This window comes from Dactylosporangium sp. NPDC050588 (assembly GCF_040654975.1).
In the GTDB taxonomy this organism is placed as follows: Bacteria; Actinomycetota; Actinomycetes; order Mycobacteriales; family Micromonosporaceae; genus Dactylosporangium; species Dactylosporangium maewongense.
The window spans coordinates 1-87,741 of the sequence record NZ_JBFAJA010000061.1; the positions used below are offsets into that span (position 1 = coordinate 1).

Here is an 87,741-nt window from a genome sequence, read left to right on the forward strand (position 1 = left end):
CCCGGCCGGTTCGGCCGGGCCCACGCCGGTGTTCAGGCCGGGATCAGTTCGTCTGGCAGGTCTTGCCGCAGGAGTTGCCGCCGCACGTGAACGAGCAGCAGCCGCCCTCCGGCGCCTTCGGCGCGTCCTGGTCGGCCGGAACGGCCTGCAGCGCCATGACATCGATGGTCATTGGATTTCACCTCCTCCGCTCCGACGGGTCCGTGAACGGTGCGGACCCGAGGGCCCGCGCCGGGATCAGTTCGTCTGGCAGGTCTTGCCGCAGGACAGCCCGCCGCAGGTGTACGAGCAGCAGCCCGCCTCCGGGGCGTTCGGCGCGTCCTGGTCGGCCGGAACGGCCTGCAGCGCCATCACATCGATGCTCATTGCATCTTCACCTCCTCCGCGTTCCGATCGGTCGGGGACGGCGCGGCGAACACCGCGCCGGGATCAGGGGCCGTCACCGGCGGGTGGAACAGGCGGTCGCCGCCGTGCCGGAGCCGGGTGAGGAACGCCAGCGGACCGGCGGCGCCGACGCCGTAGGCGGCCGAGAACTCGTGCCCGGACTCGTTCATGAGCACGGGCCGGCCGTCGCGGTAGACCCGCTCGGCCCACAGCTGGGCCGCCAGGCGCCGCGCCCAGTCCGCGAACTCGTCCAGCCCGGTGGCGGCGGCGAGGTCGAGCAGGAACTCGCCGCTGCCGGCCAGGCCATGGCAGTGCGAGGTGCCGACGTCGCAGCGGGTCGCGACGACCGCGCGGCCGGCGGCCACGGCTGCCTCGCCGTAGCGGGCGTCGCCGGTGTACGCGTAGGCCCGGGCCAGGAACGTGCCCACGCCGGCCGATCCATTGCACCACCAGGTGTGCATCGAGGCCGAGCCGGGCCGGTCGGTCCAGTAGGCCGCGTCGCCGCGCCGGACGGCGACCGCGAGCAGCTCGTCCGCGCAGTCGCGGGCGGCGGCGGCGAAGTCGTCCCGGCTGGTGTGGGCGGCCGCGGCGAGCAGGAACGCGCCGATGCCGGCGGTGCCGTGGGCGTAGCCGTAGGAGCGGTGACCGGCGAGCGTGGAGTCGAAGCCGGCCGGCACCGTCCAGGCGGTCGCGCCCGGGTCGCGGGCGGCCAGGATCGCCTCGGCGCAGCGGACCGCGCGCCGGGCCGTCCCCGGTCTGCCGGTGGCCGCCGCGAGGTGCAGCAGCGCCGTGCCGAGGCCGGCCAGGCCGTGCGTCTGGTCGGGGTTCGGCCACACCGTCGGCAGCCCTTCGGCGAGGGCGACCGCCCGGTCGGTGAGGTCGGGCCGGTCGAACGCGGCGCCGGCCTCGAACAGCGCCCAGGCGGTGCCCCCGAAGCCGAAGTGCAGGCCGGGCAGCCGGTGCGGGACCGTGTCGAGGTGGCGGGTGAGCCGCCGCAGCACGACCGGAGTGAGCTCGTCGACGAGGCCGCCGATCGTCCCCCCGACGCCGTGCCGGCGCAGGCCGCTGAGCATCGCGAGCACGCCGCCGCTGCCGTACTGCACGGCGCACGGCTCGGCCGTCTCGCCCAGCGCGTACTCCCGCCACAGCCGGGGCCCGGTGTCGGGCGTCACCGTCGCGGCGAGGTGCCCGAGCACGCCGCCGACGAGCTCCTCCCACCAGCCGTCCGGATCGTCCGGCCGGTCCGTGGTGACGTCTGCGGGCGGGGTCTGGCGGGCCAGGGCGATCACCTCGGCGAGCGGCATGCGCTCGCCCGGCTCGGCGCGCATCAGCCCGGTGACGATCCGGCGCACCGGATCGGCGAGCGTCTCCTGCACCGCCGGCGCGACGGTCCGGCCGGCGATGCGCTCCTCGAGGGTCCGGTGCGGCGGCTCGTCCAGCGCCAGTCGCGGGTTGCGGCGGGTCGCGTGGAACAGCACCAGGGCGCCCAGCGAGTACAGGTCGACGGCGGCGTCCACGGGTGCGTTCCGGAACTGCTCCGGCGCGCTGAAGCCGGGGGTGCCGTGGCCGTCGCCGTGGACCGGATCCGCGGACCCGGGCCCGGTGCGCCGCGCGGACAGCTCCAGGTCGATCAGGCGCAGCGTGCCGTCCGGCAGCGCCAGCACGTTGTTGGGGCTCAGGTCGCGCAGCACGACGCCGCGCCCGTGCACCGCCTTGAGGATCCGGGCCAGCCGCAGCGCGACGCCCAGCGTGTCCGCGGGCTCCGGTGGCGCGTCCGCGCCGCGCACCGACGCCCCGCCCGTCTCGGCGAGGGTCCGCCCGTCGAGGAACTGCTCGACCAGGAACGCGTGGCCGCCCTGCTCGAACTCGTCGACGAACTCGGGCACCACGCCCAGCCCAGCCAGGTGCCGCAGCATGGCGGCCTCGTGCCGCAGGTAGTCGCGGGCGTCGCGGCCCTCCGCGTCGGTGCCGACGTGCGGCCGGGCCTCCTTGACCAGCACGGTGGCGCCGGTGGTGCGGTCCAGGGCGCGGTACACCCCGCCCTTGTTCGCGTGCCGGATCGCGCCGCGGACCTCGTAGCGGTCGTTGAGCAGCACCCCGCCGCTTCCGCCGGCAGCCGGCGGATCCGCGGCGAACGGCAGCTCGGCCCACGCCGGCGGGTCGAACACGGCCGGCCGCTTGTCCTCGACCGGGTTCGTCTCCGGGTCCAGGACGCAGTCGCGGTACGTGCCGTCGTTGCCGAGGACCCGGAAGCCGTCGAACGCGCCGTACCGGTAGTGCACGAGGCTGCCCGGGCGGTAGGCGCGGTCGGACAGGATGACCGGCCCCGGCAGGCCCGCCGTCGCCTCGTGCAGGCGCTCGGCCAGCTCGGTGAGCGTGGCCCGCTCCAGCGGGTACACCGTGATGAACTTGCCGGACTGCCCGCGGGGGCACTGGAAGTCGTTGAGCCGCTGCACGTCCGACGCGGTGCTCGCGAACTTGAACGACGTCGCGGTCGCCGCGATGAGGTCGAGACACCGGCGCAGCACCTCCGGCGCTGACCACACGGTCGCCGACACGTGCAGCTTCCAGCCCTGCACCCGCTCCGGCCGCCCGGGCGGGTCGAGCACGGTCCACATGTCCCGGGTGGTGACCGTCCAGCCCTCGAGGCGGCAGGCGTCGATCCGGTCGGCGACGAGACTCGGCGGCTCGGGCAGCTCTGGCATGGCGGCTTCCTCAGGATCGGCGTCAGCGGCGAGAGCCACTTTGCCGATGCGCGAAGGGCCGCGACGTCGATTCCGGACCCCGGCGGACACCGGCGGACACGGCCGGACGTCCGGCGCCGTCCCGGACAGCACGATCCCCGGCGCCCCGCACCGTCACGACGGTGCGGGGCACCGCATTCAGGCCGCCGGCGTCAGGCGAGCGGGACCGGCGCCGGAACCTCGCAGGTGCTGCGGACCGTCACCGCGGCACCGGCCTCGGCCGCCGTGTGCAGGCACTCCATGACGTCCAGGACGTGGTAGGCGAGCTCGCCGTTCGCGCGGGGTGGCGCGCCGGTGCGCAGCGCCTCGGCGAGATCGGCCACGCCGGTGCCGCGTCCCGCGTCGCGGTAGCCGGCCCGCTCCGGCAGGCGCGTCCAGCCTTCGCCCGACGCCGAGGCCGAGGCCGAGGCGGAGGCGGACGTGAACACCTCCACCGGGCCGTCGAAGTGGTTGGGGTCGGGGACGCTCAGGGTGCCGTCGGTGCCGTACACCTCGATGCGCGGCAGGCGGCCGGCCCACACGTCGAAGCTCATCATGATGGTGGTCAGCGCGCCGCCGGCGTGTTCCAGCACGCCGGTCTGGTGGGTCGGGACGCGGACCGGGAAGACGGTCCCGGCGCGGGGGCCGTCGCCGATCGTGCGGGTCGCGCGCGGGGTCGAGGCCAGGCCGGTGACGCGGCGGACCGGGCCGAGCAGGGTGACCAGCGCGGTGAGGTAGTACGGACCCATGTCCAGCAGCGGGCCGCCGCCGGGCTCGTAGTAGAACTCCGGGTCGGGGTGCCAGCGTTCGTGGCCGGGCGTGACCATGAAGGCGGTCGCGGCGACCGGGACCCCGATCTCGCCCGCGTCCAGGGCGGCACGGGCGGTCTGGACGCCGGTGCCGAGCACGGTGTCGGGTGCGCAGCCGACGGTGCGACCGGCGGCGCGCGCCGCGTCGAGGATCGCCCGCCCTTCGAGCGTGGTGGCGGCGAGGGGCTTCTCGCCGTAGACGTGCTTGCCGGCGGCGAGCGCGGCCAGCGCCACCTCGGCGTGCGCCCGGGGAACGGTGAGGTTGAGCACGAGGTCGACGGCGTCGTCGGCAATCAGGTCGGATACCGGCACCGCCTGTACCCCGGCGAAATCCGCGGCCAGGGCGCTCGCCCGGTCGGCGTCGAGGTCCGCGACCCGTGTCAGGGCGACGCCGGGCAGGCGGGCCAGGGTGGTGGTGTACTGCCGGCTGATCTTCCCCGCGCCGACGATGCCGACCTTCAGCGGCTCGCCCATGCCAGCCCCCGCATGATGATCTCGTCGTGCTCGGGGACCTCGAGGTCCTTGAGCTCGTGGCCGACGGTGGTGACGAAGACGCGGCCGGCGCCGAAGCGGGTCGTCCACACGACCGGCACCGCGACGGTGCCGACGACGGTGACGGCGTGGACCTCGATCGCCGGGTCGACGTGCACCTGGTACCGCTCGGTGTGCACCGTGAACGGCGGGACGCCGGCCACGACCGGGTGGGTGCCGATCGGGGTGACGTCGTACGTGACGAACTCGGCCGGGTGGTGCACGAACTGGCCGCCGGTGATGCGCTGGTAGTCCGGCGAGCCGCGGAACGAGTCGATGATGCCGCCGTGCCAGCCGGCGAGTCCGGTGCCGGCCCGCACGGCGTCTGCCAGGCCGGCGACCTGCTCGCCGGTGGCCGTGCCCATCGTCCAGCAGTGCACGACGAGGTCGGCGCGGCGCAGCAGGTCGGCATCGAGGTACGTGTCGAGGGTCCCGGACGTGACGACCTCGTGCCCGAGCTGGCGCAGCCTGGTCACGTAACGGTCGGTGGCCTCGACGGGGCGGTGCCCCTCCCAGCCGCCGCGGACCACGACGACGGTGCTCACGAGCTCCGCCAGGTGTGCACGGGCGTGAAGCCGAGCAGTTCCCGGCACAGGTGGGTGGAGACGGGCACGGCGTATCCCTCCAGCGTCTCGGCGAGCATGGCTGAAGGGTGATACTCCGCCAGCAGCCGCGCCGTCGGCAAGGTCGCCGTGGTGTCGGGCGCGGCCACGTTCACCACGGCGTGCCCCTCCAGCGGCGCGGTGAGGGCGGCGGCGACCGCGGCGACCGCGTCGCGGGTGTCGAGCCAGCTCCACAGGTCGCCGCGGTGGCCGCCGAGGTCGGCGGCCACGTGGTCGAGGTGGTGACGCAGCCGGGCACCGGTGCCGATGAACGGCAGGCGCAGGCTGACCGCGGGGGTGCCGCACCGGTTGCTGACCGTCGCGGTGACGAGCTCGCCGACCCGCTTCGACAGGCCGTAGGGGTCGTCGCCGACGTACGGGTGGTCCTCGGTCAGCGGTAGCCGCACCGGCGAGGCGCCGCGCCCCGACCAGGCCAGGCCGACGGCGGAGAGGCTGGACACGTAGACGATGCGCCGCACGCCGGCCGCCGCGGCCGCCTCGAGGAGGTGGAACGCGGAGCCGACGTTGTTGTCGAACACGTCGGGCTCGACCGGGGCCGGGATCGCGGCCGCGTGAACGACCGCGTCGATCCCGGCCACGAGCCCGTCCAGGCGGGTGCCGCGCAGGTCCCCGACGACCGTCTCGTCGGCGGAGGAGGCGTAGGTGGAGGCGGAGGAGGCCGGCGGGGTGCGGTCGTGTGCGCGCACCGAGTGCCCGCCGGCCCGCAGACCGGCCACGACCGCCCCGCCGAGCATCCCGGCGGCGCCGGTCACCAGGATCTTCACGTGGCGTCCGCGACGAACGTGGCGGTCAGCGCGACCGGGGCGGTGACGGTGAACGGATACGTCGCCGCCGTCGACACCACGACTCCCCCGGCGCTCCAGCCGGTGAACCGGAAGCCCCGGGCCGGCCGCGCCACCGCGGTGACCACGGTTCCCGGCTCGTAGTGACCGGGGCGGGTCGCGTTCCCGGTGAGCCGGACGGTGCCGGCGCCGTCCGGGACGGCCGTCACCGCGTGCTCGACGATGTTGATGACCATGACGTTGTACAGCGTCACGGCGCCCTGGCTCGTCGCGCCGTTGTACCGCATGAGGTTCACGACGCTCGCCCGCCCGCCGTCGACCCGCACGGTGTGGCCGTCGCCGCCGAGGTTGTCGGTGCCGAGGTTGACCGCCCGCACGTCACCGGACTTCACCACGAGGCCGTTGTGCAGGCCGTAGCCGAACGCACCCGCGACCGTCAGCCGACGGGCACCGTCGACCGTCACCAGGTCGGCGTTGGTGCGCGTCCAGGCGTCGATGACCTGTGGGAACAGGTCGGCGCCCAGCACCCAGCGGGGCACGGCGAAGCCGGTGCGCACGAACGTGTTGCCGTTGGACAGCACGCCCTCGACGTGCCCGTCGGCGCCGCGGGCGGTGACGCCGTGCCGCACGAACGTGCCCTTGATCTTCCGCACGAGGAACCGGTCGCCGGTCATGTCGAGCGCGTTCCAGGCGTTGGGCAGGCCGAGGTTGACCGCGTACGTGCTGTCGCCGAGGCCACGCACGACGTACGGGTAGGGCACCAGACCGCCGGGTGCCGCGGGGCTGTTCTCCGGGTGGAACACCCGCAGCCCGGCGACACCGGCCCGGTCACCCCGTAGCGTGATCGCGGCCGGGTCGGTGTCGGCTGTGGCGCTGCCCCGGCCGGCGAAGGCCCAGAGCACGGTGCCGCCGCTGCGGCCGTCCTCGTCGCGGTTGGGCACCGGCGAGGCGCCGAGCAGCTGCACCCCGGCGGGCACGCTGAGTCGCCCGGCGAGGCGGTACCAGCCGGCGGGCAGGTAGACCACGCCGCCACCGCGACCGGCCTTGTCCAGGGCCCGCTGGATCGCCGGGGTGGCGTCCGCGGCGGGCAGATAGCCGTTGCCGTGCGGCGCGTCCGCCTGGAACAGCACCCGCCGCGCCGGGTGGGTGGCGGTGCGGCTGCCGTCGTCGTCCGGCAGCGCACCGTCCATCTGGTGCACGGTCCCGCGGACGGCGCCGCTCACCTGCGTGCCGGTGAGCTTCACGTAGCCGGCGCCGTTGTTGACCACGGCCGCCTCGTCGCCGCGCAACTGGCCGCCGGCGATGGCCAGACCCCACCGCTCGTCGAACCTGTCGACCTGCAGCGCGACGCCGGTCCGCTCGATGCGCACCCGGTCGAACACGCCGGTGAACTCGGCCCGCAGCCCGGCCACGACGTGGATGCCGATGCGGTAGTCGGCCGCGGCGAGGCCGGTGAACTGGTCCCACTCGAGGTCGCCGAGGACGAACCCGGTGCCGTTGGCCCGGGTCCAGGCGTCCACCGTGGAGCGTGCCGGCGGCCGGTACGCGTCCGGCGCCTGCGCCCAGTAGGCGTTGCTGAACCGGACGTCCTCCCAGGTGCCGACGTCGGCGCCGTTGTACGCCTCGACCCCGCGGTAGAGCACGGTGCCGCGCACGTCGCGCACGGTCGCCGACTCGTGGGTCTGGCCGTTGCCGGGCGGGCGGCCGCGTTCGTCGCGCATGGTGCTGATGCCGATGCCGCGGAACGAGTTGAGCATCGTCACCTCGGCGACGGTGCTCATCATGTAGTTCTCGTCGGCGCCCGAGGCGCCCTTCCAGGCGCTGCCGGGGATCTCGAAGGTGAAGTTGTAGTGCACCGGGGCCGCCGCGTTCTGCCGCGGGTAGTAGGTGGTGAGCCCGACGACGCCGGCGCTGCCGCCGATGCGGAACAGCACCGGGCCGGCGTCCCCGGCCGGCAGGTCGGCGCTGACGACGGTGCCGTAGAAGCCGCCGCCGCTGTCGGGGTCGCGGCGGTCGCCGCGCAGGGTGCAGAACGCCGGCACCTCGACCGTGCCGGTGACCCGGTAGGTGCCCGCGGGCAGCCACACGGTCCCGCCGCCGGCGTCGTAGCAGTCCCACAGCGCCGCCTGCAGGGCGGCGGTGGCGTCGCGGCGGCCGGTGCCGTCCGCGCCGTACGCGGTCGCGTCGAAGTCGGCGACGACGACGTCCCCGGTCGGGAAGCGGGTGTCGACGAGCCGCGGCGACGGCGTCACCGTGCGCCGGTCGCGGATCTCGAACGCGGCGACGTCGACGTGGTCGAGCCCGGCGGCGTACCCGGCGACGCTCAGCCGCACATACCGCGCGGTCGTCTCGGCGAAGCGGGTGCGCACCGCCTGGCCGCCGTTGTGCCCGGCCTCGGTGTACCGCACGCCGTCGGTGGACAGCTCGACGCGGTAGTCGGGAGAGAAGGCGCCGCCCCACCGGACGAACACCTCGTCGACCGGGCGGGCGGCGCCGAGGTCGGCACGCAGCCACGCGCCGGTGCCGCCGCTGGTCCACACGGTGCCGGGATCGCCGTCGTTGGCGTTGCCGGGCGCCGACCCGGCGGCGGTGCCGCTCGCGGTGAGCAGCGCGGCGCGGGCGAGGTCGGTGTCGACCGCGGACGAGCGGAACGCCCCGAGGACGTCGTACAGGTCCCGCAGCGCGGCGCGGACCTGCTCCTCGGTCGCCGCGGCGTCGTCCAGGACGGCCCGGGCGCGGCCGATCGCGGCGGCCAGGGTGGCCTTGGCGCCGGCCGGGAACTGCCCGTCGCGGCTGCCTTCGCGGGCCGCGTAGTGGGCGAGGTCGGCGGCGGTGACGAGGTCGCGCAGCCCCGCTTTCGCGTCCAGCTGCCGCGGCACGACGGTGACCCGCACCGCGGCGATGGTCAGCTCGACCGGGGACCCGTCGTGGGTGATGCGGAGGTCGGCGCCGTTGGTGCGGTTGGTGAGCACGGCGTCGTCGAGGACGAAGTCGTGGGTGCGCCACTGCCCGGTGTCGCCGTACGTGACGGCCGCCGACGGCTTGAACCGGTCGGGCAGGCTCTCGCCGGGCGAGTCGTAGTGCAGGTACAGCGTGCCGCCGCCGGAGTCGAGGTAGTCGACGCTGACGAGGACGATGTCGCGGGTGTCGTAGGCGTAGCCGTCGGCGACGTTGAGGTACACGTAGTTGGTGCCCGGCGCGGGTGCGGCGGCGTTGGTGCGCCAGAAGCCGCGGCCGGCGGCCGTGCCGGTGACGAGCCCCGCCTCGTTGTCGCCGGCCCGGGCCGACAGCCCGGTGTCCGACGCGGTGGGGCCGAGGACCGCCTGCGGCCCGCTCGCGGTGATCCGCACCTGGGCGACGGTGATGTCGGCGGCGCCGCCGAGCCGCAGCTCACCGGCGGCGAGGTCGGCGCCGGCGAGCCCGATGGCGGCGAGCTTCCACGTGCCGGTGCCGGCGAGCTCGGCGACCGTCGTCGTCGTCTGCCCGGCCGCGGTGCGCAGGGTCAGGGCGCCGGTCCCGTCGTCGTGGTAGGTGACGACCACGACCAGGCCGTCGCCCGCGACGGATGCGGCGTAGCCGGTGTCGGCGGTCAGCCCGAGGTACGTGGTGCCCGCGGCCACCTGCGTCTGCCAGTAGCCCTTGCCGTCGAGGGTGCCGGTGCGCAGCCCGGTCGCGGTGTCGCCCGCGCGCACGGACAGCCCGAGCGTGCTCGGGACCGGGCCCAGGTCGGCGCCGACCCCGCGCGGATACATGACCGGCCCTGGTCCGGCGGCCGCGGCGGTGCCGGGGGCGACGAGCGCCACGACGAGCAGGACGAGGAACAGAAGTCTGCGGGATGTCATGCCTTCACCGCTCCCATGAGGCCGTTGACGACGTACCGCTGCGCGGCGGCGAACAGCAGGATCACCGGGATGACCACGATCAGCGCGCCGGCCATGAGCACGTTGTAGTGCTGCACCGCGCCCGACTGCAGGTTCTGCAGGGCGATCGGCAGCGTGTACGTGTCGGGGTCGTTGAGCGAGACGCGGGTGAGCAGGTACTCGTTCCACGTCGGGATCGCGGTCAGCACGGCGATGGTGACGAGCACCGGCCGGGCCAGCGGAAGGTAGATGGTGCCGAAGATGCGCAGCTCTCCGGCGCCGTCGACGCGGGCGGCCTCGCGCAGCTCGGCCGGGACCGCCTCGAAGGCGTTGGTGAGCATGAGGACGGCCAGCGGGGCCGAGCCGTTGACGAACGGCAGGATCAGGCCCCAGTGGCCGCCGAGCAGCCCGAGCCGGTTCTCCAGCAGCACGATCGGCAGCAGGACGGCGACGCCGGGGACGAACAGCAACGCCATGAACATCCGGTACAGCGCGGTGCGGCCGGGGAACCGCAGCACCGCGAACGCGTAGCCGGCGGCGGCGTAGATGGCCAGGACCAGCACCACGGTCAGCGCGGTGACCTTGAGGCTGTTGAGGAAGTAGTCGAAGAAGTGCAGCTCCTGCCAGGTGTCGACGATCGTGCGCAGGGTCGGGCGGTGCGGGATCAGGTGCCCGCCGGCGACGACCTCGTACTGGTCCTTGAACGCGGCCGAGACCATCCACAGGAACGGGTACAGGCTGATCGCGGCGTACAGCAGCAACAGCGCGCCGACGACGATCCGCGCCGCCCAGGCGCGTGCGGCGGTCATGTGGCCCGCCGCATCACGCGCAGGTTGACCGCGGCGAGGACGAGCGCGGCGACGAACAGCATCCAGCCCAGCGCGCTGGACAGGCCGAGCGTCGGGTCGAGCTGGGAAAGGAACGCGAGCCGGTAGGTCTCCAGGCCGAGCACGTTGGTGTGGTTGCCGGGCCCGCCGTTGGTCATGATGAGGAACGTCTGGAACCCCTGCAGCGAGTCGCGCAACGACAGCAGGACGACGATCGCGGTGATGGGGCGCACGAGCGGCCACACGATGTCGCGGGTGACCCGCCACGGCCCTGCCCCGTCGATCTGCGCCGCCTCGGTCAGGGCCGGGTCGACCGCCTGCAGGCCCGCGAGGTACAGCATCATCGACACCGGCACCGCTGACCACACGGTGATGACGATCAGCGTGGCCAGCGCGGTGTCCGGGTTGCCCAGGAACCCCTGCGGCTGGCGCAGGCTGCCGAGGCCGAGCGCGCCGAGCAGCGCGTTGACGGCGCCGTCGGGTTGCAGCACGTACTGCCATGCGAAGTACACGGCGATGCCGGCGGTCACCTGCGGCACGAAGTACACGGAGCGCAGCAGCGTGCGCAGCCGGCGCACCGAGTTGAGCAGCACGGCGAGGGGGAAGCTGACCACGACGGTGAGCACCGGCACGGCCAGCATCACCCAGAACGTGTTGAGGGCCGCCTGGTGCACCCGTGGCGCGTAGCGGGGGCTGGCCCACAGCAGGTCGGCGTAGTTCTGCAGGCCGACCCAGATCCAGTGCGGCTGGAAGCCGTTCCAGGTGGCGAAGCTCAGCGAGAAGCCGTAGACGATGGTGTAGACGCCCATCACCAGGAACAGGCCGATGGCGGGCAGGACGAAGGCGTAGCCCCAGACCGCCTCGCCCGGGGCCCGCCGCTTCGGTTGACTCGCCACCGTCATTACTGCTTGGCCCAGTAGGAGTCGATGACCTTCGTCATCTCGGCGCCGGCCTGCTCGGCCGACTTCTTCGCCAGCGGCGTGTAGTCCATCAGCGCCGAGGCGACCGTGGGGCCGTCGTAGCTGTTGGGCCGGTAGGTGGTGTCGCCCGGGTTGTACGCCGACGGGCCGGAGCCGAACGCCTTGATCATCGCGCCCAGGGCAGGGCCGACGGCGGCGGCCGGGTCGGCGCCGAGGTCGGTCGGCGGGACGTCGAGGGCCTCCTTGGCGAACATGGCGGAGACGTCGGCCTTGGCGAGGTACTTCAGCCACTGGATGGCGCCGGCCCGGTTCTTCGTGGTCGAGGAGACCGACACACCGGTGAGCGTGAACGGGGCGAGGGTCATGTTCTTGATGGCACCGGCGGCCGGCACCGGCACGGGGAACGTGATGACGTTGCCGGCGTCCATGCCGTTCTGGGCCAGGAACGCCAGGGTGAACGTGCCGCCGATGTCGAACGTGGACTTGCCCTGCGCGAAGGCGAGGTCGGCGGCGTCGATGTCGAGGCTCTGGGTGCCCGGGTGCCAGTACGGCTGGACCTGCCCGTAGGTCTGCAGTGCCTGCACGCCGGCCGGGGAGGAGAACGTGCCGGCCTTGTCCTTGCCGAACAGGGCGTGGAACTTGTCGGCGCCGAGCAGGCCGTACGCCATGGGCTGCAGGAACCACTCCAGCCCGGTCGTCGGCGCCTTCAACCCGATGCTCACGCCGCCGTTGTCGGGGTACTTCGCCTTGACCTTGCCCAGGGCGGCGATGAACTCCTCCCAGGTGGCCGGGGCGCCGGTGACGCCGGCGTCGGCGAGGCGCTGCTTGTTGGCGTAGACGATGCCGAACGTGCCGACGGTCAGCGGGACGCTGAAGCGCTGGCCGAGCTTGATCCCGTGGGTCTTGGCGTCCTGGGCGAGGGACTGCTTGTAGTACTGCTCGGTGACGACGCCGTCCTGGCGGATCGCCGGCAGGTAGCCGGCCAGCCACGCGTCGTCGACGTCCTTGGCGAGGTCGGTGAGCAGGCCGGGGGCGCCGAACGCGAGGTCGTCGCCGTTGGTGTGCACCTCGAGCAGGTCCGGCAGGTTCTTGGTCTGTGCGGCGGCCTGCACCTTGGTGACGAACGCGTCGTCGGGGCCGTAGGCCTCGACCTTCACGGTGATGCCGGACTCCTTGGCGAAGGAGTCGGCGACCTTCTGCAGCGCCTTGACGTGCGACTGCTTGAACGTCCACATCGTCAGCGTCTTGCCGCCGCCGGACGTGTCGTCGCCGCCGCACGCGGCGGTGCCCGTCGCGGCGAGGGCCAGGGTTATCAGGGCGGCCAGAGCCGGCCGCCACGCGCTTCGTGGGGGTGTCATCGCGCGGCCTTCGCGTCTGGGGCGCCATCGACGGACGCCACTTGCCGAGAACGTAAATCGAATTGATGTACTCTGTCAATCCATGGACGAACTTCGGTACGATCCTTCGAAACTCATCGCTGCGGCCCCCTGGCCCGCCCCGGTGGACGCCGCCCGGATCACCCGGGTGCGCACGTTCCTGTGCGGGCCGCAGGGGTGCCCGTACCTGATCGTCCGGGTCGAGACGGACCAGCCCGGCCTGTACGGCCTGGGCTGCGCCAGCGATCCGCAGCGCACCCTGGCGGTGCGGTCCGTCCTCGACGACTACCTCGGCCCGCTGCTGCTCGGCCGCGACGCCGGCGACATCGAGGACATCCACCGCCTGCTGCGCAACTCCGGCTACTGGCGGGGCGGCTCGATCGCCGGCAACGCCCTCGGCGCCGTCGACGTCGCACTGTGGGACCTCAAGGCCAAGGCGGCCGGCCTGCCGCTGTACTCGCTGCTCGGCGGCCGGGCACGGCACGGCGCCGCGGCCTACACCCACGTCGACGGCGACGACCCGGCCCGCATCACCGAGGACGTCCTCGCGGCCGCCGAGGCCGGCTACCGGCACGTCCGGGTCCAGGTCGCGGTGCCCGGCGTGCAGAACTACGGCACCGCGTCCACCGGCAGCGCGTGGGACCCCCTGGCGTACCTGCGGCACGTCCCGCCCGCCCTGGCCGAGGTCCGCCGGCGGGTCGGCGACGGCGTCGAGCTGCTGCACGACGCGCACGAGCGGCTCACCCCGGCCCAGGCGGTCCGGCTGGTCGCCGCGCTCGCCGGCGCGCGGCTGTTCTTCCTCGAGGACGCCCTCGCCCCCGAGGACAGCGACCACTTCCCGCGGCTCGCCGCCGGCTCAGCCGGCTCGGTGCCGCTCGCCGTCGGCGAGCTGTTCGACGACGTCGGGCAGTTCCTGCCGCTGCTGACCGCGCGGGCGATCGACTTCGTGCGGCTGCGCATCCCGACCCTCGGCGGCCTGACCCCGGCGCGCAAGCTCACCGCGGCGTGCGAGCTGTTCGGGGCCCGGATCGCGCCGCACGGTCCCGGCGACGTGAGCCCGGTCGCGCAGGCCGCCAACGTCGCCCTCGACGTGTCGACGCCCGCGTTCGGCGTGCAGGAGGCGGCCCGGTTCCACGACGCCACCCTCGAGGTGTTCCCGGGCGCTCCGGTGCCGGTCGGTGGGGTCCTGTACCCGTCGGAGTCCCCCGGCCTGGGCGTCGACTTCGACGAGTCGGCGGCGCGCCGCCACCCCGCTCCCCCGCCGCTGCGGCACGACCGCTGGGCCCTCGTCCGGGGCGTCGACGGCGCCGCGGAACGGCCCTGACCGCCGTTCTCAGCCGAGCAGCAGCGAATGGGGCTGGGCGGAGAGGAACTGCTCCAGCACCAGGCAGGCGGCGCCGATCGCGCCGACGTCGATGCCCAGCCCGGTCGTCGTCACCACCGTCGGATGGATGCGCTCCACGAACGGCGAGCTCTCCACGATGCCGGGGACGATCGCCATGAACCGGTCGGCCAGCAGCGGCCAGATCGGCCCGCCGAACACGATCATCTCCGCGTCCACCAGCGTCGCCGCGGCGCTCACCCCCCGGCCGACCCGCACCGCCCAGCGGTCGATGATCTCACCGGCCGTCCGGTTGCCGGCCTTGGCCTGCCGGCACAGCGCGCGCAGGCTCTGCTCGGCGTCCCGCGGACCGGCCGGCTTGGACTCCGGCCCGAGCACGCCCTCCTCGATCGCCTCTGCGACCAGGGCGTTCGTGGTGCAGGCGGCGTACAGCCCACCGACCTCGCCGGCGTTGCCGGACAGTCCGCGCAGCACCACATCGTCGACGACGAGCCCCATGCCGGACCCGGTGCCCAGGTAGAAGAACAGGAAGTTGCCGGTGCAGGTGGCCGCGCCCGCCCAGCGCTCGGCGACGGCGGCGGCGATCACGTCCTTGTCGAGCAGCACCGGCAGCCCGGTCGCCCCGGCGAGGTGGTCGCGCAGCGGCACCCGCCCCCAGCCGACCAGCTCGGGCGGCGCGATGACCAGCCCGGCCGCCACGTCGACCGGGCCCGGCGCGGCGATGCCCAGCCCGAGCATCGCCTCCCGGGCCACCCCGGACTCGGCCACCAGGGCGTTGATCGAGTCGCCCATCTCCGCAAGGGTGTGGTCCGGATCCGCGGCCGGCGGCGTCGGCCGCTGCGCGCGGGCCACGACCCGGCCCAGCAGGTCGAGCACGACCATCGTCACGACGGCCGGGTCGAGGTGCACCCCGACCGCGTACCGCGCCTCGGCGTTGACCTGCAGCAACCGGCGCGGCTTGCCGCTGCCCGTGACCCGCGTGCCGGCTTCGTGGGCCAGCCCCGAGTCCAGCAGCCGCCGGCAGATGTTCGACACCGTCTGCGCCGACAGGCCGGTCGACTCGATCAGCTCGACCCGGCTGAGCCCCTCGGGGACCCGGCGGATCGCGTCGAGCACCACCGACTCGTTGAAGTCGCCCATGCGCGGCAGGTTGGTGCCGCGCCGCATCGGCAACTGTCTGCCCATCGCCATCCTCTGCTCGCCCGCCCGGAGGAATTTATCCATCGAATTGATTTAGCCTAACATCGACCGTCACCGGTGCCCGGCGCCAGGCTATCGCCCCGCCCCGAGGGAGGTCCTCCCGACCGTGGCGTCGCTGCGGACCTGCGGCACACCGTCCGAGCAGCGGCTTCAGGACGGGGTGCGGCGGCGGTAGTACCTGGCCTGCCGGTCGCGGTGGGCGCAGGACTCGTGGCAGTACCGGCGGCGCGGGTGGTGCTGCACGAAGAACAGGCAGCAGTCCGGGGTCTCGCAACGGCGCAGCAGGCGGGCCCGGCCGTCGGTGAGCAGTCCGGCGCAGGCGGCGGCCAGGGCGCCGAGCAGCGCCGCGTCGCCGGTCGCGGCGCCCCGGTTGTCCGCCACCAGCTCGCCGGTGGGCTGCCGGACCAGGTGCGGGTACGTCGGCGCCTGCGCCGCGGCCGCGTTCACGTGCGCGATCGCGGCGGCGGGTGGTGCGGTGCCGGTGACCGCCGCCGTGAAGAGCGCGTGGATGCTGTCCCGCAGGGCCCTGACCGCGGCCGCGTCGCGTGCCGGTCGCGCGCCGGCGGTGGTGAACCACAGCCTGGACAGCTCGGCCGTGCCGAGGAAGTCCTCGCCGCCGTGCAGCGTGTTGGCGAACTCCACCACCAGCGGCTCGGTGCCCAGGATCGGCAGCTCCACGTCATGCATGCGGAATATTCTATGCTGACGGTAAGGCGATGCTGCTACCGTCAGCGCCATGATGACCTGGCGGCACGTCACCCCGCGGGACTTCCCGCTGCTCGCCCAGTGGCTGGCGGCACCGCACGTGGCCCGGTGGTGGAATCACGAGACGTCGGCGGAGGCCGTGGAGCGCGACTTCGGGCCCTCCGCCCGCCGCGAGGAGCCCAACGAGGACCTCCTGGCGCTCCTGGACGGCGCACCGCTCGGGCTGGTGCAGCGCTCGTTCTGGCACGACTACCCCGAATACGTGCGGGAGATGGCGCAGACCATGGCGGTGCCGCCGCGGGCGATGACGATCGACTACCTGATCGGCGACGTGGCGGACGTCGGGCGCGGGATCGGCACCCGCATGATCCGCTCGGCGCTCGAGCACCTGTGGGCCGAGCACGGCGACGCCGAGTGCGTGATCGTGCCGGTGCACGCCGACAACATCGCGTCGTGGCGGATGCTGGAGAAGGCCGGCCTGGTCCGCGTCGCCCACGCCGAGCTGGAGCCCGACAACCCGATCGACGACCGGCGGCACCACGTGTACCGGGTGGACCGCCCCACGGTCTGACCGCCGGCGGCGCGGCCCCGTTCGGGTGTCGTGCACCCGGATCCGTGGCCCGCATGACCGGATCCGGGGACGATTGTCCTGTCCGCACCGCAGAGCGTTCGATCGACCGGCGCGGCGGGTACCAGGTAGCCGACCCCGATCGAAGGAGGCGGCTCATGCGACCCATCGACGTGGCCACGCTACGGGCCGCACCGCGGCAGGCCCGCGTCTGGCTGCGCGCCGCGGGGCGCCAGGCCGGTCCACTGAACGGCGTGCTCGGCTGGTGGGCGGTGACGAGCTTCGGCCTGTTGAGCCTGCTGCTCGCGGTCTTCGCGATGGTGTGGCCGTCGTCGGTACGGACGTTCGGCGCCGCCGCGGTCGGCTCATGGCTGCTGTTCGTCGCGCTCGGCCGGTTCGGCGGCGGGCAGCTGCTCCGCGCCCGGTACGGCGGCGCCCGATGGTTCCAGGCCGGTGCCGCGCTGCTGGCGGTGGCCGGTGTGATCGTGATCCAGCTGCCGGCGTACGACCCGACGGTCGCGGTCGCGGCGATCAGCCTCGCCCTCGGTGTCGCAGCGGCCGGCGACGCCGGGGCCGCGGCGCAGTTCCCCAGCCTCGCCCGCAGCTGCCTGCGGATGCGGGCCCTGTGCGGACTGGTCGCCGCGATGACGGTCGCCGTCGCACCGGCGACCGGCCTCGTCGTCGCCGCCGCGTGCGTGGGCCTCGGCGAGCTCCTGTTCGCCGCGCGCCTCCTGCCGGAGGTGGAGCGGCTGTCCGGGATGCTCGACCGCGAAGCACCCTGGACGGACCCCGGCGACGACCTCGGTTTCGTGCTGCCGCTGCCGGACGCCGACCGGCCGTAGGCGCCCGCCCGGCCGCCCACAGCATCGGGTCATACCGCGCCTCAGGGCTGCAGGAGGACCTTGACCGCGCGGCGCTCGTCCATCGCCCGGTACGCCTCGGCGGCCTGCTCGAGCGGGAGGGTCAGGTCGAACACCTTGCCCGGGTCGATCGTCCGGCTGGTGATGAGGTCGATCAGTTCGGGCAGGAACCGCCGTACCGGAGCGGGCCCGCCGTGCAGGTGGACGCCGGAGTAGAACAGCTCCCGCCCTGGCAGGCTGACGTCGTGGGAGACGCCGACGAAGCCGACGTGCCCGCCGGCGCGGGTGGCGCGGATGGCCTGCAGCATCGACTCCTGCGTGCCGACGGCCTCGATGACGCCGACGTACTCGTGGCCCATCGGCGCCGGCTCGCTCACCGTGTCGGCGCCGCGGTACGGCCACAGGTCGGAGCCGCAGACACACGCCGCGGCCAGGCGGATGATCGCGTCGGTCGGCTGCTCGACGGCCGGGTCCGGGCGGTCCTCGACGCGGACGTCGCGGGGGCCGTGCAGGACGGTTGCTCGCATGGTGCTGCTCCTCCGTGGATGTGATGTCAGCCGGCGAAGACCTGCTTGGCGACGGTGATCGCGGTCATGGCTTTCGGCCAGCCGGCGTAGAACGCGAGATGGGTGATGGCTTCGACGAGCTCGGTCTCGGTCAGGCCGTTCTCCCTGGCGCGACCGAGGTGGAAGCGCAGCTGCTCGGCGTCACCGCCGGCGACCAGGGCCGCGACGGTGACCAGGCTGCGGTCGCGGGCGGCCAGCTCGCCGCGGTTCCACACATCGGCGAAGAGCACGTCGTCGGTGAGCTCAGCGAGCTTCGGGGCGATGTCGCCGACGGCGCGGCGCCCACCGCCGACCTGCTTCGGCTGCTCGGGCATCGGGAAGTCCCTCCGATCGGGATGGTCGGGATGGTCGGGCCGGTCGTGCTGGTCAGGCCTGCTTGCCGGCGACGTGCCGGACGGCTTCGGTGGCGGCCCACGAGGCGAGCAGGGCGAGGGCCTGCGCGGCCGTCGGGACGCCCGCCTGCTCCGGGGTTATCTTCGCGCGGCGCGTGGTGAGAAAATCTCGCACCTCGGCTCGGTTGTTCACACCTTCGACGGTACGGCGCGGCCGGCTGAGCTGCGATGCACTCCTGGTACACGTCTTCGCGCACCACGCCATGACATTTACACTCGCCGTTTTCTGCGAGGCACCAGACCCCGCCCGCCTGCGCGTCCGGGACGTCGCCACGGTCGCGACAGATGTCGAACGGCGATATGGCATAATGCATTGGCACGCAGACGGTTGCCCATTCTTCGGGCTTGTGCGGCGAATGTCGGTCATCGCTATCGATGAACATTCGCGCAAATAGGGCCGTATCCGGAAGTGCCCGTAAATCGCCGGGCACGCCCGTTGATCGATTTGCCCGTTGTCGCCCGAAGCGCCGCGCCGACCGCCCGGCCGGGCCGGGCGGACTCCGAGCCGATTCCGAGCTGTCCATTGTGGACCAGGAAATGCGCAACCTGGTGTCGCAGCACAGGGCCGTGATAGGCCCTATGAGATCAACTGGCGCCCCCGGAGCAACACACGCGCCCCCAACCAACCAGAGGAGAACCGATCGTGCGCACATCTGGGTTGAACCCCAGGCGCTGGCGGGGCAGGACGCTAGCCGCGTTCACTGCCGCCGCCGTCGTGGCGACGGGTGCGGTGACCGCCGTACCCGCCGCTGCCGATCCGAAGCCGAACCCCGGAAAAGCCCATGACGTCGACGGGCACGGCCCGCACGACGTCGACAACCGTCGCGGCGGCAAGGCGCCGACCGCGAAGCAGAAGGCGGCCGCCGACCGTGTCGGCGGCGCGAAGGTCCGCTGGAACTCGCTTGGTGAGCCCGAGGCCGTCGGCCCGGACAAGGCTCTGGCCACCGGCCTGACCGGCGACCCGGTCGCCGCGGCCCGCCAGTACCTGCTCGACAACCACGACCTGTACGCGCTGGACGCCCCGGCCGTCGCCGCGATGGAACCGCTGCTGGTCCAGAAGCTCGGCACCGGCAACGTCGTGCTGCTGCGGCAGACCTTCGGCGACCTGCCGGCCGGGCACGACGGGCTCGTGTCGATCCTGATCGACAAGGGCAACGTCGTGCGGGTCACGTCGTCGCTGACGCGGGACACCGCCGCGCCGGAGCCGGCGACGCTGTCGGCGGCCGACGCCGTCGCCGCGGCCCTCGCCGACGCCGGACTCACGGCCGGTCAGGTCAGCGAGCCCGACGTCATCGAGGTGGGCGTGCCCACTCCCGAGGACGGCGTGCGCGCCGCCTACCAGGTGAGCCTGGTCTCCACCGATGCCGACAACCCCACGGCGTACTCGACCTTCGTCGACGCGCGCACCGGCGGCATCCTGGTCCGCGAGGACATGGTCGACTTCGACTCCGACAACCCGACCTGGGCCGTCTTCCCGGCGACCGCGCCGCAGACGCTCCCGGCGGGCACCGATCCACGGGTGACGTGGTGCTTCACCCCGGCGGCCAACTGCATCAAGCCCGTGAAGGACGCCGCGTCGGGCAAGGCCTGGGACGTCAACCAGGTGACCGGTCAGCCGACGTTCACCTCGTCGGGCAACGCGGCCAACAACGTGGTGCAGTGGGGCGGCGGCGTCGCCGCGTTCCCGGCGGCGACCCGGACGGACCGCAACTACACCTACCCGTTCACCGACGCGTGGCACGAGGCCAAGTGCAACCCTGAGGTGTTCACCGCGGCCGGGCGCAACGACGGCGACGCGGCCGTGTCGAACCTGTTCGCCATGCACAACCGGATGCACGACTTCAGCTACCACCTGGGCTTCACCGAGGCCGCGTGGAACATGCAGGTCGTCAACATCCAGCCCGGCGGCCTGGGTAACGACCCGGAGCAGGGGCGCGCGCAGTCCGGCGCTCTCAGCGGCAGCCGCAACAACGCCAACCAGAGCACCGGCCGCGACGGCCAGGCGCCGACGACCAACATGTTCCTGTGGCAGCCCGTGGCCGGCTCGGCGTACCCGCCGTGCGTCGACGGCGACTACGACATGACCGTCATCGGCCACGAGTACACCCACGCCATCACCAACCGCATGATCGCCGGGCCGAACAACGGCATCACCGGCACGCAGGGCGGCTCGATGGGTGAGGGCTGGGGCGACCTGGTGGCGGCCGAGTACCTGTTCGAGAACGGCCTGCGCGCCGCCGGCGACACCCCGTTCGTCACCGGCGCGTACGTCACCGGCAACATGCACGAGGGCATCCGCGACTACGACGCCAGCAAGAGCCCGCTGAACTACTCGGACTTCGGGTTCGACCTGGTCGGTCCCGAGGTGCACGCCGACGGCGAGATCTGGGTGGCCACCAACCTGCGGGTACGGCAGGAGTTCGTCAACCGCTACGGCCTGGGCACGCCCGAGCTGCAGCAGCAGTGCGCCGACGGTGCCGTCGACGCCGCCTCCTGCCCCGGCAACCGGCGCTGGATCCAGCTGATGTTCGACTCGTACCTGCTGCAGGCGGCCAGCGGCGCCACCATGACCAGCATGCGCGACAACATGCTGGCCGCGGACCTCGTCCGCTTCGGCGGGGCCAACCAGGACATCATCTGGAAGGCGTTCGCCGAGTCGGGCCTGGGTGAGGGCGCGACGGGCGCGTCGTCGGACACCGACCCGACGCCGAGCTTCCACTCGCCGTACGCCGACAACGCCACGGTGACCCTCCGGCCGATGGCCGGCTCCTCGGGCGCGAACGTCACGCTGTACGTCGGCGACTACGAGGCACGGGTGACCCCGGTGGCCGACACCGACCCGTCGACCCCGCTGCCGGACACGTTCCAGATCCTGCCCAACACCGAGTTCCACTTCGTGGTCAACGGCAAGGGCTGGGGCAGCCAGAAGTTCACCGCTTCCTTCAAGCCCGGCAAGGCGCAGGACCTGAAGCTGAAGCTGCCGCAGAACGTGGCCTCCTCGACGCTGGGCGCGGTGGCGTCCGGCGACGGCGTCAACGTCGACAAGATCAACGACGAGACCGAGGGCACCAACTGGGCGTCGGTGAACGGCGTGGCCGGCAAGCAGGTCACGATCGACCTGGCCGGCGACAAGCCGGTCAACGTCCAGTCGCTCAACGTCAGCGCCATGCTGCGCCCGGCTCTCCGGGGCGACGTCGACGCCAGCACGGCGAACCAGAACCGGTTCAGCGCGCTGCGCTCGTTCGCGGTCCTCACCTGCAACGCCACCACGGCCGACTGCAGCAAGGACTCGAGCTACACGGAGGCGTTCCGCAGCACAGACGACGCCTTCCCGGGCGGCGCCTGGCGTCCGGTGGCGCCGCAGCTGAACCTGCGCGCCTTCGACATCCACCCGACGCTGGCCACGCACGTGCGTGTGGTCGTGCTGACCAGCCAGTGCACGGGCAACCCGCTGTACGCCGGTGAGCAGGACAACGACCCGCGGGCGAACACGGACTGCGCTGCCAACAGCCAGTTCCGCAACGAGGTCCGCATCGCCGAGGTGCAGGTCTTCGGCGCCAGCGGCAAGATCACGCCGGAGCAGTAGCCCGGCACCGTCAGGGCCCCGTCGGCATCGTCCGGCGGGGCCCGCGCGCGTTCGGGCGCCTACCCGATCAGGCCGAGCTGCTGCAGGTGGCTGACATCGTCGCGGACGCCCCAGTGGTCGGTGACCCGGCCGTCGGCGCCGAAACGCATCCAGTGCATCTGCCGGAACCGGAACGGGCGCTGTGTCGGGGCGTTGCCGAGGAACGGGCCGAGGTGGGTCCCGGCGTACCAGTTGCGCATCACCACCACGTCGCCGGCGCCGGTCATGTCCTCGATCTCGGTGCGGGCGTCGGGGAAGGCGGTGCGCAGCATGGAGACCAGCCCGGCGACCGCCTCCGTGCCGGTGCGCAGCGGCTCCGGCGCGGTGTGGTTGACCAGGCCCGGGGCGAAGTGCTCGGTCGCCGTGGTGATCGAGCCGGCCCGGCAGACGCACCTCGCCGACGTGCTGGTGCGGGCCTACGCGCTGACGGGCCGGGAGCGGCAGGTGACCGAGCTGGTGCTGCAGGGCCGCTCCAACGCCCAGATCGCGCGGGCGCTGGGCATCGGCGTGCACACCGTCGGCGACCACCTGAAGTCGGTCATGTCGAAGCTGGCGGTGTCGAGCCGGACCGACCTGGTCGCCGAGCTCTTCGGGCGCCACTACCTGCCGGCGCGGCTCAGCGGGTCGCTGCCCAGCCCGTACGGCTGGTATCTGCCACCGGCCTGACCGGACATCAAGGGCCGCCGCCCGGCGCCGGTGCCGCCGGCCGCGGCGGATCCCGCCGCATGATCCGGTAGGGCTCGGGTAGCTGTGGGCGAGCCGGATCAGGACGCCGGAAGAAACCAGGATACGACCCCAGCACCAGTCAGGAGGACGTCATGGTAAGCCTGCCCAAGCGTAACCCGGAAAAGGACCACCTGCTGACTCCGGAGAACGCGGCCCTCGTCATCATCGACTACCAGCCGCCGCAGATCTACACGGTGCGGTCCATGAACACGGGCCGGATGGTCAACAACATCATCGCCCTCGCGCGCCTCGCCCGGGTGTTCAATGTTCCGACCATTCTCTCGACCGTCAACGTGAAGTCCGGCGTGAACCCGGACACGATCCCGCAGTTGCGGAACGAGATCGCCGACCTTCCCTCGTACGACCGGACGCAGATCAACGCGTGGGAGGACAAGGAGTTCCTGGACGCGGTGAAGGCCACGGGCCGCCGCAAGCTCATCATGTGCGCGTTGTGGACGGAGGCGTGCCTGCTGTTCCCGAGCCTGGACGCGCTCAACGAGGGATACCAGGTGTTCCCGGTCGTCGACGCGCTCGGCGGCACCACGATCGAGGCGCACGAGAACGCGCTCGAGCGCATCAACCACGCCGGAGCCCAGCCCACGACGTGGAACTCGGTGGCGTGTGAGCTCCAGCGCGACTGGGCCCGCACGGAGACGGTCGAGGGCTTCCTGCAGACCGTCATCGACCAGAACGAGGACTGGGGCTGGTACGAGGAGATGCGGGGACGCGGCAAGCGGCTCCAGGTCCCGGTGGGCGCGCGATAGCCGGCCGGATCATCTCCCCGCACCGCGTCGGCCTTCGACCCGCCGGAGACGGGTCGAAGGCCGATCCTGCGGGTCATGAAGGCTTCCGGATGACCATGAACCTGTGCTCGGTGCGCCGGGCGAACTTCATGGATCCGCGCAGTCCAGGGATGCTCTCCATCATCCCGAAGACCGGGATCAGCAGGATGACGACCGGAGGCTCCCACCACTTGCGCCGGCCGTCGCCGGACACCACGGCGTTGAGCCGCAGGCCCTCCCAGTACATCCAGATCGTGTAGGCCATGTTCAGCGCCCAGAACGGAATGATGAAGAGCGCCACCGGAGAGGTGTTGCGTTCGGCGACAAGGATGCTGAGCGTCATGACGACCGCGACGTTCGTGATCGGGCCGACGACCCACGACGCCACCGAGTATCCGAGCAGCAGCCGGTTCCGCAGCTGCAGCGACCGGTTGAACACCAGGGCCGTCAGCCCCCACGACCAGCGTTCGCGCTGGCGGACGAAGTCGCGGAGGCCGGCGGGCGACGCGCCGTAGCACCGCCCGCTGAACCAGGCGCTCCGGCCCTTGTAGCGGGCACTGAAGATCAGCGCGAACTGCGCGTCCTCGACGATGCTCCGGGGGCCGAAGTCCCAGCCGATCGTCGCCTCGATCGACGCCCGCACCAGCAGGAGCTCGCCGTGCACACCTGCCCGCGGTGTACCGCTGCCGGTCCAGGCCGAGAAGCGCCCGACGTCCTCGGCCGGCCGGACCGAGTCCGCGAGCCAGGTGAGCGTGTTCACGGCGTATTCGCGCGGGTACGTCAGGACGCCCTGCGCCAGGTGCTTGCCGTCGGCGCCGGCCTCGACCTGCTCCTCGATGAACCGGGCCATGGTCAGGGCGGTGTCGGGGCCGACGCCGGTGTCGTCGTCCATGTGCAGCACCCACACGTCGTCGCGGTTCTCGCGCTCGTGGATCCGCAGCTCGTGCGAGTAGTTGGTGACCCGCGCCTTGAACTTCGTCCCGTTGGCGGTGCGGTACCGGCTCGGCACGACGACGAGCCGGATCAGCTCGCTCCGCGCGGCCAGCCCGGCGATCCTGTCGGCCGCCTCGCAGCCCTCGTCGATGACGATGTCGATCCGCAGCCGCGGGAAGCACGGGGGCAGGTAGGTGAGGTAGGACTCGACCGAGCGCTTGAGCGCGGGGTAGGTGTCGTTCCGCCCGATGGTCGGGACGACGACGATCAGGAAGCCCGCGCTCACCGTCACCCCGCGGCCGGACCAGCGGGCCTCCGCCTCGCGCAGTGTCCTGCGGCTCCGCCGGATGCCGACGATGCCGGTGATCGTGGTGACGATGGGCCAGGTCCACAGCACGGTCAGCGGCCAGCTGAGCGCGCCGGTGGCGAACGGGTTGACGAACCAGAAGTCACTCGCCACGACGACCAGATAGGACAGGATCAGCGGCCAGTATCCCGGTCGCCAGCGGGCGAGGCCGCGGTGCGGCCCTCGTGCCTGCCTCGGGCCGGACAGGGTCTGCGTCACCTGGGGCTGCCCTGTGGCCTGCGCTTCCCGGTCCGTGAGCCAGGCGTCGCGATGATGCCAGGCGTCCCGGTCGGGAGTCGCGGTCTTCGACGCTCTCACGTTCGCCTCCCCCTGCGTGCGCGTTGTCGCTGGGCGATGGGCTACTACCCGTGGACAGCTCAGGGGTGGCCTGGGTGACGGTGCGGAAGTCGGCCCTACTTTCGGAGTAGTACCGATGTAGCGGGCCGCTGCCCTTGCGGGCAGGCGGGGGGCGGCGGTCCCCCCGCCGGGACCGCTGCCCTACCGGTCCGTCGCCCGGTCGCCGTAGACGGTGGCTTCCTTCGCGGTCGCCTTGATGCCGTTGGCGCTGTTGAAGAGGCGCTGGCCCCATTCGGTCAACCGGCCGGGGTCGAAGCCGGTGGCCAGGTCGAGGTACTCGACGCCGCCGCTGTTGCCGCTCCACGACCAGCCCAGGTATCCGATCCCGCGGGACTGCGCCTCGTTCATGATGGTGTCCTCGTCCACGTCGCCGTCGGTGTGCTTCCACCCGAACTCACCGACCACCAGCGGCAGCCCGGCGTTCTGGAAGGCGTCGTAGTAGTCGGTGACCTTCGAGGCGGCGCCGTACACGCCGTACATGTGGACCGAGAACACGATGTTGCGCCGCGGGTCGCTGTTGAACACCGACGTGGCGTTGCCGCGCATGACGCCCGACCAGTCCTGTCCCCAGTTCGGCCCGTCGACCATGATCAGGTGTCGCAGGCCGGCGTCGCGCAGCTTCCTGACCGCGCCGCTCGTCGCGCCGGCCCAGCCCGCGGTGTCGTTGTTGCCGTACGGCTCGTTGCCGACGTTGATGACGACGAAGTTCTCCTGGCCGGCGAGGACGCTCTTCAGCCCGGTCCAGTACCCGGCGGCCGCGTCCAGGTCGGTGGCGTCGTCCTTCTCGCCGTGCCCGGTGGTGTCGTGGTACTCCAGGACGCAGATGAGCCGGTTCTGCTTGCACCTCGCGATGACGTCGGACACCTCGCCGGCGCCGACGTCGTTCGTCAGCACGACCCGCAGGGCGTTGGCACCCAGCCGTTTGATGTCGGCGAACGCCTGGTTCTGGTCCTTGTGCCAGGCGTACGGGTGACTGACGCCGCGCATGACGAAGCTGTTGCCGTTGGCCTCGACGATGTTCCTGCCGCTGACGTGGAGGCCGAGCCCGGTCCCCGTCTGCAGCGAATGCGACGACCGGGACGGGTGCTTGACGGCGAGCATGAACGCGATGAGCGCGGCGCACACCACTCCCACGGTAATGACTGCTTTTCTCATGATCTCCCTAGGCTTCGGTCGCCGACCGGAGAAGGCACGGGCGACTCCACGCCACGCGGCAGGCGCACACGTGGCGGGGTTGAGTCGGGCAAGGAAGCGGGCGGCGCCGGCGGCCACCTCGCCACCGGGTGGCCACACAGGACCCGAAGGACGCCCTGAACCCGGCGACGTGCCGCCGAGTGTACGGCCCCGCCGATCACCCGCAAAGTCATCCAGGCGCGTTGCCGCACGTCAGCGGCCCTGACGACCCGCCATCCGGAGCGCCGGCATCGCAGTACACCTATCTGTAAAGAAACTGTACGATGCTGCCGGGTGATCGATGAACGCCGCGGTGACACGGAAGGACCGGTGGCATGACAGAACAGATCATGGTCGCCTTCGAGGGTGAGGGTTCCGGTGTCGACGACCTGTCCTGGGGCCAGCTGGACCTGTGGATGGCGATGCGCCGCCAGAACTCCTGGCTGCCCATGGGCGGCGCGACGCCACTGCCCGACGGCACCAGCCTCGCCGACGTCGTGGAGAACCTCCGCTACCTGATGAGCCGCTACCAGCCGATGCGGACCCGGCTGCGCTTCGACGCCGACGACCGGCCGTCCCAGGTGGTGTCCAGCTCGGGTGAGATCGCGCTGGACGTCGTCGAAGCGGGCGATGACGACCCGGCGGAGCTCGCCGACGCGATGCGGCGGCGGTATGAGGAGACCGACTACGACTACGTGACGCAGTGGCCGATGCGAATGGGCGTGGTGGTCCGGTCCGGGCAGCCGACGCACCTCGTCGCCATCATGTGCCATCTGGTCACCGACGGCTCGGGCGCCGCGGTGATGATCGCCGAGTCCGGCGCGCGGGTGGCCACGCCGGTCAAGGGGATGCAGCCGCTGGAGCAGGCCCGCTGGCAGCGCTCGCCGGCCGGTGTCCGGCAGAACGAGGCGGCGCTGCGCTACTGGGAACGGCTGCTGCGGACCATCCCGTCCCGCCGGTTCGCCGGCTCGGACGACCCGCGGCAGCCACGCCACTGGCGGGGCGAGTTCAGGTCTCAGGCCCTGCACCTGGCGACGCAGGCGATCGCCGCCCGGGCCGGCCTGGACGCCTCGCCGGTGCTGATGGCCGTCTACGGGGTGGCGCTGCACCGGATGACCGGGATCAATCCGGTGGTGTTCCGGCCCACGGTGAACAACCGGTTCCGCCCCGCCCTCGCCGACGTGGTGTGCACCGTCGCCGAAAGCGGCCTCTGCGCGCTGGATGTCGCGGGGGTACCGTTCTCCGAGGCGCTGACGCGGACCCAGCGGGCGGCGATGACGGCGTACAAACACGCCTACTTCCATCCGGTACACCTGCAGGACCTGATCGCGAGCGTGGCCGCGGAGCGGGACCCCGACTTCGACCTCGGCTGCTTCTACAACGACCGGCGCATCACCACCCGGGCGGGCGCCACCGGCCCGGCCCCGACGCCGGACCAGATCCGCGAGGCGCTCTGCGGCGGCAACACCACGTTCCGCTGGACGATCCAGCAGGACGACCCCTTCGAGCGGCTGTTCGTCCACATCGACGACGTGCCGGACACGATCCAGATCACCGTGTTCATGGACACCCACTTCGTCTCGCCCGGCGACGCGGAGGCGTTCCTGCGCGGGATGGAGGAGGTCGCCGTCGAGGCCGCGCTCGACCTGGTGCCGCAAGGCCAGGCCCGGTAGGACGACGCCTTCCCGGTTCAGCGGGCCCGGCGCGGGTAGGTGTACATCTGCCCTGCGCCCGCCTCCGGGAAGGACGCGTCGATGGATGACACCGCACGGGCCGGCAGGATCGCCGCCGAGCTCGCTTCCCGCGACGTCCACGCGGTCGCAGTCACCTGGGTCGACAACGCCGGCATCACCAGGGTGAAGACGGTGCCGGTCCGCCGGCTCACCCACGCGGCCGCCTGGGGCGTCGGCATGTCGCCGGTCTTCGACGTGTTCCTCGTCGACGACTCGGCCACGACCAGCGAGCACGTCGGCGGGCCGGCCGGGGACCTGCGGCTGTTCCCCGACCTGGACCGCGCCACCGTCCTGGCCGCGCAGCCGCACTGGGCCTGGGCGCCGGCCGACCGGCGGACCCAGGAAGGCGAACCGTGGCCGTGCTGCCAGCGGACACTGGCCCGCACCGCCGCCGCCCGCGCCGCCGAGACCGGCCTCGAGCTGCGGATGGCGTTCGAGGTGGAGTGGTATCTCGCCACCGCCGACGGCGAGCCGGCCGCGACCGGGCCCGCCTACGGGATGACCCGCGTCGTCGAGGCGGCGGCCTACCTCGACGAGCTGTACCGGGCCTTCGACGCGCAGGACGTGCCCGTCGAGCAGATCCACCCGGAGTACTCGCCGGGCCAGTTCGAGGTGTCCGTCGCCGCCGCCGACCCGGTGCTCGCCGCCGACCGGACGGTGCTGGTCCGCCAGACCGTCCGGGCCGTGTCCCAGCGGCACGGCCTGCGGGTGTCGTTCGCCCCCGTCGTCAGCGCCGGCCAGGTCGGCAACGGCCAGCACCTGCATGTCTCGGCGCGCCGCGACGGGCAGGCGCTGTTCAGCGGGGGTGCCGGGCCGCACGGGCTGCGCCCGGCCGGCGAGGCCGCGATGGCCGGGCTCCTGCGGCGGCTGCCGGCGCTCACCGCGCTCGGCTCCCCCGGTGTCGCCAGCCGGCTCCGGCTGGAGCCGCAGCACTGGGCCGCACCGTTCCGCTGCTGGGGGCACGAGAACCGGGAGGCCGCCCTGCGGCTGGTCACCGGCAGCCCCGGCGAGCGCGACCGGGCCGCCAACGTCGAGGTCAAGTGCTGCGACGGCGCCGCCAACCCGTACCTCGTCGTCGCCGCCGTGACCGAGATCGTCGCCGCCTCGTGCGGGTACGACCTGCCGCTGCCCGCCGAGGTGCCGGGCGACCCGGCGCTCCTGCCCGAGGACCGCCGCCCCGAACGGCTGCCGCAGACGGCCGACGCCGCCGTCGCCGCGCTGCGCGCCGACGACCTGCTGGCCGGCCTGCTCGGACCGGCGCTGCTGGAGGCGTACTGCGCGGTCCAGCTCGCCGAGGCCGACCGGTTCGCCGGCGCGACCCAGCAGGAGATCGTCGAGGCGACCCGGTGGAGGTACTGATCGACGGGCTGATCGACGGGCACTGTCACCGGGTGCTGGCCCGCGACCTCGACCGGGCCGCGTTCGAGACCGCCTGCACCGAGGCCGACCTGCCGCCCCCGCCGGGTGTGTCCTATCTGGACAGCCGGGTCGGGCTCGCCGTGCGCCGCTGGTGCGCCCCCGCCCTCGGCCTGCCGGTCCATGCGCCCGCCGGCGACTACCTGGCCCGCCGCGCCGAGCTCGGCTGGCGGGCCGCCACCGAGGCCCTGCTGCGCGCCGCCGGCCTCGCCGAGCTGCTCGTCGACACCGGCCTCGACGACCCGGACCTGCTCGGCGACGCCGGCCTCGCCGCGGTCTCCGGCGCCCGCGTCCGCGAGGTCGTCCGCCTCGAACGCGTCGCCGAGACGCTCCCCGCCGACACCGGCGCCGCCGAGTTCGCCGCCGCCTTCGCGTCCGCCCTCGACGGCCGGGTCCGCACCGCCGCCGCCGTCAAGTCCGTCGCCGCCTACCGCCACGGCCTCGCCGTCCCCGCGCGGCCGCCCCCGCCGCGCGCCGTCCAGCGGGCCGCCGGCGCGTGGCTGCGCGGCGGCCGCGGCCGGATCACCGACCCGGACCTGCTCGGCCACCTGCTGTGGGCGGGCGTCGGCACCGGCCTGCCGCTGCAATTGCACACCGGCTTCGGCGACCGCGACCTCGCGTTGCACCGCGCCGACCCGGCCCTCGCCCAGCCGTTCCTCGCCGCGCTCGACCCGCGGGGCGCGCCGGTCGTCCTGCTGCACTGCTACCCGTTCCACCGCAACGCCGGCTGGCTCGCCCAGGTGTACCCGCACGTGCACGTCGACGTCGGCCTCACCCTCACCCACGCCGGCGACGCGGTCCTGCCCGAGTTCTTCGAGCTGGCGCCGTTCGGCAAGCTGCTGTTCTCCACCGACGCCTACCTGCTGCCCGAGTTGTACCTCGTGGGCGCCGCCCGCTTCCGGCACGCCCTGCGCCGCCTGCTCGACACCTGGCGCGCCGACGACAGCGTCAGCATCGCCGACGCCGAGCGGATCACCGCGCTGGTCGGCGCCGGCAACGCCCGCCGGCTGTACGGCCCGGGAACCACACTGTCCGCACCCGTGACGTAACCAACCGTGTTGCCACGTTCTATCTAGTTTCGTCGCAACACGCGCCCGAGGCATATCAATGTCGCGACGGTCGTATGACGTATTGATCCCCGCTAAGGTCAGTGGCATTCCTAAACCGAAGGAGGGGAAACCATGCCATTGACGCAAGCCGATCTAGCGACGCTCGGGAACGCGCCGATCACCATCAAATCCACGTTCTTTGACAACGTGTATCTCAGAATGGACGGCACCTCGGTGAACGGTGCCGGACCGGGCGGCACCGTCAACTGCCAGCTGAATGCCGGCGCCAAGGAGCGGTTCAAGCTGCGCCCCCAGGCCGACGGCTCCTACTCGGTCGAATCGGTCGCCTCCCCGAACGTGTTCCTGCGCATGGACGGCACCGGGGTGCCCACCACCGGAGCCGGTGGCGGGACCGTCAACTGCCAGCTCAACGCAAACGGCGGCGCAAACCACAAGTTCAATCTCCGGGCCCAGTCCAACGGTTCATTCTCATTCGAGTCGGTCGCAATTCCCGGCATCTTCCTGCGCCTGGTCGGCTCGGGCGTCACCACCCGCACCGACGCGGGCGGCGGAATTGTGAACTGCCAGCTCAACGCAAACGGCGGTGCGCACGAGTCGTTCTTTCTCTCCCGCGACGACCAGCTGCTCAACTTCGTGATGGAGCAACAGCAGCAGACCTACTGGTGCTGGTCGGCGTGCACGGTCAGCGTCGAGAAGTACTACAACCCGGCCACCACGCTGACGCAATGCACGCTGGCGAACACCGAGTGGGGACGCAACGACTGCTGCGGTGCGGGTGGGGCCGGAGCATGCAACCGGGGCAACTGGCCGCAGACCCCGATGCAGCGGCTCGGGCGGCTCAACCAGGACCTGCGGACCACGCTGACCGCCGCGCAGATCTCCGACGAGCTGGCCAAGGGCGCACCGTTCATCGCCGATGTCATCTGGCGGGACGGCAACTCCCACGTCCTGGCGGTCCACGGCCGCCACCAGATCGACGGCGTCGAGTACGTCAAGGTCGCCGATCCGGCGTACGGCAACTCGACCTGGACCTACGACGACTTCTGCGCCCGGTACCAGAACATCGGGACGTGGCGCTACTCCTACACCACCAAGCGCTGAGGGGACCACATGCCGCTGCACCTGCCCGATCCGCCGTCGGGCGCACACGACCACGTCAAGTCCAGGCTGCACACCCTCGCCGCCCACGGCGGTCTGCACACCAAGGCGCTGCGCGGTGCCCGGGCGGACCAGCTGGACCTGTCCACGCCGCATCAGGTCTTCACCCTCGGGGCGGACGACATCGCCGCGGGCGGCGGCCTCGACCGGGCCGAGCCGGCCGGCTGGCGCTATCTCGTCGAGTCCGCCGGGCAGGTCGTCGCCAGCGCCGAGACCATGCCCGCACCGGACGGGACCCAGCGCTTCGCCAACGTCAACGAGGGCCCGTTCGTCGACGCCACCGACAAGGCCATGAAGGTCGTCCGGAAGCTGCCCAAGCTCGAGGCGGCCGGCTTCGAGCTGCGCCTGCTGCGCGTTCCCAGCCTGTACCTGACGGCGCTGTGGCTGCACTCGCCCGCCGAAGACCTCCTGGTGCCGCTGCAACCGTCGCCGATCGGCAAGGAGGGCAAGAGCATGTCCGCGGCCGAGTTCCTCAGCGACCTCGCCGAGTACGCCCGGTCCCGGCCGTCGCTCCCCCCGCCGCCGCCGGTCTGACGTGCGTCGCACGGTCGGCGGCGCGGCCAGGTCGTGAGCCGCGCCGCCGACGGTGCTACCAGCCGACCGCGATGAGCATGTACTGCGGGTTGTTCAGGGCGATGAAGCTGGACTGATCGGCGGCGTCGTCGTAGGGGAAGCCGTACGCCTTGCTGCCGATCGCGTGGTTGTGCCAGAACCGGGCGTAGTAGTTGGCCGGTGCGCTCTGGTAGAACCGGCCGACGTCGCCCCACTGGGACTGCGGCAGCTGGGCGACGTGCCGGTTGAGCGCGCCGCACAGAGCCGCGTTGTTCGCCAGGGACCCGGCGCAGCCGAAGACGTCGCCGGTGGAGACGTTGTAGCCCAGGAACGACGTGTAGTTGTAAGAGTTCGGTACGGACGACCCTGATCGGGCCGCGATGATCGACTCGGTATCGTCGGGGCCATGCGGTACGTGGCGATCGGTGACAGCTTCAGCGAGGGCATGGGTGACGAGCGGGCGGACGGCATCCCGCGCGGGTGGGCCGATCTGGTCGCGGCCGCGCTCGGCGCCGCCGACCCGCAGTGGCGCTACGCCAACCTGGCGATCCGGGGCCGGCTGCTCGATCCGATCGTGACCACCCAGCTGGACGCCGCGCTGGCGATGTCGCCGCCGCCGACGCTGATCTCGCTCAACGGCGGCGGGAACGACATGATGCGCCGCGGCGCCGACCTCGCGCACCTCGTGCGGCTCATCGAGGGGGCGGTCGAGCGCTGCGAGGCGGCCGGGGTCCGGCTCATGGTCCTCAGCGGCGCCGACCCGTCGGACCACCTGCCGCTCGGGCGGGTGCTGCGCCGCCGCGCCGAGCAGCTCACCGAGGCGGTGCGGGAGCTGACCGGCCGCCACGGCGTGCTGTTCGTCGACTGCTTCGGCGACACCGAGCTGCGCCGCGCCGGGTACTGGTCGGCGGACCGGCTGCACCTCAACGCCGCCGGCCACCGGCGGGTCGCGGGGCTCGTCCTGGCCGCCCTGGGCGTCCCCGGCGCCGAGCACCGGCTCGACGACACCGCGGCGGCGGCGCGCGGGCTGGTCGTCCAGGCCCGGTACTACCGCCAGCACGTCCTGCCGTGGGTGCTGCGCCGGGTCCGCGGCCGCTCGTCCGGCGACGGGCGCGTGGCGAAGTACCCGGCGTGGACCAGCGTCTCCTGAGCAGGCACGGGCTCAGGTCACCAGGCCGCGCCGGTACGCGTAGATGACCGCCTGCACCCGGTCGCGCAGGTCCAGCTTGGTAAGCAGCCGCGATACGTACGTCTTCACGGTCTCGGGGCTGATGACCAGCGCGGCGGCGATCTCGGCGTTGGTCAGCCCCTCGGCGATGAGCCGGAGCACCTCCAGCTCGCGCGGGGTGAGCGGCGCGCCGCCCGGGCCGTCGGCGGCGGGCCGGATCCGCGCGGCGTAGCGCCCGACGAGCTGCCGGGTCACCTCCGGGTCCAGCAGCGCGGCGCCGGCCGCCACGGTGCGGACGCCGTGCAGCAGCTGGGTGGTCGGCGCGTCCTTGAGCAGGAAGCCGCTCGCCCCGGCCCGGAGTGCCTCGTAGACGTACTCGTCGAGGTTGAACGTCGTCACCACCAGCACCTTCACTGGCTCGGCCACGCCGGCGCCGGCGAGCCGCCGGGTCGCCTCGATCCCGTCGAGGACGGGCATGCGCACGTCCATCACCACGACGTCCGGCCGCAGGCACTCCGCCAGGCCGACCGCCGCCCGGCCGTCGCCGCACTCCCCGACCACCTCCATGTCGGGCTGCGCGCCGAGGATGGTGACGAATCCCGTCCGTACGAGGGCCTGGTCGTCGGCGACCAGCACGCGGATCGTCACAGCGGGATCCGGGCGGTCGTGGTGAAGCCGCCGTCGGGCCGCGGCGCCGCGGTGAAGGTGCCGCCGAGGGCCCGGACGCGCTCGGCGAGGCCGCTCAGTCCGCGGCCGCCGTCGGTGGAGACCTCGACCGTGAGCTCGTCCGCGCCGTGATGCAGGTGCACGACGGTACGGCGGCCGTGGGCATGCTTCAGCGCGTTGGTCAGCGACTCCTGGACCACGCGGTGGGCGATGGCCTCGGGGTCGCCGGGCGTCTCCCGGGGCGTGCCGGACTCGGTGACCTCGACCGGCTGGCCGGCGCCGCGGGCCTGCTCGACCGGTGCGCGGAGGTCGGCCTGCCCGCCGTGGCCGGGGTCCAGGACGTCCAGGAGCCGGCGCAGGTCGGAGATGGCGCGGCGGCCCGTGCCGGCGACGGCGGTCAGCGACTCGTCCAGGCGGTCGGGCGCGGCGGTCAGGTACCGGGCCGCCTCGGCCTGCACGACCATCGCCGTCACGTGGTGGGTGACGACGTCGTGCAGGTCGCGGGCGATCCTGGCCCGCTCGGCGGCGCGGGTGCTCTCCGCGACGTGCCGGCGGCGCTCGGCCTCGGCGGCGCGGGTGACGCGCAGCCACGCGCCGATCCCCCACGCGAGCGCCACTGCGAGATAGAACGTGAGGTACCCGGTGACGCCCTCCGCCGAGCCCCGCCGGTCCAGGGCCACGGCGAGCGGCACGTACGCCACCGTCACCGCCACCGCCGTGAGCACCCGGACCCTTCTCCCGCGCCGTCCGGCGACCGCGGTGCCGTCCCCGCCGAGGTGGGCGCCCGCGCTCATCAGGGCGATGGGCAGGGCGGTGCCGGCGACGAGGTGGTAGCCGAGGAGCTGGTCGGCCGCGAACCCCGCCGCGACGAGTGCCAGGCACAGGGCCGGCCGGCGCCGCCGGAGCACCAGCGGCAGGCACTCGAGCGCGGCGACCGCGACGGCCCACCCGTCGAACGGGCGGGACGGCAGGTCCTCGGCGAGGCGCGTGCCGTAGCCGTGCAGCGCCGGCACGAGCGAGGCGGCGGCGAGCAGCAGCGCGAGCGGCAGGTCCCGGACCGTGACGTCGAGACCCGCCCACCGCTCCCGGAGCCGCTGGGCGTCGATCACCGGCCGAGCGTAGCGGCCGGGCGGCGGCTCCGGCGTGCCAGCACGCGGCCCCGGCGCCGGGCGAGGGTCATGAAGACCACGGTGGCCGCCACGCCGGCGACGACCGACGCCAGGCTCGCCTCGGGGCCGAACACGCCGCCGGACAGCAGCACCGGCCCGGACAGCGCGCCGTCGAGCAGCCCCTGCGCCGTGTCGTTGCCGGAGACCTCGGTGCCGAAGACGCCCGCCTCCGCGAAGTTCCACGCGAAGTGCAGGCCGATCGGCAGCCACAGGGTGCGGGTCGCGGCGTAGGCGGCGCCGAGCATGCCGCCCGCCTCGATCGCGATGGCGACCGCGCCCCACAGGCTGGCGTGCGGGTTGAGCAGATGCATGAGGCCGAAGAGCGCGCCGGTCAGGGCGAGGGCGGTCCAGGTGCCGGTGCGGGCCTCGACGACCCGGAACAGCACACCCCGGAAGATGAGCTCCTCGGTGACGGCGGCCGCGAGCATCAGGCCGAGCAGTGCGGCGGCGCCGGACAGCGATCCCCAGCCTTCGACGCGGTACCCGCCGAGGAGCGCGATCACGGCGATGACCGCGGTGAACAGTGCCGCACCCAGGACCGCACCGCGGCCGAACGCGACGGCCGCGCCCTCGCGGGGCAGGTCGGGCGACGGGCGGTGGCCGATCCGGACGTACACGACGAGGGCCAGGACCGCGGTGACGGTGCCGGCGAGGAGGGTGAGCCACGGGTTGCCGCCCATGACGAGGCTGCCGAGGAACGAGACCGCGAAGACGGCGGCGAGCTGCAGGAACGATCGCATGCAGTGAACGGTATGGATTCGCGCGAGGCAGCGCGTCACCGCGCGGTGGACACCTGACCGTAGCTCGCTCGGGGGACACGCGTGGGCGGCCGAGGAAAGCGTGGACGCTGAGATACCTGATCCTCCGCCTGCGCGGAGGTTCCCGATTCGAACGGAAACAGCAGGAAGCGCCCACATGGCCTCGGCCGCCGCCGCTTACGCGGGGATCAGCTCGTGGAGCCGGTTCACAGTGTAGGTCTCCGAACCGGCTGGCAGGCCCTCCGGTGCGTCGATGCCGATGAACGTGACGGGTTCGTCGGGGAGGCTGCCGTCCCAGGTGGTCACGTCGGCGCCGGCGCGCCACAGGTCCACGAGGTACGACACGGTGAGGTACCGGCGCTCCATCAGGGCCCGCACCCGGTCGGCCGTGGTGAACGTCTGCTCCTCGACCCGGTTGAACGACGGGCGGCCCTCCAGGTACAGGTGCAGCCACACCGCCTCCCAGCCGCGCTCACCGCGGGCGAACACCATCGGCAGGGCGATGCGGCCCTTGCCGCGCAGGTCCGAACGGGCCCGCACGGTCCGGGCGTCGAACGGGGCGCCGCGCTGGTCGAAGGTGCGGGTCTGGTAGCCGAACATCGACTCGGCGACCTGCTGGAACGACTCGCCCGAGTAGATGTGCACCTGCGGCACGACGTGCGGTGCGCCGATCGTCAGCGGCACGTCGATGAACTCGGTCGCGCCGTCCGGTGCGTCGGTGATGTCACCGGAGTGCACCACCCCCTCGTGGTGGTAGTTCGTCCACGACACCTGGCCGACGCTGTGGTACTCGTCATCGAGCAGCAGCACCGACAGGTCGAAGTCCGTGCGGAGGCTGGTCTGGCGCCAGTAGGTGAAGAAGCGCAGCAGCTCCCCCGCGACCGGCGCCCGCGAGCCGCGCGGCAGCACGCCGAAGCCGCCCTCCGCCGCCTTGCCCGACAGCGGCAGCGCGACGTCGAGCACGTCCGGGTCGACCAGCAGTGGCCGCGGCTGCCGCGGCAGGCGCGCCGCGATCCGCGCGTCGAGCAGCGCCGACAGCTCGGCGACCAGCCCCGCCGGCAGCGGCGGCCGCTCGTCCGGCCCGGTCCACGCGCGGCGCGACCGGTTCACGTACATGCGCGCCGACATGGGCGCCAGCCGGTTGCCGACATGCTCCCGCAGCGAGCACAGCACCCGCCCCGACGCCGAGCCGAGCGCACCCCTGACCGCGTCGACCACGACGCCCCGCTCCGCCGGCGAGGCGAGCCGCAGCAGCCGGTCCGCGGAGCGCAGCAGCAGGCCGGGCGCCGCCGACAGCACCGACGCCGCCGCGCCGGCGCCACCGGCACCGAACGCCGCCTCCGCACGGGCCGCCAGGTTGCGCACCCGCCGCTCGCCACGCGCGACCGCGAACACCGCCTGCGCGTGCGGCCACTGCTCGTGCTCGTGCGGGTGCAGCCGCTCGCCGAGCCGCTTCCACGGCTCGGCGTGCCGGGCGACGTCGCCGAGCCGGTCCTGGTCGGCGGCGACGACCCGGTCCAGCGCGGCCAGCAGGACGCGCCGCTCCGGGCGCCGGAAGGACCGGAACCGGGTGGGTGCCGCCAGCGAGACGTCCCCGCCGGAGACCTGGCAGGCGAGGCGCAGCACGTCGGTCGTGGTGTCCACGGCGACCAGCGGGCGGCCGAGCACCAGCCTGACCCCGTTGAGCACCGCCCGGTGCTCCCGCACCGGGATCACGTCCGGCTGCGTGCCGTCCATGCACGCGACCACGAGCTCGCCGAGGAGCGCGAGGTCCGCCTCCCCGAGCGGCGTCGTGCTGCCGGCCAGGGCCAGGTACAGCCGCTCCACCTCCACGCCGGCGGTGTCGCCGAGGTGCAGCAGCGTCAGCCGGTCACCGGCCGAGGCGATCAGCGCGTCGTGCGCGGCCAGCAGTTCCGCGTAGGTGTGCTGGTACGTGCCGTAACCCGGCAGGTCGAGCAGGTTCACCGCACCGGAGCGCGCCGCGTCGCGCAGCACCGCGTCGGAGGCCGTCCCGCCGCCGGCGAGCACCGCCGCGCGCAGCCGCTGCGTCCAGAACTCGACGGTGTCCGGCACGTCGTGCGGGAAGCCGATGAAGTACGCGTTGTGCTGGACGTGGTCGCCCACCAGCTCCCGTACCGCGGAGACCACCGTCGCGGCGAGGTCCATCGCCGGCCCGGGGGCGAGGCCACCGACGTGCTCCAGCAGCGCCCGCGACGCGGAGAACCCGGCGTCGAGCAGCGCCGCGTCCAGCTGCCGGGCCACCGCGGCACCGTCACCGGCCGCGCCGGTGCTCGCCGGCACGCGCAGCGTCCTGGAGATGAGCAGCTTCTCGAGCACGCGGCCCCCATTCGGTCAACAGCCGGCCGGAGCCGGCACGGGTGGGCCGCCGGGGACTCGAACCCCGAACCCTTCGATCCAACAAGGAGAAGGAAGCGCCTCCATGTCCGCTCGCGCGGGAAGCGGACGCGCTACTCAGTCGAATGCTCTCCCAGTTGAGCTAGCGACCCGTGCGCCGATCATCGCACCGGCCCGATCGGCGCGGCCATCGATTATCGCGCTTCTCGGCCCGGCCGCTGTACTCGGTATCGCCGGCGGCCTCGCCGCCATCTACACCTGCACGACCAACAACGACCAGACCTGGCACTCCCCCGCCGGCAGCTGCCATCCGACGTATCCGACGTACTGCATGTACGTGAACGGCGACAGCAGGTGCCTCGCCGTCAACGGGGGCAACATCTACAACGGATCACGCATCCTGGGCTTCCCCTGCACCGGGAGCCTGGATCAGTACTGGGCCCGGACCGGCGCCGGGGACAACCTGATGAACCTGAAGGGCGGGGTGTAGGGCGTCCGTCGCTGACACGAAGGTGGAGCGGATCAACCCGGTGACCGTCTTGCGGTACAGCTGCTGACCAGCGTGAACGCCACCAAGGTTTGTCCGACGTTGTTTGTCCGACGCCTGCGGCGCTATCGGTCAAGTCACGGATGATCCACGGTCTACCCAGCGAACATCCTCGGCCCATCCGGCACCCTGTGCCCAATTGGCGCGGGATCCGTTCGCCGTTCACGCCTGCCGAATCCGGTGGAGCGCGTTACGGCCGTCGCATCGGTGCAGCACCGTGGCGGCCACAGCACGGAAGGACGCACATGAGAAGCATCAGATCCGCAGCACGCCGCGTGGCGACCTCGGCGGCGGCCATCACGGCCGGTGTCGCGGCAAGCGCCGTCGGAGTATCACCGGCCATCGCAGCTCCCACTGTGTGCGAGCCCAACACTGTTTGGATCGACGTGGCGAGCTACACCAAGGAGGGCGAGGCCACCAAGTGGTCGGTCCACTACAAGAACGACTCGACACCGGAACACTTCGCATGGAGCACGACAAAGGTAGCCGAGGTCACGGCATCGGCGTCGTTCGGGGGCACACTGGGGGCCAATGCCAGTCTCAAGAAGATTGCGGAATTGACCCTCAGCACCACGACGAACTACGGGTTGCAGGGGGTCATTTCCGTGACCAGCACCTACACGCGCGACGTGTCATTCAGTACGCCAGGAAAGTGGGTCATCTACGCCGGACACTACTCGGGCGGCGGCAGCTATTCCGAGCGGCGGTGCAACAGCACTGGGACAGTGATATCGACCAATGGTTCAGGACGCGCCTTCACCTTCGACAAGGCGCGCGCCACAGGGTTGATCAACTGCGCGAATTCAGTCAGTGACCGGGTCGCTGCCGACGCAAAGACCAAGTGCGGCTGACGGCTCACCGTCATACGAACGGCCACGGGTGGCGCTCGCGCCCCACCCGTGGCCCCGCTCGACGAGAGGTGTACGGATGCGACCGATCCGCCAGGCCGCCGCGGTCGTCCTCACTGCGATCGTCCTTGCCGGCTGCGCCGCTCCCGCTTCCGCTCCGGAGCGTGATGGCGTCCGGGTGGTGCCGTCGCAGCCGGGGGCCGTGGCCTGCTACACCCCGGTGGATTATCCGGTGCCGCCGGTGCACGAACTGTTGAACAGCCTGCCGGTGCCAGGGCTCAGCATGGAGCATGCTCTTTCCGACTACCAACTGGTGGCAACGGGCCGGCCGTGCACCCAGGTGACGGCCGGAGTCGCGGAACCCGCGTGTGAACCAATGAGGGGATCTGACGAGCGCCTTACGGGTCGGCTGCTCTGGCGCTCGCTGGACGACCTGACCGGACAGCTTTTCGGGGAAGGTGTCACCAGATTCACCACAGCAGACTTGACCGGGATGTCACAGGACGGCCACGTGATCTTTCGGTACCGAATGACGGCAGTACGCTACCCCACCGCCGATCGGGCCGCAGCCGCGTCGCCGGTAAAGATCGTTGAGCGGTGCGAGGCGGGGGCTCAGCCGAATCCCGACTTCGCCGGCGCCAGGCGGCACACGCTCAGCCACGGCGACCAGCCGTATCTGGTGGTGCAGCAGGATGGAGCCGCACTCATCATGGTCGAGGGACGAATCAGCGCCGACATTTTCGATCCCGGCGCGTCTGCGTCCACCAGGACCGGGCTGCTTCCCGCTGCAGCGATGAATCAGATGGTCGCGTGGTACTCGCGGGTCACAGCTTGATCATCGGGGCCCGAGATCCATGCGATTCGGCATCGGGGTCGCCGTGCCGACGGGCCGTGGGAGCGGTTCGACCTCCTGCAGTAGACGAGGACCGATGCGGCGGAACCCCGGCGCCCGGATCGCGCCCCACCAGGGCATCGACGTGCGTGCGGGGTCCCGGGGGAAGGACCCCGCGACCTGGGTGTCGATGGTGACCGAGCACTTCCGGACGAACGTCAACGGCGGGCCGTGGGCGAGCGCGCAGGACATCGCCGACATCGGCAGCTACAACATCCTCATCGGCGAGAGCCCGTTCTACAAGACGGGCCAGGAGTCGTTCGAGTCGTCGCACCACATCTTCCACAAGGCGTTCCCGGGCGGCTTCTACTGGGAGGTCCTGGAGGTCCTCAGCCCGCCGCCGGTCGTCACGTTCAAGTGGCGGCACTGGGGCGCCTTCGAGGGCGAGTACCACGGCCACCAGCCCAACGGGCAGACGATCGAGATGTTCGGCATCAGCGTCGCGAAGGTCAGCGACGACCTGAAGCTCCTCGAGGTCGAGCACTACTACGACCCGAACCAGTTCCTCGGCAAGCTCACCGGCGGCTGCCCCGTCGCGCACTGACAGCACCGCCCGGCGGCGGCCACCCGGTTCGTCCCGGTGGCCGCCGTCCACAATGGACAGACTACGACCTTCAGGCGTTGCGGCCCGCGGCGTGCCGCTGCAGCGTCGACTCGGGCAGGCCGGACTCGGCGGCCAGCGCCCGCCACGTCGCGCCCTCCGCCCGCCGGTGCGCGGCGTACGCGGCGACCGACGTGAACCCGAACGGCGCGGCGGCGCTCGAGCTGCGGCTCGCGGCCCGGTGCCGTTTCGTCGCGTGCGGGACCGCGGCGATGCCGTGCCGCTCCATCGCGGCGAGGACCGACCAGCGCGTCACCCCGGCCTCGGCGGCGATCGCGGCGACCGTGCGGTGCTGCCGCAGATGGCGGTGGCGGAGGTACGCACCGACGTCGGTGTGACCGGCGGACCGGGCGGCCGGCAGCAGCCGGGCATCGCCGGGGTGGGCGCGGATCCGCGTGCGCTGCGCGGCGAGGTCGGGTGCGATCGCGGGCAGGTGCCGGGACAGCCAGTCCTTGTGCAGCCCGGCCTCGCGGCTGATCGCGGCCAGGCTCCGCCCGCCCGTGAGACGGTCGCGGACGTAGCCGGCGAAGGACTCGAACCCGAACTGGGCCGCGACCTTCGCGCCGACGTCGGACAGATGCTGCTCGGACCGCTGCCGGTTGCCTTCGGCGCGGGCCGCGGGGCGGATGGCCGACAGGGCCGCGAGGGTCTTCACGAGGCGCTCCTGCGGATGCGGCCGGCCCCGGGCAGCCTCGGCCGCGGCGACCGTCAGGACACCGCTGCGCGCCCGGACCCGGGCCGCCGCCTGCGCCCGCTGGACGGCCGGGTCGCGATGCTGGCGGGCCCGCAGCGCCTCCGCGCGCCGCTGCCGGGTCCGCCGCCCCGCCAGCGAGTTGCCGACCTCCAGGCCGAACGCGGCGATGTAGGCGGCCTTGGTCCAGCCGTGCACCCGCACGTGGCTGGCCACCGACAGGTACCAGCGACCGCACAGGTGGCAGCAGACACGGTCGCCGTTACCGTCGCTCAGCATCACGCCCACCGGCGCGTGGAACGGCGTGCCGTCGTCGAGGTGCCCCGCGATCACGCCGCGCCTCCCCTGGACTGGTAGTCGCAATGAGACTACCGAGGATGCGACGCGGACGGAACCCCGCGCCGTAGGCTGGCGCGATGGGTGAGCTGCCGCCGCTGTCCCTGGCCGACTGGATCGTGCTCACCGTCGTCGACGAGCAGCCCACGCACGGCTTCGCGATCGCCGCGCTCACCGCCGAGGACGGCGCGGTCGGCCGGGTGTGGCACATCCCGCGCCCGATCGTCTACCGCTGCCTGGACCGCCTCACCGGGCTCGCCCTGCTCCAGGTGGAGACCACGGAGGCGGGCAGCCGCGGCCCGCAACGCTCGATCCTCGCCACCACCCCGGCCGGATCGGCGGCGGTCGCCGAGTGGCTGCGCGAGCCGGTGCCCCACGTGCGTGACATGCGCTCGGCGCTGCTGGCGAAGCTGGCCCTGCTCACCCGCCGTGACGAGGACCCCTCCGGCCTGATCGCCGCGCAGCACGACATCCTGGCCCCGGTCCGCGACACCCTGCGGCGCCGGCACGCCGCCGCGACCGGCTTCGACCGGACCCTGCTCTTGTGGCGGCTGGAGAACGCCGAGGCCGCCGTGCGGTTCCTCGACGCGATCGGCCGGTCATCGCCCGCGCCGCCGCCGGACGACGCCGGCTGATCAAATGCGTTGCGCAAAGACCCGGGCCGGACCCGGCGGTCAGCCAGCGGCGCTCAGGTACACCCACGCCCGCACGGCGAGGCTCGGCTCTTCCCGCGAGGGGCCAGGATCGTTCCGGTCGCGCTGGCCGCGGACGGCGCCCGTGTCGTGCCCGGCGCCCGCTCCGGAGCCTCCGGGCCGCCGCGAGCGCCGATGCCCTGGCCGGGCTTGACGCCGGCTGGACCGCCGGAGCCGCCGCGCCGCTCCTGCGGCTCCCGTAACGCCGCGCACCTGCGAGGGCCGGCGACGGCCGTCCCGTGCACCTGCGGGGAAGGTTGCGCTGGTCCCGCGGCGCATGCACTCTTGGTGGACGAGTCTGGCGGCGACCTGCGGTCCTGCCGGATGGCACGCCGAGGCGGGAGCTGATGGGAAACGCGTGGCTCGCCGACGTCGGCGCGGACCCGCAGCGGCGGGCCCGTGAGATCGCGGCCGCCCACGAGCGGTTCCTGTCCACGCAGGCCCTCGCAGGGATCGACCCGGGGCTGCGGGACGTCGTGGCCAGGTCCTGGCAACGGTCGTCGGCCGCGCGGGTCGGCCAGGACGCGAGCCCGCCGGTCCTGCTCGCCGACGACGACCTGTCCGCGTACCGGGCGGCACACCCGCTCTCCCGCGTCATCGGCGTGCTGCGGCAGCTCGTCGGCGACACGGCGGACGACGGCGACTACCTCATGGCGGTGTCCGACGCCGCGGGCCAGCTGCTGTGGGTGGAGGGCCACCGGGTCGCCAGGGCCCGCGCCGAGCGGATGAACTTCGTCGAGGGCGCCCGGTGGGACGAGCCGCACGCCGGCACCAACGCCCCCGGCACCGCGCTGGCGCTCGACCACGAGGTGCAGATCTTCGCCACCGAGCACTACCTGTCGTCGGTGCAGGCGTGGACGTGCTCGGCCGCGCCGATCCACGACCCGGTCTCCGGGCAGGTGCTGGGCGTCATCGACATCACCGGCGGGCACGGCGTGGCCAACCCGCTGAGCCTGGCCCTGGTGCGCTCGGCGGCCCGCGCCTCCGAGGCCGAGCTCGCCCGCCAGCTGTCACGCCCTCCCGCCGGCTCCCGACCAGTGCTCGAACCTCCGGGGCTGTGGACACCCGCCGCCGGGCCGTCGGTGCGCCTGTCAGCGCTCGGCGGCAACGACGGCACCCTGCACGTCGACGGGCGGACGATCCGGCTGCAGCGCCGCCACACCGAGATCCTGATCATGCTGGTGCTGCACCCGGACGGGCTGACCGGCGAGCAGTTGCTGAGCGCCCTGTACGACGACCAGGCGAACCCGGCCACCGTGCGGGTGGAGCTGAACCGGCTCCGGCACGTCGTCGGCGACCTGCTCGCATCCCGCCCGTACCGGCTGCGCGGAAGCATCGGGGCGGACTTCGCCGACGTGGCGGCGGCGCTGCGCGGCGACCACCTCGCCCGGGCCCTCGCCGGCTACCCCGGGCCGTTGCTGCCGACGTCGGAGGCGCCCGGGGTGGCCCGGCAGCGGCAGTGGCTGCACACCCAGCTCCGCTCGGCGGTGCTCGCCTCGTTCGACGCCGGGCTCGTGCGGGCCTGGGCCGACCGGAGCGGCTTCGACGACCTCGAGGTGTGGGAGCGTCTCGCCGCCGTCGCGCCGCACCGCTCGGCGCACCGCGGTGTGGCCAACGCCCGCGTGCGGCAGCTCCGCGCCGAGTACGGGCTGGGCCGCTGAGCGAGCGCCGACGCTACATTCATGTAACGTCCGCGAAACTACCGTGCCCGTCACGGCCCAACCGTCCAACGACGGACGGCGGCAGCTGACGGAAGGTCACCACGATGACCGACTTCGCCGCGCCCGGCACGTCCGGCGCGAAGATGCACTACGAGCCGCGCTACGACAACTGGATCGGCGGGCAGTTCGTGCCGCCGGTCAAGGGGCAGTACTTCGAGAACCCCACCCCGGTGACCGGTCAGACGTTCACCGAGATCGCCCGCGGCACCGCCGACGACGTCGAGCTCGCCCTCGACGCCGCCCACGGCGCGGCGCCCGCCTGGGGCCGGACCTCGGCCGGCGACCGGGCGAACATCCTCAACAAGATCGCCGACCGGATGGAGGCGAACCTCGAGGCCCTCGCCGTCGCCGAGACCTGGGAGAACGGCAAGCCGATCCGGGAGACCCTCGCCGCCGACATCCCCCTGGCGATCGACCACTTCCGGTACTTCGCCGGCGCCATCCGGGCCCAGGAGGGGTCGCTGTCGGAGCTGGACGACGACACCGTCGCGTACCACTTCCACGAGCCGCTCGGCGTCGTCGCCCAGATCATCCCGTGGAACTTCCCGATCCTCATGGCGACCTGGAAGCTCGCGCCCGCCCTCGCGGCCGGCAACGCCGTCGTGCTCAAGCCCGCCGAGCAGACCCCCGCCTCGATCCACTACCTGATGAGCCTCATCGGCGACCTGCTCCCGCCGGGCGTCGTCAACATCGTCAACGGGTTCGGCGTCGAGGCCGGCAAGCCCCTCGCATCCAGCGCCCGGGTCGCGAAGGTCGCGTTCACCGGCGAGACGACCACCGGGCGGCTGATCATGCAGTACGCCAGCGAGAACATCAAACCGGTCACACTGGAGCTCGGCGGCAAGAGCCCCAACATCTTCTTCGACGACGTCAGCGCCGCCCGGGACGACTTCTACGACAAGGCCCTCGAAGGCTTCACGATGTTCGCCCTCAACCAGGGCGAGGTCTGCACCTGCCCGTCCCGTGCGCTGATCCAGCAGGGTCATTACGACCGGTTCCTGCACGACGCCGTCGCCCGCACCGAGCAGATCGTGCAGGGCCACCCCCTCGACCTGGCCACCATGATCGGTGCGCAGGCGTCCAACGACCAGCTCGAGAAGATCCTGTCGTACCTCGACATCGGCCGGCAGGAGGGCGCCAAGGTCCTCACCGGCGGCGCGCGGGCCGACCTCGGCGGCGAGCTCGCCGGCGGGTACTACGTGCAGCCGACGATCTTCCAGGGCAACAACGCGATGCGCATCTTCCAGGAGGAGATCTTCGGGCCGGTCGTGTCGGTCGCGCCGTTCGCCGACTTCGACGACGCCATCAAGATCGCCAACGACACGCTGTACGGGCTGGGCGCCGGCGTCTGGACCCGCGACGGCTCCAGGGCCTACCGGGCCGGCCGCGCCATCCAGGCCGGTCGCGTGTGGACCAACTGCTACCACGCGTACCCCGCGCATGCCGCCTTCGGCGGCTACAAGGGCTCGGGCATCGGCCGGGAGAACCACAAGATGATGCTGGATCATTACCAGCAGACCAAGAACCTCCTGGTGAGCTACTCCCCCAAGAAGCTCGGCTTCTTCTGAGCCGATGGCCGAGATGTCACGCGTCGCGGTCACCGACGCCGCGGCCGAGCTGTTGCGCAAGCTGTACGCGGCCAACGGGCCGCTGATGTTCCACCAGAGCGGCGGCTGCTGCGACGGCAGCTCCCCCATGTGTTACGTCGACGGTGAGTTCCGCACCGGCGGGTCGGACGTGCTGCTGCAGGAGCTGCGGATCGACGGCGTCCCGGAGCCGGTGACGTTCTGGATGTCCGCGGCGCAGTTCGAGGCGTGGCGGCACACCCACCTCACCGTCGACGTGGTTAAAGGCCGCGGCGGCGGGTTCTCCCTGGAGGCTCCCGAGGGCGTCCGCTTCCTGATCCGGTCGCGGCTGCTCACCGCCGAGGAGAACGCCGTGTTCAACCCGTAGACGGCCCCGCCCAGCCCCGCCCCGGCCAGCCCGGGGCGGGGCTTTTCGGTCCCGCGTCCGGCGCCGGCCAGGAACCCGTCGTGCCTGGTCACCGCCGGCCGCTCATGGCTCCGGTGCGCAGATGCGGGGCTGATGAGACCAGGCTGTCGAAGACGCGAGCCTGGAGGCCGATTTGCTGCTGCACATGCGACAGCTAGGGTGTGCCGGTGACAGTGTTCCGGATCAGTGAAGCGGCCGAGCTGCTGGGCGTGAGCGCGGACACCGTCCGGCGCTGGGTCGACGCGGGCCGGCTGACCGCCGGCCGGGACGAGCACGGCCACCGGCTCATCGACGGCCTCGATCTCGCCGAGTTCGTCCGCACCGAGGGCACCGACACCGGTGCGTCCTCGGCGCGCAACCGGCTGCGCGGGATCGTCACCGCCGTCGTCAAGGACACGGTGATGGCGCAGGTCGACATCCAGGCCGGCCCGTTCCGGATCGTGTCGCTAATGAGCCGGGAAGCCGTCGACGAGCTCGACCTGCAGGTCGGCTCGGTGGCCATCGCAGTGATCAAGTCGACCACGGTCGTGGTGGAGCGCTCCACCCCGGCCGTCGCGAACAAGGGGAGGACCAGCTCGTGACATCCCGTTGGATCCGCACCAGCCTGGCCGCGTTCGCGGCCTTGACCGTCGTGGGGATCAGCGCCTGCGCCGACGACACGAAGACCGCCGCCCCGCAGCCGTCCACCGGCGGCGCCAGCCGCGCCGCCGCGGTCACCGGCGACATCACCGTGTTCGCGGCCGCCTCGCTGACCGAGTCGTTCAAGACCATCAGCAAGGACTTCGAGACCGCCAACCCCGGCACGAAGGTCACCTTCAACTTCGCGGGCAGCTCCGCCCTCGCCACGCAGATCAACCAGGGCGCGCCCGCGGACGTGTTCGCCTCCGCCGCGCCGGCGAACATGAAGACCGTCACCGACGCCGGCGGCGGCGAGGGCACGGCCACCACCTTCGTGAAGAACCAGCTCGTCATCGCGGTGCCGAAGGGCAACCCGAAGGCGATCAAGGGCCTCGCCGACCTGACGAAGCCCGGCGTGAAGGTCGCCCTGTGCGCCGAGCAGGTGCCGTGCGGCGCCGCCGCGAAGAAGGCCCTCGACGCCGCCACCGTGAAGCTCACCCCGGTGACCCTCGAGCAGGACGTGAAGGCCGCCCTGTCGAAGGTGAAGCTCGGCGAGGTCGACGCGGCCCTGGTGTACCGGACCGACGCCAAGACCGCCGCGGCGGACGTCGAGGGCGTCGAGTTCCCCGAGTCCGCCGGTGCGATCAACGACTACCCGATCATCGTGCTGAAGAAGGCCAAGAACCCGGCCGGCGCGCAGGCGTTCGTCGCCTACGTCCTGTCCGACAAGGGCAAGGCCGTGCTCACGGGCGCCGGCTTCCAGGCCCCGTAAACTCCGGCGATGCCGATCATGGACTCCGCGAAGGCGGCGCGACCAGCGGTCGCGCCGCCCCGGCGGCAGCGGATCCCGGCCGGGCTGCTCCTGCCTGCCGGGCTCGGCCTGCTGTTCCTCACGGTCCCGCTGATCGGCCTGCTGATCCGCGCACCCTGGACCACGCTGCCGCAGCGGCTCACCGAGCCGGGCGTGCTCACCGCGCTGCGGCTGTCGCTGCAGTGCGCCACCCTCGCCACGCTGGTCTGCGTGCTCCTCGGCGTGCCCCTCGCCTGGCTCCTCGCCCGCATCGAGTTCCCCGGCCGGCGCCTCGTCCGGGCGCTCGTCACCGTCCCGCTCGTGCTGCCGCCCGTCGTCGGCGGCGTGGCGCTGCTGCTCGTCTTCGGCCGCCGCGGGCTGCTCGGCGAGTGGCTCGACACGACGTTCGGCATCACGTTCCCGTTCACCACCACCGGGGTCGTCATCGCCGAGTCGTTCGTGGCGATGCCGTTCCTCATCATCGCCGTCGAAGGCGCGCTGCGCGGCGCCGACAGCCGCTACGAGGAGGCCGCCGCCACCCTCGGCGCCGGCCGCTGGACCACGTTCACGCACGTGACGCTGCCGCTCGTCGCGCCCGGCATCGCCGCCGGCGCGGTGCTGTGCTGGGCCCGGGCGCTCGGCGAGTTCGGCGCCACCATCACCTTCGCCGGCAACTTCCCCGGCACGACCCAGACGATGCCGCTCGCCGTCTACCTCGCCCTGGAGACCGACCTGGACGCCGCGATCGTGCTGAGCCTGATCCTGCTCACCGTCTCCGTCGCCATCCTCGCCGGCCTCCGCGACCGCTGGATCACCAGCCCATGACCGGCGCCTTCGTCGACGCGCACCTCGTCGTGGACCGGGGCACGTTCCGGCTCGACGTCGCCCTGCGGATCGACCCGGGGCAGGTCGTCGCGGTGCTCGGCCCCAACGGTGCCGGCAAGACCACCGCGCTGCGCGCCCTCGCCGGTCTCCAGCCCCTCACGACCGGGCACGTCACCGTCGACGGCGCCGACCTCGACCGGCCCGACCGGCGCCGCTTCACCCCGCCGGAGCGCCGCCCGATCGGCGTCGTCTTCCAGGACTACCTGCTGTTCCCGCACCTGACCGCGCTCGACAACGTCGCGTTCGGCCCGCGCCGGCACGGCGTCGACCGGCGCACCGCCCGCGAGCAGGCCGCCGCCTGGCTCGCCCGGGTCGGGCTGGCCGAGCACGCAAAACGCAAACCCCGCCAGCTCTCCGGCGGGCAGGCCCAGCGGGTCGCCCTGGCCCGCGCCCTCGCCGTGCACCCGGCGCTGCTGCTGCTCGACGAGCCCCTCGCCGCCCTCGACGCCCGCACCAGGCTCGACACCCGCGCCGAGCTGCAACGGCACCTCGCCGAGCACGCCGGCGCCGCGCTGCTCGTCACCCACGACCCGCTCGACGCGCTCGTCCTCGCCGACCGGCTCGTCATCGTCGAGGACGGCCACGTCGTGCAGGAAGGCGACGCGGCCACCATCACCGCCCGGCCACGCACCGACTACGTCGCCCGGCTCGTCGGCCTCAACCTGTACCGCGGCCGCGCCGACGGCCACACCGTCCACCTCCCCGGTGGGTTCGACCTCGCCACCACCGACCGGCTCGACGGCGACGCGTTCGTCGTGTTCCGGCCCTCCGCGGTCGCGCTGCACCCGCACCAGCCCGACGGCAGCCCCCGTAACACGTGGAGCGCGACCGTCGCCGGCATCCAACGCCACGGCGACAACCTGCGGATCCAGCTCGCCGGGCCGATCACCGCCGCGGCCGACGTCACCCCGGCCGCCGCCGCGCACCTGAGCCTGGCTCCGGGCCAGCAGCTGTGGGCCGCGGTCAAGGCCACCGAGACGCACGCCTACCCGGGCTGAGCCGCTTGGCACCTGACCTGATGCCGAGGCGACCACTGGCTCTGACCGGAAGGCCGGCATACGGCCGTACATAGTAGAACGGCGCTACAGTCGTCGGATGGGCTCCGTAGCAAAGCTGCTCGCCGCGCGACTCGTGCTGTTCGTCGCCGCGGCCGGCGTGATGTTTGTGCTGCCGATCGCCCTCGACCCGGCGTTCAAGCTCGCCATCGCGCTCGTCGTGAGCATGATCCTGTCGGCCTTCCTGCTCCGCCGCCTCCGCGCCGACGTGACCGCCGACGTGCAGGACCGCGTCCAGCGCAGGCAGGAGCGCAGGAGCGGCTCCGACCGGCCGGCCGGGTAGGGCTTTGCGCAGCGGCCGGCACGCGCCCCGCTACGGATGGGTGGGGTGCTCGTGGCCGGCGTGTCCGGCCGGCTCCAGCTGGAACGTCGAGTGGTCCACGTCGAAGCGCCCGGCCACGCAGGCCTGCAGAGCGTCGAGCAGTTGTGGGGCGTGCCCGTCCTGGAAGCATTCGTCGCGGACGACGACGTGGGCGCTGAGCACCGGCAGGCCTGACGTGACGGCGTGGACGTGCAGGTCGTGCACGTCCAGGACGTGGTCGAGCCCGGTGACGTGGTGGCGGACCTGGTCCAGGTCGATGCCGGACGGTGTCGCTTCGAGGAGCACGTTGACCGCCTCGCGCAGCAGCCGGACCGCCCGTGGGGCGATGACGAGGCCGATGAGCACCGACACGATGGCGTCGGCGCGGTCGAACCCGGTCGCCGCGATCACCCCAGCAGCGACGAGGACGCCGACTGAGGTGGCGGCGTCGGTGGCGACCTCGAGGAACGCGCCGCGCATGTTGAGGCTGGCGTTGCGGGCCCGCCACAGCAGGGCGACGCCGACGAGGTTGCCGGCCAGGCCGATGAACCCGAACAGCGCCATGCCGCCCGGTTCGACGGTGGACGGCTCGACCAGCCGGCGGACGCCCTCGACGAACACGTAGACGCTCATCCCGGCGAGGACCAGGCCGTTGACGGCGGCGGCGAGGATCTCCGCGCGGGCCCACCCGAACGTGCGGCGGCCCGTCGCCGGGCGGGCGGCGAGCACCGTCGCGCCGAGGGCCAGGGCCACCCCACCCGCGTCGGCGAGGACGTGCCCGGCGTCGGCGAACAGCGCGAGACTGCCGGTGACCAGCGCCCCGACGACCTCGACGGCGAAGATCGCCACCGAGACGGCGAGCGCCCCGGCAAGCGCGCCACGGTGCCGGCCGGTCGCCGTGACCTGGTGGTCGTGATCGTGTCCGTGGCCCATCACATCACTCTCCCGCGACACATGTTCACATGCGCATATTAATACGCATGACCGACGACGCGTCAAGGGTCCGGCCTAACTACTATGTTGCTTCGTAGTTGCGATCCGAGAGCGATTGAGTTGCCACAAACGGGAACTTTCACGTCCCAGCGAACGACTACGTGACGTAGGAGTCAGCTCAGGGGAAGGAACGGGTGCGGTGAGGTCAGACACGCGACGGCGGATCCGGTGGCGGGCGGGCGCGGCGCTGACGGTGGTGGCCGTCGTCACGGCCCTCATCACCGCCTCGCCCGCCTGGGCGCACAACGCGTTGCGCGGCAGCACCCCGGCCGAGGGCGCCAGCCTGCCCACCAGCCCGGCGGCGATCACGATGACGTTCCGCGAGTCGCCGAACGCCGCCATGGCGCAGGTGGCGGTGGTCGACGCCGCCGGCGCCGACCTGGTCGCGGGAGCGCCGACCGGCGCCGGGACCACCCTCACCCAGCCGTTGCGGGCGGCGACCGTGGCCGGTGCGGTCAGCGTCACGTACCGCGTCGTCTCCACCGACGGGCACCCGATCCAAGGCAAGATCACCTTCACGGTGGCCGCCGCCCCGCCCGCCTCGGCGGCCGCCACCAGTCCGTCGCCGGTGCCGGCCCAGACCAGCGCCGCCGCGCCGGCACCCACGACCGCCGCCGCCACATCTCAAGCCGCCGCGGCGGAGGAGCCGGTCCAGCCGTGGGGCGTCGCGTTCGTCGTCGGGCTGCTCGCCGGTCTCATCGCGATCGCCGCGGCCCTCGCCTTCTGGCCGCGGCGCCGCCGCTCCAACCAGACGGGCGGACCGGACGCCACCTGACCACCGCCCCATCGGAGGAACGGACGTACATGCTCACCGTCACGTGGCAGCGCATCGCCGTCGCCGGCGCCGTCATCGCCGCGGCGCTCCTGCTGCCGGGGGTCGCCGCCGCACACGTCAGCGTCACCGCCGAGGACGCCGTCCCGGGCAAGACCGCCCGGCTGACGTTCCGGGTGCCGAACGAGAGCGACACCGCCAGCACCGTCAAACTCGAACTCGTCATGCCCGCCGCGACCCCGATCGCGTTCGTCGCGCTCAAGGCCGTCCCGGGCTGGACCGCCACCACCGAACGGGGGCCGCTGCCCACACCGGTCGACACCCCGGACGGCCGGCTCACCGAGGCCGTCACGAAGGTGACCTGGACCGCGGCGTCCGGCGGCGGCATCAAACCCGGCTACTTCGAGGACTTCGAACTGTCCGCCGGCCCACTCCCCGACGTCGGCACCATCGTGTTCAAGGCACTGCAGACGTACTCCGACGGCGAGGTCTCCCGCTGGATCGAGGAACCGACCGGCGGCCAGGAACCCGCCGACCCGGCACCGGTCCTGCACCTGAACCGCGCCGCGCCGGGCAGCGCTCCGCCGGCAGCGGCAGCGGCAGCGGCACCGGCCGCGACGGGATCCTCGGGCACCGGTCCACTACCGGTCGTCCTGTCGGCGGCAGCGCTCGCGGTTGCTGTCGCGGCATTGGTACTGACCGTCGCCGGCGCCCGGCGGGCAGCGCGCGACGCGAACCGGCGACCGGAGTGACCCGGTGGCGTTGAAGGAGGTCGCGCGGCGACGCGCGCCGGTCGCGGTGCCGGTCGTGGCCGCGGTCATCGCGGCGGCGGGTGCGGTGTACGCCGGCGGGGGCACCGACGCGACGGCGCTGCCGGGGCTGCGGGTGGCCGGCCCGGTGACCGCATGGGGACTGCCGATCGCCAGGGTGCTGGCCGACGTGAGCGCGGCGGCGACGCTCGGGCTGCTGCTGGCCGCGGTGTGCCTCGCGCCGGTCGACCGTGAGCGGACCGGGCGGGAGCGCCGGTCGTCGCTGTCCGCGGCGGGATTCCACGCGACCCGGCTGGCGTCCCTGGCCGCGGCCGGATGGCTGGTGGCGGTCGCCGCGCTCGCCGTGTTCACCGTGTCGGACCTGCTTGCCGCGCCGGCCGCCGACGTCGTGCGTGGACGGGCGGCGGTGAGCTTCCTGCTCGACCTCGTGCAGGGCCGGGCGATGCTGGTGAGCGCGGCCGCAGCGGCGGTGATCGCGGTCGTCGCCCGGTCCGCCTTCGCCGTGCGCACGGTCGTGCCCCTGGCCGCGGTGGCCGTGGCTGGGCTCGCCGCGCCGGCGTTCGCCGGGCACGCGGCCTCGTCGGGCAACCATCAGCTCGCCGTGTCGTCGCTGGTGCTGCACAGCGTCGCCGCGGCCACCTGGCTCGGCGGACTGACCGCGCTGCTGCTCCTCCGCCTTCGCGGCACCGCCGACCGGCACCGGGCGGTGCGCCGGTTCTCCGCCCTCGCCACCTGGTGCCTGCCGATCGTGGTCGCCGCCGGGTCGATGAATGCCCTGACCCGCCTGCAACACCCGGCCGAGCTGTGGAGCAGCCCGTACGGACGGCTCATCGCCATCAAGATCGGCGCTGTCGCCGTCGTCGTGTGCCTCGCCGCGTGGCACCGGCGGGTCAGCATCCCGGCCCTGGCCGGCGACCGGCCCGGGGCGTTCCGGCGGATCGCGGTCGTCGAGGTGGCCGTCCTCGCCGCGGCGTTCGGGCTCGCGGTGGCCCTGTCCCGGACGCCTCCGCCGGCCGCCGGCAGCGGCGAGGAGACCCTCGCCCAGAGCCTGCTGGGCTTCCCGATGCCCGGCCCGGTGTCGGTCGGCCGGCTGCTGACGCAATGGCTCGTCGAGCCCCTCGCGCTGACGGTCGCGCTGGCCGCCGCCGGTGCCTACGCCGCGGGTTGGTGGCGGCTGCGGCGGCGCGGCGTCGACTGGCCGGCCCACCGCCTCGTCGTGTGGACCGCCGGCTGGGCGGTCGTGGTCCTCGCCACCAGCTCAGGGCTGGCCCGCTACGCGCCGGTGCTGTTCAGCGCGCACATGGCGGTGCACATGGCGCTGAGCATGCTCGCCCCCATCCTGCTCGTCCTCGGCGCACCCGTGAGCCTGGCGCTGCGCGCGCTGCGCCCCAGCCGTGAGACCGCCTGGCCCGGACCCCGGGAGTGGCTCACCGCCGCCCTGCACAGCCGCCCCGCCGCGCTGCTCAGCCATCCGCTCGTCGCGCTCGCGGTCTACGTCGGCAGCCTGTACGGGCTGTACTTCACCGGCCTGTTCGAGCTCGCGCTGCGCTCCCACGCCGCGCACCTGGCCATGCAGGCGCACTTCCTCGCCGCCGGCTACCTCTTCTTCCACACCCTGATCGGGGTCGACCCGGGCCGCCGTCCCGCGCCGTTCCCGCTGCGGATGGTGCTGCTGTTCGCCGCGATGGCCCTGCACGCCATCTTCGGGCTCGCGGTGCAGCAGTCCACGACCGTGCTCGCCGCCGACTGGTACACCGCCCTCGCCCGCCCCTGGGGCCCGTCACCGCTGCAGGACCAGCGGCTCGGCGGCGGCATCGCCTGGTCGTTCGGTGAACTCCCCAGCGCCGCCGTCGCGCTCGTGCTCCTCACGCAGTGGTGGCGTTCCGACCAGCGCGAGGCGCGACGCGTCGACCGGGCCATCGACCGGGCCGACGCCGCCGGCGAGGACCACGCCCTCGCCGCCTACAACCGCCAGCTGGCCGCCTGGGCCGCCGAGGCACGACGTACCGACGACGCCACCGACGAGGGAGCCACCCGCCGATGACCAAGAAGGCCAAGCCCCGCACCTCCGCGTTCAACGCACCGGCCCGACGCGCCGGCCCGACCCGGCGTCCGGCCCGCGGATGGTGGCGGAACGGCAACCTGATGCTGACCGTCACCCTCGTGGCCGCCGCCGTGATCGCCGTCGGCGCGTTCCTCCTCGTCGACGGCACCGGCAGCGAAGCCGAGCCGGTCACCGGCGCGGCCGACCCCCGGCTGGTCCGTGAGGACAGCCACCGCCTCGACGTCGCCGCCGACGGAAAGGTCACCCTGGTGGAGTTCCTGGACTTCGAGTGCGAGTCCTGCGGCGCCGCCTACCCGTCGGTCGAGCGGCTCCGCAAGGAGTACGCCGGGAGGATCACCTACGTGGTGCGGTACTTCCCGCTGCCCAATCACACCAACGCCCAGAACGCCGCCCAGGCGGCCGAGGCCGCGGCGAAGCAGGACAAGTTCGAGGCCATGTACGCCAAGCTGTTCGACACCCAGAAGGAGTGGGGCGAGGCGCGGACCTCGCACGCGGACACGTTCGCCGGCTACGCCGAGCAGCTCGGCCTCGACATGACCCGCTACGGCGCCGACGTCACCGCACCGGCCACGGTCGAGCGCGTCAACCGCGACAAGGCCGACGGCACCGACCTCGGCGTCCAGGGCACCCCGACGTTCTTCCTCAACGGCAAGCGGCTGCAGGTCTCCCCCACGTACGCCAACCTGAAGAAGGCCGTCGACGACGCCCTCGCGGCGGGTGCCTGAGCATGGACCGGCGGCTCGGGTGGCTGCTCACCACCACGGGTGCCGTCGGGCTGGTCGCCGCGTTCGTGCTCACGGTGGAGAAGGTCCGCCTGTTGCAGGACCCCGGCTACCGGCCGACGTGCAGCATCAACCCGATCCTGTCCTGCGGCTCGATCATGGCCAGCGACCAGGCCGAGGCGTTCGGGTTCCCGAACCCGGTCCTCGGGCTGATCGGGTTCACCGTCGTGGTCACGACCGGCGTCGCCGTGCTCGCCGGCGCGGTGCTGCCACGCTGGTGGTGGATCGGGCTGCAGGCCGGCGCGGTCCTCGGTGCGGTGTTCGTGCACTGGCTGTTCTTCCAGAGTGTGTACCGCATCGGCGCGCTCTGCCCGTACTGCATGGCCGTATGGGTCGTCACGATCGTCATCTGCTGGTACGTGACGCTGCACAACTTCGGCCGCGGGCGCACGGTCGCGAAGTATCACAGCACGATCCTCACCGCCTGGCTCCTCGTCCTGACCGCGCTGATCGGCACCGAGTTCTGGGACTTCTGGAGGACCCTGCTGTGATCGCCCCACCGATGCGATGGCGGCCGGTCCTCGCCGCGGTGGTGCTCGGTGTGCTCGCCGTCCTCGCGCTGCCGGCCGCCCCGGCGGCCGCGCACGCGACGCTGGTCGGCTCGAACCCGACGGCGGACGTCGTCGTCGACGTGCTGCCCGGCGAGGTCGTCGTCACGTTCTCCGAGCCCGTCCGGCCCGTCGCCGACAAGGTCAGGGTCATCGCGCCGGACGGCGGGCGCCTGGACACCGGCAAGGCCACGGCCCGCGGCGCCGACCTCGTCATCCCGCTGCGCGGCAACGGGTCGCGAGGCACCTACCTGGTCAGCTACCGGGTGATCTCCGCGGACAACCACCCGATCAGCGGCGGCTTCGCCTTCTCCTTCGGCGAGGTCACCGCGACCCCGACCGACGACGCGGGCGCCGGCGTCCAGACCGACCCCCTGGTGAAGCACATCATGTCGGCCGCGCGGTGGATCGGCTTCCTGGGACTGATCCTGCTGGTCGGGCCGGCCCTCGTCCTGCTCACCCTGTGGCCGGCCAGGCTGTCCACCACCGGCCCGGTCCGCCTCGCGCTCGCCGGTGCCGGTCTGGTCGCGGTCAGTGCCCTGCTGGAGCTGTACCTGCAGATCCCGTACACCTCCGGCGGCGGCCTCCTCGACGCGACCACCGACGGCGCAGGCGACGTGCTCGGCAGCACCTACGGCGCCGCCCACCTGATCCGTCTCGCCGCCGTCGCCGCGGCCGTGCTGCTCCTGCGGCCGGTCGCCGGCCTGCGCGCAGGAAGGCTCGACCAGGCGCTGCTGATCGGGCTCAGCGTCGTCGGCGCCGCCACCTGGCCGCTGTCAGGGCACCCGAGCGCCTCCCCGGTCCCGGTGCTCACCGTCGTCGCCGACGCCGCGCACCTCGCCGCGATGGCCGTGTGGGTCGGTGGCCTGGTCATGCTGTTCGGTTTCCTGCTCCGCCACGCCGACCACCGCGAGCTCGGCGTCATCATGCCGGTCTGGTCCGGCTGGGCGCTGCTCGCCGTCACCGTGCTCGTCCTGGCGGGCACCGCCCAGGCTCTCGTCGAGATCGGCACCCTCGGCGCGCTCACCGGCACCTTGTACGGGCAGCTGGTCATCGTCAAGGTCTGCCTGTTCGCCGTCATCCTCGCGGCCGCCGGGTACGCGCGGAGCGTCACCAACCGCCACTACCCGGCCGTCACCGACGACGCGGACGAGGAGGTGGCCGGCTCCGCGGTGCGCAGGCGGCTGCGGATCGGGGTCCTCGTCGAGATCGGCGTCGTCGTGCTCGTCCTCGGTGTGACATCCGTGCTGGTGCAGACGACCCCGGCGCGCAGCGTCGAGGCCGCCGCGGGCCGACCCGGCCGGCCGGTCGAGGTCAAGGTCAGCAGCAACCTGTTCCAGGTCGTCGTCGACGTCTCGCCGGCCAGGACCGGGATCAACACCGTCCACCTGTACGCCCGCAAACCCGACGGCAGCGCGCCGCTCAAGGTCGTGGAGTGGAAGGCGACGGTCGCACTGCCGTCGAAGGAGGTCGAACCGATCACGGTGCCGCTCGTGGCCCTCACCCCGGACCACGCCAGCGGACAGATCGCGTTCCCCACCGCCGGCACCTGGGACATGCGCGTCACCGTCCGCGTCGACGACATCAACCAGGCGACGGTCACCGCCAGGATCCCGGTCGGCTAGCCCCCTCGACCTACTACTAGTCTCGATAGTAGTATTCATCGCGAGCCGGGGACCTTTGGTGTGGTCGCTGTCAACCCGGCTTGACGCGGCGCGCGTTCCGCCTCGCTCAGGGACTCGCGCCGCGTGGCAGCGATCCCGCCGCGCCGGACGTTCTCTCAGATGCCGATCACTCCGGGCCCGACGGTCACCCGCAGCCAGATGATGAACCCGGTCCACGCGCCGGTCAGCAGCGCGAGACCGACCGCCATCAGCATCACGCCGCCCGCGACGTTGATGGCGCGGCGGTAGGGGCGGGTCGCGGTGATGAAGGCCAGCCCGCGCCGCATGCCGACCGCGACGGCGAGGAACGGCAGACCGAGCCCGGCGCAGTACGCCGCGGCGAGCAGCAGCCCCCGGCCGACCGTCGCGTCCACCGCGGCCAGCGACAGCACCGCACCGAGGGTCGGGCTCACGCACGGCACCCAGCCGAGCCCGAACGTCGCCCCGAGGATCGGCGCACCGGCCAGCCCGGCGCGGGGAAGGAAGCGGAGCCGGCGCTCGCTGGGCACCCGGGGCAGCAGGCCGGCGAACGCCAGTCCCAGTGCGACGGTCAGCGCCCCCGCGACGACCTCGACCGTCCGGGCGTGCTGCCACAGCAGGCGACCGGCCTGCGCGAACGTCACCCCGGTCAGCAGGAACACGAGGGTGAACCCCGCGACGAACAGGCACGCACCGGCGAGCATGCGTCCACGCCCGGTCACCGGCGCGGCGGCCACCACACTTCCTGCCGCACTCCCGGACGCCGCACCTCCAGACGCCGCACTCCCGGACGCCGCATTCGCGGACGCCGTGTTCCCGGACACCGCGTTCCCGGATGCCACGGGTCGCGGTCCCGGCAGCGTGGTGGCGGCGAGGCCGGTGACGTAGGACAGGTAACCGGGCACGAGTGGCAGCACGCACGGCGACAGGAAGCTCACCAGGCCCGCCAGCAGCGCCACGGCCATTCCCGCCAGCAGGGGGCCGCCCACGGCGACCCCCGCGAAGAAGTCCCCCACCGGCGCTCCTCGATCAGACGCGAGCCACCACGGTACCAACGACTCCTATCCGCCGTAGTAGGAGGGTGTTTCCGGGCTCACTCCCGCGCCGGGGAGCCGTCGGACGGGCCGCCGCCGGCATGCAGCAGCCCGGCGAACTGGCGGACCAGGTCAGCGCCGGCCATGCCCGCCGCCGCGAACTCGTGCACCTCGCCGTCGGCCATGCCGACGGACACCCGCACCCGCCCGCCTTCCTCGGTGCTGCGCGCCCACTGGATGCCCTCCAGCGGCAGGTCCGGTGCTGTCACACCGTCACGGATCGCCCGTCCGGCCCGCACGGACAGGACCCAGCCGGCGACGGCCGTGGCCACGGCGAACACCGCGAGGGCGCCCGCGGCCGCGAAGAGCACCTCGCCGGCCCGGGCATTGACGGCGGCGCCGACGCCCATGCCGGTCATCGCGAGGGCCAGGGCGCCGAACGCGGACCCGCCCGCCCAGCGCAGCAGCGCCTGCCGGCGGGCGGCGCGGCCGACCACGTGCACACCGCCGTCGGTGAACCACAGCGTCGCCGTCGTCCCGTCCGCCACCTCGACCCCGCGCAGTTGCATGCCGCCACGGTACGCGGTCCGTCACCGCCGCCCGATCCGGCCACGGCGGTGGCACGATTCGGGGATTCGTTACTACTAGCCTGCCTAGTACTGTCCTTCTCAGCAACACGGACGACAACGACACAGCCAATTGGAAGGAACACCGCGATGAGCGAGTACGGCGAGTTCGAGACCGGCTACGAGTCCGGCGACGTCGAGCAGCTGCACACCGAGGCCGGCAGCGAGCAGGACTACCAGTCGGACTTCGGCGTCTACAGCCAGGACAGCGCGTCGGCCGAGTCCACGGACTTCGAGACCGGCAAGCACGTCGAGTACGTCGGCGCGGACGGCTCCCGCTACGAGTCCACCGACTTCACCAGCTACAGCCACGACGAGGCCGAGACCAACAGCGTCTTCGCCGCCGAGGGCAGCGAGCAGTCGTCATCCTCCGAGTACGCGAGCATCGACGCGCTGCGCGCCCAATTCCAGTCCGCCTTCGCCGAGGGCACCCAGATCTCCGACGGCGGGCACGGCCCCTCCATCGCCGGACACTGACCCCTCTACGACCCCCGACGGGTCGAGAGGTCCGCGCACAGGTGCCAGCGGGGCGTGTCAACCGCCATCAGGCGGAGGACACGCCCTTGCGCGTGCGGAAGCCACGCATCGCGGCCGCTACGGCCCGGGCGCCGGCGGTGGGTCATGTCCGCCGGCGAGCAGCAGGACCGGCGTCGGCGCGGTGCTGTTGTGCCGGTCGGCCCAGGCGCTCAGGGCGGACTGGCAGGCGTGGTCGACGTGCCGCAGGCCGCGCAGGTCCAGTCGCACGGCCCGGTGCGCCGGCAGGGCCGACAGCGCGGTGAGGATGACGGGCAACCGCAGGAACGTGGCGTTGCCGACCAGCCTGACGTGGATCGGGCCCTGCCCGGGGTCGGTGACGTGCACGCGGACGTGCGACGTCTCCCAGGCCGACTTCGCGACCGCGAGCCCGATCCCGATCAGGACACCCTGGAACATGTCGATGAGCAGGATGGCGCCGGCGGTCCCGGCCAGCACCAGCGCCTCACCGCGGTGCTCACGCCACAGCTGCGGCAGGACCTTGACCGGCAGCAGCTTGAACCCGGCATGGATCAGCACGCCCGCCAGCGCCGGCAGCGGAATGAGCGCGAGCACGGCCGGCAGCGCCGCGACGAACACCAGCAGCCAGACCCCGTGCAGCACCCGGGACGCCTTGGTCCGCGCGCCGGCCTGGACGTTCGCCGCGCTGCGCACGATCACCGCCGTCATGGGCAGCGAGCCGAGCACACCGCAGACGCTGTTGCCGACGCCCTGCGCGATGAGCTCCTTGTCGAACGCCGTCCGCGACCCGTGGTGCATCCGGTCGACGGCGGACGCGCTGAACAGGCTCTCCGCCGAGGCGACGAGCGCGAACGCGACGGCCGTGCCGAGCACCCCCACGTCCGCCAGCTGCCGGAGCTGCCCGATCGACGGCTGCAGCACGCTGAGCAGCCCACCGACGTCCACGGTCGCCAGTGGTAGGTCCAGCGCCGCCGTCGCGGCGGACGCGGCCGTCACCGCGACCAGCGTGCCGGGCACCAGGCGCGCCGGGCCGGGCAGCTGCGCCCACCGCACGGCGATCACGATGGTGCCCAGGCCGACCGCGACCGCGGTCAGCGCCGTGCTCGAGGTGCCGGCCCGCACGGCCAGCCGGACCAGCCCGGCCAGCTTGTCGACGCCGCTCGACGGTGCCGTGGCGCCGGCGAGGACGTAGAGCTGCGCGGCGATGAGCAGCAGTCCGATGCCGGTCAGCATGCCCTGCACGACCGCGACGGAGATGGCCTGGAACCAGCGGCCGCACCGCAACGCGCCCAGCCCGATCTGCAGCAGCCCGGCGACCAGCACGATCGGCCCGAGGGCGGCGACGCCGTACGTGTCGACGGCCTCGGCGACGAGCACGGTGAGGCCGGCCGCGGGTCCGCTGACCTGCAGGCTGCTGCCGGGCAGCGCCCCGGCGACCAGTCCCCCGACGACGCCGGTCACCAGTCCGAGCTCCGCCGGCACGCCGGACGCCACGGCGACTCCGGCACACAGGGGCAGCGCGACGAGGAACACCACGATCGAGGCCGGCAGGTCGGTGCGGGCGACCTGCATCGCCCGGCGCACGGGCGTGGTCACAGCGGCCGGAACGCGTCGGACCCGGGCCGGGCGGCGTGCACCTGACCGGTGTCGACCGCGTACACCCAGGCGTGCAGCCTGAGGCGGCCGGTGGCCAGTCGGCGCGCGACGCACGGGTGGCTCTGGAGGTGGTCGAGCTGGGTGAGCACGTGCCGCTGCGCCGCCCCGGCCAGGTCCGCAGCCAGGTCCGCAGCCGGGTCCGCAGCCAGGTCCGCTGCCAGGTCCGCCGCCAGGTCCTCGGCCGCCGTCGCGAGGTCCGCGGTGTGGCCGAGCCAGCGCCGGACCATCGGCATCGTCGCGGTCCGCGCGGCGTCGGCCAGCGCGCGCACGGCGCCGCAATAGGTGTGGCCGCAGACGACGATGTCGGCCACCCCCAGTCCGGTGACGGCGAACTCGATCGCGCTGGCGGCGGCGCAGGCGGCCTGCGGCCGGTACCGCGGAACGATGTTGCCGACGGCTCGCAGTTCGAAGATGTCGCCCGGGCCGGCCCCGGTGAACAGCGCCGGCACGACACGGGAGTCGGAGCAGCTGATGAACATGGCCTGTGGCCGCTGCTCGCCGGCCAGCCGGGCGAAGCGGTGCGGCTGGCGCTTGACGGTCTCGGGGAAGGCACGTGCGTGGTCGATGAAGGTCTGCATGATCGTCCAGGTTCGGTAGCGGTGTGAGTGACGTGGCCGCGCCTCGCACCGCCGCACATGCCGACGCGCGTCGCTCAGAACGGGTCGGAGGACGCGTGGTCTCGTGCGGCAGGCGGGAGGTGGGCCGCTCAGCACCGCAGGATCTGCAGGAGGGCCTGTATCCGGCCCGCGATGTACCGGCGGCCGGCGGCTGCCCGCGGCGCGGCGGGCGCGGCTGCCACGCAGCGACTCTGGATGACGTCACCGACCACACCGCCCGCCCGGCGCTCCGCCAGGGGCTGGCTCCGCAGGGGTCTGGCGACCTGGTCTCGGTCGATCCCCGTGCAGTCGGCGGGACGCTCCACGACCGGCAACCGCTGGTCGCCGGCCGCCGCGTGTACGCCGGAGACGGCGCCGACCGGATGCTGCACCGCGCCGAGGTGCAGCAACAGCGCGCACACGACCATTGCCACGGCCGACACGACCTTGCGCTGCACCATCCACCTCTCGTCGGCTCCGCCGGCGGGATCAGTCGGGTGGATCAACACGGCCGGCTGACGCCGGTTACGGGATGCCAGCTGTGAAGTAGCTGAAAAAGGGCGAAACGGTCAGCGCCAAGGTCCCCGGCTACAACGACAGCGCGGCGGGCACCCAGGATCCGCAGCAGCGGTCGAACATCGCCATGGCGAGGGGCGCGACCGCGACCGCGGCCACTCCCGCGGCGACGCACGCCTTGGCCGCCGTGGCGAGCGGCCGCGGCGGGGCGAGGAGGCGGTGCAGTCGCTCCAGGCTGTCGCCGCCACTGACGGCCAGCAGCCCGCCGCTCGCGCCGACCGGCTGCGCCATGGTGACGAGCGCCCGGGCGAGGTCGATCCGCTCGGCGCTGCGGGCGGCGGTGTCGTCGGCGCACAGCTCGACCAGCCGCTCGACCTGCCGCCTCGCCAGCGTGAAGCAGGCGACCCCGGGAAACGCCTGCTCCAGGAACCGGACCCAGTGGGTGAGGTGGTAGTGCCGTCCGCTGGCGTGGGCGCGCTCATGGGCGAGCACGGCGTGCAGCTCCGGCGCCCGGAGCTGGTCCACGGCGCCGGAGGTGATCACGATGTCGGTCGCCCGCCCCGGCATCAGGTAGGCGGCGGGCTGGTCGTGCCGCACCACCGTCGCGCCGGGCACCGGCGAGGGGATGCCGGCGAGCCTGACAAGCATCCGCAGATCGGCCCGCCGCGCACGCTGGACGGCGACCATCCGGGTGACGCCGAGCCCCATCCGGTAGCACAGCGCCGCCACGGTCACGAGACCGATGATCGCGGCGACCTGGGCCGGCGCATCGTGCCGGCCGAGCAGCGAGTCGAGGCAGAAGTGCCAGGCCCCGCTCACCAGGTCGTGGGTGCGGTCCCAGTACAGCAGCAGGTTGAGCCCGGTGAGCAGGCTCGCCGCCACGACGGCGCACGACCCGACCAGCCAGGCGGTCAGGGCCAGCCGCGGCGCCCGCACCACCCACGACGCCCCCGCCAGCCGCGGCGCGGCCACGAGCGCGACGACGAGCGTGAACGCGATGAGCAGCAGTGGACTCATCGGCCCGAGATCCGCCGCTCGTAGCTGTTGAGCGCCTCGCGGAGCGCGGCGGCGTCGTCCATGGTCATCCGGCCGACGAAGTGCATCAGCGCCTCGCCGCGGTCGCCGCTGTCGACGAGCACCTCGTGCATGGTCCGCGCGACGAGCTGATCGCGGGTCAGCGCCGGCAGGTACCGGTACGCGCGGCCGTCCGGCTCACGGGTGAGCCAGCCTTTGCGGTACAGCGTGTCGATCACGGTCATGACGGTGGTGTAGGCGAGCTTCCGGTGCCACCGCAGGTCGTCCATCGCCTCGCGGACGGTGGTCGGCGCCTGCCGCTTCCACAGCACCTCCATGAGTGCCGTCTCCAGCTCTCCGAACCCTTGCACGACGCACCCTCCGCCCGACTGACGGCTAGCGTAGCGTGGGCGCGCCCACCACCGCGCCGCCCGAACGGTGGCGACCGGCCATCGGAGACACGACCGTACGCCGCAAGCTACTAGATTCGATAGTAGTTTGCCATCCGAAGCACCGACGAGACGGCGTGCGACACGGTAGTCGATCATCGACAGGATTCCGTGCCGGGACTTTTTTCGCGACCTGTTAAAATACTATCGATGGTCGTAGACTCCGCTGCATGTGGAGGACGTCCGACAGGCAATCGTTTTCCTGTCGGGTGCTGGCGGTGACGGCGCTTGTCGCGGCCTGCGCCGGCTGTACCGCCGAACAACCGCCGGCTGAGCACCGATCGCCCGCCGTCGCCGGTCCGGTGCTCGCGCCGCCGTCGGCCGGGTTGCCGGTGCACCCGTCCGGCAGCCCGACGGCCCTGCACGGTTCGTGGGACGTCAGTCAGGTGGACGACCCATGCCGGACCCTCACACAGCAGGAGGCCGCCCAGGTCCTGGCGGTCCCGGTCGACCCGCCGCGGAAGGTGGAGAGCTGGCCGCCGGTGTGCGCCTTCGGCCTGACACCCAAGCTCGGACCCCTCGCCCCCGGCGGCACACCCACCGTCACGGAGTACCTGTACCTGCTCGACGACTCCCAGACCAGCGGGCGTGACGACTTCGAACGCGGGCGCAGCAACCCAGCCGTCGTCGAGCCCGTCACCGGGATCGGCGATGAGGCGTACTGGACGCCGGACAAGTACGAGCTGCAGGTGATGAGCGGCAAGACGCACGTCATCACCAAGTTCAGCGGCCGGAACCCACCGGCCGACGCCAAGGCCAAGGCCATCGCGGTCACCCGGATCTCACTGCCCAGAGCGAAACCCTAGAAGAGCGCGGCACCGATCCACGACCCCCGCCCGACCCCCGGCGGGCACGCGAACACGCCGCCGGCCAGGTGCTGGCTGAAGCCCTTGAGCGGGTCGTTCGCGGCGAGCCGGCGCTGGATGGCGACGAACTGCCGCTGCGGGTCGCGCTGGTAGCAGATGAAGATGAGCCCGGCGTCGATCAGCCCGTTCGGGTCCGCGCCGGCGTCGTACGAGTAGGACCGCCGCAGCAGTTTGGCGCCGCCGTTCGCCTCGGGCGACGCCAGCTGGGCGTGTGACGCGGGAAGGTCCAGGCGGTCGTTGCTGTCGCGCCGGCGGCCGATGACCGTCTCCTGGGTCGCGACGTCGGTGCGGTCCCAAGTGTCCAGCAGCAGCCGGATCCGGCGCACGACGAGGTAGGTGCCGCCGTGCAGCCACGCGGGTCCGTCGCTCACCCAGAGGTGCTCGGCCTGTTCCCGCTCCTTGGTCAGGTCGAGGTTGGCGGTGCCGTCGCGGAACCCGAACAACCCGACGGGGTCCGCCGCGTCGCCCGCGTCGCGGAACCCGACCTGCCGCCAGCGGAGCACGGCATTGCGCCGGCCGGCGCTCACGAGCGCACGGACCGCGTCGTGTGCCGTCGTCGGATGCTGGGCGCAGACCTGGACGCAGAGGTCGCCGCCGCCGGCGGCGGGCTCCAGGGACTCGCCGGCGAATGCGGGCAGCTCAACCAGGGCCGCCGGGCGCCGGTCGGCGAGGCCGAACCGGCCCTCCGTGAACAGGGCCGGTCCGAAGCCGAACGTGACGGTGAGCGCGGCACCCGCCGCGCGGGTCAACTCCTCGGCGACCCCGGTCCACGCCCGCAGCAGCTCGATCAGGCCGTCGCGATCCCTCGCCACCACGTCGAAGCCGGACATCTGCAGGAACGGCAGGACCGGCGTGGTGATGCCGGGCTGGTGGACGCCGTGGAACGCGGGTGGCGGCGGGTCGCTGCACGCCGCCGCACCGAGCAGCGACCCGCCCAGGATCCCGGCGCCGGCCAGCACCGAGCGGCGCGGGATCCCCTGTCCTTCCGCCGCCGGCGCCATCGCCAGAACCTACATCGAGCGCCATGCATCAGGCGAGCGTGCCCGCATCAGGTGGTGGTGGCGTGCCGGGGGCGGAAGCCACGCAGCCGCAGGCTGTTGGACACGACGAACACCGACGACAGGGCCATGGTGGCGCCGGCGAGCATCGGGTTGAGCAGGCCGGTGGCGGCGAGGGGCAGGGCGGCGACGTTGTAGGCGAACGCCCAGAACAGATTGCTCTTGATGGTCCGCAGGGTCCGCCGGGACAGCCGGATCGCGTCGACGGCGGCGAGGAGGTCGCCACGGACGAGGGTGAGGTCGGAGGCCTCGATGGCGACGTCCGTGCCGGTGCCCATGGCGAGGCCGAGGTCGGCCTGGGCGAGCGCGGCGGCGTCGTTGACCCCGTCGCCGACCATCGCCACGACCTTCCCGGCGGCCTGTAGGCGGGCGACGGCGTCGACCTTGCCGGCGGGCAGCACGCCGGCGACGACCTCGGTGATGCCGACCTGCTCGGCGATGGTGCGGGCGACGGTGGCGTTGTCGCCGGTCAGCAGGATCGGCGTGAGGCCGAGCCGGCGCAGTTCGGTGATCGCCTGGCGGCTGGTCGGCTTGACCGTGTCGGCGACGGCCAGCACGCCCCGGGCCCGGCCGTCCCAGCCGGCGAGGATCGCGGTCTGCCCGGCGTGCTCGGCGGCGGCCTGGGCGGCCCGCAGCTCGTCGGGGATGGTCAGTCCGTCGTCGAGCAGCAGCCGGGCCCGCCCGGCGACGACCAGCCGCCCGTCGACGGTGCCCCGCACCCCCAGCCCTTCGGCGTTGGCGAATCCGGACACCGCGGGGAGGGCGCCGAACCGTTCGGTGGCCGCGGCGGCGATCGCGCGGGCGATCGGGTGTTCGGAGGCGGCCTCGAGGGCACCGGCGAGGCGGAGCACCTCGTCGTCGACCGCGGCCGCGTCGACGAGCGCCATCCGGCCGGTGGTGACGGTGCCGGTCTTGTCCAGCACGACGGTGTCGATCCGCCTGGTGGATTCGAGGGCCTCGGGGCCCTTGATGAGGATGCCGAGCTGGGCGCCGCGGCCGGTGCCGACGAGCAGCGCGGTCGGCGTGGCCAGGCCGAGGGCGCAGGGGCAGGCGATGATGAGCACCGCGACGGCCGCGGTGAACGCGGCGGTGAGGCCGGAGCCGGTGCCGATCCAGTAGCCGAGAGTGCCGGCGGCGAGCGCGATGACGATCGGGACGAACACGCCCGAGATGCGGTCGGCGAGGCGCTGGACGGCGGCCTTGCCGGTCTGGGCCTGCTCGACGAGCTTGGCCATCTGGGCGAGCTGGGTGTCGGCGCCGACGCGGGTGGCCCGCACGACGAGGCGCCCGCCGGCGTTGACGGTGGCGCCGGTGACAGCGCTGCCGGGCCCGACCTCGACCGGGACGGACTCGCCGGTGAGCATGGCCTCGTCGACGGCGGACGTGCCCTCGTCGACGACGCCGTCGGTGGCGATCTTCTCCCCGGGCCGGACGATGAACCGGTCCCCCACCGCCAGCTGGTCGACCGGGATGCGGTGCTCGGTCCCGTCGCGCACGACGGCGACGTCCTTGGCGCCGAGCTCGAGCAGGGCGCGCAGGGCGGCGCCCGCGCGGCGCTTGGCCCGGGCCTCGAAGTAGCGGCCGGCGAGGATGAACAGGGTCACGCCGGCGGCGGCCTCGAGGTAGATGTTGCCGGCGCCGTCGGTACGTTCGATGGTGAGCTCGAACGGGTGCGTCATGCCGGGGGTGCCGGCGGTGCCGAGGAACAGCGCCCACAGCGACCACCCGAACGCCGCCAGGGTGCCCAGCGAGACGAGTGTGTCCATGGTGGCGGCGCCGTGGCGCAGGTTGGTCCAGGCGGCCTTGTGGAACGGCAGGCCGCCGTACACGACGACCGGTGCGGCGAGCGTCAGCGACGCCCACTGCCAGAAGTCGAACTGCCACGCCGGGACCATGGCGAGCAGGATCACCGGCACCGTCAGTACCAGCGACACCAACAGCCGGGTCCGCAACGGTCGCAGCTCGTCGACGGGCTCGGCGGTCGCCTGTGGTGGCGTGGGCAGGGCCGCGGTGTAGCCGGTCTGCTCGACGGTGGTGATGAGGTCGGCGGCGGTGACGTCGCCGGTGACGGTGACGTCGGCCTTCTCGGTGGCGTAGTTGACGGTGGCGGTCACGCCGTCCATGCGGTTGAGCTTCTTCTCGATCCGCGCGGCGCAGGAGGCGCAGGTCATGCCGCCGATGGCCAGTTCGAAGCGCTGTGGTGCCGCGATCAGCGGCCGGGTGAGTGCCATGACATGTCCTCAGCTGTGCGTGTGACCGGGCTCGCCGTGCTCGGACGGGGGCGGATTCGATGGTGCCGTGGCGCCGGTGACGGCGGTGAATTCCGCGGTACGGACGACGCCGCCGTGCTGGAAGTCCAGGAACAGCCGGTAGGTCCCGTCCGACGGCACCTCGGCGTGGAAGGTGATCCGCGGGCCGGCGGTGGTGCGGCCGTCGCCCGGCGCGCCGTCGGGGTGGACGTGCAGGTAGGCGAGGTCGCCGTCGCGCAGCGCGACGAGGTGGCCGTAGGCGCCGAGGTAGGGCTGCAGGTCGGTGACGGCGACGCCGTCGCGGGCGACGGTCAGGGTCAGCTTCGACGACGTGCCGGGGACCAGGTCGCCGTCGACGGTGACGGTGTAGCCGTCGACGGTCGTGGTGCGCCGCGGCGCCGGGAGGGCCCGGGGCTGGTAGTCGCCGGGGGCGGGGACGTCGACGCCGAGGGTGAGGCCGCGCGGATGCCCGGCGGGCTGGAAGTCGGCGAAGACCCGGTACTGGCCGGGAGCGCCGGCGGCGAGGGGGACGCTCCAGGTGCCGTCGGCGTCGCGCTGCGGGTGCACGTGCTGGAACCCGGCCAGGTCGCGGCGCACGACGATGAGGTGCAGGTCCTTGTCGTGGCTTCTGGTGTAGGCGGTGACGGGTCCGCCGCCGGGGCCGGTGATCCGGAAGCGGAACGGGGCGGGCCCGGTCGTGCTCAGCGTGGTGCTGAGCGGCTCGATGCGGTAGCCGTCCTGGGTGACCTGCAGCCCGGCGGGCAGTGCCGCCGCGGCCCCGGTCTGGTGCTGGTCGTGGCCGCCGGTCGGCTGGTGGCCGGGGTCGGCGGCGTGGTCGGTGCCGGTGTGGGCGGCCGGGGCCGCGGCGGGACCGGCGAGGTGGCCGATCCCGACCGCGGCGGCGAACACGGCCGCCAGGCCGAGCGCGTAGGCGCCGAGCTTGAGCGGTGTGCGCATGACTACCTCGCCACCTCGTTCGTGTTCATTGCGGTGCTCCTCATCGGTCGATGGTTCCACTCTACCCCTACCCCCTAGGGGTATCAACAAGTCGGTCTTGTCCCGGTGCGGATGTGACAGGTCAGACCCGGACGGGCTCGGTCGCGGCCGCGGGCGCCGGGCGCAGTGCGATCGCGGCGATCACGGCGCCGGCCAGGGCGATCACCGCGGCGCCGGTGAACGCGGCGGAGTAGCCGTCGGTGAGCGCGGGCAGGTCGCCGAGCCGGTCGGCGCCAGACGCGGCGGCGACGGCGGTCATCGCGGCCAGGCCGAGCGCGGAGCCGACCTGGTAGCTGGTGTTGACGATGCCGGCCGCCAGCCCGCCCTCCTCCGGCCTGGCCGCACCGATCGCGGTGCCCAGCGACGGGATGAAGGCGAGCGACATGCCCAGCGCCGCGACCAGCGAGGCGGGCAGCACGTCGGCGACGAAGCTGCCGGTCGGGCGGACGAACGCCAGCCAGCCGAGGCCCGCGGCGAGCACGGTCAGGCCGGCGACGACCATCGCCCTGGGGCCGAACCGGCCGATCGCCCGCGGGGCGAGGAAGATCATGCCGAGCATGATGAGCGCGGTCATCGGCAGCAGCGCGGCGCCGCTGGGGAAGGCGCTGTAGCCGAGGACCTGCTGCAGGTACAGGTTGAGGTAGAACCACATCGGGATCCATGCCGCGCCGAGCAGCAGCTGCGCGACGTTGGCCGCGGCGAGGTTCGGCGCCCGGAAGATCGACAGCCGCATCAGCGGCTCGCGGCGGGCCGCCTGGATCGCCACGAACGCGGCGAGCGCGAGCGCCGCGGCGCCGAGCACGAGCCATGTCCCCACGGAGGACCAGCCGACCTCGGGGGCGCGGACGATCGCGTACACCGCGGCGGCCAGGCCAACGGTGACGGTGAGCGCGCCGAGCAGGTCGAGCGAGCCGCGGCGGGCGCCACCGGACGGCATCACCGCCGGGGTGGCGGCGAGGACGAGCACGGCGATCGGGACGTTGATGTAGAACACCCAGGGCCAGCTGACGTACTCGGTGATGACCCCGCCGAGGAACACCCCGGCCGTGCCACCGGCCGGCGCGGCCGCCCCATACAGCGCCAGGGCCTTGGTGAGCTCCTTCGGCTCGGCACCGAAGAGCATCATCAGCAGCGTCAGCGCCGACGGGGCGATGAGCGCGGCGCCGGCGCCCTGCACGGCGCGGGCGGCCAGCTCGGCCGCGACGCCGCCGGCGAGCCCGGCGGCGAGCGACCCGGCCAGCAGGACCGCCCAGCCGGCGGCGAACACCCGCCGGGCGCCGAACAGGTCCGACAGCCGGCCACCGAGCAGCAGCAGGCCGCCGAACGCGACGACGTACGCATTGAAGACCCAGGACAGGTTGCCCGGGGTGAAGCCCAGGTCGTCCCGCATGCGGGGCAGGGCGACACCGATGATCGAGGTGTCCATGATGACCATGAACTGAGCCAGGGCGATGAGCCCGAGGGCCCACCACCGCCGGGATGCGCTTGCCATCTCCATCACTCCTTCGTACCCCCAGGGGGTATTCGCGTGGAGCCATCCTTACCCCCAGGGGGTATGCCCGTCAACCCCGGCGCCGGCGCGGTGACGGGCTACGCAGCTGCGCCAGGGACACCGCGGGGTCGCCGGCACGGTCGGCGAGCAGCCCGAGGGTCCGGGCGCAGAGCAGCAGCACGCCCGTGGCGACCACGTTGATCGCGAGCTTGAACAGCACCCCGACGTGGACGCCGCCGAACTGGCCCAGTTCCGCCGGCACGCGCTCGGCGCCGCGGCGGCCCCGCCGTCCGAGGCGGCGGTCGAGCGGCTCGTCAGGGTCGCGATCGCCGCGCTACGCCCCGGGCAGACCGCCACGGCAGGGGACTGAACCCGTGGGTGCGGCACCGCCGCATGCCGGCACCGCGCCCACGGGGTGGCACGGATCGACTACAGCTTGGCCAGCAACCCCTGCATCTCGGTGATCTCCGCGGTCTGGTCCGCGGCGATCTTCCCGGCGAGCTGCTTGGCCGCCGCGTCCTGGCCCTGGGCCTGTTCGATCTTGGCCATCTCGACCGCACCCTGATGGTGCTTGATCATCATCTGCAGGAACATGGTGTCGAAGTCCTTGCCGGTGGCCTTGGACATGTCCTGCATCTCCTGGTCGGACATCATGCCGGGCATGTGTCCCATGCCGTCCATGTCGCCGTGGCTCATGCCACCGGGGCTGGGGACCGGCTCACCCCAGGCGGTCAGCCAGCCGGACATGGTGGCGATCTCCGGCTCCTGCGCCTTGGCGATCCTGTCGGCCAGGGCCTTCACCTCCGGCATGGTGGCCTTCGACTGGGCGATCTTCGCCATGTCCAGGGCCTGGCGGTGGTGCGGAATCATGTCGGTGACGAACTTGACGTCGGTGGCGTTGAACGTGGCACCCGACTTCGGCGCCGCGACGGACGTGGGGGCGCCGGTGCCCATGGTGCCGTGGTCCATCCCGCCGCCGCAACCACCGGCGAGCAGAGCGAGGCTGAGCGCGCCGGTGGCGACTGCGGCCCGGCGAAGGTTGATCGTGCGCATGGTGAGTCCAGCTCCTGAGGATTCGAAACGGTGACGCGGACGCGTCAGGACGTCGCCGCGGGCAGGGTGCCGGCGGCATCAACGACTCCTGAGACGGCCTACGTACGCCAGATCGACAGCACGCTGCGCGCCGGCGGTCCGCAACCGCTGCCGCCGGCTGCCTCGGCCGCGACGGTGACGGCCAACGTCCGGACCACAGTGGCGGGCGGCAGCGCTTGTGACACGGTGAAGGTGGGGGCGGGGGCACCGATGGCGGGCGGCAGCGCGGACTGACACATCGCCTCGGCGTGACCGCCTCCGTGCGGACCGCCGGGACACGAGTCGTGGTGCCCGTCCGGGGCGCACTGCGGCATCGCCTGGACGGCCGTCGCCGTGCCCGCGTGCATCGCTTGCGGGAGCGGGGCGCCGGCCAGGGTGTGCATCCACGCGACACCCAGCACGAGCAGCACCGCGGCCAGCAGCCAGGCGTGCGACCGCACACCGGCAAACCGCATGCGGCGGCTCCGCACCACTCCCCGACCACCTCCTATGCAACATCGTAGACCTCGGACCCAGGCCACTGTCGCCTGCCGCGCATACCCCATGGGGGTGTGTCGAGCGGGACGTGAGGAGCCGGCGATGACACAGCCGCACGGCGGCGGGCGCGACGAGCATGCGGGGCACGACCCCGAGGCGTTCCGGCGCAAGTTCTGGCTCAGCCTCGTGCTGACCATCCCGATCGTCGCGACCAGCCACATGGTGATGGGCTGGCTCGGCTACCGGCTCGACTTCCCCGGCATGGCCCTCGTCGGGCCGGTGCTCGGCACGATCGTGTTCCTCTACGGCGGCCGGCCGTTCCTCGCCGGCGCGGTCGCCGAGGTCCGCGACCGCGCCCCGGGCATGATGCTGCTCATCGCGATGGCGATCACCGTCGCCTACACCGCCTCCGTGGCCACCAGCCTCGGCTGGTTCGGCCTGGAGTTCTGGTGGGAGCTGGCCGCGCTGGTCACCATCATGCTGCTCGGGCACTGGCAGGAGATGAAGGCGATCGGCCAGGCCGGCGGCGCCCTCGCGGCCCTCGCCGCGCTGCTGCCCGACGACGCCGAGCTCCTCGACACCGACGGCCGGCCACGGCCCGTGCGGGTCAGCGACCTGCGCGTCGGGGACACGGTGCTGGTCCGCTCCGGCGGCCGGGTGCCCGCCGACGGTCGCATCGTCGACGGCCGGGCAGCGCTCGACGAGTCGATGGTGACCGGCGAGTCGCGGCCGGTCGCCCGGACCGCCGGCGATCGGGTCGTGGCCGGCACCGTCGCCACCGACTCAGCGTTGCGCGTCGAGGTCGAGGCCGTCGGCGACGACACCGCCCTCGCCGGCATCCAGCGCCTCGTCGGGCAGGCCCAGCGGTCCCGCGGCCGGGCGCAGGTCCTCGCCGACCGGTTCGCCGCCTGGCTGTTCTACGTCGCCGCCGGCGCCGGGCTGGTCACCTTCGCCGCCTGGTGGGCGGCCGGCGACCTGGACGGGTCGGTGGTGCGGACGGTCACGGTGCTGGTCATCGCCTGCCCGCACGCGCTCGGCCTGGCCATCCCGCTGGTGATCGCGCTGTCCACGGCGGTGGCCGCCCGCGCCGGGATCCTGGTCAAGGACCGGCTCGCGCTGGAGCGGATGCGCACCGTCGACGCGGTGCTGTTCGACAAGACCGGCACCCTGACCAAGGGCGCGCACACCGTCACCGGCGTCGCCGCGGCGGCCGGGCACACGGCGCAGCAGGTGCTGCGCACCGCCGCCGCGGTGGAGGCCGACAGCGAACATCCCCTGGCCCGGGCCATCGTGACCGCGGCCCGGCGGGACGGCGCGACCGACCTGCGTGCCGAGGAGTTCCAGTCGCTGACCGGCCGCGGCGTGCAGGCCACCGTCGGCGGGGTCCGCTACGCCGTCGGCGGCCCGGCGCTGCTGCGGGAGCTGCGCGTCGGCCTGCCCGACGACGTCGCCGCCGCGGCCGCCGCGTGGGCCGGGCGCGGCGCCGCCGTGCTGCACCTGATCCGCCTCGACGACGACGCCGCGCACGCCGTCGGCGCGCTCGCCCTGGAGGACGAGGTCCGGCCGGAGGCGAAGGAGGCGATCGTGCGACTGCGGCGGCTCGGCGTCGGCAAGATCGTCATGATCACCGGGGACGCCCGGCAGGTCGCCGACGCCGTCGCCGCCGACCTCGGGCTGCGTCCGGGCGTCGACGAGGTGTACGCCGAGGTCCTCCCGGCCGACAAGGACCGGACCGTCGCCGACCTGCAGCGGCGCGGGCTGCGCGTGGCGATGGTCGGCGACGGCGTCAACGACGCCCCGGCCCTGGCCCGCGCCGATGTCGGCATCGCCATCGGCGCCGGCACCGACGTCGCGATCGAGTCGGCCGGCGTCGTGCTGGCCTCGTCCGACCCGCGTGGCGTCACCGGCGTCATCCGGCTGTCCAGGGCCAGCTACGGCAAGATGGTCCAGAACCTGGCCTGGGCCGCCGGGTACAACATCGTCGCGATCCCGCTCGCCGCCGGCGCCCTCGCCTGGGCCGGGATCACCCTCAGCCCGGCCGTCGGGGCCGTGCTGATGTCCGCGTCGACGATCGTCGTCGCCCTCAACGCGCAACTCCTGCGCCGGGTCCGGCTCACCCCGAGCCGTTGAACAGGCGGGAACCGTCAGCCGGGGCGGCGGGCGCCCATGTACGGCATGGTGTCGATGCGGGCCATCCGGACCGGCACCCCCGCGCGGGACGCGTGGACCATCAGGTTGTTGCCGACGTACATCCCGACGTGGTGCAGGTCGCTGTAGAAGAAGACCAGGTCGCCGGGTCTCAGGTCGGCCTTGCTGACCGCGCTGCCCTGCTTCCACTGCGCGCCCGTGTAGTGGGTGAGCGACACGCCCGCGGCCTTCCAGGCGTACTGGGTCAGGCCGGAGCAGTCGAAGGTGCCGGGTCCGACGGTGCCGAACACGTACGGCTTGCCGATCTGCGCGCAGGCGGTCTTGACCGCGGTGCCCGCCGCGCCGCCGATGTACACCGCCGGGCACTGACCGATGTACAGCTCGCTCTTGGGCACGTCGGTCGCGCCGAGCTGCCGGCGCAGCGCCTGCAGCCGGTCGACCTCGGCCTGGATCGACTTCTTGCGGGCGGCCAGCTCGGTCTCCTGCGCCTGCTGCTGCGCGACGAGGGCGTCGATCTTCGCCTTGTCGGCGGCGTATCCGTCGCGGAGCTGCGCGACGGACGCGATCTGGTCGGCGCTGTGCTTCGCGAGGCGGTTCAACGTCGCGAGCTGCTCGGCGAACGTCTGCGGCGAGTCGGTCGACAGCAGCACGCTGAGCACCGACGCGCTGCCGTACTTGTACTGCCGCGCCGCCATCACCCCGACCTCGTGCATGGCGGCGTCGACCTGCTGCTGCAGGGGCGTGAGCGTGGCGGTGAGCGTCTTGGCCTTGGCCTGGTTGGCCGCGAGCTGGCTGTGCAGGTCGTTGTACTGCTCGATGACCGGCTCGAGCTTCTCCCACGCCTCGTCCAGCTGCCGCTCGATCTCCGGCAGCGACGGCTCGGCGTGCGCGGAGACGGACGGCACCAGTCCGGCGAGGGCGACGGCGGCCACGACCAGCGTTCTGCGAACGATCGAGAACGTGCGGTTACGGTCCACCGAGGCGACGCCCTTCCTCCAGCCGGCGCCCCAGGGCCTCGAGGGAGACCTGCCGCCGAGACGGGCCGTGGCCCACCGTAGAGAGGTCCACGACCGCAAATCAACCCATCGGCCGACTTCCTTCGCTACGCAGCCGGATCGTCACATGGCGTATATTCCTATTGGCGATCGGACATCCGGCACACCCAGCTGAAACGCGCATCGGCCGGCACTCCGGCCGCTGGCGTACGCCGATTCGCCTTGCCCTGCCTGTACATGCGACCTCCTATGACAAATAGGAGCCGATGAGGCGGAGCGCCCCCGACGCCGCTCGCGCCAGACGATTGACATCAACAGGAAGCTTTGTTTACAGTTGCTCGCCGTTCCCTCTAGAGAGGATCGTCGATGCGCAGGTTTCTCGTTCGGGCAGCCGCGCTCGGCGTGCTGCTGGCAGGGCTCACCGGGATCTCCGGCGCCACCGCCGCGACCGGGCCCGTCCCGCTCGCGCCGGCGGACCTGACCGGGTCGGTCGCCAACACCGGGATCTCGTTGTCGTGGCGGCAGCCCGCGGGCGGTCCCGCGGTCGCGTCGTTCCGGGTGTACGAGGGCGGGGTGCTCGTGCGGCGCACCGCGACCACGTCGGCACCCATGCAGTACATCGGCGTCAACACCACCCACACCTACACCGTGACCGCGGTCTCCGCGACCGGCGTGGAGTCGGCCCAGTCGGTGCCGTTCACGGGGACCACGTGGACGCCCGGCATGGCGCCGCAGTGCACCGAGCCCGCGCCGACCACCGTGTTCGACGTGACCTCCTCCGCCCTGTCGGTGCGCTGGACCGTGGGCCGGTCGTCGCCGCTGCTCGCCCTGACCGTCAACGGCCGCGATCACGGCGTCGTGTCCGGCACCGGCCTGCGGGTCGGGGGCCTCACCCCGGACACCTCGTACGCGGTCGCGCTGCGGCGGGTCGGCTGCGGCTCGCAGGAACCCACGGTGGGATACGCGACCACCCGCACGCTGCCGGGCACGACGAACACCACGGCGGCCCCGCGCGACCTGGTCGTCACCGGCCGCAGCGACCGCTCCATCGCGCTGGCCTGGTCGGGGCCGACGGACGGGTCCTACGTCCACCAGTACGCGATCTACGACGGCGCCTACCGGGTGGCCACGAGCTGGACCCGGTCGGCGACGGTCACCGGGCTGTTCCACGGCACCGGGCACCGCTTCACGGTGGCGGCGCTGAACGTGGCCGGCAACGAGTCCGAGCACAGCCCCGTGCTGTCGCCGTCGACCGAGCCCTGCCCGGCGCAGCCGCCGGCCCCGGCGCGGGTGAGCGCTTCCGCCGTCACCGCGTCCACCGCCCGCCTGGACTGGACCCTCGAGTCGACCGCCACCTCGTACACCGTGCTGGACGGCAACACCGTCGTCGCCACCGTCACCGAGCCGGCCGCGGTGCTCACCGGCCTGGCGTCCGCGTCGACGCACCAGCTGCGCGTGGTGGGCCTGCTGGCCGGCTGCCCCGACACGCCTGCCTCGGCACCGGTCACGGTGACCACGCTGCCGGGAGCGGCCGACCGGCCGGCGGCCCCGGCCGGCTTCCAGGCGGGCCGGGCGACGATCGCCGACGGGTACTACGCCGACATCCCGCTGTCCTGGTCGACCTCGACAGGCCTGACCTACCGCCTCTACGACGGCGCGACGGTGGTCGGCACCTACCCGGCCGGCGCGGTGACCCTGCGCACGCGGGGCGCCGAACGCCACCTGTACCGGCTGACCGCGGTCAACGCCGACGGCGACGAGTCGGCGCCGTCCGGCCCCGTCGAGGTCATCACCCCGTTCCTGGTCGCGCCGTAAGCGACAGCCGCCCAGCAGGCCAGGGCAGTGGGCCCCCGTTTCCGGCCCACCACCCTGGCCTGCGTCGTGTCGAAGCACCGGTGTCCCGGGGTGTCTCCCAGGATCGCCGGGCGCAGTGGCGGCCGCGAGGTCGGCGGGCGGAAGTTGACCGGCAACTTCCGCCGCTGAGATCCTGGGCCCCGGCATGGGTCCGGCCCGGTACTGATGCCGTCGGTGCTCGGCATCTACGGGAAGGATCGGATGTTCGGCGCGCAGGTGCGTGCCCATCGCCAGCGGCGGGGCATGACGCAGGAGGAACTGGCCGCCAGGACGGGCGTGAGTGCCCGCAGCATCCGCAATCTCGAGGCCGGCCGGATCGACCGCCCACGGGCCAGCACGGTGCGGCTGCTCGCCGACGCGTTCGCGCTGCGCGGCGACGACCGGGACCTGTTCTTCCGGTCCGCGCTGGACGACGCCGGGCAGCAGCCGGCGGACGCGGCCCCGGCACGCGGGCGGCCCGCGCCCGCGCAGCTGCCCGCCGACGTGGCCGGGTTCGTCGGCCGCACCGACCACCTGCGGCACCTCACCAAACTGCTCGACAACGCCGACCGGTCGGCGACCGTCGTCATCTCCGCCGTCGCCGGCACCGCCGGGGTCGGCAAGACCGCACTGGCCGTGCACTGGGCCCACCAGGCCCGGGACCGGTTCCCCGACGGCCAGCTGTACGTGAACCTCCGCGGCTACGACCCCGACCGACCCGCAAGCCCCGACGACGTCCTCGCCAGGTTTCTCGACACGCTCGGCGTCACCGGCCCCGACATCCCCGCCGACCTGGACGAACGGACCGCCCGCTACCGCACCGAGATCGCCGGCCGGCGCATGCTCATCGTCCTGGACAACGCCGCCACCGTCGAACAGGTCCGCCCGCTGCTGCCCGGCACCGGACCGTGCATGGTGCTGGTGACCAGCCGTGACAGCCTCGCCGGACTCGTCGCCGTCCACGGCGCCCAACGCCTCACCCTCGACCTGCTCCCACCCGACGACGCCGTCACGCTCCTCCGCCGCCTGATCGGCCACCGCATCGACGCCGACCCCACCGCCGCCGCCACACTCGCCGCCCAGTGCGCCCTGCTACCACTGGCGCTCCGGGTCGCCGCCGAACTCGCCGTCGCCCGCCCCACCACCCCCATCACGGAACTCGTCGACGAGCTGGCCGACCACCAGCAGCGCCTGGACCTCCTCGACGCCGACGGCGACCCCCGCGCCGCCGTGACCGCCGTGTTCTCCTGGTCGATACGACACCTTCCGCCCGACGCCGCCCGAACCTTCCGCCTCCTGGGCCTGCACCCCGGCCCCGACTTCGACGCCTACAGCGCCGCCGCGCTCACCGGCACCGGCCTCGCGCCGGCCCGCCACGCTTTGGACCGGCTCGCCCGGGCCCACCTCGTGCACCCCACCGGCCCCGGCCGGTACGCCATGCACGACCTCCTCCGCGCCTACGCCACCAGCCTGGCCAATGCGGAGGACCCCGAGACCGGCCGCAGGGCGGCGTCGATCCGGCTCTTCGACTACTACCTGGCCACCGCCACGGCGGCCGCGCGTCTCCTGCACCCCGCAGGCGCCCAGGACCAGTCCGGCACTCCCCCGCCGGTCGCAGCCGCCCCAGACCTCACCGACCCCGAGACCGCCCAACGGTGGCTCGACGCCGAACGGCCCTGCCTCTTGGCCGCCGTCACCCACACCGCGGTCCACGGTCTGCCCACCCACGCGGTGCGACTGTCGATGGCCCTGTACGAACACCTCGAAGGCGGCCACTACATCGACGCGCTGACCATCCACGGGCACGCCCGCGACGCCGCCCGCCAGACCGGCGACGTCGCCGGGCAGGCCCACACGCTGCTCGCCCTCGGCACCACCAACCTCGGCCTCGGCCGGACCGACCCCGCCGGGGAGCACCTCGCGCAGGCGCTGACCCTGTTCCAGCGCGCCGGTGACCAGGTCGGCGAAGCCCGCGTCGTGCTGAACCTCGGCCGGGTCGACGACCACCGGGGGCGGCACCAGGTCGCCACGGAGCACCACGAGCGGGCCCTGATCCTGTACCGGCAGCTCGGCGACGCGATCGGCGAAGCCCGCGTCCTGACCAGCCTCGGCAACGTCGAGGAGCACCGGGGGCGGTACGAGGCCGCCACCAACCACCACAGGCAGGCACTGACCCTGTTCCGGCAGGACGGCCACACCATCGGCGAAGCCATGAGCCTGATGAACCTGGGCGTCGTGGAGGACTTCCGGGGCCTCTACCAGGCCGCCGCCGAGCACCACGGGCAGGCGCTCGCCCTGTTCCGGCAGACCGGCTACCCACGCGGCGAGGCCATGGCCCTGCACAACCTCGGCATCGCCGAGATGCGGCGGGGCCGCTACCAGGCGTCCGCCGAGCACCACGAGCAGGAGCTCGCGCTGTGCCGGCGACTCGCCTGGCCCCGCGGCGAGGCCTGGGCGCTGGACGGCCTGGGCAGTGTCCACACCCGGCTCGGCCGGCCCGACCGGGCCGCCGACCTCCACCAGCAGGCGCTCGCCCTCTTCCAGAAGTCCGGCGAGCGGGACGGCGAGGCCCGGGCACTCAACGGCCTGGCCGAGGCCGCGATCGCCGCCGGCCGCCCGGCCGACGCCCTGCCCCACCTCACCACCGTGCTCCGCACCGCCCCCCGCGACCAGCGGGCCCGCGCCCACGCGAGCCTCGGCAAGGCCCACCGGGCCCTCGGCGACCCCGCCCTCGCCCGGCACCACTACGACCACGCCCTGACCCTCTACACCGACCTCGGCTCCCCGCACGCCGCCGACGTCCGCGCCGACCTCACAGCGCTCGACGACCGGTAGGCCGACGGATCAGTCCATGGCTGCGAGCAGCGCGTCGCTGACGGTCCTCGCGGCGGGGGAACTGTAGGGCTGGAGCCCTTTCACCAGGGTCAGGCGGGTTCTGGTCAACCGCCGGTCGGTGAGGGGGACGCGGACCAGGGTGCCCTGCGCCAGTTCGGCGGCGGTGTCCTCGGCGGCCATGAAGATCGCCGTCATGGTGCGTGCCGCGATGTCGCGCAGCAGGGCGAGCGAGTCCACCTCGTGGCTGATCCTCAGGTGGGTACCGGTCTCCGCACAGGCCCGGTCCACCTCCTGCCTGATGCCGAAGCGCGTGCCGGGCAGGGCGACCGGATGATCGCCGACGTCGCGCAGCGAGCACGCCGGCAGCCCGGCGAGTGGGTGGTCGGGGCGGACCATCACGGACAGGGGCAACGGCTGGTCCTTCAGCGTGACGACGTCCGAGCGGGTCGGTGCCCCGAAGACGAACCCGAGGTGTGCGCTGCCCTCGGCGACGGCGGCACCGACGTCGTGGGAGCCGGCGACGCGGACATCGATGCGGATGTCGGGATGGGTGGAGGCCAGCGCCTGGAGGGTGTCCGGGATGTACCGACCCAGTGGGCCCTCGACGGTGGCGATGACGACGTGCCCGCGCACGCCGTGCCGGTCGGCGTCGAGCTCCGAACGCAGGTCGGCGGCCCGCTGCTGGGTGTGCGTCGCGAACTCCAGGACCTGGTGCCCGGCGGCGGTCAGGGTCATTCCTCGGGAGCCGCGGGTGAACAGCCGCACGCCGAGATCCTCTTCCAGCAGCCGGATCTGGCGGCTGACGGCGCTGGGCGCCACGAACAGGTTCGCACCGGCGCGCATCACCGAGCCGGTGGCCGCGACCTCGCGGAAGTAGCGCAGCGCCGATGATTCGGTCGAGTGCAGCGGGCCACCTCCGGGCGTCTCGATGATCTTGCGAATTGTTCGCAAGATCGGTGCCAAAGTTCATTCTGGTCATCTCAATTGGCGAATGCAAGGCTCGTCGGTGAACCGACCCGCTTCCGCCGACCCCGAGGATGTGCCGTGTCCGATCTGGTGCCGACCCCGTTCGGCTACGCCTTCCTGCCGGGCGTCAGGCAGTACTCCCAGGGCGTGGTGGGCACCGAGGGCCACGCCCTGACCCGGGTGCAGTTCTCCTCCCCCGTGGCACTGAACGACGGGTTGCGCCTGGCCGCGAAGATCATCGATGCCGCGGGCCGGCCGCCGGCGGCGTTGTGCGCCTGCGAGCTGCGCACGCCGGCCCCGTTCACGGAGGCGGAGTTCACCGCGTTCAACGGCCGGTACGTGGGCGCCCTGGCGGCCTTCGGCGTCCAGCTGCACGGTGGCGGCAGCCCGGTCGCCCGCACCAACGTGTGCCCGCCCGCGGGACTGGTCGACGAGCCGAGCATGCACGCGTTCTGCTTCACCGTGCCGGCCACCGCCGGCCCGGTCACCGACTTCGTCGTCTCCGGCAGTGCCGAGGTCCCCGAGGGCCTGGACACCTACCACGATCATGTCGTCGCCCCGGGGGACACGACGCCCGGCGGCCTGCTGGACAAGGCGCGGTTCGTGCTCGGCGAGCTGACGGGCCGCATGGCCGGCCTCGGCGTGACCGGCGAAGCGCCACACGCCGTGCAGGTGTACTCCACGCACGACATCCACGCGGTCCTGACCGGTCCGGTCGCCACCGGATTCGCGCCGCACCGCGGCGTGACGTGGCATCCCGCGCGACCCCCGGTGGCGGGCCTGGACTTCGAGATGGACTGCCGCACGGTGAGCACCGAACGCCTGATCGACCCGCAGGGAAGGAATCACAGATGAAGCAGGAGCACTACGTGCGACCCAGCGGGCTTCCGCCCGTCAACGGGTACAGCCACGCGGTCGCCCACCAAGGACGCAGCATCCTGGTGTCCGGCCAGGTGCCGCTGGACGCCGACGGGAACCTGGTGGGGGCCGGCGATCCCGAACGGCAGGTCGCCCAGGTCTTCACCAACCTGGCCACCGCGCTCGCCGCGGCGGGCGCCGGCCTGCACGACGTCGTGAAGCTGACCGTGTACCTGACCGACCGCGCCGACCTCGCCGCGTTCCGGCGCGTGCGGGATCGGCACATCGACCTGGCCCGGCCGCCGGCGAGCACGCTGGTGCTGGTCCATGGCCTGATCGACCCGGAGTTCCGGGTGGAGATCGATGCCCTCGCCGTCCGCTGACGCCGCGGCGTCCGTCCTCCCGCCGGGCACGTGGCCGAGCCCGATCACCGCGGCGGACAAGATCGGCTACGCCGGTGTCGCCGTCCGCGACGGCGGGGACACGGTGTGGTGGGCGCAGACCACGCCCGGAAGCACCGGCCGGATGAGCGTGTTCCGCCACGACCGCGGTGGCTCGGTGCGCGAGGTGCTCCCCCGGTGGCTCGACGCGCGCACCCGGGTGCACGAGTACGGCGGGCAGGGCTGGGCCGTCGTGGGGCAGACCCTGGTGACGAGCAACTTCGCCGATCAGCGCCTGTACCGCGTGGACGGCGGCACGGCCCTGCCCCTGACACCCGACACCGGCCTCGCCGACCGGTACGCGCAGCCGACCGAGCTTCCCGGCACCGGATGGGTCGTGTGCGTCGCCGAGCGCCACCGGGCCACGGTGCGCCACGCGCTGGTCGCGGTGGCGCTCGACGGGTCCGGTGCCGTCGTGGACCTGTGGACCGGGTCGGACTTCGTCGCGGCACCGGCGATCTCACCGGACGGGCGGAGCATCGCGTTTCTGACCTGGGACCATCCGCTGATGCCCTGGGACGGGACGCTGCTGCGGACCGCGGCACTCACCTTCGATCAGGGCCGTCCCGCCATCCACGACGTGACGGCCGTCCTCGGCGGGCCGGAGGAGTCGGTCCTGGCACCGTCGTGGATGGACGACCGCACGGTGTGCGCGGCGACCGACCGGACCGGGTGGTGGAATCTCGTCGCCGTGCCGGCGGCCCACCCTGCCGCGGACGGCGGGCCGGTGCCGATGTGGCCGGTGGCCCAGGAGTGCGGAGTTCCGCTGTGGCAGCTGGGCTTCCGCAGCCACGTCCCGGTCTCCGGTGGCCGCACGGCGGTGGTGTCCGGCGGTCGGCTGGTCGTGCTCGACCCGGACGGCACCGCGGCCGCGTTCGAGTGCCCGTTCACGAGCTGGCTGCCGTGGCTCGACGCCGAAGGCGACGTCGTCGCCGGGGTCGCGGCGGCAGACGACCGCGCGCCCGCCCTCGTCAAGGTCGACACCGTGACCGGCGCCTGGACCGTCCTCGCGGAGCCGCCCCAGCCGGAGCCGGCCTGGACACCACGGCCGCACCGCCGCACCGTTTCGACCCCCACCGGGGAGGTGCCGGTGCACTTCTACCCGCCGACCTCGCCGCTGTACCGGTTGCCGGAGGGCACCACGCCGCCGGCCATCATGTGGGCCCACGGCGGCCCCACCGCGTCCTTCCCGCAGCACCACCAGCCCGAAGTCGCCTACTTCACCAGCCGCGGCCTCGCCTTCGTCGCCGTGGACTACACCGGATCCAGCGGACGCGGCCGGCGGCACCGCACCGCGCTGCGGGGACAATGGGGCGTCGCCGACGTCACCGACTGCATCGCCGTCGCCCGCGACCTCCTCGAGCGCGGCCGCGTGTCCCGCATCGCCATCCGCGGGATCAGCGCGGGCGGGCTCACCGCGCTGCTGGCACTGGCGCGGCCGGGCTCGCCGTTCGCCGGAGGCGTCTCCTACGCCGGCGTCGCCGATCTGAGTCACTTCGCGCGGCACACCCACGAGTTCGAGTCCCGCTACCTCGACGGGCTCATCGGGCCGCTGCCCGAGGCGCAGGCCATCTACGACGACCGGTCACCGCTGTCACACATCGAGGCGGTCACCCGGCCGGTACTGCTGCTGCACGGGGAGCGCGACCCGGTCGTTCCGCTGGAGCAGGCGCAGGCGCTGGCCCAGGCGCTGACCGCCGGGCAGGTGCCGCACGCCCTGCTCGTGTTCGCCGACGAGGGGCACGTCTTCGGCAAGTCAGAGACGATCGCCGCCGCGCTGGACGCCGAGCTCGGCTTCTACGGCCGACTCCTCGGCTTCGACCCACCGGGCGTCGCACGCCTCCCGCTGACCGGCGTGGCAGGAGATCCATGACGATCGACCGGCCCACCGTGATGATCACCGGCGCCACCGACGGTCTGGGCCGTGCCCTGGCCCACCGGCTCGCGGCCGACGGCACCCGGCTCGTCCTGCACGGACGCGACCCCGGCAAGCTCCGCCACACCGCCGCGGAGCTGCGCCGCCGGCACGACTGCCCGCCACCGGCCACCGTCTGCGCGGACCTGTCCGAGCTCGCGCAGGTCCGCCGGCTGGCCCGCGACGTGGCGTCGGCCACCGACCGGCTCGACGCGCTCGTCAACAACGCCGGAGTCGGCTTCGGCGGGGCTGGAGAGCGGCACCGGCAGCTCAGCGCCGACGGCCACGAACTGCGCTTCGCCGTCAACCACCTCGCCGGCTTCGACCTCACCCTGCGGCTGCTGCACCTCCTGCGCCGCGCACCACATGCCCGGATCGTCAACGTCGCCTCCATCGGCCAGCACCCGATCGACTTCGCCGACGTCATGCTCGAACACGGCTACACCGCGGTGCGGGCGTACCGGCAGAGCAAGCTCGCCCAGATCATCGCCGGCCTCGAACTGGCCGAACGCCTGCGTGGCGAACCCATCACCGTCAACAGCCTGCATCCGGCCACGTACATGCCGACCAAGATGGTGCTGGCCGGCCTCGGTCACAGCGTCGACACGCTCGAAGCCGGCACCGCCGCGACCTGGCGCCTGATCAGGCTCCCCGAGCTGGCCGGCACCACCGGCCGCTTCTTCGACCGCACCACGGAAGCCCGCGCCCATCCCACCGCCTATCAGCAGGACGTCAGAACGCGGCTCTGGCGGCTCAGCATCGACCTCACCACGGCGCCGTCGCTCTGAGCCGGCCACCGAAGAGGCCCCCGTGGGCAGCGGGGGCCTCGGTGGCGGCGTCAGCCGGCGATGAAGGTGAACTGTCCCCCGTCGACGATGGTGCCGTCGGCCATCGTGCCGAAGCCGATGACGATCGTGTGCGACCCGGGCGTCGCCGGCGTGTAGTTGTTGACGAGGACGCCGTTGCCGTCGGTGAAGCCGGTCGCCTTCGGGCCGCCGTCGATGCGGTAGGAGTACGACACCACCCCAGGCACGTACGACGTCACGACGAACACGCCGGGCGTGCCGGCGGCGGCGCCGACCGGGCCGCCGATCGGGTACTGCTCGGACGTGACGGTCGGCGAGCTGCGCGGGTTGAACAGCGCCGAGCCGGTCTCCGACCGGGTGCCGTCGGCGCCGCGGCCGTACACCGACAGCGGTGCGCCGCCGGCCATGTTCACCAGCAGCTCCACCGTGGCGGTGCCGTCGGCCCCGGCCGGCACGACGTGCTCGACGTTGTTCTTGAACTTGTAGACGTAGTCGACGACGTCCGCGGCCACCGGGTGGAAGGTGACGGTGCGGTACGCGTTGAACGGCGCCTCGGGGTCGTGGTCCTCGATCGTCGGCGCGTCGGAGGCGACCTGGTAGTCGAAGGTCGCCGCGAGCCGCCGCCCCTGCGTCCATAGTGGACATCTGGCGGTTTCAGCCGTAATCGACGCCATCGACATTCCGCGATGCGGTCGCGACCGGTCCGGCATGCCGGTGGGCGGTCTGACAGGATGCGAAGATGGCGAACGCATCTGGTGACGGCGTTGCGCGGCGGGTCGTGGTCGTCGGGTACGACGGGTCCGAGCTGCTCGACATCGCCTGCGTCACCTCGACGCTCGACCTGGCCGTCCGTGTCGCGGGGCGGGCGCTGTACCGGACGGAGCTGGTCTCCCCGAACGGGCTGCCGATCCGCTGTGACTCGGGTCTGGAGCTGCACAGCCACGGGTCGCTGCAGCGCGCGACGGGGGCGATCGACACGCTGGTCGTGTCCGGGGGCGAGGGCACGAGGCCGCGGCCGCCGACCCGGCGATCGTCGCGCACGTCCGGCGGCTCGCCACGCTCGCCCGGCGGGTCGCGTCGGTGTGCACGGGCGCGACCGTGCTCGCCGCCGCGGGGCTGCTCGACGGCCGGCGGGCGACCACGCACTGGCACTACGCCGACGCGCTCGCGCGGCAGTACCCGTCCGTCCACGTCGATCCCCGGCCGATCTTCATCCGCGACGGGCGCGTCGCCACGTCGGCCGGTGTCACCAGCGCCCTCGACCTGACGCTGGCGCTGGTGACCGAGGACTGCGGGCCCGACCTGGCCCGGATCGTCGCGCAGGCGCTGGTCACCTACCTGCAGCGGCCGGGCAACCAGGCGCAGATGAGCGTGTTCACCGCACCGAACCCCGACCACGTGACGGTCCGCGAGGCCGTCGCCTACGTCACCGCGCACCTGGCGACCACGCTCGACACGGCGACGGTGGCCAAGCACTGCGACGTGAGCGCACGGCAGTTGCACCGGCTGTTCATCGAGCACCTCGGCATGCCACCTGGCCGGTTCGTGCGCCGCACCCGGCTGGACACCGCCGCGCGGCTGCTGTCGACCACCGACCACCCCATCGGGCTGGTCGCCCGGTGGTGCGGGTTCACGTCGCTGGAGACCCTCCGGCAGGCGTTCGTCGCGCAGTACGGGGTGCCGCCGTCGCAGTACCGGTCGATGTCGACGGCGCTCGTCACCGGCTCGCGTTTGTAATGCGGGTGCCCCTTGCCCGGAGTGCCAGGATTTCTGACGCGATGCCGGGTCCGCCTCCCCGGCTGACCAAGGCGTGGTCACAGTGAGGGCATGACCCCCTCGCACACCGTCGATCGAGACACGTCCTCATGGCTGACGCGCCGCTGGCCGACCGCGGTCGGACTGGCCGCCGCGACCGCCGTGCTGCTCACCGTCGCCGACCGGGAGACCGCCGTCACCTGCGTGTGGGTGGCCGCGCTCTGCTACGTCGCGGCGGCCGCCCTGCACCGGCCGTGGATGGCGTGGGTGGCCGTGCCCGCCGGCAGCGTCGTCATCGCCGTCGGGGAGATCGCCGGCACGGGTCGATGGGTGCTGCTGGGCGCCACCGCGGCCGTGCTCGCCGCCGGCGCCCTGATCATCGGCGGCGAGCGCCGCCAGGTGGTCACGCAGAGCGTCGCCGGCGTGGTGTACGGCGGTGCCGCGCTCGCCGCGTTGACCCTCGACCCGAATGCCGGCCTCGTCGACGCCCGCGCCCTTGGGCACCGAGCCGTGGATGAGGGAGCTCTTGCCCGACCCCGCGACGCCCGTGACGACGACCAGCACGCCCAGCGGCACG

General features: G+C 73.0%; 84 protein-coding genes and 1 tRNA gene. 42 read left to right on the forward strand and 43 right to left on the reverse strand.

Annotation, left to right across the window (positions count from 1 at the left end; genetic code table 11):
• Positions 1 to 43 precede the first annotated feature (43 nt).
• The 10 genes from AB0I21_RS35960 to AB0I21_RS36005 form a co-directional block, all read right to left on the reverse strand.
• On the reverse strand, positions 44 to 172 hold the full coding sequence (locus AB0I21_RS35960; RefSeq protein ID WP_344500148.1) for an ALQxL family class IV lanthipeptide: 129 nt from the start codon (positions 170 to 172) through the stop codon (positions 44 to 46).
• 65 nt (positions 173 to 237) lie between these two features.
• Positions 238 to 366 carry an ALQxL family class IV lanthipeptide gene (locus tag AB0I21_RS35965; protein WP_344500146.1) on the reverse strand — a complete coding sequence of 43 codons (129 nt, stop codon included), beginning with the start codon at positions 364 to 366 and terminating at the stop codon, positions 238 to 240.
• The gene (gene lanL / locus AB0I21_RS35970) at positions 363 to 3,089 is read right to left on the reverse strand and encodes a class IV lanthionine synthetase LanL (protein ID WP_360567942.1); all 2,727 of its coding nucleotides are present in this window, start codon (positions 3,087 to 3,089) and stop codon (positions 363 to 365) included. The genes AB0I21_RS35965 and lanL overlap by 4 nt, the downstream gene beginning before the upstream one ends.
• A 191-nt stretch (positions 3,090 to 3,280) precedes the next feature.
• Positions 3,281 to 4,390 carry a Gfo/Idh/MocA family oxidoreductase gene (locus AB0I21_RS35975; protein WP_360567944.1) on the reverse strand — a complete coding sequence of 370 codons (1,110 nt, stop codon included), beginning with the start codon at positions 4,388 to 4,390 and terminating at the stop codon, positions 3,281 to 3,283.
• The gene (locus AB0I21_RS35980; RefSeq protein WP_360567946.1) at positions 4,375 to 4,992 is read right to left on the reverse strand and encodes a ThuA domain-containing protein; all 618 of its coding nucleotides are present in this window, start codon (positions 4,990 to 4,992) and stop codon (positions 4,375 to 4,377) included. Before AB0I21_RS35980 ends, AB0I21_RS35975 begins: the two co-directional genes overlap by 16 nt.
• Positions 4,989 to 5,834 (reverse strand): NAD(P)-dependent oxidoreductase, encoded by an 846-nt coding sequence (locus AB0I21_RS35985; RefSeq protein WP_360567948.1) that lies wholly within the window; start codon positions 5,832 to 5,834, stop codon positions 4,989 to 4,991. The genes AB0I21_RS35980 and AB0I21_RS35985 overlap by 4 nt, the downstream gene beginning before the upstream one ends.
• Entirely contained in the window at positions 5,831 to 9,694 is a 3,864-nt protein-coding gene (locus AB0I21_RS35990; protein ID WP_360567949.1) for a glycosyl hydrolase family 28-related protein, read from the reverse strand. Before AB0I21_RS35990 ends, AB0I21_RS35985 begins: the two co-directional genes overlap by 4 nt.
• Positions 9,691 to 10,521 (reverse strand): carbohydrate ABC transporter permease, encoded by an 831-nt coding sequence (locus AB0I21_RS35995; protein WP_360567950.1) that lies wholly within the window; start codon positions 10,519 to 10,521, stop codon positions 9,691 to 9,693. The genes AB0I21_RS35990 and AB0I21_RS35995 overlap by 4 nt, the downstream gene beginning before the upstream one ends.
• A complete protein-coding gene (locus tag AB0I21_RS36000) occupies positions 10,518 to 11,435 on the reverse strand; it encodes a sugar ABC transporter permease (RefSeq protein ID WP_360567951.1) in 918 nt (305 codons plus the stop codon). Before AB0I21_RS36000 ends, AB0I21_RS35995 begins: the two co-directional genes overlap by 4 nt.
• A gap of 5 nt (positions 11,436 to 11,440) precedes the next feature.
• On the reverse strand, positions 11,441 to 12,817 hold the full coding sequence (locus AB0I21_RS36005) for an extracellular solute-binding protein (RefSeq protein ID WP_360567953.1): 1,377 nt from the start codon (positions 12,815 to 12,817) through the stop codon (positions 11,441 to 11,443).
• 82 nt (positions 12,818 to 12,899) lie between these two features.
• Here AB0I21_RS36005 and AB0I21_RS36010 point away from each other — a divergent pair, with 82 nt between their 5' ends.
• Entirely contained in the window at positions 12,900 to 14,159 is a 1,260-nt protein-coding gene (locus AB0I21_RS36010) for an enolase C-terminal domain-like protein (RefSeq protein WP_360567954.1), read from the forward strand.
• A gap of 9 nt (positions 14,160 to 14,168) precedes the next feature.
• Here AB0I21_RS36010 and AB0I21_RS36015 read toward each other — a convergent pair whose 3' ends face one another.
• Together AB0I21_RS36015 and AB0I21_RS36020 are read right to left on the reverse strand one after the other, a co-directional pair.
• Positions 14,169 to 15,362 carry an ROK family transcriptional regulator gene (locus AB0I21_RS36015; protein WP_360567956.1) on the reverse strand — a complete coding sequence of 398 codons (1,194 nt, stop codon included), beginning with the start codon at positions 15,360 to 15,362 and terminating at the stop codon, positions 14,169 to 14,171.
• Positions 15,363 to 15,527: 165 nt separating this feature from the next.
• The gene (locus AB0I21_RS36020) at positions 15,528 to 16,064 is read right to left on the reverse strand and encodes a CGNR zinc finger domain-containing protein (RefSeq protein WP_360567958.1); all 537 of its coding nucleotides are present in this window, start codon (positions 16,062 to 16,064) and stop codon (positions 15,528 to 15,530) included.
• Positions 16,065 to 16,113: 49 nt separating this feature from the next.
• Here AB0I21_RS36020 and AB0I21_RS36025 point away from each other — a divergent pair, with 49 nt between their 5' ends.
• On the forward strand, positions 16,114 to 16,653 hold the full coding sequence (locus AB0I21_RS36025; RefSeq protein WP_360567960.1) for a GNAT family N-acetyltransferase: 540 nt from the start codon (positions 16,114 to 16,116) through the stop codon (positions 16,651 to 16,653).
• 155 nt (positions 16,654 to 16,808) lie between these two features.
• Positions 16,809 to 17,492 carry a hypothetical protein gene (locus AB0I21_RS36030; protein ID WP_360567962.1) on the forward strand — a complete coding sequence of 228 codons (684 nt, stop codon included), beginning with the start codon at positions 16,809 to 16,811 and terminating at the stop codon, positions 17,490 to 17,492.
• Positions 17,493 to 17,533: 41 nt separating this feature from the next.
• Here AB0I21_RS36030 and AB0I21_RS36035 read toward each other — a convergent pair whose 3' ends face one another.
• From AB0I21_RS36035 to AB0I21_RS36045, 3 genes are read right to left on the reverse strand one after another with little or no spacing between them, the layout of a single operon-like run.
• Positions 17,534 to 18,037, reverse strand: coding sequence for an alcohol dehydrogenase catalytic domain-containing protein (locus AB0I21_RS36035; RefSeq protein ID WP_360567963.1), 504 nt, complete (start codon positions 18,035 to 18,037; stop codon positions 17,534 to 17,536).
• 26 nt (positions 18,038 to 18,063) lie between these two features.
• On the reverse strand, positions 18,064 to 18,390 hold the full coding sequence (locus AB0I21_RS36040; protein ID WP_360567965.1) for a carboxymuconolactone decarboxylase family protein: 327 nt from the start codon (positions 18,388 to 18,390) through the stop codon (positions 18,064 to 18,066).
• A gap of 52 nt (positions 18,391 to 18,442) precedes the next feature.
• Positions 18,443 to 18,601, reverse strand: a complete 159-nt coding sequence (locus AB0I21_RS36045) for a hypothetical protein (RefSeq protein WP_360567967.1) — start codon at positions 18,599 to 18,601, stop codon at positions 18,443 to 18,445.
• 597 nt (positions 18,602 to 19,198) lie between these two features.
• On the opposite strand from AB0I21_RS36045, the gene AB0I21_RS36050 reads away from it, so the two are divergent.
• A complete protein-coding gene (locus AB0I21_RS36050; protein WP_360567968.1) occupies positions 19,199 to 22,054 on the forward strand; it encodes a M36 family metallopeptidase in 2,856 nt (951 codons plus the stop codon).
• 59 nt (positions 22,055 to 22,113) lie between these two features.
• Here AB0I21_RS36050 and AB0I21_RS36055 read toward each other — a convergent pair whose 3' ends face one another.
• Positions 22,114 to 22,464, reverse strand: a complete 351-nt coding sequence (locus AB0I21_RS36055) for an ester cyclase (protein WP_360568064.1) — start codon at positions 22,462 to 22,464, stop codon at positions 22,114 to 22,116.
• On the opposite strand from AB0I21_RS36055, the gene AB0I21_RS36060 reads away from it, so the two are divergent.
• Positions 22,364 to 22,759: a helix-turn-helix transcriptional regulator gene (locus AB0I21_RS36060; RefSeq protein WP_360567970.1), complete on the forward strand. Its 396-nt coding sequence runs from the start codon at positions 22,364 to 22,366 to the stop codon at positions 22,757 to 22,759. The two genes, AB0I21_RS36055 and AB0I21_RS36060, sit on opposite strands and share 101 nt — an antisense overlap.
• A 152-nt stretch (positions 22,760 to 22,911) precedes the next feature.
• On the forward strand, positions 22,912 to 23,583 hold the full coding sequence (locus AB0I21_RS36065; RefSeq protein ID WP_360567972.1) for a hydrolase: 672 nt from the start codon (positions 22,912 to 22,914) through the stop codon (positions 23,581 to 23,583).
• Positions 23,584 to 23,656: 73 nt separating this feature from the next.
• Here the strand turns inward: AB0I21_RS36065 and AB0I21_RS36070 are convergent, their stop codons facing one another.
• Both AB0I21_RS36070 and AB0I21_RS36075 read right to left on the reverse strand, forming a co-directional pair.
• On the reverse strand, positions 23,657 to 25,198 hold the full coding sequence (locus AB0I21_RS36070; protein WP_360567974.1) for a glycosyltransferase family 2 protein: 1,542 nt from the start codon (positions 25,196 to 25,198) through the stop codon (positions 23,657 to 23,659).
• Positions 25,199 to 25,378: 180 nt separating this feature from the next.
• Positions 25,379 to 26,392 (reverse strand): glycoside hydrolase family 5 protein, encoded by a 1,014-nt coding sequence (locus AB0I21_RS36075; protein ID WP_360567976.1) that lies wholly within the window; start codon positions 26,390 to 26,392, stop codon positions 25,379 to 25,381.
• Positions 26,393 to 26,745: 353 nt separating this feature from the next.
• Between AB0I21_RS36075 and AB0I21_RS36080 the strand changes: the two genes are divergently transcribed.
• The 5 genes from AB0I21_RS36080 to AB0I21_RS36100 all read left to right on the forward strand — a co-directional run bounded on the left by AB0I21_RS36080 (position 26,746) and on the right by AB0I21_RS36100 (position 32,321).
• Positions 26,746 to 28,083: a condensation domain-containing protein gene (locus AB0I21_RS36080; RefSeq protein WP_360567978.1), complete on the forward strand. Its 1,338-nt coding sequence runs from the start codon at positions 26,746 to 26,748 to the stop codon at positions 28,081 to 28,083.
• 81 nt (positions 28,084 to 28,164) lie between these two features.
• On the forward strand, positions 28,165 to 29,502 hold the full coding sequence (locus AB0I21_RS36085) for a glutamine synthetase family protein (protein ID WP_360567980.1): 1,338 nt from the start codon (positions 28,165 to 28,167) through the stop codon (positions 29,500 to 29,502).
• On the forward strand, positions 29,490 to 30,608 hold the full coding sequence (locus tag AB0I21_RS36090; RefSeq protein WP_360567982.1) for an amidohydrolase: 1,119 nt from the start codon (positions 29,490 to 29,492) through the stop codon (positions 30,606 to 30,608). The genes AB0I21_RS36085 and AB0I21_RS36090 overlap by 13 nt, the downstream gene beginning before the upstream one ends.
• A gap of 207 nt (positions 30,609 to 30,815) precedes the next feature.
• Positions 30,816 to 31,730, forward strand: a complete 915-nt coding sequence (locus tag AB0I21_RS36095; RefSeq protein WP_360567984.1) for a papain-like cysteine protease family protein — start codon at positions 30,816 to 30,818, stop codon at positions 31,728 to 31,730.
• 9 nt (positions 31,731 to 31,739) lie between these two features.
• Positions 31,740 to 32,321: a hypothetical protein gene (locus AB0I21_RS36100; protein WP_360567986.1), complete on the forward strand. Its 582-nt coding sequence runs from the start codon at positions 31,740 to 31,742 to the stop codon at positions 32,319 to 32,321.
• A gap of 55 nt (positions 32,322 to 32,376) precedes the next feature.
• On the opposite strand, the gene AB0I21_RS36105 is transcribed toward AB0I21_RS36100, so the two are convergent.
• Complete coding sequence (locus tag AB0I21_RS36105) at positions 32,377 to 32,865, reverse strand: beta-1,3-glucanase family protein (RefSeq protein WP_360568066.1); 489 nt, start codon at positions 32,863 to 32,865, stop codon at positions 32,377 to 32,379.
• On the opposite strand from AB0I21_RS36105, the gene AB0I21_RS36110 reads away from it, so the two are divergent.
• A complete protein-coding gene (locus AB0I21_RS36110; protein ID WP_360567987.1) occupies positions 32,746 to 33,489 on the forward strand; it encodes an SGNH/GDSL hydrolase family protein in 744 nt (247 codons plus the stop codon). The two genes, AB0I21_RS36105 and AB0I21_RS36110, sit on opposite strands and share 120 nt — an antisense overlap.
• 12 nt (positions 33,490 to 33,501) lie before the next feature.
• On the opposite strand, the gene AB0I21_RS36115 is transcribed toward AB0I21_RS36110, so the two are convergent.
• The 5 genes from AB0I21_RS36115 to AB0I21_RS36135 all read right to left on the reverse strand — a co-directional run bounded on the left by AB0I21_RS36115 (position 33,502) and on the right by AB0I21_RS36135 (position 38,607).
• Entirely contained in the window at positions 33,502 to 34,155 is a 654-nt protein-coding gene (locus tag AB0I21_RS36115) for a response regulator transcription factor (RefSeq protein WP_360567989.1), read from the reverse strand.
• Positions 34,152 to 35,282: a histidine kinase gene (locus AB0I21_RS36120; RefSeq protein ID WP_360567991.1), complete on the reverse strand. Its 1,131-nt coding sequence runs from the start codon at positions 35,280 to 35,282 to the stop codon at positions 34,152 to 34,154. The genes AB0I21_RS36115 and AB0I21_RS36120 overlap by 4 nt, the downstream gene beginning before the upstream one ends.
• Positions 35,279 to 36,082: a type II CAAX endopeptidase family protein gene (locus AB0I21_RS36125; protein ID WP_360567993.1), complete on the reverse strand. Its 804-nt coding sequence runs from the start codon at positions 36,080 to 36,082 to the stop codon at positions 35,279 to 35,281. Before AB0I21_RS36125 ends, AB0I21_RS36120 begins: the two co-directional genes overlap by 4 nt.
• 195 nt (positions 36,083 to 36,277) lie before the next feature.
• On the reverse strand, positions 36,278 to 38,437 hold the full coding sequence (locus AB0I21_RS36130) for a hypothetical protein (RefSeq protein WP_360567995.1): 2,160 nt from the start codon (positions 38,435 to 38,437) through the stop codon (positions 36,278 to 36,280).
• Between the two features lie 42 nt (positions 38,438 to 38,479).
• Positions 38,480 to 38,607, reverse strand: a tRNA-OTHER gene (locus tag AB0I21_RS36135).
• 640 nt (positions 38,608 to 39,247) lie between these two features.
• Here AB0I21_RS36135 and AB0I21_RS36140 point away from each other — a divergent pair.
• The 3 genes from AB0I21_RS36140 to AB0I21_RS36150 all read left to right on the forward strand — a co-directional run bounded on the left by AB0I21_RS36140 (position 39,248) and on the right by AB0I21_RS36150 (position 41,286).
• Positions 39,248 to 39,853 (forward strand): hypothetical protein, encoded by a 606-nt coding sequence (locus tag AB0I21_RS36140; RefSeq protein ID WP_360567997.1) that lies wholly within the window; start codon positions 39,248 to 39,250, stop codon positions 39,851 to 39,853.
• A 76-nt stretch (positions 39,854 to 39,929) separates the two neighbouring features.
• Entirely contained in the window at positions 39,930 to 40,685 is a 756-nt protein-coding gene (locus tag AB0I21_RS36145) for a hypothetical protein (protein ID WP_360567999.1), read from the forward strand.
• Between the two features lie 94 nt (positions 40,686 to 40,779).
• Positions 40,780 to 41,286 (forward strand): hypothetical protein, encoded by a 507-nt coding sequence (locus tag AB0I21_RS36150; protein ID WP_360568001.1) that lies wholly within the window; start codon positions 40,780 to 40,782, stop codon positions 41,284 to 41,286.
• Between the two features lie 70 nt (positions 41,287 to 41,356).
• Here the strand turns inward: AB0I21_RS36150 and AB0I21_RS36155 are convergent, their stop codons facing one another.
• A complete protein-coding gene (locus tag AB0I21_RS36155; RefSeq protein WP_360568002.1) occupies positions 41,357 to 42,367 on the reverse strand; it encodes a hypothetical protein in 1,011 nt (336 codons plus the stop codon).
• A gap of 83 nt (positions 42,368 to 42,450) precedes the next feature.
• On the opposite strand from AB0I21_RS36155, the gene AB0I21_RS36160 reads away from it, so the two are divergent.
• From AB0I21_RS36160 to AB0I21_RS36200, 9 genes are all read left to right on the forward strand, one after another.
• The gene (locus AB0I21_RS36160) at positions 42,451 to 43,005 is read left to right on the forward strand and encodes a hypothetical protein (protein WP_360568004.1); all 555 of its coding nucleotides are present in this window, start codon (positions 42,451 to 42,453) and stop codon (positions 43,003 to 43,005) included.
• 404 nt (positions 43,006 to 43,409) lie between these two features.
• Complete coding sequence (locus tag AB0I21_RS36165; RefSeq protein WP_360568005.1) at positions 43,410 to 44,723, forward strand: transcriptional regulator; 1,314 nt, start codon at positions 43,410 to 43,412, stop codon at positions 44,721 to 44,723.
• A 104-nt stretch (positions 44,724 to 44,827) separates the two neighbouring features.
• Entirely contained in the window at positions 44,828 to 46,351 is a 1,524-nt protein-coding gene (adh, locus tag AB0I21_RS36170; RefSeq protein WP_360568007.1) for an aldehyde dehydrogenase, read from the forward strand.
• A 4-nt stretch (positions 46,352 to 46,355) separates the two neighbouring features.
• The gene (locus tag AB0I21_RS36175; protein ID WP_344500057.1) at positions 46,356 to 46,736 is read left to right on the forward strand and encodes a DUF779 domain-containing protein; all 381 of its coding nucleotides are present in this window, start codon (positions 46,356 to 46,358) and stop codon (positions 46,734 to 46,736) included.
• A gap of 206 nt (positions 46,737 to 46,942) precedes the next feature.
• Positions 46,943 to 47,356, forward strand: coding sequence for a TOBE domain-containing protein (locus AB0I21_RS36180; protein ID WP_360568008.1), 414 nt, complete (start codon positions 46,943 to 46,945; stop codon positions 47,354 to 47,356).
• Positions 47,353 to 48,165: a molybdate ABC transporter substrate-binding protein gene (modA, locus tag AB0I21_RS36185; RefSeq protein WP_360568009.1), complete on the forward strand. Its 813-nt coding sequence runs from the start codon at positions 47,353 to 47,355 to the stop codon at positions 48,163 to 48,165. The genes AB0I21_RS36180 and modA overlap by 4 nt, the downstream gene beginning before the upstream one ends.
• Positions 48,166 to 48,183: 18 nt before the next feature.
• Complete coding sequence (locus AB0I21_RS36190; protein ID WP_360568068.1) at positions 48,184 to 49,008, forward strand: ABC transporter permease; 825 nt, start codon at positions 48,184 to 48,186, stop codon at positions 49,006 to 49,008.
• Positions 49,005 to 50,066 (forward strand): ABC transporter ATP-binding protein, encoded by a 1,062-nt coding sequence (locus tag AB0I21_RS36195; RefSeq protein ID WP_360568011.1) that lies wholly within the window; start codon positions 49,005 to 49,007, stop codon positions 50,064 to 50,066. The genes AB0I21_RS36190 and AB0I21_RS36195 overlap by 4 nt, the downstream gene beginning before the upstream one ends.
• A 97-nt stretch (positions 50,067 to 50,163) precedes the next feature.
• On the forward strand, positions 50,164 to 50,406 hold the full coding sequence (locus AB0I21_RS36200; RefSeq protein WP_360568012.1) for a DUF4229 domain-containing protein: 243 nt from the start codon (positions 50,164 to 50,166) through the stop codon (positions 50,404 to 50,406).
• Between the two features lie 30 nt (positions 50,407 to 50,436).
• Here the strand turns inward: AB0I21_RS36200 and AB0I21_RS36205 are convergent, their stop codons facing one another.
• On the reverse strand, positions 50,437 to 51,357 hold the full coding sequence (locus tag AB0I21_RS36205; protein WP_360568014.1) for a cation diffusion facilitator family transporter: 921 nt from the start codon (positions 51,355 to 51,357) through the stop codon (positions 50,437 to 50,439).
• 199 nt (positions 51,358 to 51,556) lie between these two features.
• On the opposite strand from AB0I21_RS36205, the gene AB0I21_RS36210 reads away from it, so the two are divergent.
• From AB0I21_RS36210 to AB0I21_RS36235, 6 genes are all read left to right on the forward strand, one after another.
• Positions 51,557 to 52,192, forward strand: coding sequence for a copper resistance CopC family protein (locus tag AB0I21_RS36210; RefSeq protein WP_360568016.1), 636 nt, complete (start codon positions 51,557 to 51,559; stop codon positions 52,190 to 52,192).
• 29 nt (positions 52,193 to 52,221) lie between these two features.
• Positions 52,222 to 52,941 (forward strand): YcnI family protein, encoded by a 720-nt coding sequence (locus AB0I21_RS36215; protein ID WP_360568017.1) that lies wholly within the window; start codon positions 52,222 to 52,224, stop codon positions 52,939 to 52,941.
• A gap of 4 nt (positions 52,942 to 52,945) precedes the next feature.
• Positions 52,946 to 55,003 carry a cytochrome c oxidase assembly protein gene (locus AB0I21_RS36220; RefSeq protein ID WP_360568018.1) on the forward strand — a complete coding sequence of 686 codons (2,058 nt, stop codon included), beginning with the start codon at positions 52,946 to 52,948 and terminating at the stop codon, positions 55,001 to 55,003.
• A 101-nt stretch (positions 55,004 to 55,104) separates the two neighbouring features.
• Positions 55,105 to 55,749, forward strand: coding sequence for a thioredoxin domain-containing protein (locus AB0I21_RS36225; RefSeq protein ID WP_360568070.1), 645 nt, complete (start codon positions 55,105 to 55,107; stop codon positions 55,747 to 55,749).
• A 2-nt stretch (positions 55,750 to 55,751) separates the two neighbouring features.
• Positions 55,752 to 56,297 (forward strand): vitamin K epoxide reductase family protein, encoded by a 546-nt coding sequence (locus tag AB0I21_RS36230; RefSeq protein WP_360568019.1) that lies wholly within the window; start codon positions 55,752 to 55,754, stop codon positions 56,295 to 56,297.
• Entirely contained in the window at positions 56,294 to 57,979 is a 1,686-nt protein-coding gene (locus tag AB0I21_RS36235; RefSeq protein ID WP_360568020.1) for a copper resistance protein CopC, read from the forward strand. Before AB0I21_RS36230 ends, AB0I21_RS36235 begins: the two co-directional genes overlap by 4 nt.
• Positions 57,980 to 58,134: 155 nt before the next feature.
• On the opposite strand, the gene AB0I21_RS36240 is transcribed toward AB0I21_RS36235, so the two are convergent.
• Together AB0I21_RS36240 and AB0I21_RS36245 are read right to left on the reverse strand one after the other, a co-directional pair.
• Positions 58,135 to 58,962 carry a cytochrome c biogenesis CcdA family protein gene (locus AB0I21_RS36240; protein ID WP_360568072.1) on the reverse strand — a complete coding sequence of 276 codons (828 nt, stop codon included), beginning with the start codon at positions 58,960 to 58,962 and terminating at the stop codon, positions 58,135 to 58,137.
• A 128-nt stretch (positions 58,963 to 59,090) separates the two neighbouring features.
• A complete protein-coding gene (locus tag AB0I21_RS36245; RefSeq protein WP_360568022.1) occupies positions 59,091 to 59,600 on the reverse strand; it encodes a hypothetical protein in 510 nt (169 codons plus the stop codon).
• A gap of 147 nt (positions 59,601 to 59,747) precedes the next feature.
• Between AB0I21_RS36245 and AB0I21_RS36250 the strand changes: the two genes are divergently transcribed.
• Complete coding sequence (locus AB0I21_RS36250; protein ID WP_360568023.1) at positions 59,748 to 60,134, forward strand: hypothetical protein; 387 nt, start codon at positions 59,748 to 59,750, stop codon at positions 60,132 to 60,134.
• A 117-nt stretch (positions 60,135 to 60,251) separates the two neighbouring features.
• Here the strand turns inward: AB0I21_RS36250 and AB0I21_RS36255 are convergent, their stop codons facing one another.
• The 5 genes from AB0I21_RS36255 to AB0I21_RS36275 form a co-directional block, all read right to left on the reverse strand.
• Positions 60,252 to 61,748, reverse strand: coding sequence for a SulP family inorganic anion transporter (locus AB0I21_RS36255; RefSeq protein WP_360568025.1), 1,497 nt, complete (start codon positions 61,746 to 61,748; stop codon positions 60,252 to 60,254).
• Complete coding sequence (locus tag AB0I21_RS36260) at positions 61,745 to 62,386, reverse strand: carbonic anhydrase (RefSeq protein WP_360568026.1); 642 nt, start codon at positions 62,384 to 62,386, stop codon at positions 61,745 to 61,747. Before AB0I21_RS36260 ends, AB0I21_RS36255 begins: the two co-directional genes overlap by 4 nt.
• A 128-nt stretch (positions 62,387 to 62,514) precedes the next feature.
• Complete coding sequence (locus AB0I21_RS36265) at positions 62,515 to 62,865, reverse strand: hypothetical protein (protein WP_360568028.1); 351 nt, start codon at positions 62,863 to 62,865, stop codon at positions 62,515 to 62,517.
• A 127-nt stretch (positions 62,866 to 62,992) separates the two neighbouring features.
• A complete protein-coding gene (locus AB0I21_RS36270; RefSeq protein WP_360568030.1) occupies positions 62,993 to 63,937 on the reverse strand; it encodes a M56 family metallopeptidase in 945 nt (314 codons plus the stop codon).
• Positions 63,934 to 64,305, reverse strand: a complete 372-nt coding sequence (locus AB0I21_RS36275) for a BlaI/MecI/CopY family transcriptional regulator (protein WP_360568031.1) — start codon at positions 64,303 to 64,305, stop codon at positions 63,934 to 63,936. The genes AB0I21_RS36270 and AB0I21_RS36275 overlap by 4 nt, the downstream gene beginning before the upstream one ends.
• A 296-nt stretch (positions 64,306 to 64,601) precedes the next feature.
• On the opposite strand from AB0I21_RS36275, the gene AB0I21_RS36280 reads away from it, so the two are divergent.
• A complete protein-coding gene (locus AB0I21_RS36280; protein ID WP_360568033.1) occupies positions 64,602 to 65,189 on the forward strand; it encodes a hypothetical protein in 588 nt (195 codons plus the stop codon).
• Here AB0I21_RS36280 and AB0I21_RS36285 read toward each other — a convergent pair.
• The 5 genes from AB0I21_RS36285 to AB0I21_RS36305 form a co-directional block, all read right to left on the reverse strand.
• A complete protein-coding gene (locus AB0I21_RS36285; RefSeq protein ID WP_360568035.1) occupies positions 65,186 to 66,250 on the reverse strand; it encodes a Dyp-type peroxidase in 1,065 nt (354 codons plus the stop codon). The genes AB0I21_RS36280 and AB0I21_RS36285 overlap by 4 nt on opposite strands.
• 47 nt (positions 66,251 to 66,297) lie before the next feature.
• Positions 66,298 to 68,538: a heavy metal translocating P-type ATPase gene (locus AB0I21_RS36290; RefSeq protein WP_360568036.1), complete on the reverse strand. Its 2,241-nt coding sequence runs from the start codon at positions 68,536 to 68,538 to the stop codon at positions 66,298 to 66,300.
• A gap of 9 nt (positions 68,539 to 68,547) precedes the next feature.
• Positions 68,548 to 69,513, reverse strand: a complete 966-nt coding sequence (locus AB0I21_RS36295; RefSeq protein WP_360568037.1) for a hypothetical protein — start codon at positions 69,511 to 69,513, stop codon at positions 68,548 to 68,550.
• Between the two features lie 121 nt (positions 69,514 to 69,634).
• Positions 69,635 to 71,044 (reverse strand): MFS transporter, encoded by a 1,410-nt coding sequence (locus AB0I21_RS36300; RefSeq protein ID WP_360568039.1) that lies wholly within the window; start codon positions 71,042 to 71,044, stop codon positions 69,635 to 69,637.
• Between the two features lie 70 nt (positions 71,045 to 71,114).
• Positions 71,115 to 71,264, reverse strand: a complete 150-nt coding sequence (locus AB0I21_RS36305; protein ID WP_360568040.1) for a hypothetical protein — start codon at positions 71,262 to 71,264, stop codon at positions 71,115 to 71,117.
• Between the two features lie 6 nt (positions 71,265 to 71,270).
• Here AB0I21_RS36305 and AB0I21_RS36310 point away from each other — a divergent pair, with 6 nt between their 5' ends.
• The gene (locus AB0I21_RS36310) at positions 71,271 to 71,414 is read left to right on the forward strand and encodes a hypothetical protein (RefSeq protein ID WP_360568041.1); all 144 of its coding nucleotides are present in this window, start codon (positions 71,271 to 71,273) and stop codon (positions 71,412 to 71,414) included.
• Between the two features lie 59 nt (positions 71,415 to 71,473).
• Here the strand turns inward: AB0I21_RS36310 and AB0I21_RS36315 are convergent, their stop codons facing one another.
• Together AB0I21_RS36315 and AB0I21_RS36320 are read right to left on the reverse strand one after the other, a co-directional pair.
• Positions 71,474 to 72,097, reverse strand: a complete 624-nt coding sequence (locus AB0I21_RS36315) for a DUF305 domain-containing protein (protein WP_360568042.1) — start codon at positions 72,095 to 72,097, stop codon at positions 71,474 to 71,476.
• A 98-nt stretch (positions 72,098 to 72,195) separates the two neighbouring features.
• Positions 72,196 to 72,591, reverse strand: a complete 396-nt coding sequence (locus tag AB0I21_RS36320) for a DUF6153 family protein (protein ID WP_360568044.1) — start codon at positions 72,589 to 72,591, stop codon at positions 72,196 to 72,198.
• 124 nt (positions 72,592 to 72,715) lie between these two features.
• Between AB0I21_RS36320 and AB0I21_RS36325 the strand changes: the two genes are divergently transcribed.
• Entirely contained in the window at positions 72,716 to 74,743 is a 2,028-nt protein-coding gene (locus AB0I21_RS36325; RefSeq protein ID WP_360568046.1) for a copper-translocating P-type ATPase, read from the forward strand.
• A 14-nt stretch (positions 74,744 to 74,757) separates the two neighbouring features.
• On the opposite strand, the gene AB0I21_RS36330 is transcribed toward AB0I21_RS36325, so the two are convergent.
• Positions 74,758 to 75,738, reverse strand: a complete 981-nt coding sequence (locus AB0I21_RS36330) for an NlpC/P60 family protein (protein ID WP_360568048.1) — start codon at positions 75,736 to 75,738, stop codon at positions 74,758 to 74,760.
• Positions 75,739 to 76,122: 384 nt separating this feature from the next.
• Between AB0I21_RS36330 and AB0I21_RS36335 the strand changes: the two genes are divergently transcribed.
• Entirely contained in the window at positions 76,123 to 77,571 is a 1,449-nt protein-coding gene (locus AB0I21_RS36335; protein ID WP_360568050.1) for a fibronectin type III domain-containing protein, read from the forward strand.
• 240 nt (positions 77,572 to 77,811) lie between these two features.
• On the forward strand, positions 77,812 to 80,424 hold the full coding sequence (locus AB0I21_RS36340; protein WP_360568074.1) for a tetratricopeptide repeat protein: 2,613 nt from the start codon (positions 77,812 to 77,814) through the stop codon (positions 80,422 to 80,424).
• Between the two features lie 9 nt (positions 80,425 to 80,433).
• Here AB0I21_RS36340 and AB0I21_RS36345 read toward each other — a convergent pair whose 3' ends face one another.
• The gene (locus AB0I21_RS36345) at positions 80,434 to 81,375 is read right to left on the reverse strand and encodes a LysR family transcriptional regulator (RefSeq protein ID WP_360568052.1); all 942 of its coding nucleotides are present in this window, start codon (positions 81,373 to 81,375) and stop codon (positions 80,434 to 80,436) included.
• A gap of 93 nt (positions 81,376 to 81,468) precedes the next feature.
• Between AB0I21_RS36345 and AB0I21_RS36350 the strand changes: the two genes are divergently transcribed.
• From AB0I21_RS36350 to AB0I21_RS36365, 4 genes are read left to right on the forward strand one after another with little or no spacing between them, the layout of a single operon-like run.
• Positions 81,469 to 82,245: a hypothetical protein gene (locus AB0I21_RS36350; protein ID WP_360568054.1), complete on the forward strand. Its 777-nt coding sequence runs from the start codon at positions 81,469 to 81,471 to the stop codon at positions 82,243 to 82,245.
• Complete coding sequence (locus tag AB0I21_RS36355) at positions 82,242 to 82,631, forward strand: RidA family protein (RefSeq protein ID WP_360568056.1); 390 nt, start codon at positions 82,242 to 82,244, stop codon at positions 82,629 to 82,631. Before AB0I21_RS36350 ends, AB0I21_RS36355 begins: the two co-directional genes overlap by 4 nt.
• The gene (locus AB0I21_RS36360) at positions 82,612 to 84,561 is read left to right on the forward strand and encodes a prolyl oligopeptidase family serine peptidase (protein ID WP_360568058.1); all 1,950 of its coding nucleotides are present in this window, start codon (positions 82,612 to 82,614) and stop codon (positions 84,559 to 84,561) included. The genes AB0I21_RS36355 and AB0I21_RS36360 overlap by 20 nt, the downstream gene beginning before the upstream one ends.
• Positions 84,558 to 85,391 carry an SDR family NAD(P)-dependent oxidoreductase gene (locus AB0I21_RS36365; protein ID WP_360568060.1) on the forward strand — a complete coding sequence of 278 codons (834 nt, stop codon included), beginning with the start codon at positions 84,558 to 84,560 and terminating at the stop codon, positions 85,389 to 85,391. The genes AB0I21_RS36360 and AB0I21_RS36365 overlap by 4 nt, the downstream gene beginning before the upstream one ends.
• A 50-nt stretch (positions 85,392 to 85,441) precedes the next feature.
• Here AB0I21_RS36365 and AB0I21_RS36370 read toward each other — a convergent pair whose 3' ends face one another.
• Positions 85,442 to 86,083 carry a hypothetical protein gene (locus tag AB0I21_RS36370; protein WP_360568062.1) on the reverse strand — a complete coding sequence of 214 codons (642 nt, stop codon included), beginning with the start codon at positions 86,081 to 86,083 and terminating at the stop codon, positions 85,442 to 85,444.
• Positions 86,084 to 86,438: 355 nt separating this feature from the next.
• Between AB0I21_RS36370 and AB0I21_RS36375 the strand changes: the two genes are divergently transcribed.
• Together AB0I21_RS36375 and AB0I21_RS36380 are read left to right on the forward strand one after the other, a co-directional pair.
• Positions 86,439 to 87,146, forward strand: a complete 708-nt coding sequence (locus tag AB0I21_RS36375) for a helix-turn-helix domain-containing protein (protein WP_360568076.1) — start codon at positions 86,439 to 86,441, stop codon at positions 87,144 to 87,146.
• A gap of 90 nt (positions 87,147 to 87,236) precedes the next feature.
• Positions 87,237 to 87,741 (forward strand): hypothetical protein (locus AB0I21_RS36380; RefSeq protein WP_360568078.1); only part of this gene is annotated, 505 nt, incomplete at its 3' end.

Excerpts from the sequence above, each read along its gene's own strand:
- AB0I21_RS35960 (WP_344500148.1), bottom strand. The coding sequence starts at position 172 with ATGACCATCGATGTCATGGCGCTGCAGGCCGTTCCGGCCGACCAGGAC.
- AB0I21_RS35965 (WP_344500146.1), bottom strand. The coding sequence starts at position 366 with ATGAGCATCGATGTGATGGCGCTGCAGGCCGTTCCGGCCGACCAGGAC.
- lanL (WP_360567942.1), bottom strand. The coding sequence starts at position 3,089 with ATGCCAGAGCTGCCCGAGCCGCCGAGTCTCGTCGCCGACCGGATCGAC.
- AB0I21_RS35975 (WP_360567944.1), bottom strand. The coding sequence starts at position 4,390 with ATGGGCGAGCCGCTGAAGGTCGGCATCGTCGGCGCGGGGAAGATCAGC.
- AB0I21_RS35990 (WP_360567949.1), bottom strand. The coding sequence starts at position 9,694 with ATGACATCCCGCAGACTTCTGTTCCTCGTCCTGCTCGTCGTGGCGCTC.
- AB0I21_RS35995 (WP_360567950.1), bottom strand. The coding sequence starts at position 10,521 with ATGACCGCCGCACGCGCCTGGGCGGCGCGGATCGTCGTCGGCGCGCTG.
- AB0I21_RS36005 (WP_360567953.1), bottom strand. The coding sequence starts at position 12,817 with ATGACACCCCCACGAAGCGCGTGGCGGCCGGCTCTGGCCGCCCTGATA.
- AB0I21_RS36010 (WP_360567954.1), top strand. The coding sequence starts at position 12,900 with ATGGACGAACTTCGGTACGATCCTTCGAAACTCATCGCTGCGGCCCCC.
- AB0I21_RS36015 (WP_360567956.1), bottom strand. The coding sequence starts at position 15,362 with ATGGGCAGACAGTTGCCGATGCGGCGCGGCACCAACCTGCCGCGCATG.
- AB0I21_RS36020 (WP_360567958.1), bottom strand. The coding sequence starts at position 16,064 with ATGCATGACGTGGAGCTGCCGATCCTGGGCACCGAGCCGCTGGTGGTG.
- AB0I21_RS36025 (WP_360567960.1), top strand. The coding sequence starts at position 16,114 with ATGATGACCTGGCGGCACGTCACCCCGCGGGACTTCCCGCTGCTCGCC.
- AB0I21_RS36030 (WP_360567962.1), top strand. The coding sequence starts at position 16,809 with ATGCGACCCATCGACGTGGCCACGCTACGGGCCGCACCGCGGCAGGCC.
- AB0I21_RS36035 (WP_360567963.1), bottom strand. The coding sequence starts at position 18,037 with ATGCGAGCAACCGTCCTGCACGGCCCCCGCGACGTCCGCGTCGAGGAC.
- AB0I21_RS36040 (WP_360567965.1), bottom strand. The coding sequence starts at position 18,390 with ATGCCCGAGCAGCCGAAGCAGGTCGGCGGTGGGCGCCGCGCCGTCGGC.
- AB0I21_RS36060 (WP_360567970.1), top strand. The coding sequence starts at position 22,364 with ATGGAGACCAGCCCGGCGACCGCCTCCGTGCCGGTGCGCAGCGGCTCC.
- AB0I21_RS36065 (WP_360567972.1), top strand. The coding sequence starts at position 22,912 with ATGGTAAGCCTGCCCAAGCGTAACCCGGAAAAGGACCACCTGCTGACT.
- AB0I21_RS36075 (WP_360567976.1), bottom strand. The coding sequence starts at position 26,392 with ATGAGAAAAGCAGTCATTACCGTGGGAGTGGTGTGCGCCGCGCTCATC.
- AB0I21_RS36080 (WP_360567978.1), top strand. The coding sequence starts at position 26,746 with ATGACAGAACAGATCATGGTCGCCTTCGAGGGTGAGGGTTCCGGTGTC.
- AB0I21_RS36085 (WP_360567980.1), top strand. The coding sequence starts at position 28,165 with ATGGATGACACCGCACGGGCCGGCAGGATCGCCGCCGAGCTCGCTTCC.
- AB0I21_RS36100 (WP_360567986.1), top strand. The coding sequence starts at position 31,740 with ATGCCGCTGCACCTGCCCGATCCGCCGTCGGGCGCACACGACCACGTC.
- AB0I21_RS36110 (WP_360567987.1), top strand. The coding sequence starts at position 32,746 with ATGCGGTACGTGGCGATCGGTGACAGCTTCAGCGAGGGCATGGGTGAC.
- AB0I21_RS36125 (WP_360567993.1), bottom strand. The coding sequence starts at position 36,082 with ATGCGATCGTTCCTGCAGCTCGCCGCCGTCTTCGCGGTCTCGTTCCTC.
- AB0I21_RS36140 (WP_360567997.1), top strand. The coding sequence starts at position 39,248 with ATGAGAAGCATCAGATCCGCAGCACGCCGCGTGGCGACCTCGGCGGCG.
- AB0I21_RS36145 (WP_360567999.1), top strand. The coding sequence starts at position 39,930 with ATGCGACCGATCCGCCAGGCCGCCGCGGTCGTCCTCACTGCGATCGTC.
- AB0I21_RS36150 (WP_360568001.1), top strand. The coding sequence starts at position 40,780 with ATGCGGCGGAACCCCGGCGCCCGGATCGCGCCCCACCAGGGCATCGAC.
- AB0I21_RS36160 (WP_360568004.1), top strand. The coding sequence starts at position 42,451 with ATGGGTGAGCTGCCGCCGCTGTCCCTGGCCGACTGGATCGTGCTCACC.
- AB0I21_RS36165 (WP_360568005.1), top strand. The coding sequence starts at position 43,410 with ATGGGAAACGCGTGGCTCGCCGACGTCGGCGCGGACCCGCAGCGGCGG.
- adh (WP_360568007.1), top strand. The coding sequence starts at position 44,828 with ATGACCGACTTCGCCGCGCCCGGCACGTCCGGCGCGAAGATGCACTAC.
- AB0I21_RS36175 (WP_344500057.1), top strand. The coding sequence starts at position 46,356 with ATGGCCGAGATGTCACGCGTCGCGGTCACCGACGCCGCGGCCGAGCTG.
- AB0I21_RS36190 (WP_360568068.1), top strand. The coding sequence starts at position 48,184 with ATGGACTCCGCGAAGGCGGCGCGACCAGCGGTCGCGCCGCCCCGGCGG.
- AB0I21_RS36195 (WP_360568011.1), top strand. The coding sequence starts at position 49,005 with ATGACCGGCGCCTTCGTCGACGCGCACCTCGTCGTGGACCGGGGCACG.
- AB0I21_RS36200 (WP_360568012.1), top strand. The coding sequence starts at position 50,164 with ATGGGCTCCGTAGCAAAGCTGCTCGCCGCGCGACTCGTGCTGTTCGTC.
- AB0I21_RS36205 (WP_360568014.1), bottom strand. The coding sequence starts at position 51,357 with ATGGGCCACGGACACGATCACGACCACCAGGTCACGGCGACCGGCCGG.
- AB0I21_RS36215 (WP_360568017.1), top strand. The coding sequence starts at position 52,222 with ATGCTCACCGTCACGTGGCAGCGCATCGCCGTCGCCGGCGCCGTCATC.
- AB0I21_RS36225 (WP_360568070.1), top strand. The coding sequence starts at position 55,105 with ATGCTGACCGTCACCCTCGTGGCCGCCGCCGTGATCGCCGTCGGCGCG.
- AB0I21_RS36230 (WP_360568019.1), top strand. The coding sequence starts at position 55,752 with ATGGACCGGCGGCTCGGGTGGCTGCTCACCACCACGGGTGCCGTCGGG.
- AB0I21_RS36240 (WP_360568072.1), bottom strand. The coding sequence starts at position 58,962 with ATGGCCGTGGCGCTGCTGGCGGGCCTGGTGAGCTTCCTGTCGCCGTGC.
- AB0I21_RS36245 (WP_360568022.1), bottom strand. The coding sequence starts at position 59,600 with ATGCAACTGCGCGGGGTCGAGGTGGCGGACGGGACGACGGCGACGCTG.
- AB0I21_RS36250 (WP_360568023.1), top strand. The coding sequence starts at position 59,748 with ATGAGCGAGTACGGCGAGTTCGAGACCGGCTACGAGTCCGGCGACGTC.
- AB0I21_RS36260 (WP_360568026.1), bottom strand. The coding sequence starts at position 62,386 with ATGCAGACCTTCATCGACCACGCACGTGCCTTCCCCGAGACCGTCAAG.
- AB0I21_RS36265 (WP_360568028.1), bottom strand. The coding sequence starts at position 62,865 with ATGGTGCAGCGCAAGGTCGTGTCGGCCGTGGCAATGGTCGTGTGCGCG.
- AB0I21_RS36270 (WP_360568030.1), bottom strand. The coding sequence starts at position 63,937 with ATGAGTCCACTGCTGCTCATCGCGTTCACGCTCGTCGTCGCGCTCGTG.
- AB0I21_RS36285 (WP_360568035.1), bottom strand. The coding sequence starts at position 66,250 with ATGGCGCCGGCGGCGGAAGGACAGGGGATCCCGCGCCGCTCGGTGCTG.
- AB0I21_RS36290 (WP_360568036.1), bottom strand. The coding sequence starts at position 68,538 with ATGGCACTCACCCGGCCGCTGATCGCGGCACCACAGCGCTTCGAACTG.
- AB0I21_RS36295 (WP_360568037.1), bottom strand. The coding sequence starts at position 69,513 with ATGCGCACACCGCTCAAGCTCGGCGCCTACGCGCTCGGCCTGGCGGCC.
- AB0I21_RS36300 (WP_360568039.1), bottom strand. The coding sequence starts at position 71,044 with ATGGCAAGCGCATCCCGGCGGTGGTGGGCCCTCGGGCTCATCGCCCTG.
- AB0I21_RS36315 (WP_360568042.1), bottom strand. The coding sequence starts at position 72,097 with ATGCGCACGATCAACCTTCGCCGGGCCGCAGTCGCCACCGGCGCGCTC.
- AB0I21_RS36320 (WP_360568044.1), bottom strand. The coding sequence starts at position 72,591 with ATGCGGTTTGCCGGTGTGCGGTCGCACGCCTGGCTGCTGGCCGCGGTG.
- AB0I21_RS36325 (WP_360568046.1), top strand. The coding sequence starts at position 72,716 with ATGACACAGCCGCACGGCGGCGGGCGCGACGAGCATGCGGGGCACGAC.
- AB0I21_RS36335 (WP_360568050.1), top strand. The coding sequence starts at position 76,123 with ATGCGCAGGTTTCTCGTTCGGGCAGCCGCGCTCGGCGTGCTGCTGGCA.
- AB0I21_RS36340 (WP_360568074.1), top strand. The coding sequence starts at position 77,812 with ATGTTCGGCGCGCAGGTGCGTGCCCATCGCCAGCGGCGGGGCATGACG.
- AB0I21_RS36355 (WP_360568056.1), top strand. The coding sequence starts at position 82,242 with ATGAAGCAGGAGCACTACGTGCGACCCAGCGGGCTTCCGCCCGTCAAC.
- AB0I21_RS36360 (WP_360568058.1), top strand. The coding sequence starts at position 82,612 with ATGCCCTCGCCGTCCGCTGACGCCGCGGCGTCCGTCCTCCCGCCGGGC.
- AB0I21_RS36365 (WP_360568060.1), top strand. The coding sequence starts at position 84,558 with ATGACGATCGACCGGCCCACCGTGATGATCACCGGCGCCACCGACGGT.
- AB0I21_RS36370 (WP_360568062.1), bottom strand. The coding sequence starts at position 86,083 with ATGGCGTCGATTACGGCTGAAACCGCCAGATGTCCACTATGGACGCAG.